The following is a 115,343-nucleotide window of genomic DNA, read 5'->3' as shown; positions in this document are numbered from 1 at the left end:
TGATGAATTGTTAGAAGGCGTGTAATTAGCTCCGTTAGATAGCGTAATCCCAAGCAGACCATTAGTATCAACTGCACGAGTACGACCACCGTCGAAAGTCAGATAAGGTGCACTACCCTGTATCGCATTCCTAGTTGTCTGTGATGTCAATGCGTGACCCGAAAAAGGAAGGAAAAAGACCACGAAAAAAACAATCTGCCGGGATAATTGGAAAAAATCGAAGGATCGAAAACAGGATCCGAAAAAGGATCGCGAAAAGGATCTGAAAATGGATCGGAAAAAAGATCGAGAAAAGGGTCGCGGAAGCGATCGCGCGAAAATTCGCAGAATTTCACTTGATTGAGTAGAAAAATAAGCTTCAGTGAAAAATTTAAACTGGGTGCTGGACTTAGACGAATTTAAAAGATAGGTTGGCCAGGTTGCCTGTTGCCTGTTGCCTGTTGAAAATTATAATGCATTTTAGACTACCCTGTCAAGTAATTTTTTGATTTATTTGTGATTTTATACTTTTATATCAAATTTTAGCCTAGTAGCTAAAACCGTGTAAAAAGTATAGTGATTGGAAAAACACGATGCAACACTTTTTTTCGCTCAATTACGTTAACTTTTGTAAATAGGATCTAAAAAGGATCTAAACCATAACTTATTAACTATTGTTTTCATTAAATATATTGCAATTGCAAATCTTTAAAATTAGAGCGATTGATCCTTAAAAATTTTATTTTAAGGTTTTGGATTAGAAATTTAGTGATTTGGATCATTTAATAATTTTTAAGTGACATTTAAAACCTCAAAAACCCCGTTCCTCAACTTTTTTTGCGATAAAATCGCCTCAAAAATAAACCCGCCTAGGCGGGTAATTGAAGCTTCGCTTAGCCGCAAAATCGCTTTTTATGGCTAAACGACGTTGACTCGTTGAGTCAGCTTACTTTTAATCACCTAATACTATTTTTTATCACCCTCCCCCCCGCCTTAAGGATTAAGGATGAAGAAATAAAAACTAAGGATGGGAGCAAAGGCTGTAGGCGGAGGAGGAGGAAAAAACACCTCCGCCCCTAACGGACACGACAAAATAGCCGCTACTATTCCTCCGGTCACTAGTCCAAACCCAATCTAGGTTGTTGAAGTCAACGCCTGAATAATCAGACATATTGCCCCACTCCGCAACAAAGCCAGAACCTATATGACGCATAAAATGATTAGCCGGCGAGGAAGGGTTGGCGCCAGAGATAGGAGAAGAGCCTGTACGAACCGCGTTGGTTAAATCCCTTACGCTAGGCATTCGATAACCAAGACTATTACACCAAGATAAAGTTTGAGGATACCTGTCCTTTTTAGAACCACGGTTGACGAACCACTGCTTCAAAGTAAAACCATATTTGACGACTGGAGTACCATTACCATCACGACCGACCAATTCGAAAGTCTGAGGCAAAGAAATAGTGGAAAGAGGACCAGGATTGGATGAACTTTGCTGGGATTCGGTAGCGTAAGGACCACTTAAAGTAACGCGTACGCTTGTAGCAGTAGGATTAGACATAGTAGCAGTGATACCTCCATGAGAAACAGGAGACCAAGACAATGGCTGACTACTACCGGTAATGAGTAAATCAAAGTACAATCCATTACCGCCAGTTGTAGGAAAGTTTCTACCGTAAAGTGACGGGTCTGTTTCTTGAGTGAGAAAACCCTTAGCAGGGTCCCACATCGAAGCTGGGCCATTTTGGCTAGAAGATTCGTGAGACGTATTTGGTTTGGCGAAACAAACCACCGGCTCAGCCTTAGGATTAACGTAATAAGTCACATTACTAGCACTGAAAGTACTACGATTAGGAAATCCGTAACGAGTAGATAATGTACCGTTAGTACTAGATAACTTAACACTATAAGGTGCCTTACAAATCTCTGGCACTGCACTACGTGATACCGTTTGACCGTTTTTATCGACGATAGATAAACTTAAAGAACCAATAACAGTAACGCCAGAATCTCCATCATCATCTCCCCAATAGTTATTAGGAGGACCGATAAGTGTACTTAAATCGACTGAATCAGTATCAGTAGGAACCAACATACGAATATCAGCAAAACTCTGACCCTCAACCGGCAAGACGATTGGGGTTGTAGATGATGAATTGTTAGAAGGCGTGTAATTAGCTCCGTTAGATAGTGTAATCCCAAGCAGACCGTTAGCATCGACAGCACGTGTACGACCACCGTCGAAAGTCAGATAAGGTGCACTACCCTGTATCGCATTCCTAGTTGTCTGTGATGTCAATGCGTGACCCGAAAAAGGAAGAAAAAAAGCCACGAAAAAAACAATCTGCCGGGATAATTGGGAAAAGGATCGAAATCTGAAAGAGGATCCGGAAAACGATCGGAAAAAAGATCGAGAAGAGGATCGCGGAAGCGATCGCGCGAAAATTCGCAGAATTTCACTTGATTGCGTGGAAAAATAAGCTTCAGTGAAAAATTTAAACTGGGTGTTGGACTTAGACGAATTTAAAAGATAGGTTGGCCAGGTTGCCTGTTGCCTGTTGCCTGTTGAAAATTATAATGCATTTTAGACTACCCTGTCAAGTAATTTTTTGATTTATTTGTGATTTTATACTTTTATATCAAATTTTAGCCTTGTAGCTAAAACCGTGTAAAAAGTATAGTGATTGGAAAAACACGATGCAACACTTTTTTTTGCTCATTTACGTTAACTTTTGTAAATCGGATCTAAAAATGATCTAAATTATAATTGGTTAATTGATGTTTTAATTAGAGATATTGCAATTACAAATCTTTAAAATTAGAGCGATTGATCCTCAAAAATTTTATTTTAGGGCTTTGGATTAGAAATTTAGTGATTTGGATCATTTAATAATTTTTAAGTGACATTTAAAACCTCAAAAACCCCACTCCTCAACTTTTTTTGCTAAAAAACACCTCAAAAATAAACCCACCTAGGCGGGTAATTCAAACGTCGCTTAGCCGCAAAATCGCTTTTTTTATGGCTAAACGACGTTGACTCCTTGAGTCAGCTTACTTTTAATGACTTAACACTATTTCTTTATCACCCCCCCCTGAGGATTAAGGACGAAGGAATAAGAACTAAGGATAGGCACAAAGCACGTGGTAGTGGTAGTAATACCAATGCACAGTACCGTTGTGCATGTTGACGATAAACTGGTTACTACCAGACTGGTTCGGGTCACTAGTCCAGTACCAATTGCCGCCGAAGCCAACGCCTGAATAATCACCCAGTCTGCCCCACTCAGTGACAAAACCTGAACCTATATGACGCATATAAACATTATTAGGAGAAGAAGGGGTGGCGCCGACTGAACCCTGACACGTAGAATCATAATAGGAGCCAGGCTGACAAGATGCATTGGTTAAATCCTTTACCTTAGGCACTCGATAACCAATACTATTACACCAAGATAAGGCAGAAGGATAATAGCCATCCCAAGAACCTCCGTTGACGAACCACTGCTTCAAAGTAAAACCATATCTGACGACTGGAGTACCATTAGTATCACGACCGACCAACTCGAAGGTCTGAGGCAAAGTAGGTTTAGAAATAAGACCAGGATTGTATGAACTATGCTGGGATTCGGTAGCGTAAGGCCCCGTTAAAGTAACACGTACGCTTGTAGCAGTAGAATTAGACATTGTGACGGTGATACCTCCCTGAGAAACAGGAGACCAAGACAAAGGTTGATTAACACCACCAATGAGTAAATCAAAGTACAATCCATTAAGACCTGTAGTAGGAAAGTTTCTACCGTAAAGTGACGGGTCTGTTTCTTGAGTGAGAAAACCATTAGAACGGTCCCACATCGAAGCTGGGCCAGCAAAATCAAAAGATGGGTAATCACCTGAATCACCACGCTTACCATACCTTAAGTTAGGCCGAGCAAAACAAACCACAGGCGGAGCCTTAGGATTGACGTAATAAGTCTCACTACGAGCACTGAAAGTACTACGATTAGGAAATCCGTAACGAGTAGATAATGTACCGTTAGTACTAGATAACTTAACTTTATAAGGTGCATTACAAATCTCTGGCACGGTACTACGTGATACCGTTTGACCACTTTTATCGACGATAGATAAACTTAAAGAACCTGTAGCAGTAACGCCAGAATCACCATCATCATCCCCCCAATAATTATTAGGAGGACCGATAAGAGTACTTAAAGCGACTGAATTTGTATCAGTAGGAACGAACATACCAATATCAGCAAAACTCTGACCCTCAACCGGCAAGGTGATAGGTGCTGAAGAAGATGAAGTATTGGTTGAAGGCGTGTAATTAGCTCCGTTAGATAGTGTAATCCCAAGCAGACCGTTAGTATCAACTGCACGAGTACGACCACCGTCGAAAGTCAGATAAGGTGCACTACCCTGTATCGCATTCCTAGTTGTCTGTGATGTCAATGCGTGACCCGAAAAAGGAAGGAAAAAGACCACGGAAAAAACAATCTGCCGGGATAATTGGGAAAAGGATCGGAAAAAAGATCGAGAAGAGGATCGCGGAAGCGATCGCGCGAAAATTCGCAGAATTTCACTTGATTGAGTAGAAAAATAAGCTTCAGTGAAAAATTTAAACTGGGTGTTGAACTTAGGCGAATTTAAAAGATAGGTTGGCCAGGTTGCCTGTTGCCTGTTGCCTGTTGAAAATTATAATGCATTTTAGACTACCTTGTCAAGTAATTTTTTGATTTATTTACAATTTTATACTTTTCTGTTAAATTTTAGCCTACTAGCTAAAACCGTGTAAAAAGTATAGTGATTGGAAAAACACGATGCAACACTTTTTTTCGCTCATTTACGTTAACTTTTGTAAATAGGATCTAAAAATGATCTAAATTATAATTATTTAACTATTGTTTTAATTGAATATATCACAGTTACAAATCTTTAAAATTAGAGCGATTGATCCTCAGAAATTTTATTTTAGGGCTTTGAATTAAAAATTTAGTGATTTGGATCATTTAATAATTTTTAAGTGAAATTTAAAACTTCAAAAACCCCGCTCCTCAACTTTTTTCGATAAAACACAACAAAATAAATTATTCCCAGTTAAAACTTTGTTTTAAACACTTCAAGTCAACTATCTAACGGACTTATTGCTATTTCCAGTTTATTTACTCAAGTCATATGAATTATCGAATAAAAGTTAAGGAGAAACACAAAGTCCGTTGTAGTTGCGTAATCGGTCCACGAATAGTACATCACCGAAGTACGAGCCCACAACAAACGGCTGATTATATGAAGGATTAGTATCAACCGTCCAATAACTGTCAAAGGAAAAATTGGCTTGTGAGTAATTTTTCATCAATCCCCACTCGGTAAAGAATCCTGTGCCGATTCTACGCTGATAATAATTGCCGTTTGAAGAAGGGGTTGCACCAACTGAACCTTCACAATCATTAGTTAAACTATTTTGCAGGAATACGCTATTTTACCCATCCCTAACTTCTGTGCTTACTTAGACAAGAGGACTAAGGATAGGCACAAATCACGCTGTTATCGTCGATAGCCCAACCAACATCACCGTAGGCCGCGAACACGGCAAACTGATAGCTACCATTTGAATCACTAGTCCAGTACCCATAACGATCAAACCCAATTCCTGAGTAACTCAGCATTCGCCCCCATTCCGTAAAAAAACCTGCACCAATCCGACGCTGGTATAAATTATTAAGTGATGAAGGCGTAGCTCCAACTGAACCTTGACAGTAAGGGTGAGAACCACTTCCTTGACAAGAAGCATTAGTTAAATCCATTACGAGAGGCATTCGATAACCTATATTATTACACCAAGATAAGGTATTAGAATAAGAGTCTTCTATTCCACCGCGGTTGACAAACCACTGCTTTAACGTAAATCCATATTTAACAACAGCATTACCTCGACTGTCTCGACCGACCAACTCGAATGTCTGGGGCAAAGATGGCCTAGGTATATTACCAGGATTGCTAGACATATGCTGAGATGAGGTAGCAACAGGTCCACTTAATGTAACTCGAACCCTTTTACTTGTAGAATCGCTCATTGTAGCGGTTATACCTCCGTGAGAAACTGGTTCCCAAGACAAGGACTGATTAATACCACCAATATCTAAATCAAAGTACAAACCATGAGCACCAGTAGTCGGAAAATTTAAACTATAAGATGATGGTATAGTTGATTGAGGAAGAAAACCATTATCAGGATCCCAAATCGAAGTCGGACCAGCATAATAGCCTGTACCATACATCAAAATTGGCTTAGCAAAACAAACCTTCGGCGATGCCTTAGGATTTATATAATAGATCACACTACTGGCGTCAAAACTACGAGTATTAGGAAAGCCATAACGTGTGATTAAGGCAACATAAGTATTGGCTAAATTAAGTCGATAAGGTGCATTACAAATTTCTGGCACGGTATTACGTGATACTACTTTGTTGTTTTTGTCCACGATAGATAAACTTAAATTACCTGTAGCGGTAATGTCACCATCGCCATCATCATCTCCCCAATAATTGTAAGGTGAACTGACAAGAGTACTCAATGCTATGGAATCAGTATCTACTGGCACTAACATGCTAATATCAGCAAAACTTTGACCTGTTACTGGTAATTCTATTGGTGTAGTTGATGAATTGTTGGTTGACGGCGTATATCTAACGCCATTAGATAAAGATATCCCAAGCAGACCATCAGTATTAATTGTTCGTGTAAGACCACCGTCAAAGGTTAAATACGGGGCATTACCGTGAATAACACTTGATGTTTTAGAAGTTAATGCATGGCTAGAAAAAGAAATAGGAAGTAAAAGAGCCACCGCTCCCCCTATAAAGATCTGCCGGGATAATTTGGATCGATGAAAGGATCGGAAAAAAGATCGCACGAAAATTAGTGGAATTGTGCTTAATCGAGTGAAAAAATAAACTTTTGTGAAAAAAGGACGTTGGAAGCTTAATTTAGACGAATTTAAAGTATAGGTTGGCCAAGTTGCCTGTTGCCTGTTGCCTGTTGGAAATTATAATACATAATCGACAATCCTGTCAAGTAAATTTATGATTTATTTTGATTTTATTTTAAATTTGATTGAAATTTATTCTTTAATGTAATGATGAAAAAGTATAGTGAACAGAAAAAAACGACGCAATATCTGTTTTCACTTTTATTGCTAATTTTCGTAAAGATAAAACGCTTTACATGCTAAAAATGACAGCTAATTATTGTTTTAATTAGTTAATATCGACTTTACAATATTTAACAGTTGTAATAATGAAAAATTTAGCATTTGATTTTAGTGACGTATGAGTTTGAGGTGTAATTTAACATCCCAAAAACCCTGCTCCTCAACTTTTTTGGATGCAAAAAACGGCCACTAAAAAACGCCATAGCTTAAAGCGGAATTATTTATTTTAGACAATATTTCAAAGCGAATTTTGAACCCCAAAAACCCCGTTCCTCAACTTTTTTTGATGCAAAAAAACGACTACTAAAAACGCCACAATTTAAAGCCGAATTATTTATTTTAGACAATATTTCAAAGCGAATTTTGAACCTCAAAAACCCCGCTCCTCAACTTTTTTTGATGTAAAAAACGGCCACTAAAAAACGTCACAACTTAAAGCGGAATTATTTATTTTAGACAATATTTCAAAGCGAATTTTGAACCCCTAAAAACCCCGCTCCTCAACTTTTTTTGCGATAAAATCGCCTCAAAAATAAACCCGCCGAGGCGGGTAATTGAAGCATCGCTTAGCCGCAAAATCGCTTTTTTTATGGCTAAACGACGTTGACTCCTTGAGTCAGCTTGCTTTTAATCACCTAATACTATTCTTTATCACCCCCACCCCCGCCCTAAGGATTAAGGACGAAGAAATAAGAACTAAGGATGGGAGCACAGGCCGTAGTAGGGGTAGGAGGAGCCGCTCGAATACGCATCGCCGTTGTACGTTGCCACGGTAAACTGGCGACTACCAGACGGGTCACTAGTCCAGTACACGTCGTTGAAGCCAACGCTAGAGTAATCCACCATTTTGCCCCACTCCGTAAAAAAGCCAGCACCAATTCGACGCTGGTAATAATTACCCGGCGAGGAAGGGGTGGTGCCTAAATTATTATAATTTGAATTTGTTAAATCCCTTACGCGAGGCATTCGATAACCAAGACTATTACACCAAGATAATGTATTAGAATAAGTGTCCCGCTTAGAACCACGGTTCACGAACCACTGCTTCAAAGTAAAACCATATTTAACAACAGGAGTACCATTATTGTCACGACCGACCAACTCGAAAGTCTGAGGCAAAGTAGGTTTAGAAATAGGACCAGGATTTCTAGAATTATGCTGGGATTCGGTAGCGTAAGGACCAGTTAAAGTAACGCGTACGCTTGTAGCAGTAGAATTAGACATTGTAACAGTAATACCTCCCTGAGATACGGGAGACCAATACAATGGCTGACTTACACCACTAATATCTAAATCAAAGTACAATCCATTAGCACCAGTTGTAGGAAAGTTTCTACCGTAAAGTGATGGCTCAGTTGACTGAGGGATAAAACCATTAGCAGGGTCCCACATCGAAGCTGGGCCAGCAAAATCCCAAGATGGGTGAGAAGTATCATCACCACGCTTACCAGGAAATAAGTTAGGCCGAGCAAAACAAACCACCGGCGCAGCCTTAGGATTGACGTAATAAGTCTCACTACGAGCACTGAAAGTACTACGATTAGGAAATCCATAACGAGTAGATAATGTACCGTTAGTACTGGATAACTTAATCCTATAAGGTGCGTTACAAATTGTTGGAACGGTACTACGTGATACAGACTGACCTCTTTTATCGACGATAGATAAACTTAAAGAACCTGTAGCAGTAACGTCAGCATCACCATCATCATCCCCCCAATAATTATTAGGAGGACCGATAAGTGTACTTAAATCGACTGAATTTGTATCAGTAGGAACGAACATACTTATATCAGCAAAACTCTGTCCCTCAACGGGCAAGGAGATTGGAGTTGCAGATGATGAATTGGTAGAAGGCGTATAATGTGCACCATCAGATAGTGTAATCCCAAGCAGACCGTTAGCATCGACAGCACGTGTACGACCACCGTCGAAAGTCAAATAAGGAGGAGTACCCTGTATCTGATTTGCTGTTGTCTGTGATGTCAATGCGTGACCCGAAAAAGGAAGGAAAAAGACCACGAAAAAAACAATCTGCCGGGATAATTCGGAAAAGGATCGAAATCTGAAAGAGGATCCGAAAAACGACCGGAAAAAGGATCGAAAAGAGGATCGCGGAAGCGATCGCGCGAAAATTCGCAGAATTTCACTTGATTGCGTGGAAAAATAATTTTTAGTGAAAAATTTAAACTGGGTGCTGGACTTAGACGAATTTAAAAGATAGGTTGGCCAGGTTGCCTGTTGCCTGTTGCCTGTTGAAAATTATAATGCATTTTAGACTACCCTGTCAAGTAATTTTTTGATTAATTTACAATTTTATACTTTTCTGTCAAATTTTAGCCTATTAGCTAAAACCGTGTAAAAAGTATAGTGATTAGAAAAACACGATGCAACATTTTTTTTCGCTCACTTACGCTAACTTTTGTAAATAGGATCTAAAATGGATCTAAATTATGATTGGTTAATTATTGTTTTAATTAAATATATTTCAATTGCAAATCTTTAGAATTAGAGCAATTGATCCTCAAAAATTTTATTTTAGGGCTTTGAATTAGAAATTTAGTGATTTTGATATTTTAATAATTTTTAAGTGAAATTTAGAACCTCAAAAACCCCGCTCCTCAACTTTTTTGATTATCATTTTTCGCTCTTCTTGATCAAAAAACGTCCACGCAACAAAACGGCTAATTTTTTGTCCTTGAGCCATAGAGACAATTTTATATTCAGTTGCCACTTTTAGTTGTTTTTTTATTTTGCTTAGCGTCTCTTTTTTCGATACCAATGAGGTAAACCACAGGCATTGCGTTTGGAATTTGATACTCTCTTTTATCATTCTAGTGATAAATGCACTTTCGCCCCCTTTGCACCAGAGTTCAGCGTGTTGTCCACCAAAGTTGAGGATGAGATTATCTTTCGTTGAATTTACTTTTCCCAACTTTTTAAGTTTAGTGTAAGCACTTGCATGTGCTTCTTGTTCGGAGGCGTGAAAAGGTGGATTGCATAGGGTGGCTAGGTAAAATTCTTTAGGTTGAATGATATTTTCAAAAATAGCTTCGTTGTCAGGTTGTAAGCGACATTGTAATGTGTTTTTTAATAGATCATTAGATTGTGCTATCAGTGAAGCAACTTTTATTGATGTTGGATTGATATCACTACCAACAAATGACCAACCATACTCTGCACAACCAATAATTGGATAAATAATATTCGCCCCAACCCCAATATCTAAAATGCGAACCTGTTTACCTGTAGGAATTTGGTTATCTTGCGCTAACAGATCGGCAAGATAGTGTATATAATCTGCTCGCCCCGGAATTGGCGGACATAGATAGTTGTCAGGAATGTCCCAATACGAAAGTTGATAATAGTGCAATAATAGCGCTTTATTTAGCATTTTGACCGCAGTAGGATCAGCAAAATCAATCGTTAACCGCCCATATTGATTAGGCTTTACAAAATTAGATAGCTCGTTCAATGTTTTGATAAGTAAATCAAATGGATAACCATTAATGTGTTTATTGCGGTGGTGTAAAGCTGTTTTTTTGATTGATTGCATGGATGATCCAACATAGAGAATTAATCACTATTATAACGTTTTTGAGCATATTTGTGAAAATAGCGAGAGATTTTATGCTTCAAAAACCCCGCTCCTCAACTTTTTTTATAATCGTTAAGTTATACGATTGTGGATGATTCGAAAATTAATTTTGAATTTGTTATAATCATCCACTTTAAATCCAACCGATAATACAATGAAAAATCTAAAAAAGTTTTTGATATTCCCTTTTTTGAGTTTAGTGCTTATGTCTTTTGATTCCTATGCGAGTGAGTTTCATGGACAGGCGTTATCATTACTTTGGGTGATCCCTTTCGTTGGAATTTTGTTGTCGATTGCTTTATGTCCACTATTTTTAGCCCGATTATGGCATTATCACTACGGTAAAGTTGTTGCCGTTTGGACGTTATTATTTTTGGGGTTTGCGCTGGTTTCATTTGGTTTAACGACAACAATTGAACTAACAGTACACGCCATTGTTCAGGAGTATATTCCTTTTATATTATTACTTTTGGCTTTGTTTACGGTTTCCGGTGGCATTCTGATTAAGAGTGATAAAATCAGCACACCAAAATCCAACGTTATTTTACTGATGATTGGCGTTGTGCTTGCTTCAATTATGGGAACAACTGGTGCTGCGATGTTGATGATTCGTCCACTACTTCGAGCTAATCGTCAACGACAGTATGCTGTACACACGGTAATATTTTTTATCTTTTTAGTTGCCAATATTGGCGGTGGATTAACGCCTTTAGGCGATCCACCGTTATTTATTGGTTTTTTAAAAGGTGTCGATTTTTTCTGGACAGTTAAGCATATGCTGTTGCCTGTTGTGTTTACATCAGGGTTATTGTTAATTATTTATTATTTTATCGATCATTACTATTACGTTAAGCAGTATGGTGTGAATAGTAATCCAATTAGTGCTAAGCCTGTTAAGTTATATGGTCTAAATAATCTTGTATTATTATTGGCTATTATTGCTAGCGTGATTTTGTCTGGTGTGTGGCATTCATCGATAAGTTTTACTATTTTAGGTTCACAAATCGCATTACAAAATTTAGTTCGTGATGGCCTTTTTATTGCTATTACGATAATTTCAATAATGATTACCCCAAAACAAGTTCGAGCAGGCAACGAATTTAATTGGGAGCCAATAAAAGAGGTTGCTAAGTTATTTATTGGAATTTTTATTACTATTGTGCCTGTGCTGGCGATTTTACGTGCGGGTAATGATGGTGCGTTGGCTTCGGTCATTTCATTGGTGACTAATGACCAAGGTGCACCAATAAATAGTATGTATTTTTGGTTATCAGGATTGCTATCCGGATTTTTAGATAATGCACCAACTTATCTGGTCTTTTTCAATCTTGCTTCGGGTAATGCTAGTAGCTTAATGACGACGTTTGAAAGCACTTTACTGGCTATTTCAATGGGCTCGGTATTTATGGGCGCTTTAAGTTATATTGGTAATGCCCCTAACTTTATGGTTAAAAGCATTGCTGACCAAAATAAAATCAATATGCCTAGCTTTTTTGGTTATATGAAGTGGTCAATCGGGATTTTGATTCCGGTTTTTATTATTGATAATTTGGTGTTTTTTGTGTTTTTTTAAGAAATGACTCTTTTTAGAATTCCCCAAGTAAAGTGCGTATTATTTTTACTTGGGGTGAATGTTAATTAGTCTTATTTAAAAGAAATATTTAAAACGGACCCTTGCGCCATAACGATTATCGTTACCTCCTCCTTGTTTTTCATCGCGCTCTAATCTAGATAAGTAAGTCCCTAAATAGATATTGAAGTTATCCATATCCATCACATTTGAAATTAAGTATGAGGCATTGACAGTATGTAATTTATATTTACCTTTAGCATAAATTTCACCATCACCTCGATAATTTGTATTAAATGCTTTTATATCATTGGCAGCATAGATGTAACCAATACCTTTCCAAATACCATTGATACCCGCGGTAAAATCTTTTTCTTGTTCGGCATCTAAATAGGAGATGCTGCTATTGAGCAGTAATCCCTCAGATGATTTATCAAAATCACCTGCACTATTCCAACTCATCGTTAAGCCATACCCATTACGTTTTGACTGATCATGCCATTTGCCGTTTATATCATGATAAGCGTTATTAACAACATTACGCTCCATTGCTAGGGCTGCTGATATATCATTATTTCGGTAGGATATGATGGGACGTAAGTAAACGACGTTTTTATCTTTTTGCAATTTATATCCATGATAACGGCTATGGTCAAATAAGGAGGTACCATCTTTTACCATTGCATTAACTTGCAAGTTCAAATCCCCCAACTCTTTGGTTAATTCGATTGCACCGCCGTTACTGCTACGCCCTCTCCCCTCTTTCATCATATAGATGTAACCACACTATATAAATCGTTGGCAGTATTGCCAGAATATTCTATGAAGGTATCTTGCCCAAGTGGGAACATGTCGTAAGCTTCATAGCGACCAATTCGTAGGCGCCAGTCATCTTTTTTACCAAAATAGAAACTAGCATCATCTAGGTTAACTTTACCTCCCATGTCAGCAAGCGGTTGCACCGAGAATCCTGCATAGTTCTGATTCGCTAATTCTCTTTTCCCATCCAAGCCGAATAAAATACGGCCATTTATATCCCACTGATCTGTGTCATTAGCATCAAAGTCTGCCGATGTTCTAAGTGAGGTTAACTGCTTTTTTTTGCTTGCAGCATCAATATTAAATTCAACATCGCCATAAAGTTTAAGTGTTCCTTGTTCGGTCTGCCATTCAATGGATGCTAATGCGGATAAAGAATAGAAACAGCAGACTCCAGCTATTATTTTTAATTTCATCGTTATTTCCTTTTAATGTAAATTGATTAAACTTTTTGTTCATCATTAAGATTTCTGGCATCTAATTCAGCTCGAATTGAAGTATAACTGTCATCAAGTTTGTAGAACTTAGCTATCCAAATCATCGAGGCAATAATTAAAATGGCAGGTAAATATAAGTAACAGAGTTTGATTGCAAAAAGCGCACTTGGTACTTGAACTGCATTGGCAACATATCCACCAGATGAGAGTAAAAAACCGGTAATAGCACCAGCACCAGCCATCGCCACTTTGCCAAAGAATCCATTGATTGATGTCAAAATTCCGGCAGTATTAATACCGGTTTTCCATACACCATAATCAACCGGGTCAGCCTGCATTGAAAAATAGATAGCAAGGCGTTGCCCAGCACCGAGTGATAAGATAACCGCGCCGATGATAAGACCAAGATGATTCACGCCCGATAACATCATTATTCCCATACCAATTAAGTTGATAGCGCTTGAAAATAGATAGACATGTCGTTTTTTCATCTGATTGGCTAAGAATGGTACGGTAAGTGTGCCAATTAAGGGGACGAAAGTTGATATTCCCGCAATTATTGCGGTAAGGTTTTCGCTTTGTACGTAATAGTTGAAGAAATAGACTAAGGAGCCAGTTTGTAAAAAGAATGCGCCCCACATAAGAAAGATGTTAGTTGCAAAGATTTTCCATGGGTTGTTGTCTTTTAAACCTTTCCATGCTCTAGTTAAGGTCATTCGCTCTTGTTGTATAGTGATTTTTTCCTCAACATTTTTAAAACTGACTATCAGAAAGAAAGTCGCAATAATCCCAAAAACAATAGCGGTATATAAAAAGCCATGTGTTTGATCACCATTTCCCAATGTCGCAACTAGCGGTAATGTTGCAACTGCAACAATCGTTGAACCTAAGGAACCTAATAAAATTCTTACTGAAGATAAGGTTGTTCTTTCTAATGAATCCGCAGTTAAAAATGGCAACATTGCACTAAATGGTATGTTGACCAAGGTATAGATAAAAGAGAGGCAAAGATAGGTGATAAAGGCATAGATTAGTTTACCTGTCGTTCCAAAATCAGGCACATAGAAAACTAAAATACACAATATGCCAAACGGTATTGCGCCGATTAATAGCCATGGACGACAACGTCCCCAACGTGTGGATGTATTATCGATAACTAAGCCCATTAAGACATCAGCAACACCATCAACCAGCCGGGTAACTAAAAACATTAGACCGACATAATAAGCGGGTAGTGCCATTACGTCCGTATAAAAATACATAAGATATAATGAGATTAATTGCCATACTAAATTACAAGATAAGTCAGCAATCCCATAACCTATGCGTTGCCGCCAAAGAGAAAATAATGAATTGACCATTTTTTTATTCCTTATAAATTTTTAGTTAAAGTTTATTTTGTCGAATAAACCAAGCCGGTGTGCAACTCCAAGCATGACAGTAGCTATTGATGATTTTGCTACCATACGGTGAATAATTAAGGTCGTTTGGATCAAACAATTCCCAAAATGTGTCTGCCCCAAATTCGACCATTTTTCCCCAATATGCTTTAATCTCATCAATGGCTTGTTGTTTCATGCCTGTTTTGAACAAGGCTAAGATGTAGTGATGTCGTAAGTAAGGCGTGTTCATGCCGATTTCTGGTGGAGTTGTTATTAATTGAGTTAATAATTTTTGTTGATGAGCTAAATCGCCTACATCAGCTAAAACCATCCAAATTTGTGTGGCAAAACTAATTTGTTTTTGTTCGCCGCTGGTGTAAAAACCGGCTTGCTCGTCCCATAATGTTTGTGCTGCTCTTTTAACCAAATCTAATTTTTGGTTAAGCGCCTGAGTTATATCAGGTTGAAAATGTTGGGAAAGTCGACATGCTTTGTCTAAACAGTAAATTAAAACACCTTGAGAAGCGCCTTGTTTATTGAGTTTTTCGTGCCAATCAATAAATGACCACCAATCATCACTATCTTGAACTAATCCTTGCGCATCACAACGTTTTAGATTTATTTCAATTTGCTGTAATGCGATCGGCCATAGCTCTTTAACCGTTTGTCGATCATTAGTTTGATTAAAGTAGTCGTAAAGGACATCGACAAAAAGAAGTGAGTAATCAAATAAGAACGTATCGTCAGCAATAATGTCAGGTTTAACAAAGACATTAGAGGAAACCAGACCATCTTCCCGACGATGGCTAGCAAAGAGGTATAAGCATCTGCGGACTAAATCGTGCTGTTGAAAAGTGACGTTGTTCACTAGGGCTTGTAAGCGTAAATCGCCTAACCACAGTCTTCTATCTCTTTTCGGACCATCCTCGAATACGTCTTGCATACAATTTCGAAGCGTGTGAATGGAGACTTGATCTATCTTCGCTAATAGCGGATCTGATGATTGATAGCTAAGACAGTGTTCTGGTGCTGAACTGACTGTGTTAAAAGTTATATCTTTAAATAAAATTTGGTATTTAGGCGATAGTGAGACAATATCTATTTTTAAATATCGAAAACAGTAGCGTCGAGATAAGTTGATTTTAGCGGGTAAAATATCAATGTATTCATCATGCTGTTGTAACCAGCTTTTGCTAAGCCAACCTTGATATTGACTGAATGGTTCAGCAATTTCACACAGTGTTTCACCAAATGTTAATTTTATATGCGCAGGCGCATCAGGAGGGCTACCAGTAGATTCGCACAAGAAAGAGAGGTAACCAACATTGTGTTGACCAAAATCAATTATAAAACTATCACCTGAATGAAAACTCTGATTGAGATAATCATTTGCATCACTCACTATTTTTGATGACCAATGATGAATAGCACTTGGATCATTGATGAGCGAAATAATCTTTTGGGGTGAGATCTTTTTTTGATAAATCTTTGGTTGTAATTGCTTTGCTTTCAGAATAAATGCATTATCTTTTACCATAACTGCATCAATATTTTTTTGAATTGCTTGTGCCATATTTTTCTCCTATAGAAAACATTTAGGAGTATAGCTATGCAAAACAAAAGCTAGCCACTAAGATACTGCCAGATTGCGTTTATAAATGGCAATATTAAAAAGCTTATACCGAGCAAGTTCACATTTTTAAGAATATTATTTTTTATCTCATGTTTAATTACTTTATTGTATTTATATGACGGATAAAAATTGTCTTTTATTTAACGGGATACCTTGATAATAAGTTACCGTTGTAAGGATATAATCAATATGTATACTTTAAAAATTGACACTTATTTTAATCATAAATCAGATAAATTAGCCCTTTATAAGAGTGACCCTGAGGACAACGGTTGCGAGCATAATCATGAGTTCGACGAGTTAGTGATTGTTGAGCACGGTCATGGTTTACATGTTATTAATGGTAAGCCATTATTTATTCAACAAGGTGATGTTTTTTTAGTTAGGGGGCATGATTACCATTTTTATGATGATCTCGGAACGCTAAAGCTAACTAATATCCTGATTAATCCCAATCAGAATTTTACTTTTTTGAAGAATATGGAGGAGCTATTAAGGCCTATCTCCGCAAGTGATTTAAGTTCTTATATTTGGTTAGCGCCTAATATTCGTAAAGAGTGTAATTCTGTTATTGATCAGTTATTTAATTTAAATAATTCAATTGAGCATCGTGAGTATCTGTTTTTTAAATTGCTTGTTATCATTAAGCAATATCAACGTCAGTCACAGCAAAATAATACCCGCTATAAACTCCATCTTTTGCTTAACCATCTTCAAGAAAATTGCTTTGATGAATATGATTGGAACAATATAGCGCAAACGTTTCATCTAACAACACGTACAATGTTTAGGCATATTAAACAAGCAACCGGCCTAACTCCTGAAAATTACATCAGACGATTACGGTTAATGTCAGCAAGATTAAAGATTAGAGAAAGTGATATGACTATTACCGAAATATCATTACTTTGTGGTTTTGTTAATAGTACTCATTTTACTACACTGTATAAAAAAACGTTTGGTATCACGCCATCTGAAGAGCGAAAATTTAACTAGATTTTAATATGGTTGGGTTTTAAATGACGATTAAGTATTTAAGTACTTGTGACAGTTTACACTGTCACAAGCATTAAATTAATTATTTAACGGATATTTGAGCCATGGGCTCTCTTCGGAAGTGGTGCTTTGAGTGTAGATATCAAATAGACCAGGAAGCGATGCATCATCAGGCTGATACACAGCACGACCTAGCATATAACTTTGACCAAATTCTTTCCAATTGACAAAATTTTCTTTAACTGTTGGTAAAACTGAGTTAATCGATTGCCATGCTTGATCTTTGCTAATATAGCCCGCTATATAGCTTGCTCTGGCAATATAAACTAGGCGTCCTAAATCCCATGCAATTGAACCTCGTAGTAGAATTTGACGCAATTCGTCTTGGTCTTCAGCGACTTTGTTTTCAATTAACATTGAAGATACTTGATCTAATCTTGAGCAATAGATTGTAATAATATCACGGTAATCTTCTGGAACTTGGTCATCAATACAACTTTGCCACTGCTCTTTAGGAACGTTTAGATAAATTTCAATCGCGACATCGATGAGTTTGTGAACTGATCCAAAAGAGGATAAACATTCAGTAGCACTTTGTGGAGAAGTTACATCCCAAGTTGTACTTAAGCGATATCGCTGCTCTTTTTTTCCAGAGTTTCGGGCATCGCTTTCTAAGCTATCCCAACAAAACATATGTTGCTCTGAAATAATAAGTCCTGCTGATAATGCATTTTGCTGGTCAACTGTCAGTTGTTCAGTTTTTTGAGAATTTTGGGGAAAAGGTTTGTGTTTTAAAGTTTTAATGAGAATCGTAATCACTCTATTGTATCGTACAAGTAGTGACGCTAAAAGAATCAAAATTACAATTAAGATTTTCATATGAGTATCTTCAATTTTTGACATAAATCAATTTAAGTGCGCAAAAAATATCACAAATAATAACTTCCAACAAGATGAAAATTTAAAAAAATTAAGCTGTTTATATCACTCATTTTTTAAACAAAGTAGTTTGAAAAAATGTGAAGCTTCGCACATTTTTAATAAAAATTCCTGTATAGCTATAATTTATTGCCAAAATATTATATTAGCTGTCCAAATTTTAAAGGTGAGATTTCGATTTACTTTTTAGAATGTGGTTGTAGGTTTTTATAAGGAGTGAGGTTCAAAATGATTGAGATGTTACTTGATAAAGATTTTTTTTCGTCTAGCGATCAAAATATCACCGTTGAGCCTCGGGCGCCTCAACCCGTCTACCCTGAACACACGCATAATTTTAATGAAATCGTTATTGTGACAAGTGGGTATGGAAAACATATTTTAAATGGGCGACTATTTGATTTATATCCAGGTATGATGTTTTATATTAAGGCTTCGGACTGCCATTTGTATGAGAACGTTAATAATCTACATTTGACCAATATTTTATTTAGAGATCCTGAGAATTTTCATTTTATTAATGGGATAAATCAGTTAATTCCAAATCCTGATCCGATTCATTCTCATTACTTTTTTGATAAAAAATCTGATGAAAATATTCAATCGATTATTAAGCAATTGACGCAAAATCAATCAAGTGCTGTACAGGAAAGTTTATTTTTACAATTACTACTTATTTTTAATAAGAATTTTTATGTCAATGAAGGTTCTGGATCATCTGATAATCGCGTTAAGCAGTTGTTGCGTTGGTTACAGATCAATTTTAAGGAGCAAATTGATTGGGAACAGTTAACGGCACAATTTTCATTGTCATTGCGCTCTTTTCATAGGAAGATGAAAAATGAGATTGGCATCACGCCTCAAAAATATTTAATAAAGTTGCGGTTAGCTAATGCTTATACTCAGTTAATTTATAGCAATAAATCTATTACAACCATTGCGCAAGAATGTGGTTTTAATGATAGTGCTTATTTTTCTACCTGTTTTAAACAAGAATTTACGTTTTCGCCACAAGCATTACGTAATAACCCAGATAAAGGGTATCATTAGTTGTTTTACTAGTAAGTCAGGAACAGTTTATGGAAAGATGTTTGCGTTTATATAAACAAGATTATTTTATTTCAAAGATGAATACTGTTACTGTCGAAAAACGTGATCATCAACACCCTTTTCCTTTACATGATCACGATTTTTATGAAATTGTGATTGTTTGTTCAGGTAATGGTTTGCATTATTGGAATGATTATATTTATCCAATTACCAGTGGTGATATTTTATATATTAATCCCAAAGATGTGCATGGTTATGAGTCAGTTAATGATCTCAAATTGGATAATATTTTATATTTGAGAGAGTCACTTTTTTTATTATCGACTATCGAGTCTTATTTACCTAAAGTGACAGCCAAACATAATGAGCGTTCTTGGCGAATTCAACCTTCATACCTTAAACTTTTATCTCCACTTATCGAAAAATTAGCTATCGAATCAAAGAAAAATAATTTAGCCTCCGTACATTTATCTGAGGCACTTTTTCTGCAATTAGTTATTTTGTTAGACCGGATAAAACAAGCTCCAAAGGTAACGGAGCCGACTGCTACTCATCAGTTGGATTTATTGTTTACCGCGCTCCATAACAGTATTGCAACACCATTTAATGTTGATGTTTTTTGCAAGGAAAATCATATTGCAAGCCGTTCACTTAGTCGTTTATTTAAAAGCCAAACAGGGATGACCATTAGTGGTTATTTACAAAAAAGGCGATTATGTGATGCCATGTCTTTACTTCGTAATACTAATTATTCGATTAGTATGATTGCTGCTGAGTGTGGTTATGACGATAGTAACTATTTTTCCTCAGTGTTTAAAAAGCAAACCAATCAAACGCCTTCAGAGTACCGGGCTAAATTTAATGATAAGAAGTGCTAGGTGAAGGTAGATTAAATATATATTCAATTTACTCTCTTTTAGGCTTTAAAAGAGAGTAATGTTTTATTCTAAATAAAAGACTTCTGCTAATGATTCAATAATTGGGCTGTTGTCTGGGTTGCTTGGCATGATATCTTTCATAAACGCCCACCATTTTTGACAAGCTGCTGTTTTAGCTACTGCATCCCATCGCTCTTCTGATTCGATTTCAACATAAGCAAAAAGTAGATTTCTTTTGCTGTCTAAAAATATTGAGTAATTGTGAGCGCCATGGGCTTTTAGTTCTTTTACCAGCTCGGGAAAGATTTCGTCATGCCGTTTTTTATATTCAGCATGTTTGTCAGGATGGACCTGCATTATGCTTGCTTTTCTTATCATAATAGCTCCTTTTTAATGAATTAGGTTAAATTTGCATTTAACCTATTTCATTATCACGTGTACATTCAATTTTTATTGGTAAATAGAATGATATAGTTGCTCAATTTCTTTTACGTTAGTGTCACGCGGATTGCCTCCGGTACAAACATCATCAAAAGCAGCTTGAGCTAACGCAGGGATATCCTCAAGTTTTACGCCAATATCTTTTAATGTAGGAGGGATACCAACATCTACGTTAAGTTGTTTAACAGCATCGACAGCAGCTTTTCTTGCTTGTTCGATCGTCATTTGTTCTGTTTTAGCCACTCCCATCGCTTTAGCAATATCACGATATTTTTCACCAGTAAATTCGGCATTGTAAGCCATGATATGAGGTAAAAGTACCGCATTAGCTACACCGTGAGGAGTTCCATAAAATGCTCCAAGTGGGTGAGCCATTCCGTGAACTAAACCTAATCCCACATTTGAAAAGCCCATGCCAGCAATATATTGGCCTAATGCCATGTCTTGAGAACCTTTTGCAATCCCTTTTACTGAGTCACGTAATGAACGAGATATGACTTCTATTGCTTTAAGATGGAACATGTCTGATAGTTCCCAAGCGCCTTTGGTTATATAACCTTCAATGGCGTGAGTTAAGGCATCAACACCTGTTGCTGCTTTTAAACTCGCTGGCATACTTGTCATCATATCGGAATCTATGATTGCGACAACTGGAATATCGTGAGGGTCAACGCAGACAAATTTACGTTTTTTCTCTTCATCGGTAATGACGTAGTTAATGGTCACTTCAGCTGCTGTACCTGCTGTTGTAGGAATAGCGATTGTGGGTACTGCTGGTTTTTTCGTTGGCGCTACCCCTTCAAGACTACGAACATCAGAAAATTCTGGATTGTTGATAATAATACCGATCGCTTTTGCGGTATCTTGTGGTGAGCCACCACCAATTGCAATTAGGTAGTCGGCACCCGATTGTTTGAAGACTTCAACCCCTTTTTGAACAATACCAATAGTTGGATTTGGCATGACTTCATCAAATATTTGATAAGCAAAGCCATTGTCATCTAATAGTTTTGTTACTTTAGTTGCTACTTTGAATTTAATTAAATCTTTGTCAGTAACCACTAATGCTTTTTTAAAACCCCGTTTTTTTACTTCATCTACGATGTGGCTGATTGAACCAGCGCCAAAGTAAGATGTTTCATTTAGAATCATTCTATAAGCCATAATGTTTTCCTTTTAATTCGTCATGCCTAAACCAACAATGTTCGCTGCAACAATGATAACTAAGCAGCCAATACAAAGTATTCGTACTGGTTTTTTGCCAGTACCAAACCACTCTTTTAGTGCTAATCCAACAATACCACCACAAAGTACATAGAAACTCATATGTAACATCCAACTCATGAAACCATATTCAGTTGGAATATTTGCATGCCCCCAAGCATAGAAGAAGAATTGGAAATACCACATTGCGCCACCTAAAATGGCAAATAGTATGTTGCTAATAAGTAGGGATTTGGCAACTGAGATGTCTTTTTTAAATGAAAGTTCTTTTTTAGCGCAGAGTCGACTAATACAGAAACCTAGATTAATAATTGCACCACCACCCATAATAATGACATAGCTTGGGAGAGCTACGTATAGATGGTCTACGCCAAGTTCGGCAGCTTTTTCGTGCATTGGTACTGCTGCACTCATGGCAAATGACATACCAGCAGAGAAGATACCACACATGATGGCAAGAAGAAGTCCTTTCTTTAAATTAAAATCTTCAACTTGTACTCCGAGTGTTTTTTCTTTCAATAAACCCGCATAAGTTACGATAGCGACACCAATAACCGCAACAACGACACCTAATAATGTCATTTTTCCGCCAGTTGAAGCCAATAATTCACCAAATTTACCTTGTAGTATTGGCGTCATTAGCGTACCAACGATTAAGGTTATGCCAATCGCAATACCTATGCCCATCGACATGCCTAAATAACGCATTGTTAGTCCGTAACCAATGTTACCTACTCCCCACATGGCGCCAAATAAGAAAACTGGAATTAATATATCTGAACTAAACGATCCGTAATAAGACCAAAAGTCAGGCAATAAGAAGTAACTAATTGACCATGGCAATATGATCCATGAAAATAGTCCGGCTATTGACCACATGGTTTCCCATGACCAATTTTTTACTTTTTTAAGTGGTGCGTAAAAACACGCGGCAGAAGCGGCACCAACAAAGTGCCAAAATATGCCTAAAATAATTGAACTACCCATATATTTATCCTTATATTTTTGAAATATAATTTGATATTTTTTATTAGTAGCTTTTACTGTTTTAATGCTTCTTCCATTGGGTTCACATCAAAACGCTCAGCTAATAATCTGAACTCTTCCGTGGATATGGTTTGACGTTTTCCTCCCATTGATAGGACTTTTACAAGAACTTCTGCTGATTTTTCAGCTGTATCAATCAAGCCGAAAGCTTCATCTAACGTTGGTCCTGTTCCAAATACACCATGGAAAGCCCATAACACTAAACTATGTTTTGCCATCTGTTTTGCAGTGGCATAACCAATTTCGTCTTTACCTGGAACCATCCAAGGAACGACACCAACACCATCTGGAAATACAACTAAACATTCGGTACTCATTTCCCACAACAATCGCGTTATTACCGCAGTATCAAGTTCTAGGACATAAGTTAATGCAATTAAATTGGTCGCATGACAGTGCATGATCACGCGGTCTTTTCCTTGGCTTTGTTCGATTCTTACAATATGTGATTGCAGATGAGCAGCGAGTTCAGAAGTCGGTAATCCACCATTTATTAATCCCCACATGATGTAATAACCCTTGCCTTGTTCATCAATTTTGACAATGGCTAACGTATCAGCAGGATCTAAAATGACATTGCGGAAAAACTTACCTGATCCTGTGACAATAAAGTACTGGTTAGCAAGTTTAGTCACATCTTGTGTTAACGATACGTGACGGGGATTTTTATAAAAGTCACTTTGAAAAGAGACCACATCACTTTCAAGTAATCTTAAGCTAACATTACCACCATTACGCTCATCCCATCCTTTTAACCACATATCGTAAGTGGCTTTGATCATCCCTTTTACAAACCAAGAAGAAAGAATCTGTTGCATTTTGTTTTCCTTATGATCGTTTAGTTAAAACTGTTGTTTCATATTGACGAACTTCATCTAACCATCGGCTACCAACTGGGACGTCATTCAATAAACAGTACTGATCCCAAACTGCTTGCCAAGGTAATGATTTTTGTTCTTCGAGTAATGCTAGTCGTGAAGTAAAGTCACGATCGTGTTCATATTTTTTTAATTGTTCGGTAGGTTCTAATAGTGCTTTTAACAAGCATTTTTTCATGTTGCGAGTGCCAATTACCCAAGCGGCAATACGGTTTATAGAGGCATCAAAGAAATCTAAACCAATATGTACGCGGTCAAATAGTTTGTTTCGAATGATTTCGCTCGCGATATTTTGAGTTTCATCATCAAAGAGCACTACGTGATCACTATCCCAACGCACTGGACGGCTAACATGTAGTAAGAGATGTTCAACAAAAGGCATTACGGCAGAAATTTTGTCTGAAATGACTTCAGTTGGATGGAAATGTCCAGCATCTAAACATAGTGCAGTTTTACGTGATGTAGCATAAGCGAGATAGAATTCATTTGATCCAGCAGTATAAGATTCAAGACCAATACCGAACAATTTACTTTCGACTGCATCAATGTGATATTTTTGATCAATCTTTTCTCGAATAATTTCATCCAATGATTCAACTAAATGTTGTCTTGGTGCAAATTTATCGACAGTAATGTCTTTCATTCCATCTGGTAGCCAGATATTCATGACTGATGGTGTGCCTAATTCTTTACCAAAATATTCTGATACTTTACGACAAGCTTTTCCGTGATCTATCCAGAATTGACGAATTTCTGGATTAACATGAGTAAGAGTGCCTTCGTTACTTAAAGGGTGTGAAAAATATGTTGGATTGAAATCTAGACCAATCTGATGTTTTTTAGCCCATTTGACCCAATTGGCAAAGTGTTCTGGTTTGACTTCATTACGATCGACTTTTTGATCTGATTCTAAATAAGAAGCATGTAGATTTAATCGTTTTGGTCCTGGTATAAGGCTAAAGGCTTTATCTAAATCTGATCTTAATTCATCTGCATTACGAGCTTTACCCGGATAATTACCTGTCGCTTGTATACCACCAGTTAATTCACCTTCTTGCTTTTCAAAACCAGCAACATCATCGCCTTGCCAGCAATGTACAGAAATCGGTAATTTTGCCATTGCTGCTATAGCAGCATCTGTATCCACACCGATTTCAGCAAATCTTGCTTTAGCGATCTGATAGGCATTTTCAATTGCGCTCATGAAATACTCCTTAATAAATATGAAATTTTTCTATAATTGGTTAATTACTTTTGTGTTGATAATATTTAGTGTCAAAATTCTGTGAAATGAGTTGTCTTAATGCGTTAACATCAGCAATTTCACCTAATGAAATTAACTGGTAACCCACATTGCCTAAGGCTGATGATTCAATAGGACCTGCGGTAACATTGACATTGCATAAGTCAGCACATAACTGGTTTAAAAAAGCATTTTGGCAACCACCACCGACAATATGTAATGTGTTAATTGGTTTACCACTTAGCATCGATAATTCGTTTAATACATCTCGATATAGATGTGCTAGGCTGTCAAAAATACATCTCACCAATTGAGGGAGATTTTTAGGCGCCTGACCAATGTTTTCTAAACATACCTGTTTGATGGTTTCTGTCATATCATCAGGATTTAGAAACCTTGGATCATTAGGATTAATGAGAAAAGCAAAAGGTTGCTCTTGTTTTGCCAATGTGATTAATTGATTGATATCTTTGACTTCGTGTTCAGAACAAACGCGTTGGAATAACCATAATCCCATGATGTTTTTTAACACTCGATAATTACCATCAACACCACCTTCATTGGTAATATTCGCTTTTAACGCTTCTTTTCCTATGAAAGGTTGTTTAGATTCCAATCCCATAAGTGACCAAGTACCTGAACATAAATAAGCACTATGTTGGTCCATTAATGGCGCAGCAATAACAGCACTGGCAGTATCATGGCTTGCAATTGCAATTACTGGAATACGATCGCCCTTTGCACTTTGCCAATATCCAACTTGGTTTCCGGGCATACAAATATCACCAAACCATTTACGTGGTATGCCTAGATAATCAAGTAGATCTTTGTCCCAAGTTTGAGTTGCAACATTAACAAGTTGGGTTGTGGTGGCATTGGTATATTCACGATTTAAAACACCGGTCAATCGATAAATCAGATAATCAGGAATCATCACAAAATCAGATACTTGCGATAGCCAAGATGGTGATTCAAGCATCATAGCTTTGAGTTGATAGAGTGTATTGAAGGTTAAGAATTGAATTCCGGTTTTTTGATAAATATTTTCTGTTCCAATTTCATCTTGTACCTTTGACATGATATTGTCAGTACGATGATCGCGATAAGAGTATGTCGGTCCGACGATTTGGCCTTGCTTGTCAAGTAATACATAATCAACGCCCCATGTATCTATACCAATACTATCGAGTTTGATTCCTTGTTGAATAATTTTGTTTAATCCATTTAAGATTTCTTGTTCTAAATAGTTAAAATCCCAACAAAAATTTTTACCATCACTTTTATATCCATTACTGAATCGGTGGATTTCTGTTAATGTGATTTTTTGAGATTGATAACTCGACAACATAACTCGGCCACTAGATGCACCTAAATCAATTGCAGCAATATATCTATCTGCCATTATAACTACCCTCAATTTTGCTAATGGGGATAGTCTAGAGAACTATTTTGATAGACACTTTTAATTGACTGCCATTGTTAGTGAAGTTTGGCAAAATTTTTAAAATGCTTGTGATCTTTGCCACAAAATATGAATTAAGTTGTGCTATTTATACTTTCAGAATAAATATTGATATAATGCATTATTTCGAAAATAATTTGAGAGCTATCTATGTTAAATCAGTTAAAAGCAATTATTCAGTATCTTCTTCCAAAACAATTATTAACTACCCTATTTGGTTGGTTAGCTAACAGACGTTTAGGAAAAGTCACTACATGGATGATTATCGGTTTTTGTAAATTATATAAAATCGATTTAAGTGAAGCTAAATTGACTGATGCTAAAGAGTACAAAACGTTCAATGACTTTTTCGCTCGTGAGCTAAAAGAAGATGCGCGAACAATCGATGATGCGGCAAATAGTATTGTAATGCCAGCAGATGGGGTAATTAGTCAATTTGGTAACATTCAAGATAATCTTCTTTTGCAAGCTAAAGGACATTTTTATTCTTTAGAATCCCTGCTTGCTTGTCATCCTGATATGATTAAGTTTTTTAAAAATGGATCTTTTGCAACTACTTATTTATCACCTAAAAACTACCATCGTTTTCATATGCCTTGTGATGGTATATTGCGTGAGATGATTTATGTTCCTGGCTCGCTATATTCAGTTAATAAAGCAACAACAGAAACTATTCCTAATATTTTTGCTCGAAATGAACGTGTAATTTGTCTATTTGAAACTGAATTTGGACCAATGGCACAAATTATGGTAGGGGCAACGATTGTAGGAAGTATTGAATTAAATTGGGAAGGCGTTATTACGCCTCCTCGTGACGGCATAATGAAACGTTGGACTTATTCTGGTCAGATTAAATTAGCGAAGGGTGAAGATATGGGTTGCTTTAAATTAGGTTCAACCGTTATTACGCTGTTTGCTTCAAATGCTGTTGAATTTGACAGCCATCTTAAACTTGGTGACGTTACTCGTGTAGGTCAAAAACTAGCTGAAAGGATCTAACTTTATGTTGATGCGTGGTTTTTTGGGTGGAATATTACTCCTTCTGTCTTGCTTTGCTTTTGCTGAAGAATCAATACCCAATATTGATAATGAAGATCAGCTTACCGAAGTTATTGCTAAGCTTAATGAAAAAAATGAAGATCTTCGTCAGAATATGGAGTATCAAAAAGCGCATTTAACCAGCATCATCAATGAACAAAATAATATTAATACCCAAATTTCCCATGTTCAAAATACGCTCGCAACCCTTGCTGAACAGGGCGAATGGTTAAGTTTTTCAACAGCATTAGGTGAAACCCTTCGCCAACAATTATTACGATTACCTGAAAAACCTAAATCACAACCCCTTGATGCTGAAATCGCAGAAGCCAAAGTTCAGCAACTCAATTATTCAAATACCTTAGCTAGGCTAGATAGTTACCCTACGTTACCAAGTAATTTGAATAATCTAAAATCAGCTAGTCAATATCGCCGTTTATTAAGAGAACAAAGTGAACTCATCAAAACGTTGATTTCGGGTACTGATACCACGATTCTTGAACTAACTAAATTAAAAATATCGAATAAGCAACTAACCAATGCTATCGATGAGGTTAATGATGCTGCACACCGTTACTTTTTCTGGGTTGCTGACGTCAATCCCGTTTCATTAAGTTTTATTCTTGATTTAGCCAGAGATGTAGTTTATGTCACCGTTCAAATTGATACGCTGTCACAACTATATAATGCTGGTGTTGAAGTGCTTAGTGCGCCAAAACCACTGTTTTTCCTAGTATTATCTTTATTGTTTGTATTTGTACATTTCAAAATGCGAGGAAAATATAACGCTTTCTTAAATAAATCGGCGGCTCGGGTTGGTAAAGTCACCCAAGATAGTTATTCACTTACTTTGGAAGTGATTGTTTTGTCATTAATTATGGCATTGCCGGTTCCTATTTTATGGGCTGCTTTAGGTTATGCTCTTCAAATTAACTGGGATTATCCTGTAGCCGTTGCTCTAGGCTATGGCGTTAATGCTGCTGCTCCAATTTTGTGGGTGTTTATTATCACCGCGCATTTTGCGTCTCAAAATGGGCTATTTATTACTCATTTTGGCTGGTCAAAGAAAAATGTCCGTCAAGCTATGAAATATTATCAACTGTCGGTTTGGGTGGTTATCCCTTTAGTAATGGTTGTAATGAGCTTTGATCAGTTTAACAATCGTCAATTTGCAGCAACTATCGGTCGTACCGCATTCATTATTCTCTGTTTTGCACTCGTATTTATGACTAATTCTATTCATCGCGCTGGAGTTCCACTTTATATCGATAAAAAAGGATCTGGCGATAATTTATTAAGTCATATTCTGTGGTTTGTGTTGTTGAGTGCACCATGGTTAGCCATTATTGCTGCTTGTTTAGGTTATTTATCGACAGCTGAAGTATTATTAGGACGATTAGAAGCTTCGGTCATTATCTGGTTTGGCTTGTTAGTGGTCTATTTTATGATACGCCGTTGGATGTGGATACAAAAACGACGAATTGAATTTGAACGTACAAAACAACGTCGATTAGAACGTATGCAACGCGCTAAAGGAATTGAAGAAGATCTCACCCCATTAAATGATAATATGGATGAACCTGTTATCGACTTAGATGCGATCAGTGCCCAATCATTACAACTAGTCAGGTCAATTATTATGCTAATTGCTTTAATTAGTATGATTTTACTTTGGTCTGAACTTCATTCCGCTTTTGCCTTTATGAATAATATCAAGCTATGGGGAACAAGTACCATTATTAATGGCAACGAAATTGAACAACATATTACCCTAGGTGCTGTCTGTATCGCGATCTTGGTTATGACCATTACTGTTCAGTTAGTAAAAAACTTACCTGCGCTGCTTGAGTTAGGCATTTTACAACATTTAGACCTCGCACCCGGCACTGGATATGCCATTTCAACCGTATCAAAATATATTATTTTGATGGTTGGTTGTATGATTGCTTTTTCATTTATCGGGATTGATTGGTCTAAGATTCAGTGGTTAATAGCGGCATTAGGTGTTGGTTTAGGATTTGGTTTACAAGAGATTTTTGCTAACTTTATTTCTGGCTTAATTATTCTGTTTGAAAAACCGGTAAGAATTGGCGATACCGTAACTATTCGTGATTTAACAGGTAATATTACCAAAATTAATACTCGTGCAATAACGATTGTTGATTGGGATCGTAAAGAAATTGTTATGCCAAATAAGGCTTTTATTACTGAACAATTGGTCAACTGGTCTTTATCTGACTCAATTACTCGTATTGTGTTAACTATACCCGCTACGATTGATGCCGATAGTGAACTAGTTATGAAGCTATTACAACAAGTTTCAGAGGAGTGTGAATTTGTTCTTAACGATCCTGAACCGCAAGTTTTTTTAGTGGATATTCAAGAAGGTATTCAATTATTTGAGCTACGTGTTTTTGCAGCTGAAATGGGACATCGTATGAAATTACGTAGCTCAATACAAAAATTGATTCTGGAAGCTTATCGCCAACATAATTTGACATTGCCATTCCCACCTTTACAAACCAATTTAGAAGCGCTTGGTCGCAAAAGTGGGCGTCGTAGTTATACAATTGGTACCATTTAACCAAACAAGGTTTCTAACCATGGCACCCCAAATGCACCGGGTGCCAATAAAACAAATGCCCAGATTGGTGCTGAAGCAATATTGGCGATATTGAATTTTGTTGCTGGCATATGCATTGTTCCTGCAATTAATGGAACGATTGCACGCAATGGTCCAAAGAATCGACCAATAAACACGCCGAAAGTGCCGTATCGCTGGAAAAATTGTTCAGCACGAAATATCATTTTTGGGTATTTATTTAAAGGCCATGAAGAGATTACCTGTTGGTGATAATGTTTACCTAACCAATAAGAGATAAAATCCCCTACAATGGCACCTAATGATGCCGATATCAAAACAGGAACAAACGAGATCACCCCTGTTCCCACTAATGCTCCTGCACCTAATAAAATTGCTGTAGCAGGTACCAGCAATGAAATAATCGCTAATGACTCGCCAAACGCTAATATGAAAATAATTGGCAATGCCCAAATTTGATGATGCTCAATAAATTGCATAATAGTATGCGTAATCTCATTTAATGACATAATTTTTTAGCTTCTATTTTTTTAGAATAACTCATTTTAACACAACAAAAGCAGTATAGTTCGACTAATCATTGGTAGAAACTAACAAAAGTAATAAGTTAAATGACAGGCTTTTTATTGATATCAACCTCAGTTATTATAATTGGAATTAAATTGCTAATAATGATGAGACATACCATGACAGTAGGCATTGAAAAATGTAATGTGAATAAATTTAAACAAGGTCAATTACAACCATTGCAAGAAGATACTGTCGCAATTGAAAAACCTGTTGCGCTTATTTATAACGGTATTTCTCACGTGGTAATGATGGCAACACCCAAGGATCTTAATTATTTTGCTATTGGCTTTTCATTAACAGAAAAAATCATCGAGTCTGTTGATGAAATTTATGGTATTGAGATCATCGATACTAAGCAAGGCATTGAAGTCCATATTGAGCTATCTTCACGACGTTTTATGCAATTAAAAGAAAAACGTCGAAATTTAACTGGTAGAAGTGGCTGTGGAATTTGTGGTACTGAACAGATAGAGCAAGTTTGCCAGTTTATTTCTCCCCTTTCTTTAAACGATAAAATTCATCTTTCTGATTTTGAACAGTCCCTTAATTATCTGAAGAAGGTTCAAACTGTGGGCAGCCAAACTGGTTGTACTCATGCTGCGGTATGGTTAGATTTAAACGGTAATTTTATTGTTGGATTTGAAGATGTGGGTAGGCATGTCGCTTTAGATAAGCTATTAGGCTATCGTGCCACATTTCTACGAAAACATAATGAAAATTTAAAAGGGGTAATTCTTGTTTCAAGTCGAGCAAGTTATGAAATGGTACAAAAAACAGCCCGTTGTGGAGTCGAGATCCTCTTTGCCGTTTCAGCAGCAACTTCTATGGCGATTGAACAAGCTAAACAGTGTCAGTTAACATTAGTTGGATTTTTTAGAGATACTCAAGGAGTTATTTATTCGACTAAAGAACGTATTCTCAAATAATATCCAGTTTTTATTTAAATTAATTAAAAATTAATCGATATTAATTATCATAATAAAAACAATATATTAACTTTTTTATACGAAGATATCTCATCCCACGTCTTTCTTTATTGGTCGAAGACCATCATAATATACGCTAAAAATAAAAATGACTTTGTTTTTATTATAGATTACGTGAACTTTTTCTATTTATGATTTTGATCACACAGTTTTATCAATTAAGTATCTACTAAAATTTGAAAGGATAGTGTTATGCATCAAACAGCAGATATTCAACAAGCAGTTAACTATATTCAACAACACACAGACAAAAAACCAACAATTGGGATTATACTTGGATCAGGTTTAGGTCCTTTTGCCGATACTCTTGAAGATGCCGTCCATATTCCTTATGACAATATCCCTCACTTTGCTAAATCTGCTGCTGTTGGCCATGCAAATGAATTAGTGATTGGTAAATGCGGTGATAAGACTGTTGTCGCAATGAAAGGACGTTTTCATTACTATGAAGGTTTTTCATTAGATCAAGTTACCTTCCCTGTGCGTGTAATGAAAATGCTAGGCGTTGAAAAACTAATCATTACCAATGCTTGTGGCGCAGTCAATACTAGCTTTAAGCCAGGGGATTTAATGATAATCACTGATCACATTAACTTAACAGCAAATAATCCATTAATGGGGCCAAATAATCCTGAATTAGGGGTTCGCTTTTTGGATGTAAGCGAAGTTTATAATAAGCAATTAAGAGCAACAGTTAGCGAAGTAGCCAAGGAACTAAATATCACATTACAACAAGGTGTTTATGCTTGGTGGACAGGCCCAACTTATGAAACCCCAGCAGAAATCAGAATGATCCGTACCCTTGGTGCTGATGCGGTTGGTATGTCTACGGTTCCTGAAGCAATTATTGCTCATCACTCTGGCATTAAAACTATCGGTATTTCATGTTTAACTAATATGGCTTGTGGCATTTTAGATCAACCTTTAGGGCATGAAGAAGTGATTGAAACAGCTGAACGCGTTAAATCAACTTTCTTACAATTGATAACTAAAACAATTGCGCGTTTTTAATTTGTATAATTTCACATCAGCAATTCACTTTATTTTGGATATAAATAATGAACATGAAGCATAGATTACAAGTAATGATGTTTTTCCAATATTTTATTTGGGGAAGCTGGTTGACAACTTTTGGTATTTATTTAATCAATACGTTGCATTTCTCTGGTGCAGAAGTCGGTCTGGTTTATAGCACTAAAGGCTTTGCGGCATTATTTATGCCGTTTATTATTGGAATAATTGCGGATAAATTTATTCCACCAAAATACTTATTTATGCTTTGCCATACTGTTTGTGCTATTGCACTATTTTATGCGGCAACCGCAACAACACCAATTCAACTTTATTGGTTGATGCTTATCAATGCAATGGCTTTTATGCCAACAATTGCATTATCTAATTCAATTAGTTATCACTGTTTAGATAAAAGCAATTTAGACTCTGTTACCGTTTTTCCAAAAATTCGTGTTTTTGGAACAATAGGCTTTATTATTGCTATGTGGACAATCAGTTTACTAAAATTCGATATTAGTAATGCACAGCTCTATATTGCTTGTGGTGCGTCTGTGATTTTGGTCATCTACAGTGCGACTTTACCTGATATTAAAGTCATCACTAATCAACAACAATCATGGATTTCACGCCTTGGTTTAGATGCGTTTGTATTATTGAAAAACCCAGTAATGTCGATATTTTTTCTCTTTTCGATGCTATTAGGGGCTATATTACAAATCACCAACACCTTCGGCGGAGCATTTTTGAAAGATTTTGGTAGAATCCCAGAATTTCAAGATAGCGTGATTGTACAACATCCAGCAATATTATTATCAGTGTCACAAATGGCTGAAGTTGCCTTCATTTTGACGATCCCATTTTTTCTCAAGAAATTTGGAATCAAAAAAGTCATAATAATCAGCTTAATCGCTTGGACACTTAGATTTGGCTTTTTTGCCTATGGTGATCCAACGCCATTTGGTTTTGTATTATTGATGTTATCAATGATTGTATATGGTTGTGCTTTTGACTTCTTTAATATTTCAGGCTCTATCTTTATTGAGAAAGAAGTTAACTCTAATATACGTGCGAGTGCCCAAGGGCTATTTATGACGATGGTTAATGGTATTGGTGCGATTATAGGTTCTTTTATCAGTGGTTTTGTCGTTGATATCAATACTCATGATGGATTAAAAGATTGGCACTCAATATGGTTAATTTTTGCGGCTTACGCATTAATTTTAGGTTTTGTTTTTTATTTTACCTTTAATTATAAACAATCTGCGAAGTAACATCTTATCAATATAAATAAGGGATACATCATCCCTTATTTATCCTCTGTTTTTTTTGAGTATTACCATACCGTAAAAAATAGTGACATAAAGCCGCAAGATATAGCTTGTCGGCTATGATTGTTTTATGCGCCAATTATTGGCGATAAATATAGTTTTAAAAGTAATGAGATTTTAGTATGAAAGAAAAATTTTTTGGTGGTTTATTAGTTTTTTTAGGTGCATGTAGTTTTGGCGTTCTCTCTTCTATTGTAAAAACCGCTTATCAATCAGGTTATACCCTAGGACAAGTTACTGGTGTTCAATGTTTTTTAGGTATGTTGATATTATGGGGGATCCATCTGATTGTAAAAACGCTCAAACAACCAAAGATTAAAAATAAAAAAAAATTAACCCCAAAATGGAAAGTATGTGCAGTAGGTATATTTCCCGGATTAGTGGGTATTTGCTATTATCAATGTGTACAGTTGGTGCCAGCATCAATTGCGATTATTTTGCTTATGCAATACTTATGGATTAGTGTCATTATTGATTTTGTTATTTTTAAAAATAAACCTTCACCACTTCAATTAGTCACAGTCGTTATCATAATTGTTGGTAGTTGTTTTGCTGCGGGTCTTTTCAATCAAGCTATTGAATTAAATTTAACAGGTTGTTTCTTTGGTTTTCTAGCAGCGCTTATGTATTCGCTTTTTATTACAACTAGTAGCAATATCGGCAATGAATTACCAAAATTAGAGAAAAGTGCCTTGATGATAACCGGTGCTTGTATTGTGACTTTCTGTATTTTTCCGCCACTATTTTTCTTTGAACTCAGTATTGACGATAAAATTTATCAACTCGGATTTTTATTGGCCTTATTAGGTACGGTCTTACCCCCTTTTCTATTTTCAGTCGGTATGCCTAAAATCGGCATTTCGCTGAGTGCGATTTTATCCGCTGCAGAACTGCCTGTAGCTGTAACCTGCTCTTATTTTTATTTAAAAGAATCGGTCTATTTGAATCAATGGATTGGAGTAGTGATTATTTTGTTTGCAATCGCCTTACCAAATCTAAAACATTTAAAGAAATAATATTCAACAAATTAAGTGTGGTTAACCACACTTAATTATCTTCAAACAGATCTTGTACTTAACTTTTTAACCAATAGTCTAAATATTCTTTACAGGATTCTTTTGTTACTCACAAATATTATAACGTTAAGCATAGGCTGTTTTTATCTATCGTGGAGATACAATAAGTTACCCTGATCCCCACTATTTTATCCTGAAGAAGATTTGACGTGATAACAATTAGTATATTGTAATAATTTTGAGCTCAAAATCGCTCGAGTGAAAAGAGCAAAAAAAATAATCAGAATGCCAATAATATTTTTCACCGTTATTCTGCCCATTAAAATAATGAAATGTTTAATTAATCTCGCTAAATTAAATTAACAATATATCATTTATCAAATACTGGACAAAAATATAAAAAAATACTAGTATTTAATAACCTGAAAAACAGTAATGTTATTGATAAAATAGTTTATGTTTTTTAAGGTATTTTTTACATCTTTAAAATAAAGTCTTTACCGAGGTTGATACATTTTGTTATTTAGTTTATTTAGTTAAATAAAGTAGAAATGAAGTAATATTATCTTTTGGTATTTAAAAATTTATTGATCGTCCCAATATAAAGTAATATATTTTTATCTTAAAAATATTTTGCATCACCAAGAGTTAATTATTTTCTAAAAATATTTTCTAGTAGAGTAATAACGAAAGAGTTTAAGTCCGATATACGATAAATTAGTAGTTGAGTTTATCCCTTTTATTGCAAACATTTTCAAGAAGATTTGATACTTCTTAAATGGACTTATATCAACCAATGATTGGATTGAGGTATCAATATGCCCCCTAATCTATATTCTAAGACAAATATTTTATCAAGATGAATAGCTTGACTGAGTGATAAATGTTTAGTTGTAAGAAGTCTTATTTATTTTAATCCAGATAGAGTTTATTTAGTTAATCTTTGATTTGTAGATCATAATTGGTATTTTTTTAATTAGTTTTTTCAAAATATTATGGAGGGTACTGAAAAAATAGCCGGTTTAAATAAGCTAGTAATTAGTCTGATAGGCTTATAGTAATCGTATGGTCTTTTTTGTAAAAAAACCACAAGTTTTAATAGTCAGTAGTAAATAGCAGTATTTTAAAAATCTTAATTGATTTTTATTTATAAACATAAAGTTATACAGATATACCTTGGCAATGAGTGTTTATTATCAAATTTATTGTTCTATTTTTACCCTGAATTAAAAAGGAAGTTACAGAATGAAGACATATAAAAAGCCATTATTTACCTTAGTGCACAGTAATGATGCTATTCCTGAACACAAAACTTTAGCTTATTTAGATTCAACATTAAATGATTATACCGATCACATCGACGAAATTATTGGTTTACGTATCAAGGAGTTAAAGCTACACCATTCTGAATACAGGGAACATCATAATGACACTAATAAAAAATCAGGTTTTTCATTTATTTTCCCTGAAATATTTGAATCAGAACACCATAAAAAACAGATTGGCATGTTAAAAGAAGAGATGTTAATTGCCAAAGAGTCCAATAAAGTTATGGAATTACTTAGTGATCGTTTAAAAGAATTTGCCAAATTTTACCCAGAAATACAACTTAATTTAAATAATGTTCAACTATTACCAACTAAATTTAAAGAGTACCTTTTTGCTCCACCTTTAGTCTTAACCGAAGATAATGCAATTATGCTTTGGGATGACTAGAAAAAACTTAACAATAATTAATAAGCTAAAAATCTACAGTAGTAACATACTGTAGATTTTTTTTATTTATAGTTTTTATATATTAACTATTAAATGCGCTTTCACCGTGACTGTTAATATCAAGTCCTTCACGTTCATATTCTTCTGAAACACGTAAACCAACTGTAATATCAGCGATTTTATAAGCAATGAAGGCAATAATTGCAGTCCAAATTACACAGGTAATCACACTCATTAATTGTATGCCAACTTGGCTAGCCATAGTAACACCTTCGGCAAAGCCTATACCACCCAGTGATTCGGAGGTAAATACTCCAGTTAATATACAGCCAACAATACCACACACGCCATGAACGCCAAATACGTCGCAAGTATCATCTACTTTTAAGACTCTTTTTAAAGATGATACGCCCCATACTCCTGCAAAACCACAAGCAAGCCCAATTAACATTGCTCCACCAACACCAACAAAGCCAGCAGCAGGTGTTACACCAACTAATCCAGCTATTACACCCGATGCAGCGCCTAAACATGATGGTTTGCCACGTAGTATCCATTCGGCAATGGTCCAGGCGAGTACGGCTGCGGCTGTTGCAGCTACGGTATTGATGAAGGCTAGTCCAGCGATTTCGTCAGCGTGTGTTGATGATCCTGCATTGAATCCAAACCAACCAATATATAATATTGCGGCCCCTAAATAAACATAAGGTAGGTTGAATGGTTTTAATGGTTCACGGTTATAGCCAATACGGCTTTTAAGCATATAAGCACCTAATAGACCGGCAACAGCTGCATTGATGTGCACAACGGTTCCGCCAGCGAAATCCAATGCACCTTCATCACCAAGGATACCCCCACCCCATACCATGTGTGCCATCGGAATATAGGAAAAAGTAAACCATAACACCATAAAGATAAGGACAGCTGAAAAACGGACTCTTTCAGCAAACGCACCTAAGATTAAACAACAAGTAATACAAGCAAATGAACCTTGGAATGCAATCCAAATTAGTTCGTAAATCGAACCTGAAATATCAGTAATACCAACATTAACCAATAAGAATTGCTCAAAATTGCCGAAAAACCAGTTACCTTCACCAAATGCTAATGAATACCCATAAGTAATCCATAATACAGCAATTAAAGAAAAGGTGACTAAGACTTGCGATAACATGGATAGCACATTTTTAGATCGTAATAATCCGCCATAAAAAAATGCGATACCAGGCACAGACATAAATAACACTAATGCAGTACAAATCATCATAAAACCATTATCGGCTTTATCCGCAATTTCCACTTCGCCGGCAAAGACAGGACTAGTTAACATCAAACCTAAAGAGAGAATAATTTTCTTCAACATAATGATATCCTTATTGATAGTTATAGTGCTGACTCATCAGTCTCGCCGGTACGAATTCGAACTACATGTTCTAATGGCGTAACAAATATTTTGCCATCACCTATTTTTCCGGTATACGCAGCTTTTGTAATGGTGTTAATGACTTCATCGAGTAATTCATCGCTAATGGCTAACTCTATTTTTACTTTTGGTAAAAAGTTAACATTGTATTCAGCGCCTCGGTACAGTTCGGCGTGACCTTTTTGTCGACCAAAACCTTTAACTTCAGTAACAGTTAAACCAGTAACACCTATATTGGATAGTGATTCCCTAACCTCTTCTAATTTAAAAGGCTTAATAACTACAGTGACAAATTTCATCCATTACTCCTTATAACTATTAATCTTATTAAAGTTAATGCAAAGGGCGTGCCAAAAATTAAAAAGAGGGTGATTAATATTGTGAAATACTTAAAATGAGTAAAGGTTATTAGTTGCTATTTAAAAAAAAGTTGAGGAACGGGGTTTTTGACGCTAAAAATAGCCTCATTGTCGCACTAATATGGTGCTTGTGCTTATTTTTGGTGCTGTTTTAAATGTGCCAAATTAGAATGTTACCATTAATTTTCGATATTCATCATAAGCAAAATGGTCAGTCATACCGCTGATATAATCCTGAATTAAGCGACAACGATAGTAAAATTCCCAACAATCAAAGTGTTGATTGTCTATCTGCTCAAGTGCTTGTTGATAAGCTACGCAATGTTTTGCTGATAGTTTGTGATACAACCGAGTTTCGATAGGATATTTTTTGTGATTACCTGTTTTGACTAATTTTATAAAATCATCAGTAGGCATAGCTAAAAGTGGGCTGTAGATCTCTAGCAATCCAGTAATGATTCGGTAACCTTGCAGTTCGATATTTTCAACCGTTTCATGGTTAAAGATGTGTTCAAAGCCAACTGTTTTGAAGATACTAAGTAATTTATATTCCGCACCATGATCTTCAAGTAAAGCATGATTAAAGGAACCATGATAAATTGCTTCGATGTTTTCGATAAATCGTTCAGCTGCATGAGGTACGAGTTGACCAATGGTATTTACGCGCAGATACATAAAAAACTGGTCGATACCTATCGCTTCAAATTCATTCTTTTTCAAATTTTCATAAGGGCGATTCACAACTTCATCAAATAAATCACCTTTTTTAACGGGTCCCCATGCTTCTTTTAAATAATGATAAAGCTGCTGAACAGTTAAAATTTTCTTTTCTACAGCATCTTCAAGATCGGCGATACAGTAGGAAATATCATCTGCTGCTTCCATAATATAAGTGAGCGGATAACGATGGAAGGGTTGGATATCAAGTTGTTCCGAAAGTGTTTTAATAAAAGACTCTTCAGATAGATAATACCCAGGTTTTTTCATTAAGTAATTAAATTCATCAGGTATAGGATCAGACCAATAAGCTGGTTTCGAATATTTAAGAATTGACGCAATTTGCGAGTAAGTTAAATTGAGTCGTAAAATCGTATGAACTAATCGAATCGCTTGTGCATTACCCTCAAAATTAGAGAGATCTTGGCGTATTTTTAATTTTAATGATTGAGTTGATTGATCATCAGTATCCTGAATATTAAGCACTGAGTAGCATGACGTTTTATCTATACCTAAACGCATACCAAACCAATGATTGATTGCCGCTTCACCAAAGTGACCAAATGGTGGATTACCTATATCATGCATTAAGCAAGCCATTTCAACTAGGCTTTCAATTGACATAACTGAATTTTCAAGGCCAAAAGCCTTTAATTGTCCAGATTTATTAAGTCGATAAATAATCTCTTTTACAATATAACGACCAACTTGTTGTACTTCCATTGAATGAGTAAGGCGTGTTCGAACGACAGAATTACGCTCTAACGGAAATACTTGTGTTTTTTGTTGTAAACGCCTAATGGCAGCAGAATTGAGGATGCGACCACGATCACTTTCGAAAAAGCGTAAAACCGAGTAATCATCAAATGCTTCACGCGGTTTACTTGCATATCGTTGATAATTAATTTTTTTACTAAAGTCGATCATATCGCAGTCCCTTGATTTAATCAGCTATAATTTTTGTTTTGCCCACGCTATTGGTTGACTATATTCCGCTGGTAATAAAAAGGATAATTGGTTTAATGCTTCAATTAATTTTGGACTATAGTTATGAGTTAGGTTGATGTGTCCAACTTTTCGCCCTGCTCTTACTTCTTTTTCATACCAGTGTAGATGCGCTAAATCAACTGATAACCATTTGAGATTAAAATCTGTTCCAATCAAATTCACCATGACCGATGGGCAAAAAACATCCGGTTTAGGCATTGGTAGTCCTAAAATTGCCCTTAAGTGTAATTCGAATTGGCTAATAGATGCCCCATTTTGGGTCCAATGTCCGCTATTATGTACTCTTGGCGCTAATTCATTAATTAGTAAGTTATCCCCAATAACAAAACATTCCATCGCCATAACGCCTACATAATTGAGTTTATGCATGATGCTTGAAAGCATCTGTTCAGCTTTATTCTGCAATGTATTATTTTTACTAGGAATGGCAACACTCATTTTTAAAATGCCATCTTGATGGAAATTATTTGTTAATGGATAAAAGACAGTTTCGCCTTTGGCATTTCTGGCACCAACTAGTGATAGCTCTTCTTCAAAAGGAATGGCTTGTTCAACAATAGCATGTTGATAAACATCGTCTGGAATCGAATCGTGAACAGTTATGCGCCATTGGCCCCGACCATCATAGCCACCTGTTCGACGTTTAACGATTAATAAATCACCCAAATTTTTAAATAAATTCGGCCAATCATTTTCATTATTAAGCGGGTACCATTTAGCCGTAGGTAAGTTAAGCTCATCAAGTAACTGCTTTTGACTTAAACGATCTGCTATTATTGGAAATACATCTCGATTAATGAAGTGGGGGTGGCTCGCTAAGAGTTGAGTAAACGTTGTTTCGGGCCAACGCTCAATTTCAGCAGTAATGACTGAACTTTGATAAGGGATGGTTGCAGGATCAACATCCAAGCCAACTGGATAGACATGGATTCCTAAAGGTTCACCAGCTTGTCTAAGCATTCGTCCTAGCTGGCCATTTCCTAAAACACAAACAGATTGCATTGTCATATTAAATATCGACTCTCGGATCAGGATTACTCAAAACTTCATCAGTTTGACTCAATCGCCAATTTGATAAACGTAGATAGATCTCTGGGTTATGCAATGCCAGAATTTGTGCAGCTAATAAAGCTGCATTTGCCGCTCCAGCTTTACCTATAGCTAATGTTCCAACAGGAATACCTTTAGGCATTTGTACGATAGAATAAAGGCTATCAATACCACTAAGCGCTGCACTTTGAACTGGAACACCTAACACTGGTACTAGTGTTTTCGCCGCTAACATACCAGGTAAATGCGCAGCCCCACCAGCTCCAGCTATGATCACATCAAAACCTCGTGATTTGGCATTTTGCGCAAATTCAAACAATTTATCGGGTGTTCGGTGTGCAGAAACAATTTCGACATGATAAGCAATGGTTAAAGTATCTAAGATATCCGCAGCATGTTGCATGGTACTCCAATCACTTTTCGAGCCCATTACAATGGCAATTTTAGGTTGAGTATGCATAAACGTTTATAGGAAGATATAAAATATTACAAAGTATACACTAAAATTAAATGAATGGGCTAGCAAGAAGTAAGGTTGATTATCAATAAGTTAAATTATTAGATTGAGAATATCCGCCAAGATTATGACGGATAATTATCTGTATATTACGGACTCACTGCCGCAACAATTTTTATTTCAATTAAATACTCTTTTTTCATTAACCCTGCATGAACGGTACAACGAACAGGCGCTTTTCCTTTTGCTACCCATTCGTCCCATGCTTTGTTCATGGCAGAGAAATCGTTTTTATTTACTAAAAATAGTGTCGCATCAAGAATGCGAGTTTTATCACTATTTGCTCTAGCCAAGATGTGATCTATTTCAGCTAATGCGCTTTTAGTTTGTATATAAGCATCATCACTCAAATCAGTTGGTACACTAGTATAGTAAATTACATTGTTATGAATTACAGCTTCTGACCACCTTTCCGCAGGATCTATTCGTGTTATTGTCATTATATTTTCCTTAAAGACTATTTATTAAGATACCTTTATAAAATCCGAACGCAATTTTTTAATCTCATCACGTAATACACCTGCTTTTTCAAATTCAAGATTCTGAGCAGCTTCGTACATCATGGCTTCAAGTTCTTTAACTCTTGCCTGAACTTCTTTTATTGAAACATAATTATACTGACCACCTTGTTCAAATGCTTGAATTTTAGCCGTTGATTTTTTAGTGCTTAAACCTGCATCTAAGATATCTTTGATTTCTTTACGCACTGATTTTGGTGTAATTCCATGTTCCTGATTGAAATCTTCCTGTTTTTTACGACGCCTTGCAGTTTCATCAATAGTGAGTTGCATTGCTGGCGTAATTTTATCAGCATATAATATTGCTTTACCATTAACATTTCGAGCTGCGCGTCCCACGGTCTGAATTAATGAGCTTTCTGAACGTAGAAATCCTTCTCGGTCAGCATCTAAAATTGCGACTAATGATACTTCTGGGATATCTAATCCTTCTCGAAGTAAGTTAATACCAACTAATACATCAATCTTACCTAAACGCAAGTCGCGAATAATTTCCATTCGTTCAACAGTGTTGATATCAGAATGCAAATATTTAACATTGACATTATGTTCTGATAAATAGTCTGTCAAATTCTCAGCCATTCGCTTAGTCAATGTGGTCACAAGAACGCGTTCGTCTTGGTTTATGCGTAATTTAATTTCAGACAAAAGATCATCAACTTGAGTAGCCACAGGCCTAACTTCGATGATTGGATCTAATAATCCTGTAGGTCTTACCACTTGTTCGATGATTTCACCTGCTGATTTTTCAATTTCATATTTAGCAGGTGTTGCCGAAACATAAATTGTTTGTGGCATGATATTTTCAAATTCTGTAAATTTTAATGGTCTATTATCTAAAGCCGAAGGTAATCGAAAACCGTATTCAACCAGATTAAGTTTTCGCGATCTATCACCATTATACATTGCACCCAATTGTGGGATTGCTACATGCGATTCATCAATAAACAATAAGCCATCAGCAGGTAAATAATCAAATAATGTTGCTGGCGGATCGCCTGCATTTCGTCCTGCTAAATAACGAGAATAGTTTTCTATCCCAGAACAATAACCAAGCTCTGTCATCATCTCAATATCAAATAGTGTGCGTTGAGTTAATCGTTGCTCTTCTAGTAGACGATTATTGTCCAACAATACTCTTTGGCGTTCTTGAAGCTCTTGCTTAATTTCAACAATCGCGTCATCCATGATGTTTCTTGGTGTGACATAGTGTGTTTTTGGATAAATAGTAATACGTGGTACTTCATTAATTGCATTACCTGTTAATGGATCAAATATGACAATTCTTTCAACTTCATCATCAAAAAGCTCAACACGCACTGCATGTTCATCTGAATCAGCTGGAAATATATCAATCACATCGCCACGAACACGAAAAGTACCGCGACTAAAACCAATTTCATTACGTGTATATTGTAATTCTGCTAAGCGCGTTAATACTGCGCGTTGGTCAGTAATCGTCCCTCTTGCCAAATGTAATATCATTGACATGTAAGTTTCAGGTGCACCTAAACCATAAATAGCCGATACCGAAGCAACAATAACAACATCACGGCGTTCTAATAATGATTTGGTTGCCGATAGTCTCATTTGTTCAATGTGCTCGTTAATCGATGCATCTTTCTCTATAAATGTGTCTGTAGACGGAACATAAGATTCTGGCTGATAATAATCATAATAAGAGACGAAATATTCCACCGCATTATCCGGAAAGAACGCTTTCATTTCACCATATAGTTGAGCAGCCAAAGTCTTATTAGGCGCTAAAATAATTGTTGGGCGATTATGCTTTGCAATAACATTAGCCATGGTAAAAGTTTTACCAGATCCTGTTACTCCTAATAATGTTTGATGCGCAATTCCATCATCAAGATTTTGATTTATACGATCAATTGCTACCGGCTGATCACCTGCTGGTTTAAAATCAGAACATAATTTAAATTTTCTCATTACATCGCAACCTAAAATTTCACCTATTAATAAAAATTATCCCCAAAAACACTTGACCTTTAAAAATGTTATATTTTTTGTTCAGTTAAGTTAAAAGTTTGTTAAGACATTATTAAAACTATACCTTGATTTATCTTAACGTTATGATTAATAATAATTATTAAAATCATGGCTAAGTTGTAATCAAATTAAATAAAAACCTGATAGACATTGAAGTTAGCACACTTTTCAATTAACTATTCACAGACTTATCCACAGGCAACGGGGATAACTTGCTAAGTATAATCAATATAGACTTTTTTGAATTTTTAGCTTAAAAAAACGCCACTAAAAAAAAGTTTTTTTATTGATTATTTCTATTTTTAAGTCTTATTTTAATAGTCTATAACTAATCCATTATTTGATACGCTCAATTTTATATTGATAGCCAACAGTATCATTTGGCACAAAAGTTAATCGATGAGTGATGCATTTTGGTGCATCTTCTGCATGATGTGAAACAAACAATAATTGCGTACGACCTTTATCGATTAAATTATCAATCCAATTTTTTACTAGTTCTCTATTTAGATGATCCAGTCCTTGTAGCGGTTCATCTAAGATAAGTAATGTTGGATGTTTCACTAAAGCTCTCGCTATCAATACTAATCGCTGTTGTCCCCAAGATAATGATTGAAAGGGTTTATCGGCTAAATCAGTCAAATCTAGTAATTGTAACCATTGCTTAACTAACTTTGCTTGTTTATCACTAATCGCTTGGTAGACCCCAATTGAATCAAAGTACCCCGATACCAATACATTTTCCACACTCAAGCTAACTCGATAGTCAAGATGAAAACTACTACTGACATAACCAATATGACGTTTAATATCCCATATTGTTTCGCCAGACCCTCGTTTTCGCCCAAATAGCGTCAAATCATTACTATAACCCTGAGGATGATCGCCAGTTATTAGACTTAATAATGTCGATTTACCTGCGCCATTTGGACCAATGATCTGCCAATTTTCATTCGCTTTTACCAACCAACTAAGTCCATTAATAATTGCCTTTCCATCATATTGAACATGACCATTATTTAATATAATGCGGTCTAATGTATCGGGTAGTTGAATGGGTGTTTCATCCGGTTCGGGTAAAGTAAAGTTTGATAGCTGTTCTAAATTCGCAAGTTGCTTGATGGCTACGTCATTTAATATGGTGTCTTTGGATCCAAATTTCAATAGCTGGCAGTTAGCAAGTATTCCAATATTTTTTACAAATATTGGGATTTCATTAAAACGATTCAACACCATTACAATCGTAATATTTTTTTCAGCGAGTTGTTTAAGTTTTTCAGCTAGGTTTGCTCGAGATGCAACATCTAAACCATCAAACGGTTCATCTAAAATTAGCAGTTCCGGTCGGCTCATTAATGTGCGACATATCAATGTTTTGCGTGTTTCACCGGTTGAGAGATATTTAAAGCGACGATCTAACAGATGTTCAATACCAAATTGTCGGGCTAAATGTTCGCAAAGTTCGGCATCTTGATTAACTTCTTGAATAATTTCTGCTGTAGTTAATCCAGTATCATCTTCGTTGTCACTAAGCATATCGGTATTATTGCGTTTCCATTCATCATCTATTATTTTTTGAAGTTGCTCAAATGAGATATGCGCTATTGATTTAAATTGATTGATAACTTTACCCGACAATAACGGTTGATTACCAGCTAATGCTTTAGCCAATACCGACTTGCCCGAGCCATTTCGACCTACAAAAGCGACAATGTCACCACTATTGATAGTCAATGATTCAATTTTAAAAACGTTGAAATCACTTATTTTATATACTGCATTTTCAATTTGTAACATAAATACCTCAAACTGCTAGACTAATGTGGCAACAATGATGTTCTGGGGATGGATGGATATGGTAGTTTTTTGGCCTTCGGTTAATTTTAGATGATTAATTTCACTGGTTGATTTATTAGCATAAAGCATCAGACCGGAAGGTAATGAAAATGAGATCTCAGATAATTGACCATCGCTTACTATTTTTTCAACTTTAACTCTTAATTGATTTTCATTTAAATCATTCAATTCAATCAAAGGTGCTTTAATCAATAAAAGAACAGTTTTATCAATATTCAATTTTAAACGCGCAATACTTTGTTGAGTTATATAAGCTTTTAATTCAGTTTGGTTATCACTTAATTTTACTTTTACAAACCCAGCTATATTGTTAGTTTCAATGCTCGAAACATTGCCATAGATTTGATTACGGGCGCTAGTCTGTAATGATAATTTAGCGGTTATTTTTAATATATCATCAAGAGGAATATTGTCGTCATTTAGAATATTAAAAGCATTATATTGGAGTTGAGTTAAGAGATCATAAAGCTGAATAAACCTTATCGCATAAGCGCTAAGTTTTGTGCCTCCACCATTTTTACCACCCGTTGCTGTTATTAAAAAAGGTTTTGGTGATAACTGATTGATTTCGTTTATCGCATCCCAAGCAGTTTTATAGCTAATACCGACTTTCTTAGCCGCTTGGGTTAGTGAGCCAGTTAGTTCAATTGCTTTTAATAAGGCAATTCGTCTGGGATCAGTAAATAATTGCTGATTTATGTTTAAAGTTAATAATATTTCTGGTGACAGCATTACTTTATGCCTTAATTGAATAAACAAGCTACTTTCAATAAAAAAGTAAATCTATTGTAGACGTTTTTTTCTTTTCCTTCAAAAAATGTCCTTAGCCATATTCGTAAAGAATAAAAATAGTGTACTGCTTAAAGTTTGATTGTACTTTATTAATAAATTTTGATAGCATCGCTATATAGTTCATTATATAACGAATGTGAGGAATAAAATGCGTAGAATCATTGGTGTATCACTATTTATAGTAACTTTACTCGTCAGTTTAACAACATCTGCCACCCAAAAAATTACGGTATTTGCAGCAGCATCACTTACTAATGCAATGCAAGATATTGCAACTTCTTACAAAGATGCAGAAATTGTTTTCTCATTTGCTTCATCTTCTGTATTAGCCAAACAAATTGAACAAGGGGCACCTGCTGATATATTTATGTCTGCTGACCAAAAGTGGATGAATTATCTTATTGAACACAAAGTTGCAACAGATAAACAGAATTTGTTAAAAAATGGATTAGTATTGATTGCTCCAAAACAATCTAAATTAGAAAAGGTAGAAATTAATGCAAATACTGATTGGCAAGCCATTTTACCAAAAGGAGAAAGGTTAGCTGTTGGTGATCCTGACCATGTACCTGCAGGGCTTTATGCTAAGGAATCTTTAACCAATTTAGGCGTATTTGATAAATTATTGCCTCAAATGGCGCCAGCAAGTAATGTTCGTGATGCATTAATGTTAGTTGAGCGTAATGAAGCTGCATTAGGTATTGTTTACAGTACTGATGCGAAAGTAAGTGATAAAGTGAAAATTATTGGTAGCTTTCCCGCTGAGACATTTACGCCAATTGAATATCCGATCACATTACTTAAACCTGAAGCAAAAGAATTTTATCAATATTTAAGTTCTGAAACTGCCAAAAAGATTTTCCAAAAATATGGTTTTATAACTGAATAGAATTTAAACAAGATGATGTTAACTGAGTATGAATGGCAAACATTGCTGTTAAGCTTGAAAATAGCAGGAGCAGCAATTGTCTTTAGCCTTCCAATAGGTGTGTTGACAGCTTGGATTTTAGCAAGATGTCAATTTATCGGTAAATCACTATTTGATAGCATTGTCCATTTGCCTTTAGTGTTGCCTCCAGTAGTATTAGGCTATCTTCTACTCTTAACAATGGGTCGCCATGGCTTTATTGGCGAATGGTTAGATAAATATTTTCATTTAAGCTTTAGCTTCAATTGGCAAGGTGCAGCTTTAGCTTCTGCTGTGGTTGCGTTTCCGCTTATGGTTCGATCGATTCGATTAGCAATTGAATCGATCGATTCACGTTTAGAAAATGTAGCTCGAACCTTAGGTGCTAAACCATTTCGAGTCTTTATGACTGTCACGTTACCATTAGCTTTCCCAGGAATTTTAATGGGAGTCGTGCTCGGTTTTGCTCGTTGCTTGGGTGAATTTGGCGCGACAATTACCTTTGTATCAAACATTCAAGGAGAAACACGCACCCTTCCATTAGCAATGTACACCTTATTACAAACCCCAGATGGCGAGTCAGGAGCATTACGACTTTGTATTGTTTCGATCATTTTATCTTTAGTTGCCTTATTCGTTTCAGAGATGCTAAATCGTTGGCATAAAAAGAAATTAACAGGATAGCGATAATGTTAAATATCAATGTAAGCAAAAAACTCGCCTCGTTTGTTTTCGAATTTAAACATGAAATTAACTGCCAAGGTGTGACTGCTGTTTTAGGGATTTCTGGTTCGGGAAAATCAACACTTATCAACCTTATTAATGGTTTAATCAAACCTGATAATGGTTATATCCATTTAAAACAAGATAGTTTAGTCGATACAGAAAAACATATTTTTGTCACACCAGAGAAAAGACAAATTGGTACTGTTTTTCAAGATGCACTACTTTTTCCTCATTATAAAGTAATCAAAAATTTAACTTATGGGGCACGATCGTTAAATACAGAAAAATTTGATGATATTGTCAATGTGCTCAATATTGGTTCACTACTTGATCGTTATCCAGCGATGCTGTCAGGTGGTGAAAAACAGCGAGTTGCCATTGGTCGAGCTTTATTAACCAACCCCAAATTATTATTGATGGATGAACCTTTATCCGCTTTAGATATGCCCCGTAAAAAGGAGTTATTAAGCTATATTAATAAACTAGTGAGTGACTTGAACATACCTATTATCTATGTCACCCATAATATTAATGAAGTCAAACGTATTGCTCAGCATGTAGCCGTGTTAGAACAGGGGAAATTAATAGACTTTGGTACGACAGAACAAATATTACAAAGTAACTATTTGAAAGACTGGCTATAAAGCTTTAATGTAGTACTATTCTCTTCTTGTTTTATATATGAAACACCATCATGCCAAGCACCTAATACTATTCTGGTTACTGATTCACCATTAATGGTTAGATGATGGGTTGCAGGTTTATGAGTATGGCCATGAACCATTATATTGGCATTATTCTCAATCATCATATCAATCACTGCTTGTGGATTTACATCCATGATAGTTTCTGATTTTATTTGATTATGCTGACTACTCTCTTTTCGTAATTTAGTCGCAATTTTTAATCGAATAAATAATGGTAAGAATAAAAATAACTTTTGTAGCCACTTTTTATGCATGATTTTTCGGAATTTTTGGTATTGATGATCATCAATACAAAGCAGGTCGCCATGTAAGAAAACAATATTTTTATCCTGATTGACTAAACAATTAATATCGCCTAGTAAGGTCATATCACATCGTTTAGCATAGTCTTTACCAATCAGAAAATCACGATTACCGTGGACAAAAAACTTTTTAATTTGCTTTGAGGATAACTCATTTAAAGCATCCGAAATCTGCTTGTGTAGTGTTGAATCAACATCATCCCCCACCCAATAGTCAAACAAATCCCCTAGAATATAGAGTTCACAGCCATTAGGTAATTGTTTAAGAAATGACAAAAAGCCTGCTGTAATATCAAAATGATGTGCAGCAGGCTCGTTTTCACCGAGGTGAATATCTGCGATAAAAAAGCGAACAGGATTATTCAACCGTTACACTCTTAATCACGACATCTTCAACTGGCACATCAGAATGCATTCCATTACGGCCAGTTTTAACGGCTTTGATCTTATCGACAACATCCATGCCATCCACAACTTCAGCAAATACGCAGTAACCAAAACCATTAATATCAGAAGAACGATAATTTAAATAATCATTATCAACGACATTAATAAAGAATTGAGCCGTCGCGGAATGAGGATCACTTGTACGTGCCATAGCTAAAGTACCACGACTATTTTTTAGACCATTAGCAGCCTCATTTTTGATTGGAGCCTTAGTTTTTTTCTGTTTCATACCTGGCTCAAATCCACCACCTTGAATCATAAAATTATTAATCACTCGATGGAATATAGTGTTGTCATAGAAACCTTCTTTACAATATTCAACAAAATTTTTGACTGTTTCAGGAGCTTTATCATCAAAAGTATTGATCTTAATATCACCTAAAGAAGTATGAAATATAATCATAAGATGTCCTTATTTTCATTTTTTAATTCATAAAAATCATAATACAAATCTGTCTATTATCTTAGACTTACTCGCTAAATCTTTCACATGCCTCTAATGTATTACTCATTAGCATTGCAACCGTCATTGGCCCTACTCCACCAGGTACAGGTGTGATCCAACCGGCATGTTGGCTAGCAATATCGAATTCTACATCTCCAACAAGTTTGCCATCAGGTAAACGGTTAATTCCAACATCAATTACGATAGCACCAGGTTTGATCCATTCTCCCTTAACATAGTTAGGGATTCCAACACCCGCAACAACAATATCAGCATTACGAACATGCTTTTCTAAATCAATAGTTCTGCTATGAGTAATCGTTGTGGTACAGCCTAATAACAATAATTCTAACGCCATAGGACGTCCAACAATGCTTGATGCGCCTACAACTGTTGCGTTTAAGCCAGATAAATTAATGCCGGTTGATTCTAACATTTTAACAACACCATACGGCGTGCATGGGCGTAATATCGGATCGCGTTGTAATAAATGACCAATATTATAAGGATGAAAACCATCAACATCTTTACGAGGATCGATACGCTCTAACACTTTTGTCTTATCAATGTTATCTGGTAATGGAAGCTGAACTAAGATGCCATGAACATCGGCTCGTTGATTTAATTCATCGATCAACGCTAATAATGCCTCAGTGGTTGAAGATGGATAATCATAAGCAAAAGAAGCAAAGCCGACATCGTCACAAGCTTTTTGCTTATTTTTAACATAAATTTTAGAAGCGGGATCAGAACCAACTTGTATAACAGCTAGTCCTGGAACAGATAAACCTTGTTCAGTCCGTGATTTTACCTTTTTGGCTATTTCGTTACGTATTTGCTGCGCTAACGCTTTACCATCAATTATTTTTGCAGTCATAAGCGATTACTTCTTTTACCCAATGAATGGGGTATTCTCGCAAAAGTTTTTATTATTGTCTATTCACTTATCGGTTGATTGACTAAGTTCTGTTAAAATCTGTTGATATTGTTTGTCTATATCAGTAATTACCGAACAAATATGTGAATCGAATGCTTTAAGTTTAGGTTTTTGAGCTTTCCATTCATTTTTTGAGATATCTTTGATGGCACCGAAGTTTTTAAAGAAGTTAAATTCTAAAATACTTCCCCCCACAACATTATAAAAAATACGTTCGCCGATATCTTGTCCATCTTTTTTTAATTTATTAAAGTTTTGGTAATAAAATTTTGTTGTTCCATTTTCAGTAATAATTGAACGATGTAACAACTTAACTAATCGTTTATATAATTTATTTAATTCGCCATGTAGTTCTCGGTCATCACTTAATTTTCTTGTTATTGCTAGATCGAAAGCAACTTTTACTTCCAATAATAAATCTAATGATTGTTGTTCTAGTTGTGGTAATTGTGATCTTAGACTTTTTTGAAATTCATTGAGATTTTTACGTAATTGAGGGCTAGCTGATATTGTTTTCTTATTAAGTATTACTTTGCCATCATTCTTGATCGATAAATCATTCGACTTATTTACGATTTGGATGTTGTCTTTATTTATCACTATATCGTAATTGGGTTTTACAGCACACTCTTTTTGTGCCGCAAACACTGTTATTGATAAGGTTAATGAAAAAATAACTATTAATTTTTTTAGCATTTTGACATCCATTTAATGGTTGAAATTTAAATTATAGCGAGTAATATCAAATTAGCATCAATTTAAAGAATTAAAAAACCCCGTTCCTCAACTTTTTTAATAAAAAAAGCTATAAAATAATCAATTAATCATTTAAATGATTAAAACGTATACCTTACACGCTATGCGGATGTAATATCAATAGATATAATCTATTATATCAACTAGATTTATCTACTTTTTTTTATTCAAAACTAAAGTATAGTAATTTTATTCAATTTAACTCATAGAGGTGAAATATGTACGCTGTTATTTTTGGACGTCAAGGATGTCCATATTGTGTGCGAGCTAAAGAGCTTGCCGAGAAGTTATCTCAAGAACGTGATGATTTTTCATATCGATATGTAGATATAAATGCAGAAGGTATTACCAAGGAAGATCTTTCTAAAAGTGTTGGTAAACCGGTTGAAACCGTACCACAAATTTTTATTGATGAAAAACCAATTGGCGGCTGTACTGATTTTGAAGCATATGCCAAAGCTAATTTGGGATTATTTCAAGACTAAATACTTTTGCACATCAAATACAGATAAACCATTTCGGTGGTTTATCTTAACGCCCCGGCAATTTTTGCCATGTAACTTCATTACGCAAATAAGTTGGCTCGACATCTTCAACTTTAACCACTTCATTTCTTAACCATTTTTGATGAGCGATAACCACCAAATCTTGTGCTTCTGGTAAGAATACTTCACTAGGCTTAGTTCCTGTTAACATTTCAGGATAAGTTTGCCAACCTGTACCTGCTGAGTAATAATCATTATGACTTTTTTGAATTTTATTTATTACATTTTCAGGTTTGACGACACATTCTGGAATGATCGTTTGCCAATTTTGGTTTTGATACTCATATTGTCCTAAATAGACTTCGCCCATTCTAGCATCTATCGCAGGTATGACTTTCTTTGCCTCTGTTTTCCTATAAGCGCCTTGCGCTAGGGTCATCAAAGTTGAGACACCTATCATCGGTTTATCAATTCCTAATGCTAATCCTTGAGCTACACCAATACTTATTCTTACTCCAGTAAAGCTACCAGGACCTTGAGCAAAAGCAATAGCATCAAGTTGTGAAAGCGTGCAACCTGATTGACTTAAAATTTTATCAACCATTGGTAAGATCTTTTTAGTATGATCACGTGCCGAAATCATAAAATCATGAGTGATTTCATTTTGAAAAAATAGAGCTACAGAACAAGCTTCTGTCGAAGTATCAATGGCTAAAATAGTACTCATTTGGTTTCCAGATTATCTGATTGGTTGTTAGATAATAAAAAATTGATTACCTTGTTAACATCTCGGGTTCTTGGCGATGGTGGTAAACTATTTATAAACGTTGCCCCATAAGGTCGCATAACTAATCTATTATCGCAAATAATAATTGCTCCACGATCATTATGATGACGGATTAATCGCCCAACACCTTGTTTTAAGGTAATAACGGCTTCAGGTAATTGCACTTCATTAAAGGCATCGCCACCTTGCATTTGGCAATCTTCCATTCTCGCTTTCATTAAGGGATCATCTGGTGAGGTAAACGGTAATTTATCTATAATAACACAAGATAAAGTATCTCCCCTAACATCAATCCCTTCCCAAAAACTGCTCGTTGCGATTAATAGTGCATTACCACTTTCAATAAACTGTTCAAGAAGTTTTGATTTGCTTGTTTCACCTTGAACTAAAACCGGTAACTCGGTATGTAAGCGAAAATGTTCAGCTAATGCATTCATCATTGCATAAGATGTACAAAGGAAAAAACAACGCCCTTTGTTTGCCTCAATAACCGGTAATAAAATATTGACAAGTTTTTCAGCATTGCCCCTTTCATTTGGTGATGGTATATAACGTGGTACACACAAAATAGTCTGATTGGTATAATCAAATGGGCTTTCTAAAATTAATGATTCTGCATTAGTTAAACCTAAACGTTTGGTAAAGTAATCTAATTGATTATCAACTGATAATGTTGCTGATGTGAAAATCCAGGCACCTTTACGCTGGATTAATAATTCCTCAAATTTTTCCGTTACCGACAATGGAGTTAATGCAAAGAGAAAAGAGCTATATGAACTTTCATACCAATAACTAAAACCTGGTACATGAGTTTCGGACAATTTTTTTAATAATTGCTGGTATTGGTTAACTCGATCATAACAATTATCTAAAGTTGTGGATCGCCCTATCGCTAATAACAGAACTTCTTTGCAAAAATCAAGCGCATCAAATAAATAAGATAATTCTTGTTTAATATTGGTTTGATTAAATAGATAACGAAGATTTCCTTTATTATTTTGCTGGCTTATCAACAATCTTAAATCTTGTGTACATTTTTGTAGTTTATCAGCACACTGCTGGAGTTGTGACATGTCTTTGACTTCTGTTCGATAAGCCAAATTTATCTCTTTAGCTAAGTCGAAAAGTTGTCGACTTGTTAACTGCTCACCAAAATAGTGACACGCAAGATCAGGAAGTTGATGCGCTTCATCAAATATCATCACATCAGCTTTAGGAATTAGTTCACCAAATCCGGTATCTTTCACAACAACATCAGCTAAAAATAGATGATGATTAACAACAACAATATCAGCGTTCATGGCTCTTTTACGAGCTTTAACCACATAACAATCGTTGTAATGTTCACAATCACTACCCAAACAATTATCATTTGTGCTAGTTAAAATTGGCCAAATTGGATTATCTTCGTTAACAGTTGTACATTTACTAATGTCACCATCTTTTGTTTTGATTGACCAATTTTTAACCCGAACCAGATCAGTTCGTAAATTCTTATCTAAATCTCCGGCAGCAGCATATTGATGATACATGCGCTCTAAACAGAGATAATTGGCTCGACCTTTAAGAAGTGAAATTTTACCAGTATAATTTAAAGCTTTTTTGATAATGGGTAAGTCTTTACTATATAACTGTTCTTGTAAATTCTTGGAGCCTGTCGAGATTATTGCTTTTTTCTCACTGCGTAATGCAGGAACTAAATAAGCAAAGGTTTTACCCGTTCCAGTACCCGCTTCGACCACCAATGACTTTTGTGCTTTTATTGCTTCAGTGACCTTATTTGCCATATGTCTTTGTGGTTCTCTAGCAACAAAACCATCTATAGCTGTCGCAAGCAAACCATTTTCTGCAAAATCATTAATCACTTAAAATGCACCTAATTAGAAGATAAGCCCAATTTGTCTATGTATATTGGAAAATTTATTTAAGAAATAAGCTAACGTTTGAAAAAAATAAAATATTCATAAAGTTGAGATGAAATTATAAATAAACAGTTATCTAAATTACAAGCTATACTATAGCAATAACCCAGACAAAAATATATACATGAATATTCACTATAAAGAAAAAGCTTAGTTAGAAATAGATTAAGTTTCAAATCTATTGACTAAATAAGCTTATATCTATTAACCGTATATTTTTTAATATTACTTTTTAAACTTAGTTTTTAGATAAATTAGATAATGCTTTATTCCTAATAGATATTTTTTTTGCTTAAACATTAACTTTGAATAAGCACGAATTGAAGAAGTTTTTTTAGGATTATACAAAGGTAAACTGTCATTCTGCCATGGTGATTTTTCTAAATAAGCATCAAATAATTTAGAGCGATAAGGCTCATGCCAAGGTTTATTTTTCGTTATATAATGAATAAAAATAGTTTCGCTAGGGACATTTGCATCTTCATTACCATTAACCGATAATGCTAATAAATTATTAAATTTTCTTGGCAATATTAATCGTTTTTCTCCGACACAAATATTCAAAACATCTTGGTCTGGATATTGGTACTTTTCACCACTATTCAATAGTTCTAATGTCTTATCAGTAATTTCGTCTTCGCACCAAAGAGGAATATTAATCAGCATAACACCAGAATTAAAATAAGAGCCTTCAACTATATGATATTTAGTACATTGTGATTGTTGCATATATGGTTCGTCAGCAACCGCGGCGACTAAAATACCACTTAAATCAATACGATCAATTTCTGATAAACTATTAATACATAAAGTATCACTATCAACATAAAGTAATTTATCAGTAGTATTTTTTAATAATATTGGTGCTATTAAACGAACACAGGCTGAAAGTGGAAATTGTTCGGTATTTTTTTGATCGACTTTAAACTGATCATTAATAATATATTCAGTTATTGATATAGTATCGAACTTTATTTCACTAAATTTAAGTCTATTTTCATCAGATAGATTATGAGTAAATAAATGAAAATGAATCGGTCTTAAAGGATTATTTTCAAAAATAGATAAAATATTTACACCTGCTGATAATGCATAATTATCATCAAAGCATAATAAAATATGCAAAACAGACTGGTTATTGTCAAAATTATGTGACAGTAATTCATTTCTTTTGTTAATAAATCTATCAACTTGAATCACGACGAACATCCTTATCGTTTTTTAGTAACTTTGTGCTTAAGATAAAGTAAATAATATTTGAACGCCGAAAAATACTTTTTCTGACTAGCTAACAATTTTGCATACCGTCTTGTAGTTGAAGGCGCATTTTCATTAGCCAATGATAATTTTTGATTAGCCCATGGTGAAGAAGCAATATAAGTTTGATAAAGTGGAGTTAAATATAACTGATACCATGGTTTATTGCCGGTAACATAATGAATAATAACAGTATCTTTACTTAACAAATTATCTTCATTACCACCAACGGTAAGTGATGTAAGTTGATTATAAATTTTAGGAAGAAAAACAGTTTTACCTTGCATTAATATATTTAAAACATCTTGATCAGCAAACTTATATACTTTACCGCTATTTATCATAGCAAACGCTTTATCAGTAAGATTATTATCTACCCACATGTCAGTATTAATATAGATCATTCCGGCATTAAAATATTCACCGTAAGGGATAACACAAGCTGGGCATTGTTTTTTTTGCATTTTTTCAATATCACAAACAACAGCTGAATATTTGTCATCTAAGTTAACATTGATTAGCTCGTCAAGATTATTAGTACACAATACATCACAATCTAAATACAATATTCTGGATGTCACTTTATTTAGAATTTGGGGTACAATGAACCTTAAACACGTTGAAGCTGAAACATGTAAAACTAAAGTATCGGGATTTATTGAGAAACCATCACTTATTTCATAACAGATGATTGAAGTATTTTTTTGATTTAATTGATGAAATTTTTGGATTTTTTCATTAGACACATTATTTGCAAATAAATGAAAAACCAAATTTTTATCTGAATTATTAATTATAACTGAAGACATTGCGATACCAGCAGGCATTGCATAATTATCATCAAAACAAAAAGCAATATGTACAGTATCTTCGACTTCTAACTTATTATCAAATAACGTAGTACTCTTGCGAATGAAATTATTTTGTTCCAACATATCGTATTTTATGAACATTTTAACATGTTTATATTCTAACATAATTAGAGATCAACAACGAAATAATAATCACTTTTATATTGACAATAATATATTCTAATGACTAAATATTGCATAAATTTAAAAATTAAATAACGTATGGATAACAATATTATTAACATTGCTTACTGCACTGACTCAAATTATCTTGAATATGTTGCAGTTTCAATTAAATCAATTATATTAAATAATTTAACTGAAAAGCTTCAATTTCACGTCTTTTTATACAATGTGAATGAAAACGATATAAAAAAACTTCAACAAACATCTAATTCAATCCTTATATATCAAATAGAACAAAAAGATTTTGAAAAATATAATCATAATTTTTCAACTACTCATATCACCAATTCAACATTCATTCGTTTAATGGTACCTAGATTATTGTCAGGTAAAGTTAAAGAGTTACTTTATCTAGACGCAGATGTATTGTGCTTTAATAATATTGCATCCATTCGAGATATAAATATAGATAACTATATTTGCGCAGCAGCAGTCGACTCTAAGCACAACAATCAAAATCCCAACTCTTCTAGATTAAATTTAAATTCAAATAATTATTTTAATGCTGGAGTGTTATATATCAATATTGAAAATTGGATGAATTTCGACGTTGAAAATAAAAGCAATGATATTTTATCAAATAATATTGAATTAAAATATGCTGATCAAGATGCCCTAAATATTGTATTACAACATCACACGAAAATAATTGACTCTAAATGGAATTATTTATTTACTTGGATGACAGATAAACAAAAAGAAGAATTTTTCGACAATAAAGATACATTACCTTACTTTATTCATTTTACTGGCCCAAGAAAAATGTGGTACTTAGAGCATAAAGGTCTGGCCCAAAATTTATATCAATTTTATAAACATTTTACTCCTTGGGCAAAGGCCCCATTAAAATCCTTTAAAGATAAAATGAGACCTGTTGATTATAGAGTTTATGCCAAACAATTTTTTAGACAAGGAGCGTTAATTAAAGGAATAAAATATTACTTTATCTATTTATTAAAAAAGTTAGATTGCCATTAGATTAGGGAAAATACTAAAGGTTTATATTTCGTGTTTAAAATAAAAAGTTCAAATCCAAAGATTTTATCAAGACAAATCGTTTTTATCTTTATTTACTTTGCAATTATTTTTGCTGCTTACTACATAATAAATATTGATAAATTAAAAAATTTCAGTTATACCTTTTTGATTTATCTGTTTTTTTTATTTATTCCGCCAAAAATGCAACCTATAAGATTAACAATATTTGGTTTGTTTAATTTTATTTTAGGTATTGAGCTATTTTTTAATTTACGATATGGTTACATCACCGAATCGCTTTTGAAAACAGCTTTAGAAAATGATACTAATCAAAGCTATTTGATGATTAAACATGAGTTTTTTGCAATCTTATTACCTGCTTTTATTTTCTCATTAATTTATACCTACTACATCTATAACAAAATAAAAATATCTTGTAATAATAAGATATTATATTGGTCAATAATTTTTGCTTGCAGCTTTTTCTTATTAAAAAACACTTTATATTATTATTTATCTGACAGACGGCATATTGTTGAATTTAAAGTAGATCCATTTTTTTCAATAAATAAATCTGTACGTGTAAAATACCCAGTCGTGATAGGTAATTCGAGCATATTATTAATTGATTCCTTAGGTTTTAGCGAAAAATATACAAATGCTATGGAGCATGAAAACTTTAACCATTCAATCATAAATTCACATAATGAAAACACATTTAATAAATACAAAAATATTATTTTCATACTAGGTGAATCAGCGTATAGAGGACGACATAATATTTACGGATATAATAAAAATACAACACCCGAAATGCATTATATTTTCACACAACCTAATAGTTGTATAGTAAAAGACGTTCATTCTCCTTCATCTATCACCCGAGATTCAATCCCTATGTTATTTTCATTCGCAAAACCAAATGATGAACAACCATTACTAAGAGAAAAAAATATAATAGAATTGGCAAATTTTCAGAACTATAACACATCATGGATTTCAAAAAATGGAGAGTCAGGTCCTCATAGTAGCAAATATTCAATTATTGCCAAGTTAAGTAATATATTTATTGAAGAACTACAAGATGATCTAGATCTGCCAAAACAATTAATTGAAACAAATTTTCAAAATAATGAAAAAAATTTTATTGTTGTTCACTTAGCAGGAAGTCATAAACCTTATAAACTTGGATATGATGAAATTGATACTTTAGCTTTACCTGATGCCGATGATTATGATAGAACAATATATCACTCAGATCGAGTCATAAAAGAAGTTTATACAATTTTAAAAGAAAAATTAGATGACTTCATTTTAATTTATACACCGGATCATGGTGAAATAGTAAACTTGGGGCATGGACTATTAAGAAAATCCAAAGAATTCAGCAATCAATTTGAAATTCCACTAATGATATATTCATCTTATGACAATTATCCTTGTCAGGAAATTGAAAATTACAGAAACGATAACCAAATGATAAATACATCTAATCTTGTTTATTTATTAAGTAATTTGCTGGGTTACTCTGTAAATATTGATCAATCCTTTATTAGCGAAGATTTAATATTATCAGTAGATGGAAAATCTTATGAGTATCTAGACATAATAAAACAATACCAGCAATAGTATTGTTTTATTGAAAAACTTAAAAATCAGCTTTCAAATATATATAATTCAACTAATTATAATATTTTTCTAGTAAAATAATAGTAATAAAATTTAAAGGCAGTCATTATTTTACCCTTTTTAAAATTATATTTAGCATAATGACGTAACCATGATTTTTTTAATGCCAAAGGGCGTTTAGTATCTCGCCAAGGGGATAAACTAAAATAATTTTTGAATAATTTAGAATCAAAAGTCTGATACCATGGTTTATAGCCCGTTACATAATGTAATAATACTGTATAGGGTGCTATTAATTGCTCCTCTTTACAAGAAACACTTATATGGATTTTTGTATTATATTTTATAGGTAAGAGAGTTGTTTTGTTTTCCAATAAAATATTTAGAACATCTTGATCGGCAAATTTATATATATTCCCATCATTTATTTTTTGCATACATTTAGCTGATATATCATTTTTTACCCATTCTTTAGTGTTAATGAGTAAAACGCCTGCATTGAAATACTTCTCTGAGTCAATATTATATAAATCTTTAATAGCATTTCTCATTACACTATCATCCGGAATCACGCCGGCGATAAAATCTGCAAGTTCAGTATTGTATAAATTATTTATCGGCTTCAAACATAAAATATCGCTATCAATATATAAAAATTTATCTGTTTCTTTTTCTAATATATCAGGAATAATAAATCTAACGCATGACATAAAAGACAAATATCCTAAAACTAATGTATCTGAATTAACCTGAAAATTATTATTAAGGTAATATATTTTAATAGTACATTTGTCACTTATTAATTCACTAAATCTTTCACGTTGTAACGAAGAAATATTATCCACAAAAAGATGAAAACAAAAATTTAGGTTATCATTATTTCGAATAATTGAAGTTATTGTAATTCCTGCAGGCATTGCATAATTATCATCAAAAGCTAATGCTATATGCAACAAATTTCTATCGTTGGTACTTTTTTGAGAAAATTCTTCGACTTTATTTATATATTTCTTGGAACTAAACATTCATGCTTTCACTTTATAAAAGTGTTTATTCTAATTAAATACTTTAATTGTGTAAATTTATTTAACCTTTCAAATGTATTTAAAACATTGAACATTTTTTTATCGATGTAAAATTTTCACCTATATTTTGTCAATAATCGAATATATAATTAATAGAATATATTGTTAGAAAACTAAAATTAGAACGAATTAAATGCATAACGTAAACAACTTTATTGATCAAATAAAACCTATAAGAACTAATAATCAACAATTTCCTACTCTTCACATTGCTTTAGGTTTTGACAATAATTATGCAATGCCTGCAGGTGTAACAATATTGTCTGTTATTCAAAATACACCTAACTTCAATCTCCACTTCCATTTGTTTGTTGATAATGTATCACAGACAAACCTTGATAAATTCCAAAAGATAAATTTTCCTAATGTATCAATTACACTATATTACTTAAATAATAATTTTATTATCAATCCTAAAACCCTAGTTTTGCATATTCCAACGGTATCAACTTGTATCCGCTTTATTATGCCAAAACTTCTTGTTTCAGTTACCGATAAATTAATTTACCTTGATAGTGATATAATTTGTTTACAATCATTAGCTAAATTAACTGAATTTAATATTGAAAATTATATTGCCGGTGTGATTAGTGATACTAAAGATATGCAACACACTATTAGTAAAATGTATAATATTGATTCAACAAAATACTTTAATGCTGGAGTTTTGTTAATAAATACCAAGAAATGGTGTGAAGAAAATATTTCTGAAAAAGCATTAACTATGATAAACAACGGAAATATTTACAAGTTTGCCGATCAAGATGTTTTAAATATCTTACTGGAAAATAAAACATTATTATTACCAATAAAATTTAACACTAAAATAAAAATTTCTATCGATGCCCATCAAGAAAAAGAAATAAAACCCTATACAGTTTTATTACACTATATTTCACAAAATAAACCTTGGTTTAAAGTATATCTTTCTGAAATATTTAGAGAATATTTGGCTATATCTCCCTGGAAAGATGTTCAATTACCTTTAAGTGGTGATAGTTCATCAATAAGAAATTATGCTAAATATTTAATTAAACAAAAGTTCTATTTTAAATCTATTTATTACTATATTATTTATTTAAAATATAAATTATTTCTTAAAAAATAATTATCTGTTAAAAACCTATGAAAAATGAATCCATTTGTCTATCTATAATTATACCTTGTTATAATGTTGAAAATTACATTAAAGATTGTTTAAATGCTGTTACAAAAGATGATGCATATTCTACAGAAATCATATGTATCGACGATGGCTCAACTGATAATACATTATTAATACTTGAGCAATACCAAGCTAAATTTGATAATGTCAGGATAATCAAGCAACCCAACCTTGGGGTTAGCAAAGCTAGAAATAAAGGATTTGAATGTTCTTCTGGAAATTATATCCTATTTATTGATTCAGATGATATGATAAATCCTGATTTACTTAAAAAGTTCAGAAATTCTTTAAATCTTATCTCTGAATTAGATTTGTTCTACTTTGATTATACTTCCTTTAAAGATGGCGAAATAGCCTTCAACCCTATGAATAATAATAAATCATTAAGCTTCAACACTGGACTAGATTTATTAAATTTTTTATTAGAAAGAAGAAATTATTCTGGTGTGATATGGCGATTTATTTTCAATCGGAAATTATTTAGTGAAAAATTCATTGAGAAAAATCATGAAGACCACAGCGTTTCACTTTCTATTATTTCGAAAGCAAAATCAGCTTATTACTTTTTAAATAAAAATTCTTATTTTCATAGAGTACGTACTTCTTCCTTATCAGAACAATACATTGATGATCTTAATTTAAAAACTTTGAAGAAGGTTTTAAATCACTGTATAACTAAAATAAATTCACTTCAATTATCTGACAAAGCAAAATGTAATTATGTCTTTGTTATGAATATAACTTACTTAGAATCATTACTTAAATCTAATAAAACATTTGAAAAACGAACCAAAGATGAAATTATAAAAGAAATTGGATTACTTAAGTTAATGATACGAGTAAACAATAGTAATAAATCTAATGCTATAAGGAATATTTTTTATATTTTTAAATTTATAAAGAAAAATCCATGCTCACTTTCCACAAAAAAAATATTACTAAAATGCGCAATAACAAAAAAATATCCCTATCTAGATACTAAAAAAGATTACAAACAATATTCTTCTTTAAATAAATTTTAGAATTTACTATAACTATCAATTACAACATCAAAAAACTATTCATTAAAATTACTATTATATAGTTTTGTATATGCACCATCTTTTTTTAATAATTCGGTATGTGTACCTTGCTCAATAATAGCTCCATTACTCATTACTAATATTTTATCGGCATTTTCAATAGTAGATAATCTATGAGCAATAACAAGAGATGTCCTTCCTTTTTGTAGTTCCTCTAAAGCTTTTTGTATTGCCTTTTCAGACTCAGTATCTAACGCTGATGTGGCTTCATCTAAAATAAGAATAGGGTTATCTCTTAAAAGGGCTCTTGCAATCGCTATACGTTGACGTTGCCCACCAGATAATAAGACACCATTTTCACCTACTACTGTATCAAAACCTTTATCGAATTGTTTTATGAAATCATAAGCATTAGCTTTTTTTGCTGCATCTTCTATCTGTTCTTGTGAAAATTCACCAATTTTTCCATATGCTATATTATTTGTAATGGTGTCATTAAACAAATGAACATATTGAGAAACTAATCCAATTTGGTTCCTTAAACAGAATAATGTATATTCACAAATATTTACTCCATCTATAGATATTTCACCTTCATGAATATCATAAAAACGTGTTAACAAGTTTGCAATTGTTGTTTTTCCTGAGCCAGACCTACCAACTAGAGCGACTGTTTTGCCGGCTGGTACAGAAAAACTAATATTATTTAATGCTAGATCTTGACGAGTTTCGTACTTAAATGAAACATTTTTAAAAAGAATATCTCCTTTTACTTTATCAACATTTAGAGCACCACTATCTTTTTCAATAGGTTGTTCTAATATAGAAAACAATGTTTGACAAGCAGCCATGCCTTTTTGAAATCCAGCATTTACACTTGTTAAACTTTTTATCGGCTGCATTAAAGCTACTAATGAGGAAAATACAACAGTAAATTCACCAGGGGTAATATTTAGATCAGGGTTACTAGCTGTTAATAAAACAAACGCAATAGCGAAAGAAATAACAACTTGAACAATAGGAGTTGATAGTGCTGAAATTGAGACTAATCTCATACTATCTCGGCGAAATTTATTACTTACTTTTTCAAAATTTTTAACTTCTTCATCTTGAGCACCAAAAACAATTATTTCTCTATGGCCTTTTAACATTTGTTCAACAGACATTGTTACATTACCCATTGAATTTTGCATATTTTTAGCTAAACGACGAAATTTTATCGAGATAAAAGAAATAAGAGCTATTACTATCGGTGTTATTATTATCAATGACAAAGATAATTGCCAACTATTGTAAAACATTGTATAAAATAATCCGCAAATAAAAGCAGACTCACGGATTATCGTTATTAATGCGTCAGATGAAGATGCGGCAACCTGTTCAGTATCATAAGTTATACGTGACAATAATCGACCAGTTGAATTTTGGTCATAATAACTTACAGGTGCTTCAACAAAATGACTAAATAACCTCTGTCTAATTTTCATCACAATCTTTCCTGAAATTAGTGATAAAAATACAGAGTATCCATAGTTTGCAATTCCTCGTAATAAAACTAATCCAAATATATAAAAAGGAGCCATTAATAAAAAATCTTGATCATTCATTGAAAAACCACGATCTAATAGAGGTCTTAATAATGCGATCAATGAAGTATCAGCAAATGCGCTTGCAATCAATAAAATAACGGACAAAAATAAGATAAGCTTATGTTCCATAATTAATGGACATAACTTTAAAAAGGTTTTCCATGTAGAATGGTCTTTATCTATATCATTAATAAACTCTTGGTTATTTTGTTTATTCATATTATTCATTATCTATACTGTCTGCTCTAGCTATTAAATTGCATTTTATGCATTTGTGCATAAGTTCCATTCAAACTCATCAATGTCTCATGGTTACCATCTTCTATTACTCTTCCGTCATCAATAACAAGAATACGGTCCGCCTTTTCAATTGTAGATAGCCGATGAGCAATAATAATTGATGTTCTATTTTTCTGAAGTGTTTCTAACGCTTTTTGCACAAGCCTTTCTGATTCATTATCTAATGCAGAAGTCGCTTCATCAAAAATTAATATAGGGTTATCACGTAATAAAACACGTGCTATTGCTATCCGTTGTCTTTGTCCACCTGATAATAAAATACCATTATCACCTATTTCAGTATTTATTCCGTGTTCCAACTTATTAATAAACTCAATAGCATTTGCTTGTTTAGCAGCTCTGAGAATATCATCTTCGCTATGAAGTTCTTTTTCTCCATAAGCAATATTTTCAGCAATAGTACCATTAAATAAATGAACATTTTGTGATACATAACCAATTTGGTTGCGTAATGATTTCAATGTATATTTTTGAATATTTATAGAATCTATCAGAATTTCACCTATAGAAACATCATAAAAACGTGGCAATAAGCTTGCAATTGTCGACTTACCTGCTCCTGAACGGCCTACAAGAGCTATAGTTTGACCTGCCTCTATTTTTAAACAGAAGTTATTAAGTGCTGGCACATTTCGTGTTGGATAAGTATAAGTAACATTTTTAAACTCAATATTACCTTTTACTCGGTCAACAACAATAGTTCCATTATCATTCTCTAATGGAGAATCTAAAAGTGAAAATAGTGATTCACATGCAACAGCACCTTTTTGAAGCTCAACATGAAGACTTGTTAGTTCTCGTAATGGACGCATTACAGCTATCATTGCAGAAAAAACAACCGTAAATGATCCAGGTGTAATATCTAAATTTTGCGTAGCAACTAAATAAAGTATGAATCCTAAACCTATTGTCGCAATTAGCTGAATTAAGGGTGTTGATAATCGTGAAACTACTTCTATTTTCAACATTCCCTTTCGGACATTATTAGTTATATTATTAAAATTACGTTTTTCATAATCTTTTGCATTAAAAATCAGAACTTCCTTATGTCCTTTTAACATTTCATCACTAGCTATAGCAATTTGGCCCATTCCCTGCTGCATTGAGGCAATGGTTTGCCTAAACTTTTTAGCAATAAACTGAGCTACAAAAATAATTAGGGGAACTAGAATTATAAGCACTGAAGCTAACTTCCAACTTCCGTATAGCATAACTATGCATAATCCTATAGCGTAAGTTATCTCGCGGATAAGTATTATTAAAGCATCAGAAGAAGCTTTAGATAACATCTGTGTGTTGAAAGTAATAACAGAAACTAAATCACCTACAGATTGCTTATCATGAAAGCTGGTAGGACTTTTAATTAAATGATTAAATATCATCTGTCTAAATTTAGTAACCACTTTTCCTGATAACCAAGACAGACAATATGTTGAGATATAATTAGACAAGCCTCTTAATAAAATTAAACCTATAATTGCAATTGCAATTGCAATCAAAAGAGAATAATTTTTATCCATTAATCCATGATCAAGCAATGGTTTAGTAAGTGATATTAATGTCGAATCTGTGGCAGCATTTAAAAATAAACCTATAATTGCAATTAATAAAGCTTTTTTATAAGGTTTAACGAAAGGCCAAAGTTGCTGAAGAGTAGTAAATGAATTATATTTTAGCGCCATAATAAAATTAATAAATAATATATTGATTAACAGTATAATACATTTGTAAGCTTTGATGTTAATTTTATTAAATAGGTAAATAATTCACTATTTCTAAAAACAAATAGTGTAAAAAGAATTAAACAGCAATATAGCTATTACCTATGTTATACATAAAAGCATCAAATAAATTTAGTATTTTTTCAGAATTCTTAGAAAGTTAAATAAATACATATAAACATATCTATTATTTATTACTTTGATTTTCCAAATAGGAATACCTAATATAGAGTAATATGCAGTATTTTTATACGATTTTTTCTTATATAATGGTATAAAACCAAATAACTTTACAATTGAATAATTTTTTTCATACGGTTTACTGGATGGTATTTTTCCAAATAAAGATTGATATCGTCCATAAAAATCAAAAAAACCTGTTGAGTAAATCAACAAATTACAGAGTGTAACCTCTTGAGAATTATATACATCAGGGTTATTTTTAATGGTATCCTCCATCTTAGTCATTAACTTTTTAAAAGCTAGATAATACCCAGGTTGGTCAATATGATATTCAAAACAAACTTCAAAAATTCTGAAAAACATTACATTGACATTATTTTCTAACCCTTTAATTTTCAGATAATCATATAAATTATCTAAAGTTTCTGGCAATTCAAAATTTTTATATAAAACCAGATTTGTTAATGAAACATCTTTAATAAATAAACGACGCCAATAGTTATTATTAGCATTCTTATCAGACATGATATAAAAATGCTTAACATGTGCTAACAGCTTAGTTGTATAGGGAATATTATCTGTCTGAAAACCTTCAATAAATCTGATTGAAAACTGATCTAGAAATTTTTTTCGATAAAGTCTTCCCCACATAGGAATATTCGTATCAATTTCTGGCTTCTTATTATAATCACTGATTGTATAATCGCCTTTTGCCATCTGTTCTGAAGTTTCGCAAAGTATTTTGACCTCATTTGTTGTTTCTTCTACTAAATAATTTATCGCATTATAATTGATGACTATATTATATTTTTCTCCTTCAGGATCTAATTGCTCTATTGCATTCACCATGCTTTTAACCCAATCTTTTTCAATCCAATCATCAGGATCAACAAAACAAATAAAATCTCCAGTAGCATTATCTAAGCCAACATTTCGTCCGCCACATAACATTTTATTATCTTGTAAAGTTATAATTTTAATTCGTGGATCCTTTTCTTGATATTTCAACAAAATTTCACCACAATTATCAGGAGAGCCATTATCAACACAAACTATTTCTAAATTCTGATAACTTTGAGCTAATATGCTATCTAAGCATTCTTCCAAGTATAACTCAACTTTATATATTGATAATAAGATAGACACTAGAAATTCTTCTTTATACTTAATAACATTATTTATTTTACTTTTTCCCATCCTGACCTCTCGTAAATCAATTGTTTAATTTGATATTTAATTAAAATAAATCGTTATAATTTTTATGAAATAAGTGATAGAGATTAAGTTAAAAAATAAATTACAACTCAATACATAATAACGATATTTGTAATTAATAATAGATTTATTAATTACAAATATATCTTACAAAATAACTCAGTAAGTTATTTTATATTAATTAATGCTCAATAATAAATCATTCCACTTACGTAGAATAACTAATCTATATAAAGTTTAGTATTAATAGCAATTCACTTTATGATATATGAAAAATAACTAATTTAGTATTTTTTAAGAATTCTTAAAAAGTTGAATAAATACATATAAACATATCTATTATTTATTACTTTGATTTTCCAAATAGGAATACCTAATATAGAATAATATGAAGTATTTTTATACGATTTTTTCTTATAAAATGGTATAACACCAAATAACTTAACAATTGAATAATTTTTTTCGTGCAATTGACTAAGTGGAACTTCTCTGAATGTAGAGTGATATCTATCACAAAAATCAAAAAATCCATTAGAGTAAATCAACAAATTACAGAGTGTAACCTCTTCAATATTATACAAATCTGGGTTAACTTTAATGGTATCTTCCATTTTCGTCATAAGCTTCTTAAAAGCTAAATAATATTTAGGCTGGTCAAAATGACGATAAAAACATAACTTGAAGAAAGTATAAAACATCACTTTAACTTCGTTTTCCAAACTATGAAGTTGTAAATAATCATATAAATTTTCTAAAGCATATGGGATTTCAAAATTTTTAAACAAAACAACATTTGTTAATGAAACATCTTTAATAAATAAACGGCGCCAATAGTTATTGTTAGCATTCTTTTCAGACATGATATAAAAATGCTTCATATGGGCTAACAGTTTAGTTGTATATGGAATATTATCAGTGTGAAAACCTTCAATAAATCTGATTGAAAACTGATCTAGAAATTTTTTACGATAAAGCCTACCCCACATGGGAACATTGGTTTCAATCTCGGTTCTAAAATTATAATCTTTAATAGTATAATCGCCACAAATGGTATGATCTGCATATTTGTATATTATTTTTATGATGCCGTCTTCAATTATATAGTCTATAGCATTATGATTAATCACTAAATTATATTTTTCACCTTCTGGATCTAATTTTTCAATTGCGTCGACCATGCTTTTGATCCAATCTTTTTCAATCCAATCATCAGGATCAACAAAACAAATAAAATCACCGGTAGCATTATCCAAGCCAACATTCCGCCCTCCACACAACATTCTATTATCTTGTAAAGTTATAATTTTAATTCGTGGATCCTTTTCTTGATATTTTAACAAAATTTCACCACAATTATCAGGAGAGCCATTATCAACACAAACTATTTCTAAATTCTGATAACTTTGAGCTAATATGCTATCTAAACATTCTTCTAAGTAATCTTCAACTTTATATATAGCCAACAAGACTGATACAAGAAATTCTTTTTTTGTAGTTACAACATTACTTACATTGCAATTTTTCATTTTATTTTCTCATCAAAAGATTATTCAATTTATATTTTCACAAAAAACACGTGATTAAGACATTAACATATCTTTTATTGCTTCTTGAAGCGAATATTGAGGGGTAAATTTAACTTCGTTAGTTAATCGAGCATTACTTCCAATCACTTTTAACTGTTGTGATACGTCAGAATGATTACTTTGAAACTCAACTAATCTTTCCTTATTCAAAGAACTAGCTATTGCCATAACAAAATCTTCAATTTTTAAACCTAAGCCAGAACAAAAATTTACAATGCCTTCGACGTTACTATCCAAAAAATCAACAGAACCGGCGGCAATATCCTTGGAATAAATATAATCTCTAATCAATTTACCATTTTTAATAACAACTTTTTGATTCGCATTGAGTTGTTCAATAATATAACCCGTCAAGCGCCTTGAATCACGTTCTTTTCCAAAAGCAGAAAAAATTCGCATCCACCCAAAAGAAATATTATTATTCTTGCAAAATAATTCAGCTATTTGATAAGTAAGATTTTTACATTGGCTATAAATATTAATTGGTTCAGCAGGCATTGATTCTAATAAAATATCAGATTGGTATCCATATTCAGCATAAGTACCTGACATAACAGCTCTTTTTCCACCATTTTTGGCAAAAGATTTAAGTAATTGAATTGAAGCAATTAAAAAATCAAAGTTACTGTTATCATTAAATAAACCGGTGCTTAGCCAAGCATAATGTAGCAAATATTGAGGTTTAATATCTGATATAATTCTTTCAATTTCAATATTATTAAAAATATCAGCTTGGATATGAGTTATACCACTAATCTCACATTTATGACGACTAATTGAATAAACATCAAACCCCTTATTAATCAAAAAAGGTATTGTCTCTTTACCAATTAATCCAGTCCCCCCTGTCAAAACAACTTTTTTCATATTACATTCTTTCCATCTTCAAAAGATTGATGAGACCAAGCATATTCCCATTTACCAAATCGTCCAATAGATTTTATATTTAAATCATCCAAATACTTTAAAATCAAATCTCTATTCTGATATATGCTATGAACAAAAGTAATATTTGCATAAGGTTCAAAACGAATATCTTTTACAATAATATCTTTTTCTTCAAAGACACCGATTTGAATTAATTTATCAATTGTATTTTTTAATACTACTTCAGGAGGTAATATTTCAGCTTTATTATCAAAAAAAACTTCTGCTTGAAGAGATGAACATCCAATTGGAGCATTATCTGAAGATTTTAAGCTAGGCGAATATACTCTAGCAGATAATATATCTTCATCATAAATATAGAACCATAAATACTTAGCAATATCAGGACGATTAAAACCTAAAGATATTTGATACCCACATGTATGTCTTAATTTTTTTGCAGCATCTTTTATTGCTAAAGGTACATTCGGTAACATTTTTATGATTTCAGGTAGAGGCAAAGTAGATATAAGACTTTCATAATCTTCAATTTCACCATTATGAAACTCTAATTGTCTGAGATTTGGATCAATTTTGACAACTCTCTTATTAAATTGAATATTCAAATTTTTTCTACAGTTATTAATGATGCTCCTGAATCCTCCATTTTTAGGATAAAACATTTTTTTAGCAAAATAAAAACACTCGTCTTGGGTTTCATAAGAGCCTTCAAGTACCTGTTTAAAATCAGGCGTATACATCCTAACTCCAACCCATTTAGTTTCTAATTCTTTTGGTTCTACTCCCCAATATTTACGTGTATAAACAAATGGAAAGTTTTCAGCAAAATAATTACCATATTGAACTCTTAACCACTCATCATAATTTTTAATTTGAGAAGTCTCTTTTTTTTCTCTATTAACAAAATCACAAATTATCTTAACCTTTTCAGAATTCGATAAAGGAGCCAAATTATTCTGTGCAGGATGTCTTAACCAATTTCCTTTGTAAAAATTACTTGGTAAAGGTGTATGTTCATACATCCCTTCATTACTCGCAAATAATTTATGAATAGATTCGTCATCAGCAAATGATAAATGAACAAAACGATCAAAGCGGAAGCCATTTATCATGAAATTACCACACAATCCTCCCCAATCAGAATCTTTTTCATAAATTATACTATCAATCCCTTTTTGCTTAAGATGATATCCTGCAGATATTCCGGCTATGCCACTACCTAAGATAGTTGTTTTCATTTTACAATACTATCCCCATGTTCTAGAATTTGTTTAACGCATAATTCATACATATCGTCATTATTCAGTGAGGTTTTATACCAATCAACAGTTTTTTCTAAAGCTTCTTGTAACCCCCACTCTGCTCTCCAACCTAACATTACATAGGCCTTCGTCACATCTAAATTTAATAATGTATTTTCATGAACTGCATTTGGATCAGAAGCATTGACGACTTTACCTTTCCCATAATATTCAACTAATCGATTTACGACCTCTAACACAGTCTTATTAGCAGATATATCTGGACCAAAATTAAAACTAGTAGAATAATTAATTGGGTCTTCTATAAGCTTCTCTCCAACTCTAAGATAACCAGATAAAGGTTCGAGAACATGCTCCCATGGTCTAGTAGCAATTGGATTTCTAACTTCAATATTCTGATTTGATTCAATAGAGCGAATGCAATCAGGTATTAAACGATTATCCGACCAATCTCCACCGCCAATAACGTTTCCAGCTCTTACATTTGCTATCGCTTTACCATGAATATGATAATCTTTAGGATTAAAATAAGAATTTCGATAAGATGAAATCATCAGTTCAGCACAACCTTTAGACGCTGAGTAAGGATCATATCCTCCCATTCGATCGGTTTCTTTATATCCCCAAATCTGTTCAATATTTTCATAACATTTATCTGAAGTAATCATAATAATTTGCTTAACAAAATCATGATGTCTACTTACTTCCAAAATATTTAAAGATCCCATAAGATTAATATCATAAGTATCTTTTGGGTTTTCGTAAGCTGTTCTGACTAACGCTTGAGCAGCTAAATGAAAAACGATTTCAGGCTTATAAGTTTGAAAAATATTATTCAACTTATCATAATCACGAACATCGCCACGGATATCAGCAAACAATTTCTCACTTAAATGACAAGCATTAAAATTACCTCTATCAGAATAAGGGTCTAAAGAATAACCAACAACTTTAGCTCCCATCATATTTAACCAAATTGATAGCCAAGATCCTTTAAAACCTGTATGGCCTGTTACGAGAACAACTTTATTTTTATAAACATTATTAAACATTGTTATTTTTCCACCAATCTATAGTTATTTTTAAACCATCATCTAAACTTATTTTTTGATTCCATCCTACCTGTTCAACTAGTTTCTGGTTATTACCAACAATAAAAGGATCATCAAAACTTTGAGGAATCGCACCCCACAAAATATTTCCTTCAAAATTAGTCAGTTCAGCGATCTTTTCAACAATCACTTTAAGTTTAATTGGAGTACCTGAACAAACATTGACAGCACCATTAACTCCACTTTCAAACAAGTCTACAATAGCTGCTGCGGTATCAAAAACATGTAAATAATCTTGTATTTTTAAACAATCACTAACTTTTACGTCTTCATTTTTTAACATTGAATTAATGACTGAAGGCATTAATCGAGAGGATTTTTCATTTGGACCATATAAATTAAAGACTCTTGCCCACTTGAAATCAACTTGATTTTGCTCACAAAAAGAAGACATTATATTGAATAAATTTGCTTTACAAGCTCCATGCAAAGATTTATTTGTTAATGGGGTTATATTTTCTGATAAATATCCATAGGAAAAGTTATATTCTGACACTGTACCATTACACAAAATTTTAGAGCCACCTTGTTTATAGAATTCATAAAACAGGTTTAAAGAGGCATATAACCACTGTAAATTTACATTTTCAGAGTGACATTTAGGTCCCAGATACCAAGCTAGATGAATCATTTGATCAAATTTATTTGAAGCTAAAAACTTTTGTACTTTATGAAAATCAAATAAATCTAATTCAATTTGAGTTAATTGTTCATTATCATCTAATTTTCGTTGATGATAAATGCCAACTATATCATATCCTCTAGTTATAAGCTCATTAACAACAGCTTTGCCAATAAATCCAGAATACCCTGTTACTAAAATTTTTTTTGACATTTAATCTTTCCAAATTTTCCAAGGTGCTTTATTTTCAGCCCACATATTATTTAGATCTATTTTATCTTTTAACATATCCATAGCGTGCCAAAAGCCATGATGCCTATAAGCATTTAATTGACCATCACTAGACAATTTTTTCAAAGGTTCTTGTTCCCAAATTGCGCTATCATCATCAGGAATATAATCAAATATTTCTGGTTGTAATACAAAAAATCCTGCATTGATCCATGCTCCACCCTCTTTAGGCTTTTCTTGAAATTTATTAACTTGACCATCAGATGAAATGTCGATAGAGCCGAAACGACCTTCCGGTTGGTAAGCGGTTAATGTCGCTAGTTTTCCAGAATCTTTATGGTTTTGTATAAGCTTATTAATATCAATATTAGCTACTCCATCGCCATAAGTTAACATAAAAGGTTCATTACCAATAAATTTTTGAGCTTTTTTAATTCGTCCACCAGTTAAAGTATCTCTTCCCGTATATAACATTGTAACTTTCCAAGGTTCAGAAGTATTTTGGTGAACTTCAACATTGTTGGTAGATAAATCAACAGTTACATCAGAATTATTAAGATAATAGTTTACAAAATAATCTTTAATTACTTCACTTTTATACCCTGTTAAAACTACAAAATCATTGAAACCATAAAATGAATAAATTTTCATTATATGCCAAAGTATCGGGTGTCCACCAATTCCAACCATAGGTTTTGGCCTTATACCAGTTTCTTCTCCTAACCTTGTACCTAATCCACCAGCTAAAATAACAACTTTCATATTTTTTCTCTTTTTAGTTAGATTATTAAATTAAATAAAAACATAATTATTTGAAATCAAATAAATATAAAATAAGTATTTAAATAAATAGCTTATTAATGATCAAAATTAATTTCTTTTTTGTACTAAAACTCCATTCTTTAAAAAAAGTAAATTTTTGTATATTAGTATTGTATATTGTAAAGAAATATTATAAAAACTTTTTATAATAAAATATGATATTGTAAATCCGTATCAGTTCTATCTAGTCTCAATAACTTTTCCTATCCTTAAGAGTTTAATGTGTTTACTAGTGAACCAACAAACTACCGCCCCACCCTATAATCCCTGAGCTTATTAGCAATCGCAGTATGCGATACACCCAATCTTTTTGCGAGTTTTCTAGAGCTTGGATATTCGGTATACAAGCTTTTTAAAACTTCTTTTTCGAATTGTTTGGTCATTTCATCAAGTGTTTTATTTTCGATATCATTGATCCAAGAAACTTGGGTCGATGTTATCGTAGGTAGAACAATATCTTTTACTGTTAATTGTGATGATGTCAATTGAGATAATGCGGAATAAAGTACATTTTTAAGCTGTCTTACATTACCTGGCCAAGAGTATTGCGTTAAGTAAGGAATAACATCCTGACTCACTTTTGGCGGGGTAATACCTTGCTTATTAGCAAATTCATCAATGAAAATATGAGTAAGTGGTTCTATGTCATCCTTGCGCTCTTTTAGTGAAGGTAAATTTAAAGACAATACATTCAAGCGATAATAAAGATCTTTCCTAAACTTTCCTTGTTCCACCAACTCAGCTAAATCAACTTTAGTCGCACAGATGATTCTAACATCAACGTAAACTTCGTTATCGTCACCTACTCTTCGAAAATATCCATCATTAATAAAACGTAATAATTTGGTTTGCATTTGGAATGACATCTCATCAATGCCATCAAGTAATACAGAACCACCATTTGCTTGCTCAAAAAAACCTTTTTTACTTTCAACTGCTCCGGGATAAGCGCCTGCTGCATGTCCATAAAGTTCACTTTCAACAACATCATCGGGCATTGCTGCACAATTTAAACCTAAAAAAGCTTTATCACCCCTAGGACTATATTGGTGACATGCGCTAGCTAATAAATCTTTACCAGTCCCAGTTTCACCAGTGATTAGTAATGGTTCTCGTTGCACCGAAAATGCTTTAGCTTGAGCAATCAACTTTTGCATAGCTTGACTTTGAACGGCGAAAATATCAAAAGCATGACTGCCAACAACATTGATTTTTGATAGTCGTCTTTTTAAATATTCAACCGGTTGTAAAACAAAAGTAATTTTGAATGATTCACGGACTTTTTGCAATAAAAAATACTGCGAATTTAAAACAATAATAGCATCATCATGCTGAGCTAAATTGAACGCTGCATCCAAATTAAATACATTTTGATAATCAAATTTTTGATTTAAATTCAATAAATTAATAGAAAATAGCGCTTTTGCTACATTATTATAAGCCAACAGTTTTGAATTATTATCGATTTCAATGATGGCTGCTTGCATTATAATTTTCCCACTTTTCATTTAACTTCATTAAATTGTTATGACGAACTTGCCACTCATGGCTATTAATTAAGTCAACACAATTGATTTTAGTTGTCGTCAATAACTGTTTTGCTTTATCAGTTAGTAATGATTGTTTTTTATTTAAATTAGTCAACGCATCTAAAATAGCTAATGTGCCATTGCGGTTATTACATGCCAATAATAAATCACAACCAGCATTAAGTGCAGCTTCTGCTCGTTGAGCATGATTACCTAAAATCGCTGCACCTTCCATTGATAAATCATCCGAAAATATAATGCCATTAAAATGTAATTGTTCACGTAATACAGTTTTAAGCCAAAATGCTGATCCGCTAGCTGGTTTATCATTAAATTCAGGATAAATGACGTGAGCAGGCATAATGGCATCAAGTTTCTTTTCTGCGATCAATTTTGCAAAGATCTGCATATCATTTTCAATAAGTGCTTTAGATCGATGATCAATTGGTGTTTCTTTATGAGAATCAGCAATCACATGACCATGACCTGGAAAATGTTTACCCGTTGTTTTCATCCCTGCACAATGCATACCATCAATCATAGATGATGCAATTTGATAAGCAATATTGATATCTGAATGAAAGGATCGACTACCTATTGCTAAACACTCATGGCCTAAATCTAATACCGGCGCATAACTAAGATCGATATCGTAGGCAATCAATTCTATAGCCAACAACCAGCCAGCATCAAAGGCCAATGATTTAGCCTGTTCGATATCATTAAGCAATGCGAATGATTGAGCAGGAGGAATATGGGTAAAACCTTTTTTAAAGCGTTGAACTCGCCCCCCCTCATGATCGACCGAAATTAATAAACGCTCAGATGTGGTAGCACGAATCTGTTTAATCAGTTCAGTTAATTGTTCTGGATCTTCGTAATTACGACTAAATAAGATGATACCTGCAACCAACGGATTTTGTAAAAGCTTTACATCATCATTAGTTAACGATGTTCCTTGCACATCAATCAATAAAGGCCCCATTACTCCGCAGCCCCTTGAACATTATCCGATGGCACATCTTTTGATGTTACCCGTTGTAAAATTTCACCAGTTTGCGTTGAAAGTAACTCCATAGAAAGGTTTGCATTATCATTTTCTGATGGAGATTTATAAAGTGTAGTAAAAAGCACATATCCAGCATTCATTGATTTTGCTAAGCCTATCATTTTGCTTCGTGATACAAGTTTATCATCAGCCGAAATACCTAATGCTTGTTTGGCTCGGTTGATAGATTGCCTATCAGCGACAGTAAAAAGATTTTGTTTATTCATTAAGCTATGTAACGTTTCATCAACCTGATTTGTTGCTAAATAATCTCCACTGCGATTTTGAATGTCACTAATCAACAAAACTTTATTGCCTTCAATTGAGGATGAAGATTGCATTATTTTATTTACAAGAGGTGATAAAATTGTATTCCAATCAATTGTCTTTGCAATCTGTGGAGGCGTATCTACTACACCTGGATCACTCGGTGTTTCAATTGGGGCTTTAACTTCAGTTTTTTGATTAGAACCTAAAAGTTGACAACCAGCCAAGCTTAAAGCCAGCATACTAATTACTGCGGTACGTTTAAACTGTTTCATATAAGTTAACCTATTAATCGCCCTAAATTTTTACCGCCCAATAAATGCATATGAATATGAAAGACTTCTTGTCCCGCATCCTTATTACAATTCATAATTAAACGGTAACCACTTTCATCAATACCTTCCTGCTTGGCAATTTTAGCTGCCACTACCACCATATGACCAAGCAAAGCTTCATCAGACGCTTCTATATGATTTATGGTTGGAATCAATTTATTGGGAATAATTAAGATATGTGTAGGAGCTTGAGGCGAAATATCTCGAAATGCAGTAACTTTATCATCTTGAAAGACAATATCAGAAGGAATTTCACGGCGAATAATCTTACTAAAAATGGTTTCTTCAGCCATATAAACACTCCCTAAAAAAATAGCTATTAATTTTAAATTTTTATTCTGTTAAGAATAGCATACTTTAATGACAAAAATGTATAGATATCGTTACATTTTTATATTTACGCTTCATATTTTGATAAAAAAAGTTGAGGAACGGGGTTTTTGAGGGAGCTAGTAGCCGTTTTTTTGATGATTAAGACTATATTTTCCTCGTAAATAGCCAAATCGTATTTTTATAACTTATTCATTTGTTAAAGAGATTAATTTGATATATAATGCGCCGTCGATTTCAACCGCTTAATTTTCATGTTCCTTGCTTTCAATGGGTTGCGGTTGCCCCGACAGAAAGCTGATTAATCCGTAGGGAGCGATAATGCGTCATTACGAAATTGTATTTATGGTTCACCCAGATCAAAGTGAACAAGTGCCTGGTATGATTGAACGTTATACTGGTACATTAACCACTGATGGTGGAAAAATCCATCGTTTAGAAGATTGGGGTCGTCGCCAATTAGCCTATCCTATCGAAAAACTGCATAAAGCACACTATGTGTTAATGAATGTAGAAGCTACTCAAGAAGCAGTCAATGAACTTGAAGATAACTTCCGTTTCAATGATGCAGTAATTCGCAGTTTAATTATGCGCACAAAACACGCTGTAACTGAAACATCACCTATGCTAAAAGCTAAAGATGAACGTCGTAGTTCAGAAGAAGATTATAGCGATGTAAACATGGACGATGATTCAGAAGAATAATCGTTTAGTTTTGTCGGGCTTGGTTACCAAAACCCCGATAAAAAAAATGAGTCCCAGTGGGATTTTACACTGCCAGTTTTATTTAGAACACGTTTCTGAACAAATAGAAGCAGGATTCCCAAGACAAGCATGGTGCACAATGCCAGTTATTGTCAGTGGACAACAAGAGTTAAGTTACAGTATTAAAAAAGGCAGCAAAGTATTAGTAAGTGGCTTTATCAGCACACATACTAAACGAGATAAAACCAGTCAATTAGTTTTACATGCTGACCAAATTAAACTATTAGGAGAATAGCCAAATGGCACGTTATTTCCGTCGTCGCAAATTCTGCCGTTTTACAGCAGAAGGCGTTAAAGAAATTGATTATAAAGATGTTTCTTTATTAAAAAGCTATATCACAGAAAGTGGTAAAATTGTACCAAGCCGTATCACTGGTACTAGCGCAAAATATCAACGTCAATTAGCTCGCGCTATCAAACGCGCTCGTTACTTGGCATTATTACCATATACTGACAACCATCAGTAATTAGCAACAGAGGGAACATATAATGCAAATTATTCTACTCGATAAAGTTGCTAATTTAGGCAGCTTAGGTGATCAAGTTAATGTTAAAGCGGGTTATGCTCGTAACTTTTTAATTCCACAAGGTAAAGCAGTACCTGCGACTAAAAAGAATATTGAATTCTTTGAAGCGCGTCGTGCTGAATTAGAAGCAAAACTAGCAGAAACGTTAAAAGCCGCAGAAGAGCGCGTATCTGAAATCAATGCATTAGGTAAAGTAACTATTACTTCTAAAGCGGGTGATGAAGGTCGTCTATTCGGTTCAATTGGTACTCGTGATATCGCTGATGCAGTTAAAGCTCGTGGTATTCAAGTATCAAAAAGCGAAGTTCGCCTGCCAAATGGTGTATTACGTACTACTGGTGAACACGAAGTGTTATTCCAAGTACATAGCGAAGCTTTTGCTAAAATTATTGTTGAGATTATTCCTGAATAATCATCAGATAATAGCAATAAAAAAACCCGTTTACTATAACGGGTTTTTTATTATATCAATTTATTTTTTCTATCTATTACTACCTTAACAAGAATAATTCATTAAACGATTTTGTGACTTATTCTTCAGTTTGAACATCTGTTTCTGATTTTACTTGTTCTTCTTTATAAAGTTTATTGTCGTACATTTTGACAAACGGCAAATAAATCACCAAAGCTAATATTGCTGAAAGTATCGCAACAAACATAGCACGATAATCACCACCGGTACCAATAAATGCCCCTAATCCCATTGGTGATGGCCACGGCACTAGCGCAATAATAGGATTCATAAAACCACTACTTATAGCAAAATAACCTAAAGTACCACAAGCCATTGGCGCTAATAAAAATGGTATGGCAAGATATGGGTTATAAACTATCGGCATACCAAAAATAATTGGCTCATTGATATTAAAGATTGCAGGAACTGCTGAGGCTCGACCTAAAATTTTCAATTGACTCGACTTAGCACAAAAAGCAATAAAGAATGTCATAAGAAGTGTAGAACCTGAACCACCTAAAATAACCAAAGAATTGTTAAACTCTCCCGCAAATGGAATATGAGCACCACCAACGTTTTCATTCATATTAGCCAGCATTATTGGTGTTATAAAAGCACCAATGATACTTGCACCATGAATACCTACAACCCAAAGCGCATGAATTAAAAATAAAATGACCATAATACCAAGCCAGCTTTTAGTCAAATTGGTTACAAAGGTAAATGGAACACCAATAATATCGAAAATATCAGTACCAAAGAAAATTAAAATACCATTTAAAATAATAACTGTAAAAGCAATAACAAAGGTTGGAATTAGTGCAGTAAATGAGCGTGATACACCTAATGGAACGGTTTCAGGCATTTTAACCACCCAATTACGACGTACACAGAGGAAATAAAGTTGAGTTGCCACAATAGCCATTACTATTGCAATAAAAATACCCGAAGTACCTAATCGGAAAACAAATGGTTGTAATCGTAATCCATTGAAGACTTCACTTTGGTCACTAAGCAATACCATAGAACCATTTTGTAGAACTAATTCCGGTAAAGTCATAACAAAAGCAAATACTGATAACATAGCACCATTAAGCGCATTCACTTTTAAACCGGTTTCTTCTTCCTCAATTTTGGTTAATTCATAACCAACTACAATGTTAAAATAAAGCGCCAATATTCCCATTGTCGCTGTGTTCGCAATCATATAAAGATCGCTTACTTTGAAAATGGTATTTTGGAAAAGAGTTTCTAATCCAGTAAATGTCATTGGTAATGTATTAAATACTAAAAACATCGACCCAACGATACAAAAAGGAACTGATGCCATCCCCGCTGCCATTACTGCCCTTACAATCTTAAACTGCGATATTTTAGCCATCGGAGTCATTAGATATTTTTGTAGCAACACAAATCCGGTATTCATTTTGTTTTCCTCATTTAATTAATGATTTCTTGATAAGCTTGAATTCTTTTAAAATGTTTATCCTCATTACGTTCGATTTTTTTCAATTTTATTAATATAAGAATTGTAAAAACTAAACTTGTTAACATTATTCCCAATAGTATGTTTATGGCCTCTTGTGAATTTTTTAAGAATGGAAAGAAAAAGTGAAATAATGGAGTGAATATCGAAACAATTAACGCAATGATAGATATCAACATTATTTGATAAAATAAACTTGCATAGCGTAGATGGTTTTTATGATTTCGATAAAGTTTAATTTGCTCAAAACTGGTTAGCGTAGCAAGTATTATGAGCATAATAGGTAGCACGATAGCTATAGATAAACTTCCCATCAAAAAAACTGCCCAATAGAGATTTATAAACAAAAAAAATGCTGTAGCATAACGAACCGCTAAAAAGCGATTAAAATAGAGGTTAGTCAAACTAACTTTTTTATGTAATTTAAGTTGGCTTTCAAGTGGTGTATTCATCTCAAACCTCTTTATTGATTTGATAACTTATATGTTTGTTGATATAGATGGGACATCTCAATAGCAATTTCTCTCAATGTCATCGTCGTCATCAAATGATCTTGAGCATGAACCATAATGATTTCCATCTCAATTTTAGTGCCACTTGCATAAGATTGAAGCAATTCAGTTTGAGATTTATGTGCTTCTAAAATCTCATGATTGGCTTCTTCAAGTAACTGCGTTGCTTGTTCGAAATTAGCCTCTCTCATCGCTTTAAATGCAAGGTGAATTTTGGTTTTGGCATTACCACTATGCAAAATAATATTGAAAGCAGTAATTTGAATATCCTCCGAGCTCATTATGTCAGTCATTGCTACGCTCCTTTTTCAATTAGTTGGATAAAGTAAGATTTGAATTGATTAAAATCGGTAATTTTTAACATTGCATCTTGCATAGCTAAATCATCAATTAAATTGACAATCGCTTTGGTCATCATAGCTAAGTTGGAATTTTGGTATATTGATGGAGAAATCATAAAAATAAACTTAACATCTTGATAATTTATATCCCAACTCACACCTTGAGGCATAACAGCAATCGCTATTTTGGCTATCTTACCTACTGGAATAGCTGGATGAGGAACCACTATGGTTGGACTAAAGATTATTTCACCTAACGCCATCCTTTTTTCCATCTGTTTTTTCATCTCTTGCTTAAAGTTCTTTGATTCATTGATAGATAATAAATCAAGCAAATGATCCAACACGGCTTGTTTAGATGGTTTATTGGGACACAAGTAAAAATAATCAGCAGCAATTTCATCAAATACTTGAGCTATATATTTTGAATGATTCTGTTTTTTATCATCAATTGGTAAGAAATTTTTGGGTAATGAATTGGGGGTTTGTCTATGAGAAAGATATCGGCGAATTGCTTGAACATCTTCTTCACAAAAAAATACAGAAACATGAAATACTGGTACTTTAAATACTTTGGATGATAAATCGACAGAAGAAATAATAAAATCGATATCATTTAACATCTCTTGTTCTATTTCATAATAACCACGTGTTGCTATAATTTTTACTCGCTCATCAAATTCACTTTCTACTCGATTTTTAAGTAATTGTGCACTACCAAGCCCCGTTGCGCAGATAATTAATACTTTAGCTTTCTGTTCATTTTTTAATTTTTCCAGTGATGCCAGAAAATGAAGTGCTAAATACCCCCACTCATCATCAATAACATTATATTTATTTAAATTGGGTAATTGATTGAAGTAACGCTTAACTAACCCAAAAACTTCACCATATTGGCTTTTAATTTCATCTATTAGAGGATTTTCTAATTTTATATTCTGTGCTAAACGCACAAGCATTGGTTTTAAATGCTGAATTAACCCATTTTTCAACTGTTCATCATGCCAAAAAGGATAGCCTGTTTCTTGTTCAATTTTTAAAAGTAAATTAGTTAATAAAGCGCCAAGTTCTTCATCAAGATCGTCTTGGATTAAATTTGATTTACTCATCAAATGTAGCGTAAGGTACATTTGCTCTTCTTTAGGAAAATGAAAACCAATTATCGATTCAATACGAGCGATGATTCGATTAGCAACTTGATATTCAATAGCTGAATCAGCTGAAACAAGTAAATCAAGATTTTGGATTGTAAGCCCCGACTGCAAACGTTTAATACTTAATGACAAATGTAGGACTATATTTTGAATCATTACATCAGATAATTTGATATTCGCTTCACGACACTCATCTAAAATAATGATAGTTAAGGTATCAAAGCTAATTGCTTCACATGCTTGATTAAAATAGGATAAATGGTGTAAAAAATTGATTGAATCCTCATGAAAAAAGTAACTCATAATAAAATGACGTTTAGCTTTTTCTTCACCATCAACATAAATTAAAGAATGGCTTTTTTTAAGCGTGAGTTCATAAGGTTGTAATTGGGACTTAATTTCCGTAATATCTTTATTCAATTGGGATGAGCTAATAAATAGCTGTTCAGATAATGCTTCAACATCAATTTTTTGGCTTTCAAGTAATAATAAATTAAGGATATAGTGCTTTCGTTCACTTGCTTCCCGGCATTGGGATTTCTCAATATTTTTATCTAATAAATGATATTCAATCAAAAATAAATTAAATGCAGTTCGATCTAATATTTCAAGTTGAAAACCATAGCCTTGTTTACTAACAATATTACCGCCATTGCGTTCTATTAATGTTTTTAAATCTTTAAGATAGGTACGTACAGTACGATCTGATAACGATAATTCCTCCGCGAGTTCTTGACTACTTTTAAATCCATTTTTAGAACGAATTAATAAACTAATAAGTTCTCGTTGTTTTTGTTTTATCATTATCTACTATACCTTAACTATTAATGAGAATTATCCTAAAAGATCAAGTCATTAAAATATAAGCTACTTCTATGATGCGATTATTAAACTAAACAATCGCATCAAGAACGGTAGAACTCAGATTTGCCTAAATTTAATTAATATTGTCCTCAACTAATTTAGCTAGTTGTTCAATACCAGATTGAATTGGAATATAAGCCTGAAAAGGAATACTCACAACAGGTTTACCCACTTCATCACCTAATGCTTTTAATTTATCAAACATCATCATGGTTTGTGGACTAATTAAAAACAGTGAAAAATCACTATTTTTAATTTTATTACTACCTTCAGTTGCAGATACCGCATCAAGTTCAATAGGTACATTTTTACTAGCAAAAAATTCAGTTACCTTTTTGGCCATAAGCGATGATGACATGCCAGCTGCACAAATAATTAACGCTTTTTTCATAACTTCTCCTAATGAATTTAAATCGTTATAAGGTTTCACCATTTGACTCAATGACTTTTTTATACCAAGCAAATGAATCTTTACGGCTACGTTTTAAGGTTCCATTACCTTTATTGTCTTTATCAACATAAATAAAGCCGTAACGTTTTTCCATTTCACCAGTTCCAGCTGACACTAAATCAATACAACCCCATGGAGTATATCCCATCAAATCTACACCATCTTCTTCAACCGCTAACTTCATTTGTTTAATATGTTCTCGTAGATATTCAATACGATAACTATCATGAATACTTCCATCAGCTTCAACTTTATCATATGCACCAAATCCATTTTCCACAATGAAAAGCGGTAAATGATACATATCAGTTAGCCAATTTAATGTGTAGCGCAAACCTTCCGGATCGATCTGCCACCCCCAATCAGATTTTTTAACGTATTGATTACCAATTAAATCGGTTTTTTCATTATATTCATAGTTATCTGATTTTTTTCTAATCGCATTAGACATGTAATAACTAAAACCAATGTAATCGACTGTACCGTTTTCTAATACTTCGAGATCTTGGCTTGTCACGTCTAATTTAAAGCCTTTGCGTTGCCAGTATTTGATAATATGATTAGGATATTGACCATGAACATGAACATCAGTAAAGAAATACTTGCGCTCCATGACTTTTTGAGCCATTAAGATATCACCTGGTTTACAGGTTTCCGGATAGATTGGCACAACGGCAATCATACAACCAATTTGAAAATCAGGATTGATAGCATGACCTATTTGCACCGCTTTTGCGCTTGCAACTAATTCATAATGCGCAGCTTGATACATGATTTCTTCTCTGTTATCACCTGCTTTGTAATAAATACCTGAGTTAGTGAAAGGCGCAAAATCTTCATTAAAATTAGCTTGGTTATTGATCTCATTAAAGGTCATCCAATATTTCACTTTATTTTTATAACGATCAAAACAGACCTCAGCAAAGCGAACAAAGAAATCAATTAATTTACGATTACGAAAACCACCATACTCCGTAACTAAATAGTAAGGTAATTCAAAATGTGAGAGGGTAACAACTGGTTCAATATTGTATTTTAAACATTCATCAAATAGATCATCATAAAATTTTAGCCCTTCTTCGTTGGGTGCCAGTTCATCACCTTTAGGAAAAATTCGAGTCCAAGCAATCGAAGTTCGAAAACATTTAAACCCCATTTCAGCGAAGAGTTTAATATCATCTTTATAATGATGATAAAAGTCGATAGCCTCGTGATTAGGATAATACTCACCAGGAATGATTCCTTCGGTAATTTTTCGATAACTTTTAGGCGATCCAACAGTCATCACATCGGCAACACTAGGACCCTTACCACCAGCTTGCCAAGCACCCTCTAATTGATGAGCAGCAACAGCGCCTCCCCATAAAAAATCTTTTGCTAAACCTTTATTATTCATAATCAAGCACCTGTATTATTAAGAATTCAAGTTAAGTATAAAAGGAAAAAAATCGAATTACGAACCAATATTTTCCGTATTGATAAGGAAAATAGATATGCATTGCTGGAATGTCCTAAACATAATTAGGACATATTTAGAACAGTATCAACTTATCTTAAAAGATAATTTAGATAGGTTTTTGAATCCAACTTTTCTTTTATAATCATTCTTGCTCGATGCAATCTGCTTTTTACTGCCTCAATAGTGATACCCAATTTTTCAGCAACTTCGGGTGCACTATATTCTTCAATATCGCGCAAAATTAATACTTGACGATAGATGAATGGTAACGAACCAATAGCATTGGTTAAATCAATATGCAGACTCAAATCTGTATTTTGCATAGCGATGTTTTCTAGATTAAATTCACTATTAATACTTTTTGATTGTCTAGCTCTAAATAATCGATAACACTCCCTTTCAATAATTCGAAATAACCAGCTGGCGAAAGTCGCTATTGTTTTCAATGTGCCAATTTTTCTATACATTAGCCAAAGAGCGATTTGCACAGCATCTTCAACATCTTCAGTTGAAGAACAAGTTCGCCTAGCAAACCTTTTAATATCAGGTTGGCAAAAGATAAGTAATTGTTCTAAAGCTTGTTTATTGCCCATACAAGCCGCTTGAATGAGTTTTTCGGTTTTTAGGTTCATATAATTTAATTATTGTGAATTTTTTAATTTTGTTATGCTAAAAGTATCATTTCCTAAGACTTTTAAATAACATTTATTTGATTATATAGAGGATGAATAGTGGCAAAAGGATTCATAAAAATTTGCAATTTTAGATATTGATTAAATCTGCGTGCGGATTATGACGATCAATTAGTCGAGCAAATTCCTATCATATTTATGAAATTTTGAAGATATCACTAAATTGAATATTTAAGCTTGAATATTCAATTGGTAAGTATTAAATAAATGCTTCAAATCCGTTGGCATATTTAGTTGGTACAAATTCAATTATGTCGTACTCGGCAATTTGATAAATATAAAACGGATCTTCTTGCATTATTGCTAGTGCTTGTTCTTTACTTTCTGCACGACAAAGAATCACCCCACCAGTACGAGGAACTTTGCGACCAGAAGCAATAAAATGCCCTGATTGATAATGACGTTCTAGATAATCGATATGTTGCGGTAAGTATTTTTCTACTTCACTAATGGATTTCAGGTAGGTAAGAGAGAAAATAAACATTTTAATGTCTCCATTTAAAAAATAATAAGCCAACCATATATGTTGGCTTTGATTATACTAGTTTTTATTGAGCATCAATCATACACTATTATGAGAATGTTAAAAAAAGTATACATCGTTAAAATTACTATTTTGCAACCCATTTGCCGTTTTCATCTTTATGATAAAGCTTTTCAACCGCTGACCAAGCAACACGAAAAGCAACTTGCTCTGGTGAACTATTGTCTCGTCGTTTTTTAGGATCTTGATACTCTTTTATGGCACTATTGAATGCTTCTTTAAAAATATCTTGAGCATGGACAGGTAAAACATGTCGAACAGATTCTGGTAAGTCATCTCGTGTTTGATAAGGCATATCACATTCCCCTATTTAAAATACTCAAAGAAAATTAATCATTCTAAACAGTCATTGCGAATTTTACTTTCAAAACAGCTAAAAGTAAATTTAGTCTGATATTATAGGGAATACAAGAATTATTACACAATCAATTGTGTTAATTTTTATCTGAATAGATCTAGGTACTAATAAAGTGGTGTAAAATGACACCACTTTATTGCATATTGATTTACTTATTTACATCAACCACAAAGCGACCTTTAATTTTACTTGCGATCATCTTATTTGCCACTTCAATGCATTCATTTAATGCAATAGTCTGGGCGATATGAGAATACAGCTTTTCATCCATGTTTTCTGCTATTAATTGCCAAGCAGCTATTCGTTTATCATAACTAGCCATCACACTATCCACACCAGCTAATGTCACTCCTCGTAAAATAAACGGTGCAACCGTTGCAGGGAAATCCATACCTTGCGCAAGACCACAACAAGCAACAATACCACCATATTGAGTTTGTGCACAAATATTGGCTAATGTATAAGAGCCAACCACGTCGATTGCTGCAGACCATAACTCTTTTTGTAACGGTCGATTAGGCTCTTTCAAAGATTGACCATCAATAATTTCGACAGTACCAAGTTTATGCAGATAATCTTCATCTGCCACTTTGCTAGTGGAGGCAGCAACCTGATAACCTAATTTACTCAATAACGCGACAGCAACTGAACCTACACCGCCTGTCGCTCCCGTAACTAAAATCTTGCCATCTTCTGGTTTAACGCCAAAATCAATAATGCGTTTCACACATAATGCCGCTGTATATCCCGCCGTGCCAAGCACCATGGATTGATAAGGAGTCATATTTTTCGGTAATGGAATTAACCATTCTGATTTTAAATAGGTATATTGCCCTAAACATCCCCAGTGCGTTTCACCACATCCCCAACCATTTAAGATGACAATATCCCCTTTTTGATAGTGACCATTTGCACATTCAATGACACTACCCACGCCATCAATACCCGGTATCATTGGCCATTGTCTTACAACCGGGCTTTTGTTAGTCAGTGCTAACGCATCTTTATAATTGATACTTGAATAGTGGACTTGGATTAGTGTGTCGCCTTGTTGAGCAAGTAATTGTTGTTGAGGTACGGCTTTTATTGAATAGGTAAAACCGTGAGTATCATTTTTTTCTAATACTATCGCTTTGAATGACATGGTTATTCCTTATTACGTTTGGTAGTATAAGATTTGCTAATTTACTCAATAGGTCGATCAGCAAGTCAGTTAACAGGCTGATTTCGTGTAACTAGACAATTGGTCTAAAAATTATAGACCAACTGTCTTGTCTATTGCAATCAATATTATTCAATCTATTAGATACGTAAAAAATGGTATTAACTGTTTTTATCAATGTGGTTAATTTTAAGGTCAATTCTTCTAGCATAAATTTGTAAGATTGTTTTCATATAAAAAACCGATATTTGTTAAGATCACATAATATCGGTTTAGTCTGTGTTTATTACGCTATTTACCAGTTAGCTTTGATGCCTATTGAACCATTGATTGGAGCTTTTACTCGGGCATTTCCACCATTTGACCAAGTATGACCCAATTCGCCATAGGCGGTTAATTGATTATTAATGTCAAAACTTCCACCAATAGCCAATTCGGTACTGGTGTGTGAAGCTCCACTTCTGATTGATGTTGTGTAACTCGGTGTAGCAAAATGTGTATGATCATCTCCGTTCGGCGAATAGAATAGGTTTGCTCTTGCATAAGGACGTAAAGTGCCTAGGTCAAGGTCAACTTCGTTTTCGACTCTACCCCCAATACGGAATAGCCAAGCATTATTGTTACTGTGTTTGACTGTTGTGTTACCTTTTATATGGCTTTTATCCAGATCAAGCCATTGGTGTATAATTTGTGCTTGAGGTTCTAGCTTCCAACCACTATCAAATAACGTAAAAGGTTTACCAAATTCGACTGAAGCGGTGCCGCCATAACCTTTTTGTTTGCTGTCGGCGTTACTGTTTGGTTTGATATTGACTTTATGTCGAGCCGCTTGCAAGACGAGATCGACATAACTTCCGTCATCATGGGTATATGTACCATAAGCACCGATAAAATACGTGTTCGTGGTATTTTTTCCAACATGTCCATTTACACCACTGGCAAACCCATTAACTTTTAAATCACCGTAGAGATAACCCCAATAAGCACCAAAACGCCAATGATTAGTCTGCCAGATATCACTACCTAATTGTAAACCGGTGTGATTTCCTTTGCTGTGAGTATTCAATACGCCATTTTGTTTTATATCGTTGCGTGCAGCAATGATTCTACCCCACGTGTTTGTCTCTTCGTTGGTTGGTGTATTACCAATGCGCTGATGTAGATTGCTGAGCATGATAATATCAGCTTGGCGTAATTGTTCACCAACAGCTGAATAGAGCGGTACTTGTTTTCGATAGGTTATGCGTCGGTTATTGATATTCGTTTTATCTTCTTGTTCATGATTTGAACCAATAATATGGTTTAAGTCATTATTATTTTCTTCATTGCCCGATTGATGATTGTTGTTCGAATCATTATTGGTTTTATCTTTATTTTGATCTTCAGATTCTTTCTTCAAATAGGAGCGTAAATACCAATTTTCGTTTTGCTTATTCAGATCCCCTTTATAAAGATAATATTCGTAGGCACCGGCTTCTAAATGTCCACCTTGAAGATTGAAAGCATCATTAGTGCTGCTTCCTGTTACATTCACAATTTTAATGCCGTTTGTGTTTGTGGTGTCAGCCCCAATCCCATTGACATTATTTATCTGTATTTGTGTTTTTCCAGTGACATGACCATTCACATTTAATCTATCGGTATCGCTTTCGCTGCCTTGTACAACAGTATCCAGTATTAATTTACCATTGTTGCCGACATAGTCACCGTTGATGATTAAATTTTCCCCAGCATTTGCATTACTAAGCGTAATGGTGCCTGCATTATTCACATTACCGTTTACCGTTGCTTGATTTAATGATCTTTGTAATTTTAAAACCGCATCCGAGTTTAGGTTGAGGTTTTGTGTATCTAAATCACCGGTTAATGTAAAAGTTACCGCTTGTCCCACATTGATGTTTTCCCAATTAAGAACAGAAACATCGCCAATACGTCCTGTACTTGTTGATGATCCCGTCAGATTTTGGTAAAGATTGAGTGTATCGGTTGAAGTTGATTGTGCATTACGAGTCACATCACTACCACCATCAATAATGGTGAGATCGGTCACATTTGCATTTTTATGAATGGTCAGCGTATTATTACCTGTGCCAAGCTGAATTAGTCCACTGACTTTTGAACCATCATTTAGGGTAATGATCGCATCACTAATTTCATTTTTGATTGATGCGCCTATTACGGCTGAAACATCTGCCCCCGCATTGAGATTTAGATAGGTTTTTGTCCCTACGTTGCCTGATGAATAGATACCCGCACCAGGCCGGCTAAGTTGGTTTTCTCCCTTACCAATTACTGTACCAGCGATATCAATTCTGGTAAAGCCTGTCCCGTTGTTGGTGACATTAATCCCACTATTTAGTCCAATGATGCTACCCGCTGTTTGCGATAAGATGAGATCACTCGATGTGTTGCCATTTTTCACTAATATTCCTGATCCATTGTCACCATTGACTTTCCCCGATACGGTAACGGATGAAAAACCGGTACCTAAATTAGTCACATTAATCCCATTCTCCGAGCTGGTTATGCTACTTGTTGACTTCTGATCAATATAGAGATGTTGAGCATTATTTTTATTCGAGGCAGAGATCGCATCGCCGTGTCCTGCTTTAATGTTCCCTTCAACAGTAATGGTTGTCGATCCCTGTCCTTGGTTAGTCAGATTGACACCATTTTTACTTCCCTGAATATTTGCATGATTTTGAAGCGAAAAGGTTAAATCTTTGGTTGTTGTGTCATTTGCTACAATTAATGCATCTAAAGAATGACTTATGACGCTTCCATTAATGTTAATAGAGGTTGAGCCATGACCTTTATTGACTAAATTGATACCATTAAGTTGTCCTTGAATAGTGGCATTATTATCGAGTAAGACCGATAAATCTTGAGCAGTTGTATGATTTGAAGCAACGACCGCATCAAAAGTTGAACCGGTTACATTTCCGCTTAATGTTATATATGATGAACCTTGCCCTTTGTTGGTAATATTGATACCGTTTTTTTTGCCTGTAATGTCACCGCCTATATGATTTATCTTCATATTTTGGGTTTTTACATCGTTAACGGCATATAATCCATCGTATTGTGCACCCGTTACTGATCCTAAAGTAGTAATGTTAGTGTCACCAAGCCCGTTGTTTGCCATATTGATACCATTTAATTCACCATAAATATCCCCAGATGATTGCTTAACGGTTAGATCATGTGATTTCGCGCCGTTTAACGCGTACATACCATCATTATTTTGACCTTTTATTGTGCCAGCGGTTGAAATTGAGGTCGATCCATTCCCATGATTTGCAATGTTGATCCCATTTTTATTCCCTTTAATGCTTCCAGCGGATTGATTAATGGTTAAATGTTGGGTATTGGATTGATTTGCTGAATATAAACCGTCATTTTGATTGCCAATCACTTCGCCTGATGTGTTGATTGTGGTTGAGCCTTTTCCGCTATTGGCCATATTAATGCCGTTTAAATTACCGTTTATTTTTCCTTGTTCTTGATTGACGGTAATGTTTTGCGTATTGATATCATTAAAAGCATACATACCATCGTTATTTTTACCAATTATTTCACCCGATGTCGTAATTTGGGTCGAACCGTTCCCTTTATTTGCCATGTTAATACCATTCTTATTACCTTGAATGCTACCGTCAGATTGTTCTACGATAATGTTTTGAGTGGTATTTTCATTAATTGCATACATGCCATCACTTAGGTTGCCTATCACAGTTCCTTTAGTTGTGATAAATGTTGAGCCTTTCCCTTTATTTGCAAGATTAATGCCATTTAAATTACCATTGATTTTTCCGCTGTTTTGTTTAATGGTTAGATCTTGTGTGTTGGCATCATTAGCCACATACATACCATCATTCTGATCGCCAATGACATCACCAACGGAATTGATGGTGGTTGATCCGTTTCCATGATTGGCAAGATTGATACCATTAAGTTTACCATGCACAGTACCGCCTGATTGATGTACAATTAGATCTTGACTGCTATTGCCGTTAATGGAATAGAGCCCATCATTTTCAGTACCAATAATTTCACCTAATGTGGTGATATAGGTTGAACCTTTACCATTATTCGCCATATTGATGCCATTTCTCTTACCTTGAATTTTTCCTGCTAATTGATTGAGAGTAAGATCATAAGCGTTGGTATCATTGGTGTTGAATAGCCCGTCATCTTGATCACCAATGACATTACCAGAGGTCGTGACAAGTGTTGAACCACGACCATAATTATTCATGTTAATGCCGTTGGTACTACCATGAATAGTGCCTTCTATTTGATTGACGGTGAGATCTTCTGTTTGTTCATAGTTAATGATAAACATTCCATTTGTGGTTTGGCCTTCAATATTTCCAGACGCATTAACCAAGGTTGAGCCTATACCGTCGTTAATAATACTTGCACCATTTGAGTATCCTTTGATACTACTGCCCTTCATTTGTGTAACGTTTATATCTTTGGCGGTTTTATCGTTATGTACGTAAATTCCTTCATTGTGGGCGCCAATGACTTCGCCAGAGGTTGTGACACTTGTCGATCCAAGCCCGCTATTGTTTGCATAAATTCCGTTGGCGCCGCCAGATATACTACCTACTAGTTGTATAACTTTAAGATCCTTTGAATTCTTATCATTATTAGCTTGTATTCCGTTAGATTGCTCACCGACAACCTGTCCAGATGTGGTGAGTGTTGTGGTTCCATTACCTTTATTTTCAACTTCAATACCATTATTTTTGCCTTGAATAGTACTGTTAGCCATTTGTGTGACTTTTAAATCTTTTGTAGTATCAGTGTTCTTTACGACAAGTCCATTATCCGATTTTCCTGTTATGACACCTGACAGCATGATATTACTTGAACCAATACCGCCGTGAGAAATGTTTACACCACTATTTTGACCGGTTATTGAGCCAGCAGCTTGGTTAAAGGTGAGATCAGTAGTGTTGGTATCAGTTGATAAGTCGTATCCATCACTTGCGTTTTCAATGTCGTTTGATATTGTAATGATTTTTGTGTTAGCAAAGGGACTGATACCGGCACGTTGATTAATAAAATTTTGTTGATATTTGTCATTGTATGACAAGTTTAATGATTGATTGATGATGCTCTTTTGAATAGGTATGTCATTTTTTAAATCGTTGGCTGTGTCATTTGCATAGCTGTTAGATGTTAACACAGAAGTTAAACTAACGACTGTCAGCAAATTAACCGAAAAACTTTTACCTTTTGATTGAGTTTTTTCCGAAGTCGGAACATAACTTTGACGAACTGCATTCCAGATAAGCTTATAGACTTTGTTCATTATTTCCTCTCACTTAATCAGAGATGATTCTATTTATGTAAAATATAGCTTTTAATTGAAGATGCTGTTAGAGATTAACCAAATGAAAACTGATCCTTCATTTAAGAAGACAAAAAATAACCTATTGAAAATTAAAAACATTATTTAAAGACATTTATGAATACAAATAAAATAGCTTTATTTACAAATAAAATGGTGTCACAAAGTACAGGGTGGAAAGATTAACTATTGAAATTATCGATTTTTGCTTAACTAGCTAATTTGACAATTCGTTTTTATTTGTATCATATTGCCTAAAGATAGGCAATCGAAATAATGCAAAGTGTCTTTTGATGGTCGTTATTGTGTTTGTAAAATAAGATGGCGTTTGTAAAATAAGACGGCATTGGTAAATAAATCAAAATTAACTTTTGATATTAATTGATGATTTTATCAAAAAAAAGTTGCATAAACAGATCTAAAGGTTGTGATTTTTTTATTAATTTGCTTCGAGTTACTGCACCTTCCCAACCAATCCAAAAAAATTCTGCAAGTGCTTTGCAGTTGGCTTGTGAACTTAATTCTCCAGATTGTTGTGCCAGTAGTAAGCATTTTTCAAGTTTGGCTTGCCAATTTTGTAAAATTTGTTCAAGTATTTGTGCATACCCATCCGGTAATAACGATTCTTCTTGTATCAATTCACCGATTAGGCAACCTCGATTAAAATCATATTTTGCCATACCTTGCTTTGCATCTTCATAAAAAGCTAAAATTCGATCAATAGCTGAACCAATCGATGAATTGGTTAAATGCTTATCTAATTTGTGAGTAAAAAAACTGTCATAGCTAGCTATAATTGCTATTCCAAAGTCTTCCTTACTTTTAAAGTAATGATAAAAAGAACCTTTGGGGACTCCTACCTGCTTTAAGATTCTTTCAATGTTTGATGAAATATACCCATAAGTAGTCATCAACTCTACTCCACTACGAATCAAGGCAGATCTTGTCTCATTACCTTTTTTTGTATTACCTATTCTTGTAGGTGTTATTGCAAAAGTATTTTGATTAATTGACATAGAGTTCCAACATATTAGGTGAATATCAATGATTGAGCTTTAAATTATGATAAATAGTCATATCACTAAATGCAATAATTGGCCTTGTGATTAAACCTTTTTAATTGTAAAAAAGCCTGATAAATTTATTATTTATCAGGCTATTAAAGTAAGTACAAACTAATTTCTAAATATCAAAAAACTATTTTGTTTCATTACGTTTTACTTTTTCTGATACTGCACCAATAAATACAACATCACTTGATGAATTAAGCGCAGTTTCAACCGAATCTTGAATGACACCAATAGCTATACCGATACCAATGACTTTAGCTGAAATTTCGTTAGGTATTCCAAACATACTACAAGCGACAGGAATAAGCAGTAATGAACCACCTGCGATTCCTGATGCACCACAAGCACATATACTCGTCACAATACAAAGTAATACTGCAGAAAGAATATCAACGTCTATATGCAAAGAATTTACGGTAGCTAACGTTAAAATAGTGATAGTAATTGCCGCTCCTGACATATTAATTGCTGCGCCCAGTGGTACAGCGACAGAATAAGTATCTTCATCCATTTTTAATTTTTTACAAATTTCGATATTAACTGGAATATTTGCTGCTGAGCTACGAGTAAAGAAAGCAGGAATAGCACTATCTTTTAATGAGGTAAATACCAATGGATACGGATTTTTACGCATTACAATATAAGCTAATAATGGATTAATAATCAATGCCACAATTAACATACAAGATACTAATACAACTAATAGATGAGCATACTTAAGTAATTCACCAAATCCTGTTTCTGCAAGTGTTGAAGCAACCAAACCAAAAACCCCTAATGGAGCAAAACGAATAATGATTTTTACAATGAATGAAATTGCTAAAGAAAGATCGCTCATCATCGTTTTGGTTGTTTCACTTGAGTGTCTTAATGCAATACCAATTCCGACTCCCCAAACAATGAGCCCAATATAGTTAGCATTAACAAGCGCATTAACAGGATTGTCTATCATTTTATTTAGCAGAGTTTTTAATACTTCAATAATACTACCTGGAGGCGTTAATTTGCTCTGATCAGCAGCATCACCTAATGAAATATCAGAAGGAAAGATGAAACTAGCAATAGTTGCTAACAAAGCGGCCAACATCATACCCGAAAAATATAGGGCAAAAAGTTTACCCATATTAGCGCGTTTACCACGTTGGTGATTAGATATTGACGCAATAACTAAAATAAGTACCAAAATTGGCGCAACGGATTTTAAGGCATTAATAAAGAGAGAGCCAATAAAAGACATATTTAACGCAACTTCTTGAGAAATTGCTGCTAATGTTATACCAAAGAGCAAACCCAAAACAATTTGAGGAATAAGCCCTACTTTAAAATAAAAACGCACCAAAGGATTGGTTGAATGAGTCATGGAACTTCCTTATATAGCAAAACAATGCAAAAACATTACCATAAATAAATCTTAAAACTATAAAAAAATTATTATGATAACTATTTTTTATATGACTTAGATTAATTATTAAGATTAATTATTTTAAATGAATAAAGAAAAAAACCGATACTTTCTATTAAAAGTATCGGTCAGGAAGATAAACAACTTAGTTTATTACTCGTGTTACCAATTAGCTCTTATTCCTAAAGAGCCATTAATTGGCGACTTAACGTTTGCATCACCACTATTGGACCAAGTGTGACCAATCTCAGTATAAGCACTAACTTGATTATTAAATTCATAACTACCACCGATAGCTAATTCCGTGCTTGTATAACCAGCACCACTATTAAATTTAGTTGAAGCTCTGGAACAATCAAATCTTATACGATCTGAACCATCGGGCGAATAGTATAAATTTAAACGAGTATAAGGACGAAACGTTCCTAACTCTGACTGGAAATGATTTTCAAGTCTAGCACCCACTCGGAAAAGCCATGAATCATTATGATTTTGTTTGACGGTGGTATTACCACTTATATGACTATTATTAAGATTCATCCATTGGTGGATAATTTGAAACTGAGGTTCAATTCGCCAATCATAATAATTTAAATCAAATGGTTTACCGACTTCCGCGGAAGCACTTAATCCTCTTCCTTTTTGTTTACTATTTTTATTATAATTTGGTTTAATGTCTACTTTATGACGCCCCCCTTGGAACACCAAATCTAAGTAAGCCCCATTCTCATCCATATAGTTACCATAGAGACCTAAGAAATAACTATTTGAGCGATTTTTTCCTACATATCCTTTCATACTACTGGCAAAACCATCAACATCTAAACTACCATGTAAATAACCGAAGTAACCACCTACACGCCAATAGTTATCTTCTTCTTTCCAGATATCGCTACCTATTTGGAAACCAGTATAATTCCCTTTGCTATGTGTATCAGCTATGCCATTTTGTTTTATATCTGTGCGCTCAGCGATTATTCGTCCCCAACTAATTTTTGAGTCTGGTAGTAAAGTATTACCAATACGTTGATGCATATTTGCTTGCATAATTAAATCAGCCTGACGTAATTGTGCCGCTACCCCAGCAAACATTGGTACTTCTTTACGATAAGCAACCTTATTCGGAGACACTGGATTAACAGGTTGCTCTGGGTTTGTTGGGTTTGTTGGATTGGTTGGATTGGTTGGATTCGTCGGATTAGTTGGTTCAGTAGGTTTACTAGAACGTAAGTACCAGTTATTATTTTGTTGATTAATATCACCTTTATGTAAATAGTATTCATAAGCGCCCACATCTAAATGTGATCCTTCTAAATTAAATGCATCGTTCGAACTTACACCATTAACATTGACAATTTCAATACCATTCGTATTACCTGTATCTGCACCTAATCCACCAATATTGGTTATTTTAACCAATGTATTTCCGGAAGCATTCCCTCCAATAAACAACTTATCAGTTGAGCTACTACTATCTTGCAATACTGTATCAAGCAAAAGCTGACCATTATTACCAATATAATTACCGGTTATAGTTAGATGATCTCCAGTAAAATTATTATTCAGCGCAATAGTACCACTATTATAAACATCGCCACTTACCGAAGCTTGATGTATCCTTGGAACAAAATCTAAAATAGCATTTGAATTTAGAGTAAGCTTATCGGTATTTAAGTTACCAGTTAATGATAACCTTCCGTTTGAACCAACATTGATATTTTCCCAGTTAAGAATCGCTACATCACCACGAATACCTACTGAATCAGAAGATCCAACTAGATGGGTACTAAAATTAAGAACATCCATTTCATTCGATGAACTAGCTCGAATATTTTTACGTCCACCATCAATCATGGTTAAATCTGAAATATCAGAGCCTTGATTGATATTAAGCGTATCATCACCTGTTCCTAGTAATATTTTACCACTTACTTTAGAACCACTATTTAAATTAACAATAGAATTGGTCACATCATTTCTTATTGCAGTACCAAGAACAGAATAAACATTAGCACCATCATTAAGGTTAATATTAGTTGTTGTGTCTGATTTACCCGTTGTATAGATACCCGCATCTAAATTATTGTTTACATCGGTCCCATTCGCATAAACCGTATCATAGATATCAATAACCGTTGAGCCAGTACCACTGTTATTGATTGTTATTCCATTATTTTTACCAAAAATTGTTCCAGAATTTTGTTTAACATTAACATCAGTGCTTGTACCACGATTATTAATAACTATACCAGCTTGTTGTTCACCACTAACCGTTCCATAAGTAGTAATAGTTGTAGAACCAGATCCTGTATTCTCTAATTCTATGCCATTTCTTAAACCATTAAGACTACTGGTTGCTAATTGTTGAACAGTCAAGTTAGTAGCATTATTTTCATTTATAGCATAAATAGCATCATCTTGATCAGCTTCAATGTTGCCATTTAAGAGAATTTTTGTTTCACCATTTCCTTTATTTGTTAAATTGAGTCCTTTATTATGGCCCTTAACAAAACCTGAGTCGTTCAAAGAAACAATTAAGTTCTGTGCCCCAACATCATTAAGCACAAAAATGCCATCAGAATTATTACCAAAAACCTTACCTGCAATTTTTATTTCAGTCGTCCCACTTCCTTTATTGGTTACATTAAGTCCATTATAATTACCTGTAATCGTACCTCCAAATTGATCAATATTAAGATTATTGGCTGTACTATTATTTAAAACGAACAAACCATGTTGTTGAACACTCTCTAAATCGCCTGAAGTTTTTACACTTGTTGAACCGACACCATTGTTAACTAAATTAACCGCATTTAATAAACCTTTGATTTTTCCTGCTATCTGAATTAAATTTAAGTGACTTGATTGTGTACCATTTTGAACTACAACGCCTTCATTAATATCGCCTGTTACTGAGCCACTAAGATTAACATTTGTATTCCCTTTTCCATTATTGGTTAAATTAATGCCACGAAGTTTGCCAGCAATACTACCTGCTGATTGGATTATCGTTAAATCACTTGATGTATTACCGTTAGTAACCACAATACCATCATTTTGATCACCAATAATATTTTTAGCTGTTTGAATTGACGTATAGCCCTGTCCATTATTCGTTACATTTATGCCATTAAGATTTCCATGAATTGTGCCATTTGACTGAATAACGCTCATATTAGAGGTTGTCGAATTGTTATTGATTGCCCTAATTCCATCGTTTTGAGCACCTTCAACAACACCAGAAGTTGAAATGATCGTCGACTTTTTACCATTATTAGTGATATTTATGCCGTTATTATGACCTTTAATCGTACCTGATATCTGATTTAATTTTATATTACTAGAACTAGTTCCATTTACAACTACAATACCATCTTGTTGATCACCCTGAATATTATTTTTAGTTGAGATAGTGGTATCACCATTACCATTATTCAATAAATTCACACCATTCACATGACCATAAATACTACCGCCTAACTGTCTTAAAGACATAGCAGTTGATGTATCTGAAAGATTTTTAGCAACAATACCATCAATTTGCTCACCTGTTACCGAACCAGAAATGATTAAATCACTAAATCCATTACCATTATTAAGAATATTAATACCGTTATTATGACCTTTAATTTGAGAATCAGCCATTTGCGTTAAAAAGACATCTGATGTTGTACTTGACGACTCTGAATAAATTGCATCATTATTACGACCTTCAACATAACCAGCAATGGTGATATCAGTTTGTTCCTTACCATTATTATAAGCGGCCAAACCATAACTTTGCCCACTAACCGTACTACCATCATATTGATTAATTGTAATATTCTTGCTATTAGTGCTATTTTTAACAAATATACCTTCACTACTCAATCCATTCACATTACCGGAAACAATGATTTCAGAGATACCATTCCCTTGATTTTCAGCACTTATTCCACGATTATGCCCTTCAATACTGCCTCTTGATTGATTAATAGTTAAATCGGTAGATTGAGTCCCATTGAGCACTGATATACCGTTATCCTGATTACCAGAGATTATTCCAGCTGTATTAATAATGGTTAAACCTTTACCATTATTAGTAGCCTCTATGCCCGATTTACTCCCTCTCGTTTCACCACTCACTAATTGTGTTATTTTGATATCTTGTGAATTGCTACTATTTTGAGCATTAATTCCATCCCCTCCGTTACCAAAAACTTTCGCTAATGTATTGATGCTCAAAATACCATTGCCATGGTAATTAATTTCTACCCCATTTTTACTACCTGTAATGGATCCATCAGATTGGACAAATGAGAAAATATCAGAAGAATTTGTATTTTCATACCCATTACCGTTGGGATTATTTACATCACCGGTACAAGCCTGATTATTTGGATCGCTAGTAATACACTGAGCAAAGCTTGGATTTGTCATTGCTAAAGTTATGCTTGTTGTAGTAATAAATTTGATTAGAAATGCTTTACCTTTAAATTTTCCTTTCCTTGAATTACTAACAGCATATTGCGAATTCAAAATTAACTTATTTATTTTATTCATATTTTATCTCACTAAATCTTTTATTGGTTATAATCCAATTTTTAATTTAAAAACATGAAAAACTTAATTAATGAAACTCTTGAATAATGTGATCCTTACATTTCAAAATAAATACTGGATTTATTTTTTAAATAACTTGGATAACATGTTGATAGATAAAACAATTATTACTTTATTGAAAAACAAAGCTCAAAATCATTTTTAAATATTTAAGATGGAAAAAAGAAAAGTATTGATAGTTCAGAAATATTAAGGAATTAACCTTTCAAAAAAATGAACTATCAATTGCTAGTTGTACCATATACCATTAAAAACAACAATAAAATTATAAAAATTTACATATAATAATGTAAAGTTTCTTATAAAACTGCTAAGCAATATTCTAATTCGAAAGCAATTATAGAAAATTATTGTTAAAAATTAGTCAATAACATAATTTATAGTAATAAAATTATTCATCTCGGTTTTACTAAATCAACACACTCATAATGGTCGTTTTTATAATCAAAATTTTATAAACTAAAAAGTTATATTAATTACTTTTCAATTTATTTATAAGAACTGACATAGAATTATAATTAGGAATATAGGAAATGAAGTATTATCTGGAGTTTAAGGATACATTATCGAATAAATTTTGGTATATCACCCAACAAGACGAATCCCTAACAATCGTATTTGGTAAGATAGGAACAAAAGGACAAACACAAGTTAAAACGTTTTCATCGCCTGCCGATGCGGAAAAAGAAGCCAACAAACTGATCAGATCGAAAATCAAAAAAGGCTATCAGGAAAAAGCGATCCCACCAGCGCTTGAACAATCAACCTGTACAGAAAAAACAATCATCAAAATGCCCGATGCCCCAAAACCGAAAAACCACCCCAAACCCACACCACCCAAAGATGTGATTGATGACGGTAAAGAAAAACCATGGTTTTACCTCGACGAATGGGTTGGTGAAGGTCAACCTAACCCATTTGATTTTGAAGAGTTACGTAAGGTTCCGCCTAAAAAAGTTGCTCCAGTTAAACAACCACCAAAACAAAGTAATACTCCGATTAAAAAAGAGACAGTCACCAAAACACCACAAGAACAAGAATTTGATAACTTAAAAGTTTTGTTACGGAAATATATAAAGCAAGGTGAGCAGTTCGATATTGAAGCTAAGTTCGAACAATTAAAAGCGTTAAGTCCAAACAATAAGGAATTTCAAATTTTCATCAAAGATATGCTTCAAATGATATTTTCAAAATTTATGAAGAAAATATCACCGATTCACTTTGATTGCATTCCTTATCTTTTGAGAATCAGAGATCCAGAAATTCTTTTCCAAGAAATCTTTGCGCAAGGTGTGATGAAATATATTTATGACCGTTATCAGACTCATTCCGAATCAATCCATTATCTGGCTGAACAATATCTTACCGATTATCCGGTACAAATGGTGGATAAAATAGTTAACGCATTACAGAGTATTTTTGAAACTACCCAGACAGAAGAAGATGAAAAAAATACTCCAGCTAACAAATTCCCTGAAAATGTTTGTGGCTTTAATATCACCTTTGATTATAAAACGCTGGAAATATATGCTTTATTCAATGAACGAAATTCCAAACGCTATTATTCAGAAAGTCTAAATGAGCTAGAATATGATGGGACTAGTTATGGCGTTGAGATAAATAATCAATACTTTGTTCCATTACTTACCGAAAAACTTCAAAAAATGCTGGATGATGGTTTTTTTGGGGGTATGACTGATAAATATTTCAGAATTGCCCTTTTCCAAACAGATAATATTCTTATTGAAATACCAATAGAACAAACCTACCGACAAACAAGGATATTTAAGCTTGAAAGCGACCTAAAATATCTCGAGCAATCAGAAGAATATTATGCAGATTTGCTAACTGACACGATTGAGGAATATTTTGCCCTTAATGGCGTTATTGAGCAATACGATACCGATAGAATTTTAGCATTACTAAAAAAATATATTTATTCATGTGAAAAAGAGGCTGAATCGAAAGGACGTTCTCTGTTAAGGAAATACAAAGATTTTGATTATAACAAATGGAGTTTAGTTTCTTTACAGTTTGAATGGGAAAATTTTAGTTATAAATATGCTTATAACGGTGTTGAATGCTTAGTTGATAAAGGATATGAACCAGCAATTATACAAAAACAAGCATGGGATAAACTGGGCATTATTGATAACAAGCCTGATATTAAACTAGAAAAAAAAGACGATCCAGACGATCAATCAGAAACCGAACGTTTTTATGATACTTTTACTGAAACTGATGTTTTTTGTGAAACTGACACTATTATCGCCAGAGCCATGCCAACTGACGGAGAAATTTATTTACGCTTTAAACAAGAAAGCGAACAGGCATATTCCGATGCGCTTGATTATTTAAATAACTTAATGGCAAAAGGTTATTCAAAAATATTTGAGGGGCATTGGCTTCATATTTATTTTGTTGCCAAGCCTGAATACTATTCTGAATTCGCTAAATACGTTGAAGAATATGAAGACTTTGAAGAATTAGAGCTAGGGGCAGGAGGAATCGCCTGTTGTTCACATGTCTTTTTCCGCAAAGCAGCCATGTACGAAAGTTTACATGATAAAATAAGAGAGTTTGTTGACTTAACCATGTATGAACTTGATTATAGTTTTGATTTACAAGATGAATATAATTCAGTCGCCGGAGCATTTGCTGCTATTGCCCTGGCAATGACGGATGTGAAACATATGGATTTGGCTATTAAATTTGCACTTGAAACCGATGGTGACCATGAATATTTGGCAGGTAATTTTGGTATTGTTCTTGAAAAATATTGGGGTATTACGCCCGAAACTGCGGTTGCGATTGCTCTATTGCAATTAACTCAAGGTCAACATATGTATGAATTATCCAGTCAATTTTATAAAATTCCGCAAAATTTAGCTAGTTTGACCGATTATTACAGTATGAACGAGCCAAAAAATCCATATTGTAAATTGAGTTATTTAGTAAAATATCTTTTTGGTAAACCTAGTGATAGTCTTAAAAAGTTAAAAAAATTATTTAATAATGCGACTGATCCGCAAGAGAAATTGATTTATGCTGATTTTTATAATTTAGTTTTAGAAGCTCTTGAGGAAGAAGGAGAAGTTAGCGGTCAACCAATTATCTATAATCTCCCACCTAAATATGAAAGCGAATCTGAAGCGTTAACAATAGTTGACCAAGATTTTATTGAAAATCCACCATGTGTTATTACACCCTTGCAAGCTAAAAAGCGTGGGTTTAATGTTAGAGAATTAGAAACTTGTGATTCCTCATGGATAGCCGTTATTTTTGCCCCATTAACGATAACTAATCCCTATATTTTCGACGCTATTATCCAATATTATAAGGTGCGAAATGACATAGGTGCCCGCTCTGTTATCATTTGGGGCGCTGAAAAAGCTTACTTTTTTGGTAAAAGGGTCGTGATTGATTTTAGTGGCACACCTTATCAAGTGGGTATGGGAATTTATGGTAAAAACCAAGCTCAGCTAATTTATGGAGTAATGGATTTTGCTAAGATTGCAGATGCAATGAACAAACAAGCGCCCGATAAAGAGAAATTATTCGCACTGCGAAAACAATACTATTACTTCGATAGTCCAAAAGGAAGCCCAAACATTGATTACTCCAAGCCCGGTATGATGTATTTGGATGAAGCTATAGCCGCCGGAGTTTTGAAGGATGATAATTATCGGGCAATCAAACAGCTTGAAAAAATCACCCCGGATATGGGCGAAGCCTATGATGCCTCACTACTGTTTAGGGCATATATGCAGCAGAAAAAACTAGATTATGCATTGGAGAGAATGGAAAGAAAACTCGATACTACTGAACTAAAACAGGTGTACCAAACTGCACAAAAACGCCTGCCACAATATCAAGAATACTGGCAGGAAAAGTTAGCAAAATTATAAAAAAGATGCAAATGAAATTAAAATGGACCTCCTTCTAGGCCTATAGAACTAGGAGGAAGTCAAATCTAGGTATATTCAATAATTTGGATATTATTACCTTGTTCATCTTTAGCTTAGTTTTTTATCACAGTTTAATTAAAATTTATATTTCACAACTAATTAATCCTAATTTGTGATAACTTTTTTAGTGATATATAATCTTTTTAGTTTTCTTAATTAACTAAGGAACAATAGTTAAAGGAATATTAAACATGTCTAGTCAAATAGTTTCATATGTAGATAGAGCAGTACAGTTGTTGAATAAAATCGGCATCATGGTTAAACCTCAGGCTGATGCGCCAATTTTAAAGTTATTGGATAATGTTGCTGAAATTGATAAAAATCGTATTATCGCCATTGCTCACACTTTGCAACAACAAAGCGCATTTAATGAAGTAGTCCGGGAACAAATTGATGGCGTACATGTTTCTGATCGCTATTCTAATATTGTTAAGCATTTTGAAAGTATTCGTACCGATATGGAAAAAATGCTTGGTTGGTTAGATGACGGAAAGTTAGATCTTTTGGAAAAAATTAAAATGGGTTGGATGACATTTCAACGTGGTTCTATTCCTGATCGTTTTAGTTTAATAAAAAAAACCTATTTAGATGTTTCAAAAGAAACAAGTAATCAAGTCGAGCGTGAACATATTATTTTAAACGCCTACCAAGATTTCCGTTTTGGACTAAAACAAGCTCAAATCGTTGCTGAAGAAGTACTGCAAATTGCGACAGATCGTCTTGAAGAACGCAAACAAAAATTAACCGACGCTATTGCTCAAGTTGATAATTTTACAGGTGATGATCATGTCGCTCGAGGACGATTAGAACTTGCTAGAGACGAAGCTCTACGCAATGTACAACAAGAAGATAGCCGTTATCAAATCATCTTAGATCTCGCCAATAATTTAACCGTTTCTTATAATTCTGCCGAAGCAGTATTTGCAAGATTGCAACAAACAACCTCCATAAAAGAGCGTGTCTACCAACAAAGTGTAAGCTTTTTTTCAACCAACGAAATTGTATTTACTGCATTAAGCGCTTCTATAACTTCATTGACAGGTTTGAGTGAAAGCACTAAAACACTAGAAGCAATGAAAGATGGTATGAATAAAGGCATTGAAAGTATTGCTACTTCAGCTAATAAGCAACTTGAAGAAGGTTTAAGAGCTGGTTATGGTTCGACGATTAAAGCTGATTCTTTACGTGCATTAGTTGAAGCCATTGTCAATTATCAAGAATCAAGCCAACAATTAATTACAGAGCTAAGAAATGAATCGATTGATAATGCTAAAGAAATCGATCGTATAGTGGAAGATGGAAAACAGCGCTTTAATAATATTATCTTGAAGGTTGATGGTTAATGCAGGATGTTAAACTTAGTGACCAACTAGGTGCAATGGCAATAATTGATGAATTATATCAAAAACAACAATTACTACTTGAGCACCTTGACCGCGAAGGATTACGAGCTAATTTAAAAGAAAACATTAAAACCTTCTATGAAGCCAAAGGTCAAATTGTGGACGATAAAATCGTTGATGAAGGAATAGATCTTTGGTTTGATAATCGGTTACGGTTTGTTGCACCTAAACGTCCTTGGTTTCAACATTTTCTAGTTCGTTGTTATATCAAAAGAAAGTTAATATTTAGCCTTTTTAGCATATTCTTATTTATTTTAGCCTTAATCTTTTTTAATAATTTAATCTATACAAGAGACGTTAGACAAGAAATTGATAGTTACTATAGTCAAATATTAGCGTCGGAAGATTCATTAGCAGAATTACGCAACGAGTTTAAGCAAATTGATAAAACTTCTGTTCATTATGCGCAGATTCCAGTAAAAAATTTAAAGACCTCAATTTCTAATCTACTTAGCCAGAAAATTATTCCCACAGTCACCAAGCCAACCATTAACGGGGCTTTTATTACAGATGATGAAAATGGTTTAGTTAAACAATTTAAGCAAATTAATGACTCAGTAACCACTAAATTGTCGGATATTAGAACTCAATTAAATATATTAAAAAAATTATTGGAAGATGATAAGCGGCTAGCTAATTTGATAGATGATGATGAGTTTATAAAAACAAGCAAAGAGTATCACGTACTACAAAATGCAGTCGATACCGTTCTTGATAATCTTAATCAAGGACAAAGAGTTATCGATTTCAATCAAATTGAGACACTTTACAATTCCACAGAACGAGCAAAAACCATTATAAATAAAATTCAGATTGATAATCAGAAATTATTAGCCCTAAAAGTTCCGAAGTCGGATATGGTACCGGTTATTGCTTTACAAAGTGATTTACAAGCTGACCTAAAAAATCTCAACTTTGATAAGTTTGAAAATTATCAACAAATGATGTCTTATTATTTCAATCTAGCTCAAACTAATTTGACACTTACTATTGTTGACAAACCTAATTATAAATCAGGAGTTGAGCGCACCCACGAAAAAACAAACGGTAAATCTTGGTATGTGATTGTCACACCAACGACATCATCCGGAATAGCAACACCGCTATGGGTAACCAGTATTGAAACAGGTGAAAAGAAACTCGTAGATATGTTTGGTCAGCAGGTTTCTCAAAAAGAATTTAATAAGGTTAAAAAAGATAAAATTGCCGATGGGCATATTGATGAAAATAAATTATGTAAAAAACCAATTGGTCGTCTAGAATTTAACTGTCCTAATACAGTTAAAACAGGTAGGATTTTAGAGTGGTAAATATGCAATCTAGCAATATTGAACGAAGTATTGAAATAAAACTTCAGGAAATCTTTAGTGCAATCGAGAAAACTAATAACGAGGTGCAAAACTCTCGTCAAAAAATCCTTGATTTGACAAATAAACAAGTAGAGATTTATCAAAAGATAGCGACTATTTATCTATTAGAATCTCCCCAAAATAACGATTTGGAAATTCAGAAAATCATTAAACAGTTAAAGGATTTAAACTGTAATTTAAAAAATAAATCCAGTAATTTAGATCATTTTATTGCTGATTCCCAACAAAAAATGGATGAAACATTATTAAAATTAGATGAATTAACAGCGGAAAGGATTCGACAACTTGAAAGTGATGCAGATTATCTATCATTATTAAATAATTATAACATTACTAAAGACGAGCTAACCAAAGAAACAAAAAACTTCAAAAGTTCACAACAAGAATTTTCAACCAAGTTGAAACAATATCAACAAAATTACTATTACAATTATTTAATTAATCGTCGCTTTGGAGAGAAAAATTATACTGCCTTCAAAATATTTCGTTATTTAGACTCATGGGTAGCAAGGTTTATCAATTTTTCAGAAAATTTCAAAAATCATAAAATGCTTAAAGATTTATATAAAGAATCTCAGTTACGGTTTAATAATAAAAAACGAGCATATGAGCAAGCATTAAAAGCAAAAGAGCGTAAAGAACGCGAGGTTGATACTAACCTAAATTTATCTAAATTGAAAAAAACAATAGCGCTAACTGAGCAAGATTTAGCACATTATAAAAAACAGAAACAAGATACAGAAAATACCTTACAAGAACTTCAAAAAGGCAATAATTCGCAGTTTAAACTAATTTCAAATCAATTAGTTAAACTGTTACAAAAACAATCTTTAAGTCAACTTAATGATTTAACTTTACAAACTAAATCAACAGAAGATGATAAATTATTAGAAAAAATAGTCGCGATAAATAAACAAATACTTGATATTGATGCATATCTGGCCTCGTTATTAAAAACGCTTAACGAATTAGACAATGTTTATAATCGTTTTGAACAAACATTCTATTTATTTAGGGAAAACAATATTCCTAGCTCAATTTATGAATATAACATACCACCGTTCAAGCTTAATGATTTATTAGACCAGCTATTTAGCAATCAAATTTTTCCAGAAACAGTTGTTCAAACCCTTTTTGGGTATAGAGCAATAAGGAGAGAATTAAAATCATCTAATCATAATTCAGGATGGTCGCGTGACGATTCATCATCAAGGAGATCTTCTTCTTTCTCTTCATCCTCTTCACGCTCATCATCATCTTCCTATTCGAGCTCATTTTCCTCTTCGAGTTCTTCCTCCTCGTCATCTTATAGTTCATCAAGTGACAGTGGGTTTTCATCCAGCTCATCAACAGGTGGCGGAGGTTTTAAAACGACTGATAGTTTCTAATCAGGACAAAAATAATCGTGTTGGAACTAAGTTAACAGCTAAACTTTGTATAGAGATGAAATTGGAGCGGGAAACGAGGTTCGAACTCGCGACCTCAACCTTGGCAAGGTTGCGCTCTACCAACTGAGCTATTCCCGCATATTGAACGCTTCGAAAGAAGTGGTGAGCATTATACAAAAATATTTATATCTGACAACCTATTTTATTCTTTATTTTTTGTTTTTCCAGCTAAGTGCTTCAAAAACACCAAAAATAAAAAATCTAAGTGCTTTAAATTTATCCTGTTCTTTTTCTTGATTAACCATTGTTGATTGTAATATCCATGCTTGTAATCCATGAATAAGTGTAAAAGCAACCAATCCTATATAAGCGAGAATATTTGCTGGTTTAGGAAACGGATGAACAAGATTAAATAATAAAAATAACCATATAAATAAATAGACTAGTTTACCTAAAAGTATGAACATTATCTTTCTTCTCGTATAAATAAATAGCTATGAACTTGCCCTGCTGTCTTCTCTCGATGCAAATACCAATTTGATGGAATATTAAAATCATGCCCCAGCTCAGATTCAATATAAATATAAGCAGATGGGCTGAGCCAATGGTTATTCTCAAGAAGCTCTAGTGTTTTCTCGATTAAAGAATAATGAAAAGGCGGATCGATAAATACAATATCAAATTGTCTTTGGGCTGGTCTATCAAGCCATTGAAAAGTATCTGTCGAATAAATTTCGACATTATCACATGCAATCAACTGCTTATTTTTCTTAAGCTGATTGGCAACTTGTTTATCTTTCTCTAATAATGTGACATTTTGAGCACCGCGTGATGCGGCTTCAAAACCTAATGATCCGCTACCAGAAAAACAATCCAAACAAACACTATTTTGTATAACTGGCATTAGCCAGTTATACAAAGTCTCTTTTACTCTATCTGTGGTTGGTCGCAAGCCTTGTTTATCAAGTACTGACAACTTTCTTCCGCGCCATTTTCCACCAATAATTCTTATAGAACCATTCATATAAAAACCTTACTTAGAATAGTTCTTGCGTATTACCCTGTGAATCCTTCACGCTGGTACCAACTTCTTGCGATCCATAGGTAGTTGGCTCGGTTCCCTTGATAAAGTATTCTGACATCGTTCTCGCTCCAGAACCTGGTAACATACCGGTTCGCTGATCGATAGTAACAGAAATAACATTATCCGGTTTTACATCTTGTTTTTCAGGTACATCTTTAAGAGCAACTTTCATATAGTCAACCCAAATAGGGTTAGCGGTAACTGCACCGGCTTCAGCGCGGAAAGTTCGACCTAAAGCACGTCGGTGGTCATCAAACCCCATCCAGACCGAGGTAACAATGTTACCGCCGAAACCAGAAAACCAAACGTCTTTCGATTGGTTAGTTGTACCCGTTTTACCACCAACATCCTTACGACCTAATGCTTTTACACGCCAAGCAGTACCTTGCCAATCCGAACCGCCAAAAACAATTGTTCTTAGTCCATCTTTCATAATATATGCTATACCACTATCAACGGTGTGTGGTGCATATTTAGGTGTCACATCAGTGGTTTTATTGTCTTTATTAATATTAGGTAAGATTAAATTATCTTCTGTTTTAAGATTTGCCTCTTCAGGCTCTTCACTACCCGTCTCATTTGATTCGTTTTCAACGTTATCTAACGATACTGAAACAGAATCAAATTTTACCACTTCATCTTTACAGTTATGACAAGCAATCAATGGTTGATGCTGATAAATTACGCCACTATCATTGTCATATTCAATTTTTTCGATCAAGTAAGGCGTAATTAAATACCCACCATTAACAATAACGGAATAAGCACGTGCAACCTGCAATGGCGTAAATGAAGCTGAACCTAAAGCAAGTGATTCATTATGTGAAATATTCTCTTTTGGGAATCCAAAACGTTCTAAATACGTGGCAGCATAATCGATACCGATTGCGCGTAATGCACGTACCATCATCACATTTTTAGACATCCCTAAACCAATTCGCATTCTTAATGGACCAGCATAAGTAGGCGGTGAATTTTTTGGACGCCAAGTCACACTACCTGTTGTACGAACGATCGGCGCATCATTAAGTAGCGTCGCCATCGTTAGCCCTTTCTCTAACGTAGCCGTATACACAAATGGTTTTATATTAGAACCTAGTTGACGTAAAGCTTGTGTTGCACGATTAAATTTACTTAAATTGAAATCATAACCACCAACAATCGCCTTAATTGCACCATTATCAGAATCCAGAGAAACCAGTGCAGCGTTAACTGCTGGAATTTGCGCTAATGCCCAATTCTCACCAGATTTTTTAACCCAAATCAGCTGACCTGGTTTTAAAGTATCATTAACCTTTCTCGGCGAGGCACCTTGTTGATTATCACTGATAAATTTTCGCGCCCATTTCATATCTTGAAAGGCAATAGTAATATTACTTTTATCGGATAATACTGCTTTTGCTTCCTTATCAGATGATTCAAGAACCACGGCTGGACACATCCCGCTATAGCAAATATATTTATGTAAAGCTTCTTGAATTTTCTCGTCACTCAGTGCCGGCTCATTATTTTGCCATAACACTTTTTCAGGCCCACGATAGCCATGTCGCATGTCATAATCAATAATATGCTTTTGTATTGATTCTGTTGCTGCTACCTGGTCTGTCTTAGATATGGTGGTATAAACTTTATAACCATCGGTATAAGCGTTCTCACCAAATTTATCGAACATAAACTGTCTTGCCATTTCAGCAACATATGGTGCAGAAAATTCAATTTTTGGCGTATGATAACTTGCATTTAAAGGCTTCTTAGTCGCTTCATCATATTGCGCTTGAGTAATATAATTTTGATCAAGCATACGACCTAAAACCCAATTACGTCTTGTTAATGCTTTTTCTGGGTGGGAAATTGGATTATAGGCAGAAGGCGCATTAGGTAAACCAGCTAGTAGTGCCGCTTCATCGATAGTTAACTGATCTGGCGTTTTACCAAAGAAAGTATATGAAGCAGCAGCCACACCATAAGCACGCGAACCAAAGTTGATCATATTAAGATATAATGCCATTATCTCGTCTTTAGATAATTCTCGCTCCATACGAATTGCAATAATCATCTCTTTTACTTTACGAGAAATACTTTTTTCTGGTGTTAAAAAGAAGTTTTTCGCCACTTGTTGGGTGATAGTACTACCACCTTGTGAAAAGCTCTTATCCTTCAACCCGATATACATAGCACGCACAATACCGATAGGATCAATCCCAAAATGCTCATGGAAACGTGCATCTTCGGTAGCTATAACAGCATTAACGACAATCGGTGGGATTTCATCATATTTTAGAGGAATTCGGCGACGTTCACCAAAAATAGCGATTAGTTCACCATCTTTACTTAATACTTGCATTGGGGTTTGCAAGCGAACATCTTTTAAAGTCGCTACATCTGGCAGATCTTTAGAATAATAACTGTAGCCAGCGATACCTATCACTAAGCCACAAAGTACTAAACCGATTATAAGTTTAAGGCAAAATTTTAATATTTTTAATATTATCACAAATCATTCCTATCCAATTGATTTTAAATCAAAGAAAGATAATAAAACTGTATTAATTGATCTCAATCCATTTTAGCCGATGAGTATACTACTTACTCGAAAAGACTCAAAATAAAAAGCGACGCTAACCCATGCTTAAAAAATTGTTTAAATCCATTAAACAATTATTAACATATTAAATTAAAAAAAGAAATTTACCTTTAATATATTTTCACTTTCATATTCCATTACTTATTAGTTTATAACTTAATTTTTTAGCAGAACTTAATAGATCAGATATTAAATACCACATAGGTTTGCTACAGGTTAAACAACTAATTGATAGGTTCTCAAAAGTTAGTAAATTTTCAAATTATTTTGTGTATTATCTCACAATATTTTTATATTTTTAAATAAAACTGATAAAACGAATAGATAATTGTGATTTTATCAATTTAAACAAGATTAATATGTGGAGCACAAAACTTACCCCTTCGTTATTACAATTTTTGAGTGCAACCTGCTTTTATCTTATTTTGATTATTCTTTGCTTATTGCAATTAGCGCATACTTCATTAAATAGTTATACTTTTGTTTTAATATTAATCTTAATAATCGAATGGTGGCGTAGTATTTGCTATTTCAAAACTATAAAAGGTGAATTTGCGCTATTTGAATATATACATCAAATTTATTGGTACAAACAGCGTTGGTATTTAACGCGAAAACCACTACTACTACGTTATATAATCATTATTAATTTAAAATCACGGCGAAATGGTAAAAGAAGAACGCTTTTTTTAATGATTGATAACCTTGCGCCTAATGACTGGCGCACACTTCGTTATCATTTCAAAAAAATTGATTTATCAAAATAGGTAATAAAAAATAGCTTAACACACTATATTAATGTGATTTTTTAATCCAATATTCAAATGGTATGGATTCAACTTGTGAGTTAACTAATTGGTGATCCATATGCCGGCAAAAGCTCGGGATATCACGCGTTGTGGCCAAATCATCAGCAACAACGTGCAGTATTTGACCAACAGCTAATTCCCTAATCGCTTTACGCACTAGCATAATCGGCTCAGGACAACGCAAACCTAATGTATTTAATTCTTTATCAATAATCATAATTAATAGATTAAAGTAAAAGATTAGCTAAATAATGGGGAACAGCATCATCAGCATTAGATCCAATAACTTCCAACTCAGGAAGCAGTGCTTTAAGTTCAGGACTCGCATCTTGCATAATACAGCCCTTACCTGCCATTTTTAACATCTCGTAATCATTCATACCATCACCAAAAGCGATGCTGTCTTTGAGTTGATAGCCTAAGCTTTCAACCACTAACTTTAATGCACTGCCTTTAGTCACATTTTCCGCCATAACTTCAAGACAGTTTGGCGTTGAAAACGCGATGCTAACTTTATTACCATATTGCTTTTCAATTTTGTCCTTCAACTCCACCAAATAATGGTTATGGCTAATATCAGAGGTCGTAAAATA

94 protein-coding genes, 1 tRNA gene and 2 pseudogenes (2 of these 97 only partly in view) are annotated in these 115,343 nt (G+C 33.8%); 28 read left to right on the top strand and 69 right to left on the bottom strand.

Features of this window, described 5'->3' with window-relative positions; genetic code table 11:
• The 7 genes from J3U23_RS02540 to rlmF form a co-directional block, all read right to left on the bottom strand.
• Positions 1–183: the beginning of a hypothetical protein gene (locus tag J3U23_RS02540; protein ID WP_267338348.1), read on the bottom strand. Its footprint begins 1,185 nt before the window's first position; only the first 183 of its 1,368 coding nucleotides appear in the window; the start codon lies at positions 181–183; its stop codon lies beyond the left edge, outside the window.
• Positions 184–1,000: 817 nt separating this feature from the next.
• Positions 1,001–2,311, bottom strand: coding sequence for a hypothetical protein (locus tag J3U23_RS02535; protein ID WP_267338347.1), 1,311 nt, complete (start codon positions 2,309–2,311; stop codon positions 1,001–1,003).
• Positions 2,312–3,099: 788 nt separating this feature from the next.
• Positions 3,100–4,464, bottom strand: a complete 1,365-nt coding sequence (locus J3U23_RS02530) for a hypothetical protein (RefSeq protein ID WP_267338346.1) — start codon at positions 4,462–4,464, stop codon at positions 3,100–3,102.
• A 709-nt stretch (positions 4,465–5,173) separates the two neighbouring features.
• Positions 5,174–5,332: a hypothetical protein gene (locus J3U23_RS02525; protein WP_267338345.1), complete on the bottom strand. Its 159-nt coding sequence runs from the start codon at positions 5,330–5,332 to the stop codon at positions 5,174–5,176.
• A gap of 166 nt (positions 5,333–5,498) precedes the next feature.
• Entirely contained in the window at positions 5,499–6,827 is a 1,329-nt protein-coding gene (locus tag J3U23_RS02520) for a hypothetical protein (RefSeq protein ID WP_267338344.1), read from the bottom strand.
• A gap of 1,059 nt (positions 6,828–7,886) precedes the next feature.
• Positions 7,887–9,212 carry a hypothetical protein gene (locus J3U23_RS02515; RefSeq protein WP_267338342.1) on the bottom strand — a complete coding sequence of 442 codons (1,326 nt, stop codon included), beginning with the start codon at positions 9,210–9,212 and terminating at the stop codon, positions 7,887–7,889.
• Positions 9,213–9,795: 583 nt separating this feature from the next.
• A complete protein-coding gene (gene rlmF, locus J3U23_RS02510) occupies positions 9,796–10,746 on the bottom strand; it encodes a 23S rRNA (adenine(1618)-N(6))-methyltransferase RlmF (RefSeq protein ID WP_267338341.1) in 951 nt (316 codons plus the stop codon).
• 247 nt (positions 10,747–10,993) lie between these two features.
• Between rlmF and J3U23_RS02505 the strand changes: the two genes are divergently transcribed.
• The gene (locus tag J3U23_RS02505) at positions 10,994–12,361 is read left to right on the top strand and encodes a sodium:proton antiporter (protein ID WP_267330210.1); all 1,368 of its coding nucleotides are present in this window, start codon (positions 10,994–10,996) and stop codon (positions 12,359–12,361) included.
• A gap of 75 nt (positions 12,362–12,436) precedes the next feature.
• On the opposite strand, the pseudogene J3U23_RS12065 reads toward J3U23_RS02505, so the two are convergent.
• The 3 genes and pseudogenes from J3U23_RS12065 to J3U23_RS02485 all read right to left on the bottom strand — a co-directional run bounded on the left by J3U23_RS12065 (position 12,437) and on the right by J3U23_RS02485 (position 16,569).
• Positions 12,437–13,593 (bottom strand): annotated as a pseudogene (locus tag J3U23_RS12065) (carbohydrate porin).
• 26 nt (positions 13,594–13,619) lie between these two features.
• A complete protein-coding gene (locus tag J3U23_RS02490; protein ID WP_267330208.1) occupies positions 13,620–14,975 on the bottom strand; it encodes an MFS transporter in 1,356 nt (451 codons plus the stop codon).
• Positions 14,976–15,000: 25 nt separating this feature from the next.
• Complete coding sequence (locus tag J3U23_RS02485) at positions 15,001–16,569, bottom strand: hypothetical protein (RefSeq protein WP_267338339.1); 1,569 nt, start codon at positions 16,567–16,569, stop codon at positions 15,001–15,003.
• A gap of 249 nt (positions 16,570–16,818) precedes the next feature.
• Here J3U23_RS02485 and J3U23_RS02480 point away from each other — a divergent pair, with 249 nt between their 5' ends.
• On the top strand, positions 16,819–17,625 hold the full coding sequence (locus tag J3U23_RS02480; RefSeq protein ID WP_065734585.1) for a helix-turn-helix domain-containing protein: 807 nt from the start codon (positions 16,819–16,821) through the stop codon (positions 17,623–17,625).
• Positions 17,626–17,703: 78 nt separating this feature from the next.
• Here J3U23_RS02480 and J3U23_RS02475 read toward each other — a convergent pair whose 3' ends face one another.
• Positions 17,704–18,504, bottom strand: coding sequence for a DUF1266 domain-containing protein (locus tag J3U23_RS02475; RefSeq protein WP_267338338.1), 801 nt, complete (start codon positions 18,502–18,504; stop codon positions 17,704–17,706).
• 288 nt (positions 18,505–18,792) lie between these two features.
• Here J3U23_RS02475 and rhaS point away from each other — a divergent pair, with 288 nt between their 5' ends.
• Positions 18,793–19,611 carry an HTH-type transcriptional activator RhaS gene (rhaS, locus tag J3U23_RS02470; protein ID WP_081303373.1) on the top strand — a complete coding sequence of 273 codons (819 nt, stop codon included), beginning with the start codon at positions 18,793–18,795 and terminating at the stop codon, positions 19,609–19,611.
• Between the two features lie 29 nt (positions 19,612–19,640).
• A complete protein-coding gene (locus tag J3U23_RS02465; RefSeq protein ID WP_065562546.1) occupies positions 19,641–20,489 on the top strand; it encodes a helix-turn-helix domain-containing protein in 849 nt (282 codons plus the stop codon).
• A gap of 63 nt (positions 20,490–20,552) precedes the next feature.
• Here J3U23_RS02465 and rhaM read toward each other — a convergent pair whose 3' ends face one another.
• From rhaM to rhaB, 6 genes are all read right to left on the bottom strand, one after another.
• A complete protein-coding gene (gene rhaM, locus J3U23_RS02460; protein WP_267338336.1) occupies positions 20,553–20,867 on the bottom strand; it encodes an L-rhamnose mutarotase in 315 nt (104 codons plus the stop codon).
• Positions 20,868–20,939: 72 nt separating this feature from the next.
• Positions 20,940–22,094, bottom strand: coding sequence for a lactaldehyde reductase (fucO, locus tag J3U23_RS02455; RefSeq protein WP_065562548.1), 1,155 nt, complete (start codon positions 22,092–22,094; stop codon positions 20,940–20,942).
• Positions 22,095–22,106: 12 nt separating this feature from the next.
• Positions 22,107–23,141 carry an L-rhamnose/proton symporter RhaT gene (rhaT, locus tag J3U23_RS02450; RefSeq protein ID WP_065562549.1) on the bottom strand — a complete coding sequence of 345 codons (1,035 nt, stop codon included), beginning with the start codon at positions 23,139–23,141 and terminating at the stop codon, positions 22,107–22,109.
• Positions 23,142–23,194: 53 nt separating this feature from the next.
• The gene (gene rhaD, locus J3U23_RS02445; protein ID WP_065562550.1) at positions 23,195–24,019 is read right to left on the bottom strand and encodes a rhamnulose-1-phosphate aldolase; all 825 of its coding nucleotides are present in this window, start codon (positions 24,017–24,019) and stop codon (positions 23,195–23,197) included.
• A gap of 10 nt (positions 24,020–24,029) precedes the next feature.
• On the bottom strand, positions 24,030–25,283 hold the full coding sequence (locus J3U23_RS02440; protein ID WP_065734588.1) for an L-rhamnose isomerase: 1,254 nt from the start codon (positions 25,281–25,283) through the stop codon (positions 24,030–24,032).
• A 40-nt stretch (positions 25,284–25,323) separates the two neighbouring features.
• Positions 25,324–26,724 (bottom strand): rhamnulokinase, encoded by a 1,401-nt coding sequence (gene rhaB, locus J3U23_RS02435; protein WP_267338334.1) that lies wholly within the window; start codon positions 26,722–26,724, stop codon positions 25,324–25,326.
• 210 nt (positions 26,725–26,934) lie between these two features.
• Here rhaB and asd point away from each other — a divergent pair.
• Positions 26,935–27,780, top strand: a pseudogene (gene asd, locus J3U23_RS02430) (archaetidylserine decarboxylase); the annotation flags it as partial.
• Positions 27,781–27,787: 7 nt separating this feature from the next.
• Complete coding sequence (gene mscM, locus J3U23_RS02425; protein ID WP_065562554.1) at positions 27,788–30,406, top strand: miniconductance mechanosensitive channel MscM; 2,619 nt, start codon at positions 27,788–27,790, stop codon at positions 30,404–30,406.
• Here the strand turns inward: mscM and J3U23_RS02420 are convergent.
• Entirely contained in the window at positions 30,403–30,933 is a 531-nt protein-coding gene (locus J3U23_RS02420) for a DedA family protein (protein WP_267330203.1), read from the bottom strand. The two genes, mscM and J3U23_RS02420, sit on opposite strands and share 4 nt — an antisense overlap.
• A 177-nt stretch (positions 30,934–31,110) precedes the next feature.
• On the opposite strand from J3U23_RS02420, the gene fdhD reads away from it, so the two are divergent.
• The 5 genes from fdhD (at position 31,111) to J3U23_RS02395 (ending at position 37,054) form a co-directional block, all read left to right on the top strand.
• Positions 31,111–31,920: a formate dehydrogenase accessory sulfurtransferase FdhD gene (fdhD, locus tag J3U23_RS02415; protein ID WP_267338331.1), complete on the top strand. Its 810-nt coding sequence runs from the start codon at positions 31,111–31,113 to the stop codon at positions 31,918–31,920.
• Positions 31,921–32,172: 252 nt separating this feature from the next.
• Positions 32,173–32,991 carry a purine-nucleoside phosphorylase gene (locus J3U23_RS02410; RefSeq protein WP_065562557.1) on the top strand — a complete coding sequence of 273 codons (819 nt, stop codon included), beginning with the start codon at positions 32,173–32,175 and terminating at the stop codon, positions 32,989–32,991.
• Between the two features lie 47 nt (positions 32,992–33,038).
• Complete coding sequence (locus J3U23_RS02405; RefSeq protein ID WP_065734593.1) at positions 33,039–34,265, top strand: nucleoside permease; 1,227 nt, start codon at positions 33,039–33,041, stop codon at positions 34,263–34,265.
• Between the two features lie 179 nt (positions 34,266–34,444).
• Positions 34,445–35,338, top strand: a complete 894-nt coding sequence (locus J3U23_RS02400; RefSeq protein WP_267338330.1) for an EamA family transporter — start codon at positions 34,445–34,447, stop codon at positions 35,336–35,338.
• Between the two features lie 1,245 nt (positions 35,339–36,583).
• A complete protein-coding gene (locus J3U23_RS02395) occupies positions 36,584–37,054 on the top strand; it encodes a hypothetical protein (RefSeq protein WP_065562560.1) in 471 nt (156 codons plus the stop codon).
• A gap of 82 nt (positions 37,055–37,136) precedes the next feature.
• On the opposite strand, the gene amtB is transcribed toward J3U23_RS02395, so the two are convergent.
• From amtB to J3U23_RS02350, 9 genes are all read right to left on the bottom strand, one after another.
• On the bottom strand, positions 37,137–38,417 hold the full coding sequence (gene amtB, locus J3U23_RS02390; protein WP_267338329.1) for an ammonium transporter AmtB: 1,281 nt from the start codon (positions 38,415–38,417) through the stop codon (positions 37,137–37,139).
• 20 nt (positions 38,418–38,437) lie between these two features.
• Positions 38,438–38,776: a P-II family nitrogen regulator gene (glnK, locus tag J3U23_RS02385; RefSeq protein ID WP_065562562.1), complete on the bottom strand. Its 339-nt coding sequence runs from the start codon at positions 38,774–38,776 to the stop codon at positions 38,438–38,440.
• A gap of 225 nt (positions 38,777–39,001) precedes the next feature.
• Positions 39,002–40,480 (bottom strand): dGTPase, encoded by a 1,479-nt coding sequence (dgt, locus tag J3U23_RS02380; RefSeq protein WP_065734596.1) that lies wholly within the window; start codon positions 40,478–40,480, stop codon positions 39,002–39,004.
• A 24-nt stretch (positions 40,481–40,504) separates the two neighbouring features.
• The gene (purK, locus tag J3U23_RS02375; protein ID WP_065734624.1) at positions 40,505–41,563 is read right to left on the bottom strand and encodes a 5-(carboxyamino)imidazole ribonucleotide synthase; all 1,059 of its coding nucleotides are present in this window, start codon (positions 41,561–41,563) and stop codon (positions 40,505–40,507) included.
• A gap of 7 nt (positions 41,564–41,570) precedes the next feature.
• Positions 41,571–42,071, bottom strand: coding sequence for a 5-(carboxyamino)imidazole ribonucleotide mutase (purE, locus tag J3U23_RS02370; protein ID WP_267338327.1), 501 nt, complete (start codon positions 42,069–42,071; stop codon positions 41,571–41,573).
• Positions 42,072–42,217: 146 nt separating this feature from the next.
• Positions 42,218–42,568 (bottom strand): RidA family protein, encoded by a 351-nt coding sequence (locus tag J3U23_RS02365; protein ID WP_065562565.1) that lies wholly within the window; start codon positions 42,566–42,568, stop codon positions 42,218–42,220.
• 24 nt (positions 42,569–42,592) lie between these two features.
• On the bottom strand, positions 42,593–44,596 hold the full coding sequence (gene uvrB / locus J3U23_RS02360) for an excinuclease ABC subunit UvrB (RefSeq protein ID WP_065562566.1): 2,004 nt from the start codon (positions 44,594–44,596) through the stop codon (positions 42,593–42,595).
• 396 nt (positions 44,597–44,992) lie between these two features.
• A complete protein-coding gene (gene modF / locus J3U23_RS02355; RefSeq protein ID WP_267338326.1) occupies positions 44,993–46,453 on the bottom strand; it encodes a molybdate ABC transporter ATP-binding protein ModF in 1,461 nt (486 codons plus the stop codon).
• Positions 46,454–46,468: 15 nt separating this feature from the next.
• A complete protein-coding gene (locus J3U23_RS02350) occupies positions 46,469–47,245 on the bottom strand; it encodes a TOBE domain-containing protein (protein ID WP_065562568.1) in 777 nt (258 codons plus the stop codon).
• Between the two features lie 208 nt (positions 47,246–47,453).
• Here J3U23_RS02350 and modA point away from each other — a divergent pair, with 208 nt between their 5' ends.
• The 3 genes from modA to modC are packed head-to-tail and all read left to right on the top strand — an operon-like array spanning position 47,454 to position 49,582.
• The gene (gene modA, locus J3U23_RS02345) at positions 47,454–48,194 is read left to right on the top strand and encodes a molybdate ABC transporter substrate-binding protein (RefSeq protein ID WP_218058406.1); all 741 of its coding nucleotides are present in this window, start codon (positions 47,454–47,456) and stop codon (positions 48,192–48,194) included.
• A 12-nt stretch (positions 48,195–48,206) separates the two neighbouring features.
• The gene (gene modB / locus J3U23_RS02340; protein ID WP_065562570.1) at positions 48,207–48,896 is read left to right on the top strand and encodes a molybdate ABC transporter permease subunit; all 690 of its coding nucleotides are present in this window, start codon (positions 48,207–48,209) and stop codon (positions 48,894–48,896) included.
• A 5-nt stretch (positions 48,897–48,901) separates the two neighbouring features.
• Positions 48,902–49,582, top strand: coding sequence for a molybdenum ABC transporter ATP-binding protein (gene modC, locus J3U23_RS02335; protein WP_267338325.1), 681 nt, complete (start codon positions 48,902–48,904; stop codon positions 49,580–49,582).
• Here the strand turns inward: modC and J3U23_RS02330 are convergent.
• From J3U23_RS02330 to J3U23_RS02315, 4 genes are all read right to left on the bottom strand, one after another.
• Positions 49,561–50,313, bottom strand: coding sequence for a UDP-2,3-diacylglucosamine diphosphatase (locus tag J3U23_RS02330; RefSeq protein WP_065562572.1), 753 nt, complete (start codon positions 50,311–50,313; stop codon positions 49,561–49,563). The genes modC and J3U23_RS02330 overlap by 22 nt on opposite strands.
• A complete protein-coding gene (gene ppiB, locus J3U23_RS02325) occupies positions 50,306–50,797 on the bottom strand; it encodes a peptidylprolyl isomerase B (RefSeq protein ID WP_065562573.1) in 492 nt (163 codons plus the stop codon). The genes J3U23_RS02330 and ppiB overlap by 8 nt, the downstream gene beginning before the upstream one ends.
• 67 nt (positions 50,798–50,864) lie before the next feature.
• Positions 50,865–51,716 (bottom strand): bifunctional methylenetetrahydrofolate dehydrogenase/methenyltetrahydrofolate cyclohydrolase FolD, encoded by an 852-nt coding sequence (gene folD / locus J3U23_RS02320; RefSeq protein WP_065562574.1) that lies wholly within the window; start codon positions 51,714–51,716, stop codon positions 50,865–50,867.
• Positions 51,717–51,779: 63 nt separating this feature from the next.
• Positions 51,780–52,472: a DUF2884 family protein gene (locus J3U23_RS02315; protein WP_267331345.1), complete on the bottom strand. Its 693-nt coding sequence runs from the start codon at positions 52,470–52,472 to the stop codon at positions 51,780–51,782.
• A 278-nt stretch (positions 52,473–52,750) separates the two neighbouring features.
• On the opposite strand from J3U23_RS02315, the gene J3U23_RS02310 reads away from it, so the two are divergent.
• Positions 52,751–53,017: a GrxA family glutaredoxin gene (locus J3U23_RS02310; protein WP_065562576.1), complete on the top strand. Its 267-nt coding sequence runs from the start codon at positions 52,751–52,753 to the stop codon at positions 53,015–53,017.
• A gap of 46 nt (positions 53,018–53,063) precedes the next feature.
• Here the strand turns inward: J3U23_RS02310 and tsaB are convergent, their stop codons facing one another.
• The 4 genes from tsaB to J3U23_RS02290 all read right to left on the bottom strand — a co-directional run bounded on the left by tsaB (position 53,064) and on the right by J3U23_RS02290 (position 57,960).
• Positions 53,064–53,744 carry a tRNA (adenosine(37)-N6)-threonylcarbamoyltransferase complex dimerization subunit type 1 TsaB gene (gene tsaB / locus J3U23_RS02305; RefSeq protein ID WP_267338324.1) on the bottom strand — a complete coding sequence of 227 codons (681 nt, stop codon included), beginning with the start codon at positions 53,742–53,744 and terminating at the stop codon, positions 53,064–53,066.
• Complete coding sequence (locus J3U23_RS02300) at positions 53,741–55,669, bottom strand: ATP-dependent DNA helicase (protein ID WP_267338322.1); 1,929 nt, start codon at positions 55,667–55,669, stop codon at positions 53,741–53,743. The genes tsaB and J3U23_RS02300 overlap by 4 nt, the downstream gene beginning before the upstream one ends.
• A gap of 282 nt (positions 55,670–55,951) precedes the next feature.
• Entirely contained in the window at positions 55,952–56,926 is a 975-nt protein-coding gene (locus J3U23_RS02295; RefSeq protein ID WP_267338321.1) for a glycosyltransferase family 8 protein, read from the bottom strand.
• An 11-nt stretch (positions 56,927–56,937) separates the two neighbouring features.
• Positions 56,938–57,960: a glycosyltransferase family 8 protein gene (locus J3U23_RS02290; RefSeq protein WP_267338320.1), complete on the bottom strand. Its 1,023-nt coding sequence runs from the start codon at positions 57,958–57,960 to the stop codon at positions 56,938–56,940.
• A gap of 96 nt (positions 57,961–58,056) precedes the next feature.
• Here J3U23_RS02290 and J3U23_RS02285 point away from each other — a divergent pair, with 96 nt between their 5' ends.
• Together J3U23_RS02285 and J3U23_RS02280 are read left to right on the top strand one after the other, a co-directional pair.
• Positions 58,057–58,998, top strand: coding sequence for a glycosyltransferase family 8 protein (locus tag J3U23_RS02285; RefSeq protein ID WP_267338319.1), 942 nt, complete (start codon positions 58,057–58,059; stop codon positions 58,996–58,998).
• A 30-nt stretch (positions 58,999–59,028) separates the two neighbouring features.
• Positions 59,029–60,627, top strand: a complete 1,599-nt coding sequence (locus J3U23_RS02280) for a phosphoethanolamine transferase (RefSeq protein ID WP_267338318.1) — start codon at positions 59,029–59,031, stop codon at positions 60,625–60,627.
• Between the two features lie 56 nt (positions 60,628–60,683).
• Here the strand turns inward: J3U23_RS02280 and J3U23_RS02275 are convergent, their stop codons facing one another.
• The gene (locus J3U23_RS02275) at positions 60,684–61,652 is read right to left on the bottom strand and encodes a glycosyltransferase family 8 protein (RefSeq protein ID WP_267338317.1); all 969 of its coding nucleotides are present in this window, start codon (positions 61,650–61,652) and stop codon (positions 60,684–60,686) included.
• 193 nt (positions 61,653–61,845) lie between these two features.
• Between J3U23_RS02275 and J3U23_RS02270 the strand changes: the two genes are divergently transcribed.
• Together J3U23_RS02270 and J3U23_RS02265 are read left to right on the top strand one after the other, a co-directional pair.
• Positions 61,846–62,820: a glycosyltransferase family 8 protein gene (locus J3U23_RS02270; protein WP_267338316.1), complete on the top strand. Its 975-nt coding sequence runs from the start codon at positions 61,846–61,848 to the stop codon at positions 62,818–62,820.
• A gap of 17 nt (positions 62,821–62,837) precedes the next feature.
• Positions 62,838–63,899, top strand: a complete 1,062-nt coding sequence (locus tag J3U23_RS02265) for a glycosyltransferase family 2 protein (RefSeq protein ID WP_267338315.1) — start codon at positions 62,838–62,840, stop codon at positions 63,897–63,899.
• A gap of 35 nt (positions 63,900–63,934) precedes the next feature.
• Here J3U23_RS02265 and msbA (J3U23_RS02260) read toward each other — a convergent pair whose 3' ends face one another.
• The 13 genes from msbA (J3U23_RS02260) to hinT form a co-directional block, all read right to left on the bottom strand.
• Positions 63,935–65,707: a lipid A ABC transporter ATP-binding protein/permease MsbA gene (gene msbA, locus J3U23_RS02260; RefSeq protein WP_416380092.1), complete on the bottom strand. Its 1,773-nt coding sequence runs from the start codon at positions 65,705–65,707 to the stop codon at positions 63,935–63,937.
• A gap of 26 nt (positions 65,708–65,733) precedes the next feature.
• Positions 65,734–67,470: a lipid A export permease/ATP-binding protein MsbA gene (gene msbA / locus J3U23_RS02255; protein ID WP_267338313.1), complete on the bottom strand. Its 1,737-nt coding sequence runs from the start codon at positions 67,468–67,470 to the stop codon at positions 65,734–65,736.
• A 171-nt stretch (positions 67,471–67,641) separates the two neighbouring features.
• On the bottom strand, positions 67,642–68,889 hold the full coding sequence (locus J3U23_RS02250) for a glycosyltransferase family 2 protein (RefSeq protein WP_267338311.1): 1,248 nt from the start codon (positions 68,887–68,889) through the stop codon (positions 67,642–67,644).
• A gap of 302 nt (positions 68,890–69,191) precedes the next feature.
• Positions 69,192–70,433, bottom strand: a complete 1,242-nt coding sequence (locus J3U23_RS02245) for a glycosyltransferase family 2 protein (protein WP_267338310.1) — start codon at positions 70,431–70,433, stop codon at positions 69,192–69,194.
• A 54-nt stretch (positions 70,434–70,487) separates the two neighbouring features.
• Complete coding sequence (locus J3U23_RS02240) at positions 70,488–71,360, bottom strand: NAD-dependent epimerase/dehydratase family protein (protein ID WP_267338309.1); 873 nt, start codon at positions 71,358–71,360, stop codon at positions 70,488–70,490.
• Positions 71,357–72,619, bottom strand: a complete 1,263-nt coding sequence (locus J3U23_RS02235; RefSeq protein ID WP_267338308.1) for a protoporphyrinogen/coproporphyrinogen oxidase — start codon at positions 72,617–72,619, stop codon at positions 71,357–71,359. The genes J3U23_RS02240 and J3U23_RS02235 overlap by 4 nt, the downstream gene beginning before the upstream one ends.
• On the bottom strand, positions 72,616–73,695 hold the full coding sequence (gene rfbG, locus J3U23_RS02230; RefSeq protein WP_267338307.1) for a CDP-glucose 4,6-dehydratase: 1,080 nt from the start codon (positions 73,693–73,695) through the stop codon (positions 72,616–72,618). Before rfbG ends, J3U23_RS02235 begins: the two co-directional genes overlap by 4 nt.
• Entirely contained in the window at positions 73,688–74,590 is a 903-nt protein-coding gene (locus J3U23_RS02225) for an NAD-dependent epimerase/dehydratase family protein (RefSeq protein WP_267338306.1), read from the bottom strand. The genes rfbG and J3U23_RS02225 overlap by 8 nt, the downstream gene beginning before the upstream one ends.
• On the bottom strand, positions 74,591–75,370 hold the full coding sequence (gene rfbF, locus J3U23_RS02220; RefSeq protein WP_267338305.1) for a glucose-1-phosphate cytidylyltransferase: 780 nt from the start codon (positions 75,368–75,370) through the stop codon (positions 74,591–74,593).
• Between the two features lie 305 nt (positions 75,371–75,675).
• Positions 75,676–76,917, bottom strand: a complete 1,242-nt coding sequence (locus tag J3U23_RS02215) for a sigma 54-interacting transcriptional regulator (RefSeq protein ID WP_267338304.1) — start codon at positions 76,915–76,917, stop codon at positions 75,676–75,678.
• Positions 76,898–77,944 (bottom strand): beta-N-acetylhexosaminidase, encoded by a 1,047-nt coding sequence (gene nagZ, locus J3U23_RS02210; protein WP_267330182.1) that lies wholly within the window; start codon positions 77,942–77,944, stop codon positions 76,898–76,900. Before nagZ ends, J3U23_RS02215 begins: the two co-directional genes overlap by 20 nt.
• The gene (locus tag J3U23_RS02205) at positions 77,944–78,549 is read right to left on the bottom strand and encodes a penicillin-binding protein activator LpoB (protein WP_065563074.1); all 606 of its coding nucleotides are present in this window, start codon (positions 78,547–78,549) and stop codon (positions 77,944–77,946) included. Before J3U23_RS02205 ends, nagZ begins: the two co-directional genes overlap by 1 nt.
• Positions 78,550–78,554: 5 nt before the next feature.
• On the bottom strand, positions 78,555–78,902 hold the full coding sequence (gene hinT, locus J3U23_RS02200; protein ID WP_267330180.1) for a purine nucleoside phosphoramidase: 348 nt from the start codon (positions 78,900–78,902) through the stop codon (positions 78,555–78,557).
• Positions 78,903–79,260: 358 nt separating this feature from the next.
• Between hinT and rpsF the strand changes: the two genes are divergently transcribed.
• The 4 genes from rpsF to rplI are packed head-to-tail and all read left to right on the top strand — an operon-like array spanning position 79,261 to position 80,643.
• On the top strand, positions 79,261–79,644 hold the full coding sequence (gene rpsF / locus J3U23_RS02195) for a 30S ribosomal protein S6 (protein ID WP_034882519.1): 384 nt from the start codon (positions 79,261–79,263) through the stop codon (positions 79,642–79,644).
• Positions 79,628–79,939: a primosomal replication protein N gene (gene priB / locus J3U23_RS02190; RefSeq protein WP_065563076.1), complete on the top strand. Its 312-nt coding sequence runs from the start codon at positions 79,628–79,630 to the stop codon at positions 79,937–79,939. The genes rpsF and priB overlap by 17 nt, the downstream gene beginning before the upstream one ends.
• A 4-nt stretch (positions 79,940–79,943) precedes the next feature.
• Entirely contained in the window at positions 79,944–80,171 is a 228-nt protein-coding gene (gene rpsR, locus J3U23_RS02185) for a 30S ribosomal protein S18 (protein WP_025314965.1), read from the top strand.
• Positions 80,172–80,193: 22 nt separating this feature from the next.
• Positions 80,194–80,643, top strand: coding sequence for a 50S ribosomal protein L9 (gene rplI / locus J3U23_RS02180; protein WP_065563077.1), 450 nt, complete (start codon positions 80,194–80,196; stop codon positions 80,641–80,643).
• A 118-nt stretch (positions 80,644–80,761) separates the two neighbouring features.
• Here the strand turns inward: rplI and celB are convergent, their stop codons facing one another.
• From celB to J3U23_RS02110, 14 genes are all read right to left on the bottom strand, one after another.
• Positions 80,762–82,111 (bottom strand): PTS cellobiose transporter subunit IIC, encoded by a 1,350-nt coding sequence (gene celB / locus J3U23_RS02175; protein WP_267338303.1) that lies wholly within the window; start codon positions 82,109–82,111, stop codon positions 80,762–80,764.
• A 14-nt stretch (positions 82,112–82,125) separates the two neighbouring features.
• Positions 82,126–82,623, bottom strand: a complete 498-nt coding sequence (locus J3U23_RS02170; protein WP_065563079.1) for a hypothetical protein — start codon at positions 82,621–82,623, stop codon at positions 82,126–82,128.
• 11 nt (positions 82,624–82,634) lie between these two features.
• Positions 82,635–82,976, bottom strand: a complete 342-nt coding sequence (locus J3U23_RS02165; RefSeq protein ID WP_065563080.1) for a PTS cellobiose transporter subunit IIA — start codon at positions 82,974–82,976, stop codon at positions 82,635–82,637.
• Between the two features lie 2 nt (positions 82,977–82,978).
• Positions 82,979–84,982, bottom strand: a complete 2,004-nt coding sequence (locus J3U23_RS02160) for a BglG family transcription antiterminator (RefSeq protein WP_267338302.1) — start codon at positions 84,980–84,982, stop codon at positions 82,979–82,981.
• A 133-nt stretch (positions 84,983–85,115) separates the two neighbouring features.
• A complete protein-coding gene (locus J3U23_RS02155; RefSeq protein ID WP_065563107.1) occupies positions 85,116–85,433 on the bottom strand; it encodes a PTS cellobiose transporter subunit IIB in 318 nt (105 codons plus the stop codon).
• Positions 85,434–85,458: 25 nt separating this feature from the next.
• Positions 85,459–86,889, bottom strand: coding sequence for a 6-phospho-beta-glucosidase (locus J3U23_RS02150; RefSeq protein WP_267330177.1), 1,431 nt, complete (start codon positions 86,887–86,889; stop codon positions 85,459–85,461).
• A gap of 152 nt (positions 86,890–87,041) precedes the next feature.
• The gene (locus tag J3U23_RS02145; protein WP_267338301.1) at positions 87,042–87,584 is read right to left on the bottom strand and encodes an RNA polymerase sigma factor; all 543 of its coding nucleotides are present in this window, start codon (positions 87,582–87,584) and stop codon (positions 87,042–87,044) included.
• A gap of 259 nt (positions 87,585–87,843) precedes the next feature.
• Entirely contained in the window at positions 87,844–88,128 is a 285-nt protein-coding gene (locus J3U23_RS02140) for a YciI family protein (protein ID WP_065734374.1), read from the bottom strand.
• Positions 88,129–88,255: 127 nt separating this feature from the next.
• Positions 88,256–88,483 (bottom strand): ChaB family protein, encoded by a 228-nt coding sequence (locus J3U23_RS02135; protein WP_267330175.1) that lies wholly within the window; start codon positions 88,481–88,483, stop codon positions 88,256–88,258.
• Positions 88,484–88,694: 211 nt separating this feature from the next.
• Positions 88,695–89,690: an MDR family oxidoreductase gene (locus J3U23_RS02130; RefSeq protein ID WP_267338300.1), complete on the bottom strand. Its 996-nt coding sequence runs from the start codon at positions 89,688–89,690 to the stop codon at positions 88,695–88,697.
• A gap of 313 nt (positions 89,691–90,003) precedes the next feature.
• On the bottom strand, positions 90,004–95,031 hold the full coding sequence (locus J3U23_RS02125; protein ID WP_267338299.1) for an autotransporter outer membrane beta-barrel domain-containing protein: 5,028 nt from the start codon (positions 95,029–95,031) through the stop codon (positions 90,004–90,006).
• Between the two features lie 416 nt (positions 95,032–95,447).
• The gene (locus tag J3U23_RS02120) at positions 95,448–96,086 is read right to left on the bottom strand and encodes a TetR/AcrR family transcriptional regulator (RefSeq protein WP_267337478.1); all 639 of its coding nucleotides are present in this window, start codon (positions 96,084–96,086) and stop codon (positions 95,448–95,450) included.
• Between the two features lie 181 nt (positions 96,087–96,267).
• Complete coding sequence (gene sstT / locus J3U23_RS02115; RefSeq protein WP_065734369.1) at positions 96,268–97,500, bottom strand: serine/threonine transporter SstT; 1,233 nt, start codon at positions 97,498–97,500, stop codon at positions 96,268–96,270.
• Positions 97,501–97,704: 204 nt separating this feature from the next.
• A complete protein-coding gene (locus J3U23_RS02110; protein WP_267338298.1) occupies positions 97,705–102,084 on the bottom strand; it encodes an autotransporter outer membrane beta-barrel domain-containing protein in 4,380 nt (1,459 codons plus the stop codon).
• A 593-nt stretch (positions 102,085–102,677) separates the two neighbouring features.
• On the opposite strand from J3U23_RS02110, the gene J3U23_RS02105 reads away from it, so the two are divergent.
• The 4 genes from J3U23_RS02105 to J3U23_RS02090 all read left to right on the top strand — a co-directional run bounded on the left by J3U23_RS02105 (position 102,678) and on the right by J3U23_RS02090 (position 110,273).
• Positions 102,678–106,052, top strand: coding sequence for a DUF6138 family protein (locus J3U23_RS02105; RefSeq protein ID WP_267338297.1), 3,375 nt, complete (start codon positions 102,678–102,680; stop codon positions 106,050–106,052).
• A 251-nt stretch (positions 106,053–106,303) separates the two neighbouring features.
• The gene (locus J3U23_RS02100; protein WP_267338296.1) at positions 106,304–107,455 is read left to right on the top strand and encodes a hypothetical protein; all 1,152 of its coding nucleotides are present in this window, start codon (positions 106,304–106,306) and stop codon (positions 107,453–107,455) included.
• Entirely contained in the window at positions 107,455–108,825 is a 1,371-nt protein-coding gene (locus J3U23_RS02095; protein ID WP_267338294.1) for a DUF6384 family protein, read from the top strand. Before J3U23_RS02100 ends, J3U23_RS02095 begins: the two co-directional genes overlap by 1 nt.
• A complete protein-coding gene (locus J3U23_RS02090) occupies positions 108,819–110,273 on the top strand; it encodes a hypothetical protein (protein ID WP_267338293.1) in 1,455 nt (484 codons plus the stop codon). Before J3U23_RS02095 ends, J3U23_RS02090 begins: the two co-directional genes overlap by 7 nt.
• A gap of 62 nt (positions 110,274–110,335) precedes the next feature.
• Here J3U23_RS02090 and J3U23_RS02085 read toward each other — a convergent pair.
• From J3U23_RS02085 to J3U23_RS02070, 4 genes are all read right to left on the bottom strand, one after another.
• A tRNA-Gly gene (locus J3U23_RS02085) sits at positions 110,336–110,411 on the bottom strand.
• A gap of 71 nt (positions 110,412–110,482) precedes the next feature.
• Entirely contained in the window at positions 110,483–110,740 is a 258-nt protein-coding gene (locus J3U23_RS02080) for a DUF1145 domain-containing protein (protein ID WP_065563094.1), read from the bottom strand.
• Positions 110,740–111,297 carry a 16S rRNA (guanine(966)-N(2))-methyltransferase RsmD gene (gene rsmD / locus J3U23_RS02075; protein WP_065563095.1) on the bottom strand — a complete coding sequence of 186 codons (558 nt, stop codon included), beginning with the start codon at positions 111,295–111,297 and terminating at the stop codon, positions 110,740–110,742. Before rsmD ends, J3U23_RS02080 begins: the two co-directional genes overlap by 1 nt.
• Before the next feature lie 13 nt (positions 111,298–111,310).
• Entirely contained in the window at positions 111,311–113,851 is a 2,541-nt protein-coding gene (locus J3U23_RS02070) for a penicillin-binding protein 1A (RefSeq protein WP_220224982.1), read from the bottom strand.
• A gap of 449 nt (positions 113,852–114,300) precedes the next feature.
• On the opposite strand from J3U23_RS02070, the gene J3U23_RS02065 reads away from it, so the two are divergent.
• A complete protein-coding gene (locus J3U23_RS02065; protein WP_065734363.1) occupies positions 114,301–114,708 on the top strand; it encodes a protein YgfX in 408 nt (135 codons plus the stop codon).
• 28 nt (positions 114,709–114,736) lie between these two features.
• On the opposite strand, the gene tusA is transcribed toward J3U23_RS02065, so the two are convergent.
• Complete coding sequence (tusA, locus tag J3U23_RS02060) at positions 114,737–114,967, bottom strand: sulfurtransferase TusA (protein ID WP_065563097.1); 231 nt, start codon at positions 114,965–114,967, stop codon at positions 114,737–114,739.
• Between the two features lie 10 nt (positions 114,968–114,977).
• On the bottom strand, positions 114,978–115,343 hold the 3' portion of the coding sequence (locus J3U23_RS02055; RefSeq protein ID WP_065734362.1) for a Cof-type HAD-IIB family hydrolase. Its footprint extends 441 nt past the window's final position; only the last 366 of its 807 coding nucleotides appear in the window; the start codon falls outside the window, past its right edge; the stop codon is at positions 114,978–114,980.

It is taken from the genome of Gilliamella sp. B3367 (genome assembly GCF_026536825.1).
Lineage (GTDB): Bacteria > Pseudomonadota > Gammaproteobacteria > Enterobacterales > Orbaceae > Gilliamella > Gilliamella apicola_E.
This window is presented reverse-complemented; position numbering and strand designations above follow the sequence as displayed.

Bases quoted from the DNA above. Each gene is read 5' to 3' on its own strand.
- J3U23_RS02525 (WP_267338345.1), bottom strand. From the start codon at position 5,332: ATGAAAAATTACTCACAAGCCAATTTTTCCTTTGACAGTTATTGGACG.
- rlmF (WP_267338341.1), bottom strand. From the start codon at position 10,746: ATGCAATCAATCAAAAAAACAGCTTTACACCACCGCAATAAACACATT.
- J3U23_RS02505 (WP_267330210.1), top strand. From the start codon at position 10,994: ATGTCTTTTGATTCCTATGCGAGTGAGTTTCATGGACAGGCGTTATCA.
- J3U23_RS02490 (WP_267330208.1), bottom strand. From the start codon at position 14,975: ATGGTCAATTCATTATTTTCTCTTTGGCGGCAACGCATAGGTTATGGG.
- J3U23_RS02485 (WP_267338339.1), bottom strand. From the start codon at position 16,569: ATGGCACAAGCAATTCAAAAAAATATTGATGCAGTTATGGTAAAAGAT.
- J3U23_RS02480 (WP_065734585.1), top strand. From the start codon at position 16,819: ATGTATACTTTAAAAATTGACACTTATTTTAATCATAAATCAGATAAA.
- J3U23_RS02475 (WP_267338338.1), bottom strand. From the start codon at position 18,504: ATGAAAATCTTAATTGTAATTTTGATTCTTTTAGCGTCACTACTTGTA.
- rhaS (WP_081303373.1), top strand. From the start codon at position 18,793: ATGATTGAGATGTTACTTGATAAAGATTTTTTTTCGTCTAGCGATCAA.
- J3U23_RS02465 (WP_065562546.1), top strand. From the start codon at position 19,641: ATGGAAAGATGTTTGCGTTTATATAAACAAGATTATTTTATTTCAAAG.
- rhaM (WP_267338336.1), bottom strand. From the start codon at position 20,867: ATGATAAGAAAAGCAAGCATAATGCAGGTCCATCCTGACAAACATGCT.
- fucO (WP_065562548.1), bottom strand. From the start codon at position 22,094: ATGGCTTATAGAATGATTCTAAATGAAACATCTTACTTTGGCGCTGGT.
- rhaT (WP_065562549.1), bottom strand. From the start codon at position 23,141: ATGGGTAGTTCAATTATTTTAGGCATATTTTGGCACTTTGTTGGTGCC.
- rhaD (WP_065562550.1), bottom strand. From the start codon at position 24,019: ATGCAACAGATTCTTTCTTCTTGGTTTGTAAAAGGGATGATCAAAGCC.
- J3U23_RS02440 (WP_065734588.1), bottom strand. From the start codon at position 25,283: ATGAGCGCAATTGAAAATGCCTATCAGATCGCTAAAGCAAGATTTGCT.
- rhaB (WP_267338334.1), bottom strand. From the start codon at position 26,724: ATGGCAGATAGATATATTGCTGCAATTGATTTAGGTGCATCTAGTGGC.
- mscM (WP_065562554.1), top strand. From the start codon at position 27,788: ATGTTGATGCGTGGTTTTTTGGGTGGAATATTACTCCTTCTGTCTTGC.
- J3U23_RS02420 (WP_267330203.1), bottom strand. From the start codon at position 30,933: ATGTCATTAAATGAGATTACGCATACTATTATGCAATTTATTGAGCAT.
- fdhD (WP_267338331.1), top strand. From the start codon at position 31,111: ATGACAGTAGGCATTGAAAAATGTAATGTGAATAAATTTAAACAAGGT.
- J3U23_RS02410 (WP_065562557.1), top strand. From the start codon at position 32,173: ATGCATCAAACAGCAGATATTCAACAAGCAGTTAACTATATTCAACAA.
- J3U23_RS02405 (WP_065734593.1), top strand. From the start codon at position 33,039: ATGAACATGAAGCATAGATTACAAGTAATGATGTTTTTCCAATATTTT.
- J3U23_RS02400 (WP_267338330.1), top strand. From the start codon at position 34,445: ATGAAAGAAAAATTTTTTGGTGGTTTATTAGTTTTTTTAGGTGCATGT.
- J3U23_RS02395 (WP_065562560.1), top strand. From the start codon at position 36,584: ATGAAGACATATAAAAAGCCATTATTTACCTTAGTGCACAGTAATGAT.
- amtB (WP_267338329.1), bottom strand. From the start codon at position 38,417: ATGTTGAAGAAAATTATTCTCTCTTTAGGTTTGATGTTAACTAGTCCT.
- glnK (WP_065562562.1), bottom strand. From the start codon at position 38,776: ATGAAATTTGTCACTGTAGTTATTAAGCCTTTTAAATTAGAAGAGGTT.
- dgt (WP_065734596.1), bottom strand. From the start codon at position 40,480: ATGATCGACTTTAGTAAAAAAATTAATTATCAACGATATGCAAGTAAA.
- purK (WP_065734624.1), bottom strand. From the start codon at position 41,563: ATGCAATCTGTTTGTGTTTTAGGAAATGGCCAGCTAGGACGAATGCTT.
- purE (WP_267338327.1), bottom strand. From the start codon at position 42,071: ATGCATACTCAACCTAAAATTGCCATTGTAATGGGCTCGAAAAGTGAT.
- J3U23_RS02365 (WP_065562565.1), bottom strand. From the start codon at position 42,568: ATGACAATAACACGAATAGATCCTGCGGAAAGGTGGTCAGAAGCTGTA.
- uvrB (WP_065562566.1), bottom strand. From the start codon at position 44,596: ATGAGAAAATTTAAATTATGTTCTGATTTTAAACCAGCAGGTGATCAG.
- modF (WP_267338326.1), bottom strand. From the start codon at position 46,453: ATGTTACAAATTGAAAATGCAGTATATAAAATAAGTGATTTCAACGTT.
- J3U23_RS02350 (WP_065562568.1), bottom strand. From the start codon at position 47,245: ATGCTGTCACCAGAAATATTATTAACTTTAAACATAAATCAGCAATTA.
- modA (WP_218058406.1), top strand. From the start codon at position 47,454: ATGCGTAGAATCATTGGTGTATCACTATTTATAGTAACTTTACTCGTC.
- modB (WP_065562570.1), top strand. From the start codon at position 48,207: ATGATGTTAACTGAGTATGAATGGCAAACATTGCTGTTAAGCTTGAAA.
- modC (WP_267338325.1), top strand. From the start codon at position 48,902: ATGTTAAATATCAATGTAAGCAAAAAACTCGCCTCGTTTGTTTTCGAA.
- ppiB (WP_065562573.1), bottom strand. From the start codon at position 50,797: ATGATTATATTTCATACTTCTTTAGGTGATATTAAGATCAATACTTTT.
- folD (WP_065562574.1), bottom strand. From the start codon at position 51,716: ATGACTGCAAAAATAATTGATGGTAAAGCGTTAGCGCAGCAAATACGT.
- J3U23_RS02315 (WP_267331345.1), bottom strand. From the start codon at position 52,472: ATGCTAAAAAAATTAATAGTTATTTTTTCATTAACCTTATCAATAACA.
- J3U23_RS02310 (WP_065562576.1), top strand. From the start codon at position 52,751: ATGTACGCTGTTATTTTTGGACGTCAAGGATGTCCATATTGTGTGCGA.
- tsaB (WP_267338324.1), bottom strand. From the start codon at position 53,744: ATGAGTACTATTTTAGCCATTGATACTTCGACAGAAGCTTGTTCTGTA.
- J3U23_RS02290 (WP_267338320.1), bottom strand. From the start codon at position 57,960: ATGTTAGAATATAAACATGTTAAAATGTTCATAAAATACGATATGTTG.
- J3U23_RS02285 (WP_267338319.1), top strand. From the start codon at position 58,057: ATGGATAACAATATTATTAACATTGCTTACTGCACTGACTCAAATTAT.
- J3U23_RS02275 (WP_267338317.1), bottom strand. From the start codon at position 61,652: ATGTTTAGTTCCAAGAAATATATAAATAAAGTCGAAGAATTTTCTCAA.
- J3U23_RS02270 (WP_267338316.1), top strand. From the start codon at position 61,846: ATGCATAACGTAAACAACTTTATTGATCAAATAAAACCTATAAGAACT.
- J3U23_RS02265 (WP_267338315.1), top strand. From the start codon at position 62,838: ATGAAAAATGAATCCATTTGTCTATCTATAATTATACCTTGTTATAAT.
- msbA (WP_416380092.1), bottom strand. From the start codon at position 65,707: ATGAATAAACAAAATAACCAAGAGTTTATTAATGATATAGATAAAGAC.
- msbA (WP_267338313.1), bottom strand. From the start codon at position 67,470: ATGGCGCTAAAATATAATTCATTTACTACTCTTCAGCAACTTTGGCCT.
- J3U23_RS02250 (WP_267338311.1), bottom strand. From the start codon at position 68,889: ATGGGAAAAAGTAAAATAAATAATGTTATTAAGTATAAAGAAGAATTT.
- J3U23_RS02245 (WP_267338310.1), bottom strand. From the start codon at position 70,433: ATGAAAAATTGCAATGTAAGTAATGTTGTAACTACAAAAAAAGAATTT.
- J3U23_RS02240 (WP_267338309.1), bottom strand. From the start codon at position 71,360: ATGAAAAAAGTTGTTTTGACAGGGGGGACTGGATTAATTGGTAAAGAG.
- J3U23_RS02235 (WP_267338308.1), bottom strand. From the start codon at position 72,619: ATGAAAACAACTATCTTAGGTAGTGGCATAGCCGGAATATCTGCAGGA.
- rfbG (WP_267338307.1), bottom strand. From the start codon at position 73,695: ATGTTTAATAATGTTTATAAAAATAAAGTTGTTCTCGTAACAGGCCAT.
- J3U23_RS02225 (WP_267338306.1), bottom strand. From the start codon at position 74,590: ATGTCAAAAAAAATTTTAGTAACAGGGTATTCTGGATTTATTGGCAAA.
- rfbF (WP_267338305.1), bottom strand. From the start codon at position 75,370: ATGAAAGTTGTTATTTTAGCTGGTGGATTAGGTACAAGGTTAGGAGAA.
- J3U23_RS02215 (WP_267338304.1), bottom strand. From the start codon at position 76,917: ATGCAAGCAGCCATCATTGAAATCGATAATAATTCAAAACTGTTGGCT.
- nagZ (WP_267330182.1), bottom strand. From the start codon at position 77,944: ATGGGGCCTTTATTGATTGATGTGCAAGGAACATCGTTAACTAATGAT.
- J3U23_RS02205 (WP_065563074.1), bottom strand. From the start codon at position 78,549: ATGAAACAGTTTAAACGTACCGCAGTAATTAGTATGCTGGCTTTAAGC.
- hinT (WP_267330180.1), bottom strand. From the start codon at position 78,902: ATGGCTGAAGAAACCATTTTTAGTAAGATTATTCGCCGTGAAATTCCT.
- rpsF (WP_034882519.1), top strand. From the start codon at position 79,261: ATGCGTCATTACGAAATTGTATTTATGGTTCACCCAGATCAAAGTGAA.
- priB (WP_065563076.1), top strand. From the start codon at position 79,628: ATGATTCAGAAGAATAATCGTTTAGTTTTGTCGGGCTTGGTTACCAAA.
- rpsR (WP_025314965.1), top strand. From the start codon at position 79,944: ATGGCACGTTATTTCCGTCGTCGCAAATTCTGCCGTTTTACAGCAGAA.
- rplI (WP_065563077.1), top strand. From the start codon at position 80,194: ATGCAAATTATTCTACTCGATAAAGTTGCTAATTTAGGCAGCTTAGGT.
- celB (WP_267338303.1), bottom strand. From the start codon at position 82,111: ATGAATACCGGATTTGTGTTGCTACAAAAATATCTAATGACTCCGATG.
- J3U23_RS02170 (WP_065563079.1), bottom strand. From the start codon at position 82,623: ATGAATACACCACTTGAAAGCCAACTTAAATTACATAAAAAAGTTAGT.
- J3U23_RS02165 (WP_065563080.1), bottom strand. From the start codon at position 82,976: ATGACTGACATAATGAGCTCGGAGGATATTCAAATTACTGCTTTCAAT.
- J3U23_RS02160 (WP_267338302.1), bottom strand. From the start codon at position 84,982: ATGATAAAACAAAAACAACGAGAACTTATTAGTTTATTAATTCGTTCT.
- J3U23_RS02155 (WP_065563107.1), bottom strand. From the start codon at position 85,433: ATGAAAAAAGCGTTAATTATTTGTGCAGCTGGCATGTCATCATCGCTT.
- J3U23_RS02150 (WP_267330177.1), bottom strand. From the start codon at position 86,889: ATGAATAATAAAGGTTTAGCAAAAGATTTTTTATGGGGAGGCGCTGTT.
- J3U23_RS02145 (WP_267338301.1), bottom strand. From the start codon at position 87,584: ATGAACCTAAAAACCGAAAAACTCATTCAAGCGGCTTGTATGGGCAAT.
- J3U23_RS02140 (WP_065734374.1), bottom strand. From the start codon at position 88,128: ATGTTTATTTTCTCTCTTACCTACCTGAAATCCATTAGTGAAGTAGAA.
- J3U23_RS02135 (WP_267330175.1), bottom strand. From the start codon at position 88,483: ATGCCTTATCAAACACGAGATGACTTACCAGAATCTGTTCGACATGTT.
- J3U23_RS02130 (WP_267338300.1), bottom strand. From the start codon at position 89,690: ATGTCATTCAAAGCGATAGTATTAGAAAAAAATGATACTCACGGTTTT.
- J3U23_RS02125 (WP_267338299.1), bottom strand. From the start codon at position 95,031: ATGAACAAAGTCTATAAGCTTATCTGGAATGCAGTTCGTCAAAGTTAT.
- J3U23_RS02120 (WP_267337478.1), bottom strand. From the start codon at position 96,086: ATGTCAATTAATCAAAATACTTTTGCAATAACACCTACAAGAATAGGT.
- sstT (WP_065734369.1), bottom strand. From the start codon at position 97,500: ATGACTCATTCAACCAATCCTTTGGTGCGTTTTTATTTTAAAGTAGGG.
- J3U23_RS02110 (WP_267338298.1), bottom strand. From the start codon at position 102,084: ATGAATAAAATAAATAAGTTAATTTTGAATTCGCAATATGCTGTTAGT.
- J3U23_RS02105 (WP_267338297.1), top strand. From the start codon at position 102,678: ATGAAGTATTATCTGGAGTTTAAGGATACATTATCGAATAAATTTTGG.
- J3U23_RS02100 (WP_267338296.1), top strand. From the start codon at position 106,304: ATGTCTAGTCAAATAGTTTCATATGTAGATAGAGCAGTACAGTTGTTG.
- J3U23_RS02095 (WP_267338294.1), top strand. From the start codon at position 107,455: ATGCAGGATGTTAAACTTAGTGACCAACTAGGTGCAATGGCAATAATT.
- J3U23_RS02080 (WP_065563094.1), bottom strand. From the start codon at position 110,740: ATGTTCATACTTTTAGGTAAACTAGTCTATTTATTTATATGGTTATTT.
- rsmD (WP_065563095.1), bottom strand. From the start codon at position 111,297: ATGAATGGTTCTATAAGAATTATTGGTGGAAAATGGCGCGGAAGAAAG.
- J3U23_RS02065 (WP_065734363.1), top strand. From the start codon at position 114,301: ATGTGGAGCACAAAACTTACCCCTTCGTTATTACAATTTTTGAGTGCA.
- tusA (WP_065563097.1), bottom strand. From the start codon at position 114,967: ATGATTATTGATAAAGAATTAAATACATTAGGTTTGCGTTGTCCTGAG.